Genomic DNA, 115,343 nt, shown 5'->3' on the forward strand with positions numbered 1-115,343 from the left:
TTCTACCCAACTGCCCCAGCTCTTGGACCCCTGTTGGTAGGCCGGTGCGGATCCGACACAGCACCTTGTACATCCAACGTTTCCCGATCTTCTTGTTCGGATGCCCGTACGCGGCGATGATGTCCTGATAGATGTGGTGAGTCACGTCCACCGCGGCGTGGTCTTCGACCGCCAACACAGTGTTCAGCTTGGTGAGTTGTTTCTCGGTCAGCAGTTCCATCCGGGTCAGCATGATCCGCCGGATCCCGTACAACGGATCCCCGGACCTGCCGCGATGCCCACACGTGGCCTGCTGGATCCGCTGCCGGGTCTTGGTCAGTTTGTCCGCTGCCAGATGCACGACATGGAAGGGGTCCATGACCTTCTTCGCCTGTGGCAGCTGCTCACCAGTGGCGGTGTGGTAGCCGGCGAACCCATCCATCGACACGACCCTGACCCGGTCCCGGAAAGTCTGGTCCCGATCTTTCAACCAGCGGCGCAGCACCTCGGCCGACCGGCCCGGGACCATATCCAACAACCGTGCTGGGCCGGTGCCATCCACGTTGGGAGTCAGGTCCACGATCACGGTGACGAAACTAGGATCCCCTTGGCCACGGCGGTGTTTCCACTTGTGTTCATCCACCCCAAGGACCCGTACCCCGGCCAGATGGTTCGGATCGCCGTAGACCAGCTCACGGGCCTGGTCCAGGGCGACCTGGTTGACGGTGTCCCACCCGATGTCCAGCGACTTCGCGATCGCGGCGACACTCATCCGGTCAATGGCCAGACGTTGCAGGATCCAGCGGGTGCATCGTAGGGTCATCTTCTGTTTTGGTGGTGCGCAGTCGAGTTGCTGCTGGAAGATCCGCGTCCTGCACTCAGGGTTCGTGCAGGTGAACCGGGGTAGTTGAACCCGCAGGCGGGTCGGGTGTCCGACCACGGGCAGATCCACGAGTTGGCGGGTGACGTGGTCACGGCCCCGTCCTGGTTGCCCGCAGGACGGGCACGTCGGGTCCTGGTGGACGGGTTGGCAGGTGATCCACGTGTGGTGGTCGTCGATCGCGGCCCCGGTGATCGTCAGTCCGAGTTCCACGGTCCGGATGATGGTGTCGGCGACTAGAGACGTAGAATCGGGCATAGGTCCTCGGTGTGATGAATGGTTGTGTAGGAACTTTCATTCTCACACCGGAGACCCCTACATCTTGTGGTGGGGTGCCCAAGATGGGTTGTTGCTATCGGGCCGGGGTATGCACTCTATTTCCGGAAGAGCCACTAAAGGGTCAGAAGTGGCCACGACGTAACATCTGTACCTGACTGAGTGAGCAACGATCGAGGGGAAAGCGTTGGGAAAACGAGGCATAGGCGAAGCATCGCGGGCCGTTAGGCCCGATACGTTACGGATCGCCTGTGCGTTTACTCCTCATCTTGTGGCGGCCGCTGTAATTGTCCTGAACTGGGAAAGTATTTCCGATGACGTCGCCGTGCACTACGGTCCCGGCGGAGAGCCGGATTCCTTTGAGCAGAAGTCACCCGTCTCGGTGTTCAACTTCTTGTTCGGCGGTCTCGCGGTAAGTGGGCTGTCGGTGCTGTCCTACGTCCTGTGTCTCGTGTGTCTAAGATCCCGAGGATTGATTGAACGGTTCCACAAGCCCATTCGAGTAGCTCTCCTAGTGCTCCTGTACTGCTTGTCTATCGCCTTCTCAATGCTGGCCCTGGCAAGTGCATTTGAGGACTTAGCCTTCCTATCGACGTTCGTGCTCGTCGGAGTAATCGGCGTGAGCGTGGCGATCCCGATTGTTGTTCTTGTAGCCGTCTCCTACACGCAGGACGCCACCTGATTGGGCTGAGGCTTGGCGGTGCTCCGCGAAGATTCAGCCTTGCCGCGGATTTGGCAGCGATATATCAGCAGTAGTTGAGTGTCAGAAACGTAGTTGCTGTCGGCGTGCCACGGAGAATAGTAGTTCAATGCCTAAATACGGAATGCGAGCTATGACTGGCGACACGCTCGACGGAAATAAAAAGATCCTATTATGGGAGTCCTTGGAATTTCGTGCGCTATAGGATTTTCGATTGCCTTTACTATAACTTCCATCGCTTTATTGGTTGGTCAACTAGAGGGAGGCTGGGTATTTGGAGAACCTGTACTTAATGCCGCAGTCTGTTGGTTGATTGCATTGGTTGATGGCTTTTCCGTGGACTGGAGGCTGAACCGGCTAAATCGAATGCCCGTTGATACTTGATTTTGAGAAGCTTAGAAATTGGAGATCGGTGGGCGATTGGTTTATCAGCCGAACAGGCTATTCAACAGCGGCTCCACCAGTGGATAACCCAGGAACGCAACCGCGTCGATGAGGAAATGCGCGGCGATCAGCGGCCATAGTCGGCCAGTTCGCAGGTAGAACCAGGTGAAGATCACTCCCATGACCAGGTTCCCGATGCCGCCGCCGATTCCCTGATACAGGTGATACCCACCGCGCAGCAGCGATGATGCGGCGATGATTGCGAGCGGAGACCAGCCCAACTGCTTGAGTCTGACGACGAGCCAGCCGACCACCACCATCTCCTCGGCGAAGGCATTCGCGGCTGCCCAGCCGAGCAGCGGCAAAGCTGTCCCTAGGGTCACGCCCATCGCGGCGGGATCAATTGGCCGGCCGAATCCCAATAGGACGCCGACGATGTAGAGCCCCAATCCAGGGATACCTATCAGCGCAGCAAGGCCTGCGCCCCATCCCAGGTCAGGCCATTTCAGGCGTCCTGGAACGCCGCGAACCCCGTCTTTGGCTAGGAGAAGCCAGACAAGTCCTCCCCAAGAGAGGAGGGTGAGGATGCGGATGGTGTGGAAAAGGACGTCGAAAAGCGGGTTGTCTGAGTAGGACGCGTTGAGCGCGAGCGGCTGCGCCGCGAGTGCCCCGCTGAGCAGCACCTCGGTGAGCGTAAGGATCGAGCGCACCGCGGAGGCTCCGAATGTGATCGCTAGGACGATGGCGATCTCCCATTGGATCAGGCGTCTGGTGTTCATCGCGTGAGGTCCGTCAGTGGGTCGATGAGGTCGGCGGCCACGCGCAGAAGTGTCGCTTCCATCTCGCGGCCGGGATGCACGGCGCCGAGGTGCACTGATGCTCTGGCGAAGGGAATCGACAGTCCCGCCCAGCCAGTGAGGTTCCACAGCGACAGCCACGGCGTCCAGCGAGTCTGAGCCATGAAGTCCTCCTCAGGCGCCATGGCACTGAAGGTCCCGATCGGTGGCGGATCGAAGGCGAGGGTCGGAGTTAGGGCGATGTCGACGTCCCAGCGGTGTTGGATGTGGGTGCCGAGTTGGAGGCGTCGGGAGTGGTTGTCGGCAACACGAGCCTCCGGGACTGCCTGGCCTTGCTCGCGGATCCAATGGACCATCGGTGAGTAGTCGGCACTGGGAAGTGAACCGATGCCGTGCGTGATGGTGTCGCGGAATAGCTCGAACACATCGTCGTCGGGGTAGGGGTGAGGAATCTCGACGACCTCATGTCCCGCGTCGGACAGCACATCCGCCGCGTGCAACGCGGCGTTCCGCCATTGCTTCCCGACGTCCACCTCCTCATGAAACCCCTCTACACTCACCCCAATCCGGACTCTGCTTGGGCGGGGATCGCTGGGGTCGCGGACAGGGCTGGGCAGGCAGTTCAGCAGTGCGCAGTCGTCGAGAGAGCGGGTGAGGAATCCGGTGGTGGAGAGGGCGCCACCGGAGATGTCATGCGCCGGCTTGAGCCCGACGAGCCCGACCGACGCAGCCGGCACTCGAATCGACCCGCCACCATCAGAGGCCAACGCCGCAGCCACCAGCCCCGAGGCGACCGCAGCGGCGGAACCACCAGAGGAGCCGCCAGGGGTGTGGCCGGGCATCCGGGGATTATCGGGAGCGGTCAGGCCAGTCGGTTCGGTGTAGGCGGTGGCGCCGATCTCCGAGGTGGAGGTGGTGAACGGGATGGTGGCGCCTCGGCGCAACAGCTCAGTGACGGCGATGCTGCTGCGCTCGTGTGTCTTCGTCAGCCGGGCCGAACCCCAGGTGCACGGGACGCCAGCGATGGGGAAGAGGTCCTTCACCGCGACGGGCAGACCAGCGAGTTCAGGCAGCGGGCCCTGCCGAGATTGGTCGACCTTCTCGGCGAGGCGGTGGCCGAGGTCAGGAGTGAGCGTCGCGATGCCGAAGGTTCCGGAGTCGCCACTGCCGGTGCCATTGCCGCTGGCCGCAATCACGTCGCGGACGCGCTCCAGGGTCGCTTCCATCAGGTCTGCGGCGGTGTGTGCGGCACCGGTTGCGCAGTCCCGGCGGTTCACCGACTCGACCAGGTGCCTGGCGGATGAGCGCGGCGAGGAAGTCATGGGGAGATCGTAGCCATTGCGGGGGCGGCGGGGGACTGGGGTTGGTTAGGCTGGAGAACATGACCACCGTGACTTATTTGGGACCTGCCGGCACGTTCACCGAGGCCGCGTTGCTGGACATCGCCGCCCATGGAGGAGTGCTGTCCGGCGGCCCAGAAGCCCTAGAGGCAGTCCCCATGGTGAGCCCCGCAGCCGCGCTTGCAGCAGTGCGCCACGGTGAAGCAGAGTTCGCGTGTGTCGCGGTAGAAAACAGCGTCGACGGACCGGTCACCCCGACCTTTGACGCACTAACTGCCGGTCCGGAATTGCAGATCTACCAGGAGACGGAGATCGACGTGGTCTTCTCCATCCTCGTGCGCGCCGGCACCGAGATCAGCGACGTGAAGACCTTCTCCACCCACGCCGTCGCCCACCCGCAGGTGCGCCAGTGGCTGGATCAGAACCTGCCGGGCGTTGAGGTTTTCTATGCCTCGTCCAATGGTGCCGCCGCAGAGAAGGTGGCTGCCGGTGAGGTCGATGCCTGTGCGGCCCCGGCCCGCGCCGGTGAGCTCAACGGGCTGGTCCCGTTGGCAGAAGAGGTTGCGGATGTGAGGGGGGCGCGGACGCGGTTCATTCTCGTCGGCAAGCCGGGGCCTTTACCCCCGCGGACCGGAACGGACCGCACCAGCGTTTCCTTCACCACGGTCCCGAACAAAGCTGGAAGCCTCATGGAGGCGATGAACGAATTCGCCGTGCGCGGGGTGAATCTCACCCGCATCGAGTCCCGGCCGACTCGCACCGCGATGGGCACCTATCGATTCCACATCGATGTGCTTGGACACCTCTCGGATCCGCCGGTCAGTGAGGCACTCGCCGCGCTGCACCGCCGCGCCGAAGGGGTTCGGTTCCTCGGATCTTGGCCGTCCTACTCATCGTCGCCGCTGGACACCCCGCCGCCGGATGTCACCGAATCCATCGACTGGGTCGCTGGTCTATTGGAGGGGAAACGCTGATGTCTATCGATCGACTGATTCTGATTAGGCATGGGCAGACGCATGCGAACGTCGCAAAGCAGCTCGATACCGCGCTGCCGGGCTCCCCGCTGACGGATGAGGGTATCGCTCAGGCACGCCGCCTGGGGCGGGTGCTGTTGCCGAGCATCGATTCGCTTAACGACGTCGTCACCTCCCACGCCCTCCGCGCCCGCCAGACCGGTGTCGGCGCGGTGGCGGGCCTGCACCACCTCGTCGGGCCTGGGGTGCGGATCCGGCACGAAGACGGACTGCACGAGATCGCCGCCGGCGACCTTGAGGGACGCAATGACATGGACGCGCACCGGATTTATTCCGAGACGTTCTACAACTGGGCCAAGGGTGGCCTGGATGCGCGCATTCCAGGAGGTGAGACTGGTGAGGAGATTCTTGACCGGTACCTCGGTCGGCTGCGCCACCTGATGGCGGAGACCCCCGCGGGCTCGGAAAAGACCACGTTGGCCGTGGTCAGCCATGGTGCGGTGATTCGACTGATCGCCGGATACCTCTCCGGCAATGACGCTGAGTACGTGCTGACCAACCGCCTGGCGAACACTGCCCGCATCGTCCTGGAGAAAGCCGGCCCGACCGGCGCTGAGCCCTTTGGTGACTTCACCGGCGCGGCATCCTGGGACGTCCGCGAGTGGGGCACTACCGACGGGCAGATCCCCGTGATCGGGCTGGGCTAGCTCCTAGCGCCTGACTCCACACTGGTGGGCTCAGGCGTACCCGACGTTATCGAGATCATCCTCATCCATCCCGAAGAAATGCCCCACCTCGTGCAACAGCGTGATGCGCACCTGTTCGACTAACTCGTCATCGGTGCGGCAGATGTCAGCAAGGGCCAGTCGGTACAGGTGAATGACATCTGGAAGGCCGCTGTGATCCGCCAGCCGTTCGGTCAGCGGAACTCCCTCATACAGACCCAGGAGAGTGGGCTCCTCCGGGTTTCGGTCCTCCACCAGAATCACGACGTTGCCTAGTTGGTCCAGGAAGCTGTCGGGGATGAGGTCAATAGCGGCGTCGACAAGGTCGTCGAAACGCTCCGGAGACACCGAGATCACTACTCGTCACCCTCCTCACGACGCGGCGCGCGCTCAGGCTGCTCCGGCGGGGAATTGCCGTCAATGGTGAACTCTCCGTGGACCGAGCCCTCAAGGGTCGAGAACCCGCCGAAGTCGGAATCCTTGGCCAACCAGCAGGTAGTGCTGTGCGAGCCGAGGTCCCAGGACTCAGTGGTCACCGGTAGCCAGAAGGGGATCAAGGTCGACTGGTACAGAGCCTCATCACCCACATCTCCGCCGCCGAGGTACTCGATGGCCTGCTCGACGCAGACTTCACCGAGCATGCCGTTCTGCTGTTCCACCGACGGGGTCTCATCGGGGAACCGCGCCATCAGGTCGACAACACCGACGGACTCGAAAGCATGCGGCTCATCACAGTGAATTGCGGTGAAACCGCCGTTTTCATTGATCGCCACGCAGGTACCCGGCTCGTAAGTGATGGCCTGGTCGGTATCCACTGCCGGTCGGTCCAGCGTGGACGTGGCGACGAGGGACTCCTCGAGCTGGACACCACACAACATTGTGCGGTCGCCGGCCTGCCAGGACCCGGCTGGCGGAAGCATCGGGGCGATGGCGAACTTGCCCTGCGGGTCGAACCGGCCATCGAGGTACTCCAAGACGGTGGGGCGGCAAATGTCATCGCGCAGCACCCGGAGCTCTTCTGAGGTCGGGGCATCAGACCCAGAAGGGAACGCACCGGAGAACTCCGGCACGTCGTACAAATTCACGCGGTCGGTGACCTCGTACATATGCGGCTCGTGGCACTCGACAATCGCGAAGTCCGTCAATGCGTCATCCGGTCCTGTCTCCCAGTTGATGCACTGTCCGACCTGCGCGGATGTAAACGGATCGGCCACAGCCTGGGTTTCGGTTTCGACGATCTCCGTGGAGATCCCACTGCCACCCTCGCCGACGTAGTCGGCTAACCACCCCGAGCTTGACGACGCAAACACCGCCGCCGCACCCGCCAACATCGCAATCAGAACCGCACGGAATCCCCAGCCTCTGCGGAATCCGTTGGATAGGTCCTCCTGGCCCCGCTCAGCGCCAGCTGACGTGCCTGAGGTGCTCAGGTCCACGTCTCCTGGTGTCTCGTAGGGCTCGGTGCGCTTCTCATTCATCGCGTTCTATTGTGCCCCAACCGGCCGGTGTAGTGGGAGTTTCCTCTCCGGGGGAATCGATAGTGACAGCAGGGGCCACAGTGACTGGCGGGGATCAGACTCCGATGAAAACCCTTCCGTGCCCTGGCGATACACTGCCCGCCATGAATTGGGGGAACCTCGCCGTGATGCTCGGCATCCACGTCGCAGGCATGACGACACCTGGTCCGGACATCTTCCTCGTCCTGCGCACCGCCACCCGCAGCCGCAAGCATGCCCTCGCAGCTGTGGCCGGAATCATCACTGGTCTGACCTTCTGGGTTGCCCTGACCGTCCTTGGCGTGGCCGCGGTACTCGCATCGATCCCGGCGTTGCTCGGCGCCATCCAGGTGATCGGCGGCCTGTGGATCGCGTACATGGCGTGGGGAATGCTCCGCAGCGGCATCACCGGGATTCGCGAATTGCGGGCAGGCGCCCAGCCCATGCCCCTAGAGAAAACCCTTGGACCGGTCTCTGCTGCGTACCGGCAGGGGCTGCTGACGAACCTGTCCAACCCCAAAGTCGTGCTGTTTATGGCCGCGGTCCTCAGCCAGTTCATGCCTGTCGGCGCGCCGATCTGGGTTCAGCTGATCTACATCGGCACGATCGTCGGTGTCGCGGTGCTGTACTTCGGGGCCGTCGCGATGCTCGTTTCTACTGACGCCATGACCCGGCGCCTCGTTCGCGCCGGGCCGTGGATCGATCTGGTCTCAGGAGTGATCTTCGCGATCGTCGCCATCTTCCTCTTCATCGAAGGCGGCCTGGCCACCGCGACGGCTCTGTCCTAAGGATTATCTGCACCGCAGGCGGTGAATGGAGGTCGCGCCGGGTAACCTGTGGAGCGTGATTGATCTGAAGCTGCTGCGTGAAAACCCTGACCTTGTCCGCGAGTCCCAGCGGATCCGTGGCGAGGACCCGGAGCTGGTCGACCGCCTGCTGGCTGCCGACACCCGGCGTCGCGAGTCCATCTCCGTCGCGGATAACCTCCGCGCGGAGCAGAAGGGCTTCGGCAAGAAGATCGGACAGGCCTCGAAGGAGGAGCGTCCGGCTCTGCTGGAAGAGGCAAAGGTGCTCTCTGACCGGGTGAAGCTGGCCGAGTCGGAGCAGAAGGCTTCTGTCGCTGAGGTTGATGAACTGCAGATGCAGCTCGGCAACGTCGTGCAGGGCGCCCCGGCCGGTGGCGAGGACGATTACATCGTCCTGGAGCACGTCGGCGAGCCTAAGAAGTTCGACTTCGAGCCGAAGGACCACCTCGAGCTCGGCCAGTCCCTCGGCCTGATCGACATGGACCGCGGCGCCAAGGTGTCCGGATCCCGCTTCTACTTCCTCACCGGCTACGGCGCACTGCTGCAGCTCGGCATGCTGCAGTTGGCCGCCCAGAAGGCCACCGCCGCTGGATTCCAGATGATGATCCCGCCGGTGCTCGTGCGCCCAGAGACGATGGCCGGCACCGGCTTCCTCGGCTCGCACTCCGACGAGATCTACTACCTCCAGGAAGACGACCTCTACCTGGTCGGTACCTCCGAGGTCGCCCTCGCCGGCTACCACTCGGACGAGATCATCGATCTTTCCGACGGCCCGAAGCGCTACTCCGGCTGGTCCTCCTGCTTCCGCCGCGAGGCCGGCTCTTACGGCAAGGACACCCGCGGCATCCTGCGCGTGCACCAGTTCGACAAGATCGAAATGTTCTCCTACTGCAAGCCGGAGGACGCCGACGCCGAGCACCAGAAGCTCCTCGACATGGAGCGCGAAATGCTCGCCGCCGTCGACGTTCCCTACCGAATCATCGACGTTGCCGGTGGAGACCTCGGATCCTCTGCGGCCCGCAAGTTCGACACTGAGGCTTGGGTCCCGACCCAGGAGACCTACCGGGAGCTCACCTCTACCTCGAATTGCACCACCTTCCAGGCGCGTCGACTGAAGACCCGCTACCGGGACGAGAACGGCAAGGCTCAGATCTGCGCCACGCTCAACGGCACGTTGGCCACCACCCGCTGGCTCGTCGCAATCCTGGAGAACCACCAGCAGGCCGACGGCTCTGTCGTCGTCCCTGAGGCACTGCGCCCGTTTGTTGGCCGCGATGTCCTGGAGCCGGTCAAGAAGAAGTAGCACCGCAGCGCGAAAAGCCGCGCTGATCGTTGACGCCCCGCCTTTGAAGTTGAACTCAAACTTCAAGAGTGGGGCGTTGAAATTTTACAAGTTTTAGAGTCTTACTTTAGAGGCTGACCTTGGACTTTCGGAGTATTAATTGAAGTTTCACGCCCGCACCGAAAGTCCCACACAATTATGAGTAAGCGGATGCTCTTGAAGCAGTTGTCACCTGCAAGTGACAATCGACTGTCACGGATCCGTCAGGTCGCTCGGCTCGAGCACATCGCCTGTGCCTGAGCGCAGAAAGAATCCGAAACCCTACGGTTAAGTAAGTACGGCGGGTATGCTGCTGTCGTCCGCCACCTGCTAGAGCCTCAAGGAGTACTGAATGGCTTCCGCTCCCGTCCCCTCCGGTTTCCGTCGTCTGCACGGATTCACGGTCCCCGACTCGTTCACTCCGGCGCCGAACACCGCTGAGTCCCGTGAGGTGGTCTACTCCAGCATCATCAACACGGCCCGCGCGTTCATGCGTTTCCAGAAGCTGGACATCACTGTCGAGGGTGCGGAGAACTACCCGACGGAGACCGGCGCAATGATCGTCGTGAACCACACTGGTTACTTCGACTTCGTCTACTCCGGTGTGCCGGCCTTCCTCAACGGCGGACGCCTGGTGAGGTTCATGGCGAAGCAGGAGATCTTCGACGACAAGGTTGCTGGCCCCCTCATGCGCGGCTGCAAGCACATTCCGGTCGATCGCTTCAATGGAGCAGGCGCTCTGGACGAGGCGATTCGTCGACTGCGTAACGGAGCCCTGGTCGGCATCTTCCCCGAGGCGACCATCTCCCGCTCCTTCGAGCTGAAGGAGTTCAAGTCCGGTGCTGCACGTATCGCGAAGGAAGCCGGCGTCCCGCTGATCCCGGTGACGATCTTCGGTTCCCAGCGTGTGTGGACCAAGGGGCAGCCGAAGCACCTCGGCCGCTGGCCGGTCCCGGTCTGGCTGCGAGTCGGCGAGGCCGTCATGCCTTCCGACGATGCCAACGAGACCAACGACCGACTCCACGCTGTGATGACCGAACAGCTCGACCAGTTGAAGAAGGACTACGAGGATCGCTACGGCCCCTTCGCCGGCGGCGAGCCGTGGCTGCCGAAGTCGATGGGTGGCTCTGCCCCGACGCTTGAGGTTGCGGGCGCTGAGGACGTCGAGGAGCGCGAAGCCAAGCGCATCGCTCGCGAGAAGAAGCTCGCCGAGAATGAGTCCGGCGGATCCGGCAAGCATCGTAAGAAGGGCCCGCTCGCGTCCAACGCCGGCAAGATCGGAATTGCCGCTGGTGTCGCAGGTCTGGCGGCTCTGCTGATCAAGCGCAAGAAGTAGCCCGCGACCTCACCTTTCTTCCCCTCTGTCACGCCCGCCGAAAAACCGGCGGGCGTGAATGTTTTTTCGCCTAAAGTCATGACATCTGGTGCTCTGGGGAGTTAGGTGGATCACATGAGGTTGCCATTCACTGATTCGGTGCGTGCCCCGGAGGGCTACCGGAGGCTGGACCACTTCTCCGTTCCGGAGAGCTACGTGGAGCCGCCAGCCAGCGCGGAATCCAGGGAGCAGCCCTACGGTTTTCTTGTGTGGCTGGGCCGGCAGATTCTGCGGTTTCAGGGCCTGCACATCGTGGTGAAAGGCGCCGAGAATTACCCGACTTGCGGTGGTGCGGTCATCGCGTCAAATCACATCGGGTATCTCGACCCGATCTTCGGCATGGTCCCGGCACTCCTCAGAGGCCGCCGCCTCATCCGCTTCATGGGCAAAGCTGAAGTCTTCGATATCCCAGGTGTCGGACCCCTGATGGCGGCATGCAGGCATATTCCCGTCGACCGATTTGCCGGTGCCGGGGCATTTGACCTCGGTATCGAACGCGTCCGTGAAGGTGACATGTTAAGGCTTTTCCCTGAGGCGACGATCTCTCGATCCTTCGAACTCAAAGATTTCAAGACCGGCGCCGCTCGAATCGCCCATTCCGCCGACGTCCCCATCATCCCCGTGGCCATCTTCGGTACCCAGCGCCTGGCATCGAAAGGATTGTCGCGGAATGTTGGGAGGTCGAAGTTGGGGGTGTGGGTGAACGTCGGGAAGCCTGTTCTTCCCTCCGCCGACCCGGCGGAGACGACTGATCGCCTCCGGGAGGCGATGAACGCCCTGCTTAACGACGCAAAGACCTCCTACTCCACAACCTTCGGCCCCATACCGGACAACTCTCGATCGATGCCGGCTGCGGTGGGTGGCGCGGCGCCGACTCTGGATGTGGCCAATGCGGAAGACGCTGAGGAGAGGGAGCGCAAGCGCATCGCGCGCGAGCAGAAGTTGGCGGAGAAGGAGTCCATGCAGCCCGGCCCCCTGAACAGGCTCATAGGCATCCGCAGGTCACAACGGGTAAAAAGGAAGAGATGACTGCACCTGCCCCCGACCTCACCTCGCTTGCCGCGCTCCAGGCTCCCGGTTTCATCGCCTCGGACATTGACGGCACATTGCTGGACTCGCGCGAGCGCATTCAGCCAAGGGTCCGGGACGCGATCCTGAGGGCGGTTCGTGGTGGAACTTCCTTCGCGCTGGCTACCGGGCGCCCCGCTCGCTGGCTCATGCCGGTTCTCGACCAGCTGCCGATTCGCCCGATCGCGGTCTGCAGCAACGGCGCCGTTGTCTATGACACGGACACAGACGAGATCATCCGCGGCAACTTCCTCGGCGCCGAGATCTTGCAGGAAATCGTTCCGATGGCTCGAGAAGCGCTGAAGAAGGCGAAGTCGGACGGCCTCACGACATCCTCCGAGCTCAGCGTCGCCGCCGAACGCGCCGGTGGTTCCGCCTGGGATCCGCCGGAAGAGCTGTTCGCGGTGTCGAAGTCCTACGTCCATCTGTGGGAGTCGACTGAGCATTCGGTGGAGACAGAGGCAGAGATCCTCGGTAAACCGGCGACGAAGCTACTGATGAGCGGTCCTGGTCTCATGTCGCAGGAGCTGTACGACATCATCGCTCCGGCCATCCCGGAAGAGCTCGCGCATGTCACGTTCTCCATGCCAGACGGCCTATTGGAGATCTCTGCACCTGGCGTGACGAAGCGAAGTGCCCTGGAATCGGTGGTGACGGATCTGGGTCTCACGACGGAAAGTGTTGTGGCCTTCGGCGACATGCCAAATGACATCGAGATGCTGTCTTGGGCAGGACTCGGAGTCGCGATGGGCAACGCCCGTCCCGAGGTCAAAGATGCCGCCGACGTCGTGACCGCGGCCAACGACGACAGCGGCATCGCTGAAGTCTTGGAAACCTGGTTCTAACCTTAAGTCTCGACGAAGTTATCTGACGCCGAGGTCCTTCAACACCTCGTTGACTGTGTCTTCGTCCCGCGCGATCCGAGCGAGATTCGGAGTGACGATGATCGGGCGTTGGATGAGTTTGGGGTGGGTGACCATGGCGTCGAGAAGCTGCTCGTCGGTTGCTCCAGCCAGATCCATTTCCTTGTAGTCCTTTTCACCGGTGCGCACCGCGTCGCGGACGGAGATCCCCGCCGAGTCGATGAGTGATCGAAGCGTCTCTTTGTCCGGGGTGTCGTCAAGGTACTTGATGATGGTGGGGGAGAGGTGGGCGTCGTTAAGTGCAGTCAGTGCATTGCGGGATTTACTGCAGCGGGGGTTGTGGTAGATCGTCACGTCACTCATGCGGACATTATCCCTGATTCGAAACGGGCCCGGGCGCAGATCCGGGGGAGTAGGTTTGGCCAGGAATGTAGCCTGGCCTGAAGGCCGGTGCACACGAGATCCAGGGAGCGACATGACCATCAGCGACACCGGCGCAGCACGCGACATGCACGCCGAGATCTTCATCGACGCCACACCAGCCACCGTGTGGAACACCCTCACGGACTTCAACAACATGGTGAATGCGAGCCCGGAACTGCTCGCCATGAAGCCATTGCTTCCTGGTGGACTGAAGGTGGGGCAGTGGTATGTGGGGATTAACCGTCGGAAGGTAATCATCTGGCCGACGCTTAACAAGATCGTCGACCTCCAGCCGCTGAGTCGCCTGGAATGGGCGACAACCACTAGCGGGGCGAATTGGTCCTTCGAACTGACTCCGGAAGATGACGGAACTCGGCTGGTGCAGCGGCGGACCGTGCCGAAGAAGCTCACCATGGCCAGCAACATCGTCGCCGGTGCTCTTCTCGGTGGTTCTGACAACCACGCGGATGAACTCGATGGTGCGCTGGGTGGGACCCTCGAACACATCAAAACCGTGGCCGAATCGGTCGGGCACTGAACCGTCTGGCTCTTGCCCGTCCGACTCGACCACGGTGATGGCCGCGTCAGCGGAAGGAGTTAGTCGTTGAGATCGACGTTGACCTCACCGGTGCTTTCGTTGAAGGTGATCGTGCCGCCCTGGAACTCGGCGGTGAAGATGTCGCCGTCCTGCGTGACGGTGGAGGTCGGGGCTCCGAGCTCGCCGACGTCGTAACCCTGCTCGGCCCATGCCTCTGCGATCGGGCCCCAGATGGCGTTGGTGCCGGTGGCTTCCGAGCTGGTGATGATGCCGTGCTCGAACTTCACGTATTCCAGGCGGTCCGCGTTGGCGGGAACATTCTTGTCCTCGTCATCGGTGGCTGCTGCCTGGGTGGTGTTGACGTCCGCGCCTTCCTGGACTCCCGTCTCAGCGTCACCGAGGACTGAGCCGAAGTTGGCCAGGACGTTGTTCCACTCCTCAGAGAAGTTGCCGTCCTCATTGGCCTGGATGATGGCGTTGACCAGGACCGGGATGTCCTCGATGGTGAACGGACGGTCCGGGTTGTCCAGTGCTGAGGCGATGCCACTGATGGTGGTGCCCAGGTTCGGGGCGCCGAGGGAGGTCAGTACGTCAGCGAGAATGCTGGAGCTTCCTGACGCCGATCCCGAGGAACCGGCCGAGCCGGATCCGGAATTGTCGGACTCCTCAGCGTCTTCGTCGCCGGTCTGTGTGCCGACTCCGCCGCCGCCGAGGCCGAGGGCTCCGACTCCGCCGCCCTTGATGCGGTCGTATTCGGCCTTGGCGCCTTCACGCATGTCATCCATGTGGGAGTATCCGACATCGCCCGGGCAGGTGGTGTTACCCACGTCGCGGTGAGCGAAGATCGCCGGCAGCGGAACGTTCGCGCCGCTGGGGAACTTGGAACCGGAGAAGCCGGTAGCGGTCAGGGTGGTGTCGCTGAGCGGATCAACGTCATCGACGGACATGCGCCAGCCGATCATCTTGCTCATCGACTCCAGGGTGGCGTCCGACGGAGCCTCACGGCTGTAGTCACCCATCATCGAGATTCCCCAGGTGTCCTTGTTGAATCCACCTGCGTGTGCGCCCTGGATCGCCTTGTCCAGGCCACCGGCACGACCCTCGAAAATAGTGCCGTACTTGTCGACCAGCGCGTTGTATCCGATGTCGCACCAGCCACGGGTCTGTGCGTGGTAGGTGTAAATGCCGCGCATGATGCCGTTGGACTGCTCGGCGGTGTAGTTGTTCGAACCTGCGGTGTGGTGAACGGTGACGGCCTTGATCGAGCCGTCATCGGTCGGGGAGCCACAACGAATGCCCTCGTCGGCGCCCCAGCCGGAGCGGCTGACGACATTCGGCATACCGCTGAGATCCTTGTTCTCTGCGATCGGCGCGATGGTCTCGTCATCGCCGACGTTTCCGTCGATGAAGACAGCCTCGATGTTGGCGGCGTCGATGATGCCGAGGGAACCGGTCTCACCTGAGGAACCTGCACCAAGCGAACCGGTGTCAGCACCTTCAGCGGAGCCCGGGCCTGCCTCATCGGCAGGGTTCTCGGTGGAGCGACCGTTGGCGCCATCCTCGGAAGCCTCCGGCTGAGCCTCAGCCTGCTCCTCGCGCTGGGCGTCACGCTCTTCGATGGTGAGGTACTCGCCCTCGTCGGGGATCTGCGACGGATCGTCGTAGGCAGTGCCCTTGAGGGTGTCGTCCTTGTCCTCATCGGTACCCTGCGGGTCAACCTGAGACTCCGGGACGGTGCCACCGGTGGAACCGGCGCCCTCTGCGGACTCAGAGACCGAACCCTGCAGACCCTCGGAGACATCACCGACCGAACCGGCGCCACCGGGGATGTAGCCGTCGATGGCGTCTTCGATCTCGGTCGCGGTGGACTCAATGAACGCGTTTACCGCGTCAGCAGCCCGGCCAGCGCCATCCTCGAAGATTCCCAGGCCGACAGTGGTGAACTGAATAGCCTTGGTCGGCTCGACGTAGATCGGCTCAGTACCATTGATTCCGTCGGTGGACTCACCAGCGGAGTTCTCCGGGTCAGCGTCGTACCACTCCGACCAGGTGCCATCGGGACGCTCAGCGCGGAAGTACGCGGCAGCTTCGCTGTCCTCGCCATCCCACGTCAGCGCGAACATGCTGAACTCCTCATCGCGGCGCATTTCCTTGACCAGGCCACGGGTGGGGTTCGCCTCATCAGCAAGAGCCTTGGTAGCGATACGTGCGTCATCGACCATCACGTCCAAGCCGTCTGCCACCGACACATTGTCGATCGCGGCCTGGACCGGGTCGGAGTCCCTGTTATCGATCAGGTTGATGGCAGCACCGCCACCAATGGCCACCAGTGGTGCGGCAGCAAGAGCTGCGACCAGCGTGAAGGCCGCTGTGCGCTTGCCGTTGGAGGCTTCGCCTAAGCGTCGTCGGATGGGCATATCCATGTCTCCCGTTATGTCGAGGTCCCGTAATTCCGGTTTCTCCAGTGGTCGCGCGAGGCTTTGGGTAGTCCGTGCGCGGTCCCGGTTCTGGGCACTGAAACTCCGGCGGATTCACCTGAGATCTGTGTGACTCATGTGAAAGCTGAGCATTTAGTGGTGAATGATACCAATGTTACGTCCGTTGTCTAGCGTTGCGCACGGGTTCTCAGGTAGTGGGTGGGCTGCAGTTTTGCTGCTTTTCAGGCCGTGGTCTGAATTACATGGATGGGATTGTGGGGAAGAGGGCGTCGGGAAGCGGAGCTTTTGACACGCACCCCTTAAACTCGATCGCGTGAACAACGACTCAACGAACACCAACGCAGCCGACGCCCTCGCCCAGGCCGAACGACTCGCCACCGAGTCGACCCAGCCGAACGGCACCTACGACCTCATCGTGGTGGGCTCCGGATTCTTCGGACTCACCGTCGCCGAACGCGCAGCGGCCGAACAAGGCAAGCGGGTGCTCGTCGTCGAACGCCGCAACCACCTCGGCGGCAACGCCTACTCCCAGCCCGACGCCGACACCGGCATCGAAGTCCACAAGTACGGCGCACACCTGTTCCACACCTCAAATAAAAAGGTCTGGGACTACGTCAACCGCTTCACCGACTTCACCGACTACCAGCACCGCGTCTTCGCCATGCACAAGGGAACCGCCTACCAGTTCCCCATGGGCCTCGGACTGATCAACCAGTTCTTCGGCCGCTACTACGCACCCGACGAAGCCCGCGCGCTCATCGCCGACCAGGCATCCGAGATCTCCGCCGACGACGCCTCCAACCTCGAAGAAAAGGCCATCTCCCTGATCGGCCGCCCCCTGTACGAGGCATTCATCCGCGACTACACCGCCAAGCAGTGGCAGACCGACCCGAAGAACCTGCCCGCCGGCAACATCACCCGCCTGCCGGTCCGGTACAACTTCAACAACCGGTACTTCAACGACACCTACGAAGGCCTGCCGGTCAACGGATACACCGCATGGCTGACGAACATGGTTGACCACGAAAACATCGACGTGGTGCTGGACACCGATTGGTTCGCAGTCGCTGACGACCTTCGCGCCGCATCGCCGGACGCCCCGGTCATCTACACGGGCCCGCTGGACCGCTACTTCGACTACTCCGAAGGCCGCCTGGGCTGGCGCACGCTGGACTTCGCCACCGAAATCGTGGAGACCGGCGACTTCCAGGGCACCCCAGTGATGAACTACAACGACGCGGAATTCGACTACACCCGCATCCACGAGTTCCGTCACTTCCACCCGGAGCGCAACAAGGATTACCCGACGGACAAGACCGTCATCATGAAGGAGTACAGCCGCTTCGCCGAAGACACCGACGAGCCGTACTACCCGATCAACACCCCGGACGACCGCGAGATGCTCGGCAAGTACCGCGAGCGCGCTGCCGAGGAGGTCCGCGACAACAACGTTCTGTTCGGCGGACGACTGGGCACGTACCAGTACCTGGACATGCACATGGCTATCGCGTCGGCGCTGATGATGTACGAGAACAAGCTCGTTCCGTTCTGGGCCGAGGGCGCGCCGCTGGAGCAGGAGCGCGGTCACTAGCCTTCCGCGTGGGGGCTGACCCTCTCTGCGTAGCCGGGACACCCTGTCGACGTTGCACAACTGAGCGTTAGTTGCAACGCAGACAGGGTGTTTGTGCTGCGTACACAGGGTGCGGTGGGTTTGTGGAAGAGGTTACCAGCCTCGGGAGCCGCCGCCTCCGGAGAAACCGCTAGAGAACGACGTGTTCGCTGAGGTAAAGGATGAGCCCGACCAGCTCGATGAGCCGGAACCTGATGAGGACTTGGCCAGGTCGGATTGGTGCCACGAGTTGATCATGTAGAAGGGGATATAGGAGCCGTATCCGGTGCCGGGACTCCAGTCTGAGTCGTAGAGGCAGGGTGTTTTGCGTTCGGTGGTTTTCCTGACGGACTTGAGATCGCGTTCCACTCCGACCAGGGCAGTGGAGTAATCGTCGATCAGGTCGGCGTAGAAGTCCATGAAGTCTGGGTCGGCTTTGCCGGAGTCAAGGATGGCGACTCGGGAGTCGATTCGTTCGAGGAGATCCTGAAGTGACTCGTCCAGGGTCTTGTTCCATGAGCGGATTTTGTGTCGCGCATCGGTGATGTCCTTCCGCAATAGCCTCAACTGGCGCCGGCGCATGTCGGTGTCACCGTGCTCCATGTCGTAGATGATGTCGATGTTGTCCTCTGCAGTTTCCATCTGTGTGACGGTCAGCTCCGCCTGCTTCAGCTGCTGTGATGAGCGCAAGAATGTCCACACTGATGAGTCCTGGGTGAGGTCGGAGATGGGAGGTGTGGAGAGGGCGTCGTTAAGCGAGAGGAAGCGGGTGCGCACGTCATGCCATTGGGCGCGAAGCGCTTCATTGGCGATGGGAGAGGTCAGCGAATGCGCGCGGATATTGATCGCATCAAGGCGCTGTGCGACGCCCCCGTACTCCTCCTGTACCTTCAGGAAGTTCTCGCGGGCCTCGATGCCGGTCTTCTTTCGATTGCGGAAAACCAGGAAGGCGCCCAGCCCGCCGAGGGCAGCGATTGCGCCGAGGAGGAGCTTTTGCCAAAGGGGCATTGGCGGCCCGGATGGATCCGCGGCGGCTGCGGCACCTTCGTAGAGGTCGATGGCGATACGACCGTCCCGGAGGGGATTCACCATCTGCTCCAGGATGTGGTCCAGGCGGCGCTCGTCATAAATATTGAGAGTGGAGCAGACGTCATTTCCGCAGTAAATGCCGTTGCGGCGGGGCATCATATTGACCGCGACGATCAACTCGCCTTGTGCGAAAGCATTCTCAAGAATCCAGCCTGGGTGATTCTCACGGAGATATATCTCGACAGTGTCATTGAGGTTTCGCAGCAGTGCGTCGATGCTCTCAGCGGTGGGTCCCCTGGTTTCGAACGTTAGGTAGCGAACTGCTTGGACCTCTGGCGGGAAGTCCAGCGCTTGGGTGTCGGCTTAGAGGTTGGCCACGTCCTCGTCAGAGAGGCGCTTGGCCATGTCGATGACGGTGACGTCGATAGCGCCAATTGCGGTGGAGCCAACCTGTTTTTCGACTTGTTCCTCGACGTTGGTGGCCTGGGCAAAAGCAGGCCACCCAATGGCGATAAGCGCGGCCACGAGCATGGCCGATACAAAGGCGATTGCTCCGATGACGAATGCTGCGAACGGTGCAGCATGTGCCGGAGGATGGGGCGGGGACGAATTCTCCGGGCCCATGCACCAAGTTTATCGGCGTTCGTGCAGGTCTAGAGGGTGAATCTGCAGCGCACCGGGGGCAGAGGCTCGGCTACCAAGAGCCGGAGGCGCCTCCACCTGAGAATCCACTGGAGAAGGACGTGTTCGCGGAAGAGGAGCTGGCGGCCTGAGCAGCACTGACGTCGGCCGCATGCCAAGTGCTGATCATGTAATACGGCACGAACGCGTTGTAGCCGGTGCCCGGTCGCCAGTTGGAGTCGTAGATCGTCGGGGCAGTCCGTTCGGTGGTTTCCTCGACGTCCTTCATATGGGACGCGACGCCGTCGAGGGCAGTGGAATAGTCGTCCAGAAGCCGGGCGTAGAAGTTCATGAACTCCGGATCGGCAATGTCAGCCTCGTCGATGCGGGCGATGAGGTCGGTGAGGATTTCATCCAGAACAGAGTCTTTGTCGTTGATCTCGACACGGGCCTCGGAAATGTCCTTCCGCAGGGAGGTCAGTTCTCGGCGGCGGGTGTCGGCGTCGCCGTGCTCCATCTCGTAGAGGGTGTCGATGTTTTTCTCGGCCGTCTCCATCTGCGTGACCGTGGTGTCGGCTTCCTCCAGTGCACCTGCGGCTTTGCGGAACTCCTTGTCTGAGGAGTCGTGAGTGAGTGTGGAGATGGGAGGTGTGGAGAAGGCGTCGTTAAGCGAAAGGAAGCGGGTGCGCACATCGTCCCACTGCTCGCGCAGCGAGTCATTCGCCAACGGCGAGGTAAGCGAATGGGCGCGAACGTTGATGGCGTCCAGGCGAGTGGCGGACTCGCCGTACTCGCGCTGCACGCGATCGAAACGCTCCCGGGCTGCGGCGGCCTTGTCCTTCATGGACTTGCGAGAGAAAAACGCGATGATCGAGGCAGCGCCGGCGAGAATGGCTCCGATGATCGCGATGACCAGGCCCTTTACCCACCCCGGGGTCGGCTCGTCGATCTGGCGGACGTCAGGGTTCGCAGCAGCGGCGGCACCTTCATAGAGACCGATTGCGATGCGGCCGTCTTGGAGGGGGCTGACCATCTGCTCGAGGATGCCGTCCTGGCGGCCCTCCCCGTAGAAGTCAATGGCCGAGCACACATCGTTGCCGCAGTACACGCCATTGCGGTGCGGATCCATGCCGACCGCAACGATCAACTCGCCGGGAGTGAAGGCATTCTCGGTGATCCAGTCCGGATGTTCGGCGCGGAGGTAGTTCTCGACGGTGTCGTTGAGGTTGTCGTCGTTGTCATCAAAGACGATGTACCGGACGGCTTTGACCTGTTCAGGGAAGGAGAGGGAGTAAGTGTCGGCTTGGAGGGCGATTTCGTCGTCGTCCGACAGCTCCTCTGCCATGTCAATGACGGTGACCTCCTCCGGGTCGGTCACCTCCATCACGTCCTGAGCCTGTGGATTCCCGGTCGTCTGAGCACTAGCCTGAGCCGACCACGCGAGCGCGGTGAAGGCGCCGATCACAATCGTGAGAAGCACGATGAGGACCGAGCGGATCGATATGCGGGACGAGGACAGTGTCGCCGGATACATGGGTCAAGGCTACCGGCGGACTGTGTTTGGATGGAAGCATGGCACAGCATGGTGTTCTTATCCGCAGGTCACTCATTGGAGCAGTCGCGGCTATTTCCGTTGCGGGTTTAGCCGGATGTGGCGAGGGATGGGATGTTCCGGAACCTCCGCAGGTGACGTCCTCGGCCACCGCCACACAGCAGGATCCCGGGGCCGCCGGTCCAGTCAGCCCGGTGGAGCAACCTGAGATGGAAGGGGTTCCGATTGAGGATCTTCCGCCGTATGAGGGGTGGGGGTCGATGGATGAGGCCGTCGGGAGCCTGAACGAGTTGGGCATCGCGTGCCAGCAGCTCGACGACGTTGCTGGGGTCGACCCGAACACCCAGATGGCGATGTGCGAACCGGTCGCCGTGCTCTCCTATGACATCTCACTAGAGAGTTTCGAGACCGCCCTCACCACTCTGGAAGACGAAACACCGCAGTATCGCGTGGTGGCTGATGGCGACTGGATCCTCGCCTGCGAAGCAGCGTTCCCCGGTGCGTGCCAACGAGTCTCGGAGTACACCGGAGTCAGCGTGACCCAGATGGGGTGATCCGGCGTATGTCTGACGAAGGAACTAATTCCGTCGTAGATTGCCAGTAGCGCCACACGCACACGATGAAGAGGATTCAATGACTGACAGCAGTGACAACACCCAGGGCCGTCCGTGGCTCGACCAGTACCCCGACTGGACCAGCCCGACCCTGGATTACGGCGACCGCACGCTGGCCAGCGTTTTCGCTGAGGCGGTGCAGAAGTGGCCGGACCGCCCGGCGATGACCTTCTTCGGCACCACCATTACTTACAAGGAGTACGGCGAGAGCGTCGATCAGACCGCCGCCGCGCTGCATGACCTGGGAGTGCGCAAGGGCGACAATGTTGCCATCGTCCTTCCGAACTGCCCGCAGGCGCTCATCAGTTTCTACGCCGTGCTGTCCCTGGGCGCTATCGCGACGCTGCACAACCCGCTGTACACCGCCCGTGAACTGGAAGTTCCGTTCAAGGACCACGGCGCGAAGGTCGGCATCTTCTGGGACAAGGCCGTGGACAACGCCCGCGAACTGCGCACCGTCTCCCCGCTGGAGCACATCATCCCGGTGAACATCACTAAGTCGATGCCGAAGGTCATGCAGTTCGCTTTGAAACTGCCGGTTCCGCAGTTGCGGGCCTCCCGCAAGAAGCTCAGTGGTGCGGCCCCTGGGTTTGTGGAGTGGGGGGATTTGGTGCGGGTTGCGTCGGGAAGCAAGGGAAGAGCCGTCATCGAGACGGCCGATGTGACCCCCAACGACGGAGCCATCGTGCTCTACACATCTGGCACCACCGGAACGCCCAAGGGTGCGCTGCTGACCCACCGAAACTTGGTCGCGAACATCCTGCAGGGCCTGGAATGGGTGCCGGGCCTGGGCGAGCACGAGGAGCCGGAGCGGATGCTCGCCGCGCTGCCGATTTTCCATGCGTACGGCCTGACCATGAACATCACGCTCGGTCCGCTGATCGGCGGCACCGTTCTGCTGATGCCCGCGCCAGAGAAGCCGCTGCTGGCGAAGGCGATGAAGAAGCAGAAGCCGACGTGGATCCCCGGTGTTCCCACGCTGTATCAGACCATCATGGGCCTCGCCGAGGAGCAGAACTTCCCGATCACCGGTGTGCGGGCATCCTTCTCTGGTGCCTCCGGACTGCCGGTGGAGGTGGTGCGCCGTTGGGAGAACCTCACCGGTGGCCTGTTGGTGGAGGGCTATGGCCTGACCGAGACGGCCCCGGTAGTTCTGGGCAACCCCATGAGCGAGGCGCGTCGCCCGGGATACGTGGGCGTGCCGTTCCCGGACACTGAGGTGAAGATCGTCAGCGAGGACGACCCGACGAAGGACCTGCCTCACGGTGAGGCCGGCGAGCTTGTGGTTCGTGGCCCGCAGGTTTTCGGTGGTTACCTGAACCGCCCTGATGCCAACGAGAAGTCCTTCGTCGACGGCTGGTTCCGTACCGGCGACATGGCCGTGATGGAGCCCGATGGTTTCGTCAAAATCGTCTCGCGTATCAAGGAAATGATCGTGACCGGCGGTTTCAACGTGTATCCCAGCGAGGTCGAGGCCGTACTGTCCGAGCACCACTCCATTAAGCAGGTCGCCGTGGTGGGTCTGCCGCGCGATGACGGCTCGGAGACCGTCGCCGCTGCCGTGGTCCTGGAAGAAGGCTCGTCGCTGGATCCGGAGGTGCTCAAGCAGCACGCGCGCGATGGCCTCGCCCGCTACAAGGTGCCCCGCGTCTACAAGGCGTTCACGGAGCTGTCGGCGGACCAGATGGGCAAGGTCAGGCGCGTAGAGGTGCGCGATCTGATGCTGGATTAGGGAGCGATTACACCCCCGCTTCCCGACGTCCCCATCTCTCACCCCACCACCTCACACACGGCGATTCACAGGTGTCTGTGATTGCATGGGCCGCATGGCAGTTAACCGAATCTCTCTGATGAATAAGTCCGTGCGACGTGGGACTCTGTCCCGTGCGGGTCGTCCGGTGGCCGCCGGGGTCGCTGCGGTGGCCTCGATCGGACTGTTGGCCGCCTGCGGTGATGACGCTGCTAACAGTGCTGATGGCAACGTGAACACCGCTGCGGAAACCACCTCTGTGGAGAGCACTGACGACGACGCCGACGCTAATGCGGAGAGCAATGCCGACGCTGACGGTGGCGGCAATGCTGGCACGGATTCTGACGGCGATGCGGCCTACGCGGGCTGGGACACCATGGACGCGGCCATTTCGGGACTGGCCACCCAGGGCATCAACTGCGAGATCCCGGAGATTGACGGCCTCGACGAAGCCCTTCCCTTCGCCGTCTGCGCCCCGGACGGAATGTTGGCCTTCGACCTGACCGTTGCGGACTTCGAAGAGGTCATGGCGCAGGACGCGACACAGGGCGAGGAGATCACGTTGGTCTCCGACGAGAATTGGATCTTCGCCTGCGACTCCACCGAATCCGCTGTGTGCGACGACGTTGCGGAGTACACCGGCGGCGAGATTCAGACCCTAGGAAACTCGGGGTAGTGCCATGAGCGCGATCGATAATCTCCCGACCACTACAGCTGGGGCCCTCGCCTTCTTCGACGAGTGCGCCGCCACCTCCACGGAGGAGATGCTCGGGAATTGGCGTGGCACCGGCATGCACACCGGGCATCCGATGGACGGGCTCCTCGAGGCCACCGGCTGGCACGGCAAACGATTCGACTCTGTTGATGATGTTTTCCCACTCATCTTTAAAGACCGCGGGGGTTTCTTCTCCGTCAACCCCGCGTTCTTGCCGCTGAAGCTCGCGAGTAAAACGAGCCACGATTTCCGACAAGGGCCCATTGTCCAGAAGGCCCGGCCGATGTTGCGGGCCTTATCAACGTCCCGGCCCAAGGCGCGCCTGCGCACCGTTGAGTACCGAGGCGTGGAGACCGCCACCATGATCTACGACGCTCTGCCCATCAACGACCACTTCCGCACCATCGACGCCAACACTCGCATCGGAGCCATGGACTTCCGTGGAAGCGAGGAGCCGTTCTTCTTCCTGCTGCACCGCGAGTGATTCTGGGACCTGAACTTGGATTAGGAAAACACCGGTAGCGGCCGATACCCTGCGCCCTGGCCCGGAAGTCCCGAGTCGGTTTCAATTCCGCAGAGGAGTTCCAGCTAGTGAGTTCGCAGGAGACGTCGAAAGCTTCGGAGTCATCGCCCGGACCGTCGCGCCTGCGCAGGCTTGACCTGTCCCAGACTCTCCACGGAGGTCGACCTTTTCCTCGCCAGACGGAAATGGGCCGGCGGCGTCGGCCGATTGCAATGCTCGCCCTGGCTTTAGGTGCATTTGGCATCGGCACCACTGAATTTGTCTCGATGGGACTGTTGCCGCTGATTGCTGGCGACTTCGGGATCACTGAATCTCAAGCCGGGCACGTCGTTACTGCCTATGCCCTCGGTGTTGTTATCGGCGCTCCACTCATCACAACGCTCACCGGCAGCATCCCCCGCAGGCGCCTAGTCATCCTATTGATGGCGGCGTTCATCATCGGAAATCTCCTGACGGTCTTCGCCAACTCCTACGAGGTCCTCATTCTTGCCCGGTTCATTGCCGGATTCCCGCACGGAGCTTATTTCGCCGTTGCGAACCTTATCGCCGCATCGATGGCTGACCCGGGCAAACGAGGTCAGGCTGTCGCGAGGATTTCGCTCGGGCTGGCGGTCGCAACTGTCATCGGTGTTCCGGCAGCACAATGGCTCGGACAATCACTTGGGTGGAACGTGGCTTATGGGCTGGTGGTGGTCATCGGCCTGTTGTGTATCGCTGGCCTTTGGCACGCGGTTCCACACATGACCCTCATGCCTGCCACCCGGCCCAGCACCGAGATCAGTGCCCTGGCCAACCCTCAGGTCTTGTTGTCATTCGCTGCTGCGTCTGTCGGCTTCGGTGGCATGTTCTGCGTCTACACCTACATTTCCTGGACCATGACCGACCGCGCCGGGCTTTCCGCTGACCACATCTGGTTTGTGCTGATGGTCTACGGAATCGGAATGGTGGTGGGTAATTGGCTTGGTGGGCGTCTGGCAGACATCAACATCGAATGGGCCGTAGTTGGCGCCTTCGCCACCATGGCGCTGCTCTTGGTCGCTTTCTTTTTCGCCAGCACCAACGCGCCGTTGGCCATCGCCTTGTTCGGAATCCTCTCCATTGGCGGAGGCGTCCTCACCGTCAACATGCAGACCCGCTTCATGGACGTTGCCGGCAAAGCCCAGAATCTCGCCGCCTCGATGAATCAGGCAGCATTCAATATCGCTAATGGTGCAGGTGCCGCTGTCGGTGGCGCTGTCATCGCAGCCGGATTCAACTACGCCTACCCGGCATTAGCCGGTGCCGCCCTCGCCCTCGGAGGCCTGGTCATCTTCATCCCAGCAATGATCATGCGTCGCCGGCAGCTGCGCACTGAGACGCGCATCGACGTGGCCTAACTACAGGACACGCTTCCCGACGTTCACCTCCACCACCCACCTCTCCACTCCCATCGCATGCACTTTTATGGCGGGATTGGGCCTAGCGGGTGGGACGGGTCTTAGCCAGGTGGTGTCATCTCGGCAGGTTGGCACCTGCACCTGCCAGCGCGGCGCGAGACACTGATCGCTGCAGCCCGTAACGAACTCCGGTGCCCGCCAATGAGCGCTTCACCCTCAAAGGGGGTGGCACCTGCGGGGTATCCGCTCGAACTAGCGGACATCGGCACCTGTGTTGACGTGATTTTGGGAGAAATCAGCGGTCCACAGATCGGGGTAGGGGTTTTGGGGGTGAATCTCGGGTGTAGTGAGGATCACTGTGAAAACTTGGCGAAAAAGGCCTTCTCACGTTGAGTTCATCGATCAAGAGGTCTACTAATGGGGACTTCACGAAGCGACGTTCCGGAAATCAACTTGACATTTCCCACCGGAACAGACCGTGACCGTGGTGACGCGACACCGATGCGCCGCCCTTCCTGATTCGATTCCCGCACCAGGGGAGCCGCCCCGCAATTCTCACGGAGAGACCGCCTCATGATGTCCACGAACCTGCGCCTTGAGCGCCTCACCCAATCTCCTCGACTCCACCGAAATCCACTTCCGGCACAAACGGAGATGGGTCGGCGCCGTCGTCCGATCGCCATGCTCGCGCTGGCGCTCGGTGCTTTTGGCATCGGCACCACGGAGTTCGTCTCGATGGGCCTGCTGCCGATGATCGCCGCAGATCTGGGGATCACCGAAGCGGAGGCTGGTCATGTCGTGACCGCTTACGCCCTCGGCGTTGTCGTCGGTGCTCCGTTGATCACCACATTGACCGGCCGAGTGCCACGGCGCCGATTAGTGATTGTGCTGATGGCAGCCTTCATTCTCGGCAACCTGCTGACAGTTTTCGCCGGCATGACCGGCAGCTACGCCATCTTGATCTTCTCTCGCCTCGTCGCTGGTCTTCCGCATGGCGCGTACTTCGCGGTAGCGAACCTCATTGCAGCGTCCATGGCAGAGCCGGGCAAGCGTGGCCAGGCCATCGCGAGGATCTCCCTCGGTCTCGCGACTGCAACCGTCATCGGTGTCCCCGCAGCTCAGTGGCTCGGCCAGACTCTCGGCTGGAACGTCGCATACGGACTGGTCGTGATCATCGGCCTCCTGTGCATCGCAGGACTCTGGCACGCAATGCCTCACATGACCCTGATGGCGCCGACGCGCCCCAGCACCGAGTTCGGCGCGCTGATCAACCCGCAGGTCCTGATGTCCTTCTTCGCTGGCGCGGTCGGTTTCGGCGGGATGTTCGCGGTGTACACCTACATCTCCTGGACGATGACCGAGCGGGCAGGATTCTCGATGGATCTCATCTGGTTCGTGCTGATGGTCTACGGAATCGGCATGGTCGTCGGTAACTGGCTCGGTGGTCGCCTCGCAGACGTGAGCCCGGACAAGACCGTCGTGGGGTCCTTCATCGCCATGATCATCCTGCTCATCATGTTCTTCTTCCTCAGCACCAGCGCAACGATGGCAATTGCCCTGTTCGGCCTCCTGTCGATCGCCGGCGGTGTGCTCGCGGTGAACATGCAGGCCCGGTTCATGGACGTTGCTGGCAAGGCACAGAACCTTGCCGCCTCGATGAACCAGGCGGCATTCAACATCGCCAACGGTGCCGGTGCTGCCGTCGGTGGCGCTGTCATCGCCGCCGGATTCAACTACTCCTACCCGGCACTGGCAGGTGCGGCCCTGGCACTGGGAGGCCTGGTCATCTTCATTCCCGCGATGGTTTACCGCCAGCGTGCGATGGATCGGGCCGGCAATGCTCCGAAGGTCGAGCTCATCGACAGTGCAGCGTAGGCGAAGAGTTCAACCTCTCCGCATAAAGACTGGAAGCGGCCGTGCTCCACGGCCGCTTTCGTCGTTCCTCATAGGTCGGAAATTGCTCTCTTCACCCGCCCGAAGAACATTGGACAGTAGCACCAGAGCCATCAAGGATCCGGGAAGAACCCCGGGTCATAGGTCTCCAGTTCTTTCAGCAGCTCAGAGCGGTACGGCTCCGGCTCAATACTCAGCTTCAGCCGGTACACATCGTCCCGAAGGAACCGGGCATAAGTCCCGGCACGGAAAGTGTCGATCCGACCGTCGTTGACCCAGTTCAGCAGCGTGCTTCGAGAGATCCGCAGGTATCGCGCGGCTTCGGTGCTACTCAAATGCTCACCGAGTGGCGCCAGAACAACACCTTCCCCCGCGCCGATAATTTTCATCGCCTCCAGCAGCAAGCCCTGCAGCAGGCGCGGCACTGGTTCCTCGGAACCGTCGAAAGCGCGCAGAACCATGGTCGTCCCCGGGTATATGCCTATCCGAGCGGCTTCATGGATCGCCCTGGGGCTGACGTGAATTCGTTGTGGTGTCTGGTTCATCGAGGTGCCTCCCTCTTGTCGTTGCTGGACAGTGCTTCCGATAGGACGTCGGGAAGCAGGTGGTGTCATCATCGGCCGTTGTCACCTGCAGGTGACACCGCTTCCCGACGTCCCCTTACCCACTTGTGGACACTCTTTTCTTTGTGGATAAGGCAAAATGACCGGTTGAAACGCTCCGCGAGGTCGAATTCCGCGTTGGCACCTGCAGGTGTTAATCGCCGACAGCACCACCTTTTACTCGTCCTTTCGGTGTGATCGGGCCCGCGGACCCTGGCGAAATGGGCCGTTCCCTAATCGCACACGCAGGCGTAGCCTCGGAGGAGTGAACGAGCCCACAGTGAACACCGTCGGAGCCCTTCGTTCCTCTGGCCACATCCAGAAGAGCCTGCGCTCTGAAATCCGCGATAACCTCCTGGCTGCCCTCCGCGAGGGCCGCGACCCGTGGCCAGGCCTGCATGGAATGCAGAACACGGTCATTCCGCAGTTAGAGCGGGCCCTCATTGCAAGCCATGACGTGGTGCTGCTCGGTGAACGAGGGCAAGGCAAGACGCGCCTGCTGCGGACAATGGTTGGGCTTCTGGACGAATGGTCGCCTGTCATTGCAGGTTCCGAATTGGGTGAGCATCCGTATGAGGCGATTACGCCGGAAAGTAGGCGTCGGGCGGCGGAGCTCGGGGATGACCTGCCAGTGGAATGGAAGCACCGCGATGAGCGCTACGCGGAGAAGCTCGCGACGCCCGATACAAGCGTGGCTGACTTGATCGGCGACGTAGATCCGATGAAGGTCGCCGAAGGTCGCAGCCTTGGAGACCCCGAGACCATCCACTACGGTCTGATCCCTCGCGCTCACCGGGGCATCGTCGCGGTCAACGAGCTCCCGGACCTGGCTGAACGAATCCAGGTGGCGATGCTCAATGTGATGGAGGAGCGAGACGTCCAGATCCGCGGCTACCTGCTGCGCCTGCCGTTGGACGTGCTGGTCGTGGCCAGCGCGAACCCCGAGGATTACACAAATCGCGGCCGCATCATCACACCCTTGAAGGACCGCTTCGGTGCGGAGATCCGCACCCACTATCCAGTGGAACTCGAGGACGAGATCGCCGTCATTCGTCAGGAGGCGGACCTGCGGGCGGAGGTCCCTGATTATCTATTGGAGATCCTGGCGAGGTTCACTCGTGAACTGCGTGAATCCCCGTCGGTCGATCAGCGCAGCGGTGTCAGCGCTCGGTTCGCCATCGCCGGTGCTGAGACCATTGCCGCTGCTGCGGTGCATCGGGCGGCGCGAAATGGTGAAGAACTGGCCGTCGCCAGGCCAGTTGATCTGGAAACTGCCGTGGACGTTCTCGGCGGAAAAATCGAGTTCGAATCTGGGGAAGAGGACCGTGCTGATGACATCCTTGATCACCTGCTGCGCACCGCGACCGCTCATACAGTTAGGGAGATCTTCCGCGACCTCGACTGTGAGCCGTTGATCAGTGCGCTCAGTGGTGGGATCTCGGTCAATACCGGCGAGCAGATCACCGCAGAAGGCTTCCTTGCTGGGCTGCCAGTGGTCGACACGCTCGAGGATGGCTCCGACTTCTACGACACGATTGTCCAGTTGGCGCAGCCCTCAGTAGACGAAAGCACTGCAGGCGCGCCATCTGTCGGGCACCGCGCCGCCGCTATCGAACTGGCTTTGGAGTACCTGTACTTGGGACGGCGGATCGACAAGGAAATGCTCGGAGGCGACACCGTTTATGGCTGACAACTCCGGTCCCACTAGGCGAAATAGGCGGCTGACCAGGAATGCGAGGTTCGGCCGCTACACCGGTGGGCCGGATCCATTGGCTCCGCCGGTGGACCTCACTGAAGCCTTGGAGTCGATGGGTGAGGACGTCATGGCCGGCTACCCGGCCGAGCGGGCGTTGCAGGAGTTCCTGCGCCGTGGTGGTCGGGATATGGAGGGGCTCGATGACATCGCTCAGCGCGTCGCCGAGCGCCGCCGCGAACTGACAGAGAACAACAACTTGGATGGCACACTCCAGGAGATCAGGAAACTTCTGGACGACGCCGTCCTCGCCGAACGCGGCCAACTCGCCCGGGATGTGAACCTCGATGACATCGAGCGCACCCTGGCAGAGATGCAATTGCAGAACCTCCCGCCGTCGCCGGCCGCTGCAGTCAATGATTTGAATGATTACACCTGGCAGAGCACCGATGCTCGGGAGAAGTTCGAGCAGATCAAGGACCTCCTCGGCCGGGAATTGCTGGACCAACGCTTTGAGGGAATGAAAAGCGCCCTGGAAAACGCCACCGACGAGGACCGAGCTGCGACAAAGGCGATGCTCGATGACCTCAACAACCTCCTGGAAGAGCACCGTTCCGGAGCAGTCACCCAAGAACGCTTCGACGAGTTCATGGATACCCACGGCGACTACTTCCCAGAGACGCCGAAGAACATCGACGAACTCCTCGACTCCCTTGCTGAGCGCGCTGCCGCCGCTCAGCGCATGCGCAATTCGATGACGCAGGAGCAGCGCGATGAACTCGACGCCCTCGCCCAACAAGCCTTCGGCTCCCCAGACTTGCTGGATTCCCTCCGCGAACTCGACGCGAACCTGCAGATGCTCCGCCCCGATGAAGACTGGCGCGGCGCCGAGCCCATAGACGGCGAGCCTAGTCAGGGCCTCGGGCTGGGGGATGGCACTGGAGTGTTCCAGGACATCGCGAACCTTGATGGCCTGATTGAGCAATTGGCCCAGTCCGGCCCAGGCTCGTCACTTGATGACATCGACCTCGATTCCCTGCGCCGGATGCTCGGCGACGATGCAGTGGTGAACCTGGAGGCACTGAAGAGACTCGAAGCAGAAATACAACAATCAGGCGCTTTCCGACGCTCACCTGACGGCCACCTCCACCTCACTCCCACAGCCATGCGCCAACTGGGGAAGTCCTTGCTCCGCGATGCCGCGGAAAGGCTGTCTGGACGGCAGGGGAGTAGGGATGTGAGGAGAGGTGGTGTGGGTGGGGAGGCGTCGGGAAGCTCACGGGGTTGGCAGTTCGGCGACACCGAACCGTGGGACGTCACCCGCAGCGTGAATAACGCGGTACTGCGCACGGTGGCCGACGGTGGTGACCCCTCAGGTGGAGTGCGGCTGACGATTGATGACGTTGAGATCCAAGAAACCGAAGCCCGCACCCAGGCATGCGTGGCACTTCTGGTCGACACGTCCTTCTCCATGGCGATGGAAGGTCGATGGGTCCCAATGAAGCGGACGGCTCTCGCGTTGCACACGCTTGTCTCCACACGTTTTCGCGGTGATGACCTGCAGCTGATCACCTTTGGCCGGCAAGCGGAGGTCACTGACATTGATCGACTGACCTCGATGGAGTCCGAATGGGAGCAGGGCACAAACCTGAACCATGCTCTGCTGCTGGCCAACCGGCATTTCCGCAAACACCCGAATGCGCAACCGGTACTTCTGATCGTCACCGACGGCGAACCCACGGCCCACCTAGACCGCAGCGGTCACGCCTTCTTTGATTACCCGCCGAGCCCAGTAACCATCGGGCTGGCAGTGCGCGAACTCGATGAAACCACCCGCGCTGGCGCTCGCACCACCTTTTTCCGCCTTGGCGACGACCCCGGCCTAGCTAGATTCATTGACTCGATGGCGCGCCGGGCGGACGGATCAGTTATCGCACCTGATCTAGATGATCTCGGAGCGGCGGTGGTGGGTTCGTACCTCGGTGCACGGCGTCGGCGGCGCGGCCAATAGGTTCCTACTCGCTAGCCTTCGCATCTGTAGTGCCGCAGCTTCAGTGGGAGCAGCGACCTGTGAGCGTGCGCCGAACACCCTCTAGACGTTGCAGATCTACGTTCGCCATGCAACATCTAGAGGGTATTCGAGCTACGTAGCAAGGTTGTCTTTTTGGGGAGATACCCAGCGAGTGCCCGCTTATTCGAGATGGGCCGAGCTATGCGCCGAGCTGTCGAGTATTAGAAGACGGGCCACGGCACCGCCGGCCCGTAGCCGGACGGAGTGGGAAAGGCGCCGGTTCGCAGCAGCGCATTGCACCGGTCGACGAGAGCCTCAAGTTCGAAGACGGTGAGGAGCTCGCCGAGTGTCTCAACGAGTGATTCGCCGTCGGCATCGCCCGTGCTCGAGTCCAAGCGGTCGCGCAGGTCGGTGACGGCCGCGACCTCATCATCGGTCAAGGGCTGTCCGGCCCAGCCCCACAACACCGTCCGCAGCTTCGGCTCGGTGTGGAAGGTCAGCCCGTGGTCCACGCCGAAGCGATGGCCGTCCTCCATGGGAAGGATGTGTCCGGCTTTGCGGTCGGCGTTGTTGGATAGGACGTCGTAAAGCGCCATCTTTCGAAGAGCCTCAGTGTCTTCATGCAGGAGCGAAATCGGGTGATCGTCCTGGTCGACGGCGTCAAGAATGTGCAGGTTGCCGGCCTGAAGCGACTGCTCGACATCCGCATCCGGCACGATCAGCACCGGCTCCTGAGCAGAATCGGAATCTTTCCAGAGTTGGACCATGCCGGGGCCGAGGGGGCCGTCGCGAAGGATGGTCGTTGGGACGATGTTCCAGCCGAGGGCTTCGGACAGGAGGTAAGCGGCGACCTCACGGTGAGCGAGGGTTGCTCCGGGGAAGTCCCACAGCGGCTGCTCACCGCGGATGGGTTTGTAAACCACCCGAGTGTCGTCGATCGAGCCCACGAACGTCGCGTTGGAGGCCTGGATGATGCGGCCCTCCAGATCAATGGGGCCGCTAGGGATCTCGGTCACGCGGTCCCGCCGGGGAATCCGAGGTCTCCTGGGTTGGCGCACTCATGGCCGTCTGGGTCGAGAGGCTCGCCGCAGATGGGGCAGGTCGGCCGTCCGGACTCAACAATGGAACGGGTCCGGTCCACGAATGCCTTCGCCGCGCCGACGGGAATCCGCACCAGCAGAACCTCTTCGGGTTCGACCTCCAGTTGCACGGATTCGTCATTGTCCATCGCCTCCTGGAGAGTCTCGAACTCCTCCGGCGACAACTGCGGGGTGGGCGCAGCCTCCACGACGATCTGTGAGGTGCGCGGATCCCATCCGAGAGTGAGCATCCCTACGCGAAAAGCCTCATCAACCGGCATATCCAACGGATCGGTATCGACGAGAAGTTCCTCAGTCTCATCCGGAACGCTGAAGGGATTTCCCTCCTGGTCCTTGAGGCGTTCCAGAAGCTCCTCGACGCCCTCCGCGAGCGCCGCAGTCTGCTGCTTCTCCAACGACACACTGACGGTCACGCCCCGCTCCCGCGCCTGCAGGTAGAAGGTGCGGTCGCCGGGCATACCGACGGTGCCGACGACGAAACGGTCGGGCCAGTCGAATCCGTGCGTGATGGTGGGCATGCCTCCAGTGTGGCACTGAATCGATGGAACGTGCGAGAAATTCTTGTTAACAGCAGGTTCAGAGCCAGGAATTCGTAGGCTCAGTGCCCAGCTCCTCCACCGACCTGCGGATCGGAAGCTCTAGCAGGGGCGGACTCCTCCGCTGTGGTGGACTTCGGCGCCATCCAATCCAGGTCACCTCCAGTGGTGTTCACTGCGATGACCCGCGGCTTTGCGCCGTGAATGCGATGACCATCCTCGTCGGGGTCGGAGCTGCCGTAATGGATGATCGACACGGATGCCGGGTCGACGTGCACGCGTTGGAAGTTGTCGAAGTCCATGCCGTATGCGTCGGCAATCACGGACTTGATCGGGTCGCCGTGACTGACCGCGACCCACACGGCGCCGGGGCCGTGCTCGGCCTCGATCTGAGCGTCGCGCCCGCGGATTGCTCTGACGATGCGTTGCTGCATCTCCGGCAGGGACTCGCCGCCGGGAAAGCGGGCCCTGGACGGTTCATTGACGACTATTTTCCAGAGGCTTTCTTTCGCTAATTCTCCCAGGTGTTTGCCTTGCCAGAGGCCGTAGTGGCATTCGGTGAGGGAGGCGTCGGAAAGCACGTCTTTTAGCTCTTTTTGTTTCCCGACGATCTCTTCCGCCGTCTCCACACACCTCTCCAGAGGACTACTCACAACGGCTGTGAGAGGGACCGTGGCAAGCCGGTCCGCAGTGGCGGCGACCTGCTGTCGGCCTAGGCCGTCGAGGTGTACATCTGAGGTGTGGCCGGCTAGGATGCCGGCGGTGTTCGCGGTGCTGCGGCCATGACGGACGAGGATGACTGTTGCCATGGGGCCGAGTGTAGGTGCATGCGGTCGGCGCGACCTTGACGGAGCATCATGAGGAATATATATGGGAGAATAGATCTTAATGCATTCAGGGAATTTTGTTAGCCTCGTCACAGGGCCAAGCCCTACTTCGAACCGAGCGATGAGTGATCGCTTGAAAACAACATAAAAGAAATCGGAAGAGTCATGACTCAGCAGAATCCTGCCGTCGACGAGGAAGAGGACAGTTCCGACCCCGTTGTTGGAACCCCTGGGGGACCAGTACAGAACCGGGTGCAGTGGCCGGTCTTCCTATCCTCTGCCGCTTTGATCGTTGCAGTAGCCGTCTGGGCAATGGTCGCTCCGGACAACGCAGAGACCATCATCGGAACTGTAGTTGTGTGGACCGCCAGCACCTTCGGCTGGTACTACATCCTCACTGCAGCGATCGTGGTCGCATTTGTACTGTTCCTAGCATTTTCCTCGGCTGGAAAAATCAAGCTGGGCCCCGATCACGCGCAGCCTAAGTTCGGGTTGTTCAGCTGGGTATCCATGCTCTTCGCCGCAGGTATCGGTATTGACTTGATGTTCTTCGCGGTATCCGAGCCCGTCGCTCAGTACATGGACCCACCCGGAGGGGATGGGCAAAGCGTAGAGGCTGCCCGCCAAGCCATCGTGTGGACCTTTTTCCACTACGGACCAGTGGGTTGGGCGATGTACGCCGTCATCGGAGGTGCTTTTGCCTTCTTCGCGTACCGCAGGAACATGCCACTGAGCATCAGATCAGTTCTTAGCCCGATCTTCGGTAAGCGGGTCGACGGAACGATCGGGCATACAGCCGATGTCTTCACCATTTTGGGAAGCGTTTTTGGCTTGTCGGTGACGCTAGGAATTGGAGTCGTGCAACTCACCTATGGCATGCATGTGCTCTTCGATATTCCCCAGAGCGTCGGGCTGCAGGTAGGACTCGTGGTGCTGGCGGTAGTAGTCGCAACGATCTCGACGGTCTCAGGTGTGGAAAAGGGCATCCGCAGGCTCTCGGAGCTCAACGTTCTGATCGCAGTGGTTCTCGTCGTATGGATCACAGTCGTCGGAGAAACCCGGCGCCTGTTCGAGGGGCTGGTGATGAATGTTGGTGACTTCATGGCTTCCTTCCCCGGAATGCTCATGGACACCTACGCCTGGGAGCAGCCCGATGAATGGATGCAGGCATGGACCCTGTTCTTTTGGACGTGGTGGCTCGCGTGGGCTCCGTTCGTTGGTCTCTTCCTTGCAAGGATCTCCAGGGGGCGAACCCTTCGTCAGTTCATCATCGGTGTCTTGGCTGTTCCGTTCGCTTTCATCGCGATCTTCATTTCGATCTTCGGAAATGCCTCACTTGAACTGGTCCTTGGTGGAGATGAAGACTTCACCAGCACAGCAATAGATCTCCCAGAGCAGGCGTTCTTCGGACTGCTGGCGCAATATCCAGGCGCGCCGCTACTGATGGCTGTCGCCTTGATTAGTGGACTGCTGTTCTATGTGACCTCGGCTGACTCCGGTGCACTGGTCCTCGCAAATCTTTCGTCGAAGATCGAGGACACTAAGCAGGACGCGCCGAAGTGGATCCGTATTTTCTGGTCAGTGGCGACCGGTGTGCTCACCCTAGCGATGCTGTTGGTCGGCGGCGTGACGACGCTCCAGCAGGCGACGCTGATCATGGGCTTCCCGCTGTCGATCCTGATGTACATGGTGATGATCTCGTTCTACCGAGCCCTGCGGACCGAAGCGCAGCACCAAGCCGGTTACACCGCGACGGTCAGGTCTAGGTTCGGCCCGGCTGAAGTCAGTTGGCGCCGCCGCTTGCGCCGGGTCACACATTTCCCGGACAAGAGTGACGCAGTTCGGTACATCGACCAGGTCGCTGCGCCGACCTTGGATACCGTCGCTGAAGAGCTCGCGAAGACATCTGACGGTGTCCGAGTGGATCGAGAAGATACCGCAGGACTTGGAGCGCCGTCGCTAGTGCTGTCCGCAGACGTTGGCGACAGAAATACCTTCAGCTACCAGATATATCCGGTACGCAGGGATAAGCCCGCGTACTCGTATCCCACCCTGTCGGAGGCCGGACAGTACTACCGGCTCGAGGTATTTACCGCCTCCGGGTCCCATGGGTATGACGTGTACGACTACTCGGCTGAGCAGTTAATCGCTGACGTGGTTGGTCACTACGAATCACATCTTGAATTCTTGCGAATCTCCGAGAATGGCTCGGATGCCTCGCTCGGCGTCGAGAAGTCGGTAGTCGTCGACTGGCAAGATGACTTCACAGAGGGCTCCGAAGACGAGAACCGCCAGTAGCCCTAACTTTCACATCAGAGGAGAGAACATGTCTGAGACGCTGTACATCGACGGAAACTGGACATCCGCTATCGGAGGCGGAACCCGGGACATCCACTGCCCGGCCAACGGAGAATTCGTCGCGACCGTCGACGAGGCTGACGAGCGCGACACCATCGCGGCAATCGAAGCCGCACGCCGGGCTTTTGATTCTGGCGTCTGGTCGTCGGTACCCGAGGCTGAACGAGGCGACTTCCTGCTCAAGGTCGCTGTGACCCTCCGAGAGCGAAAGGAAGAGTTCGCTCGCGCTGAAACCCTGGACACAGGCAAGCGCATTGCAGAGTCACGACTCGACATGGACGACATCGCCAATTGCTTCGACTATTTCGGAAAACTCGCTTCGAATGACGCCGGCCGAGTTGTCGACGCCGGGGACCCGAACGTGGCCAGCCGGATCGTCTATGAGCCGGTAGGAGTGTGCACCCTAATCACGCCGTGGAACTACCCGCTGTTGCAAGCTGCCTGGAAGATCGCCCCGGCTCTGGCCGCAGGAAACAGTTTCGTACTTAAGCCCGCGGAGCTTACTCCGCACACAGCGATCCTCATCACCCAGGTGATGGAAGAGCTTGGCCTCCCGGCTGGTGTTGCGAATCTGGTACTTGGTGCAGGGGCCGACTGTGGAACACCGCTGTCCACTCATCCCAGCGTCGACATGGTGTCCTTCACCGGTGGCGTCGTGACCGGGCGACTCATCGCAGCCAACGCCGCCAAGACCGTGAAGAAAGTGGCACTGGAACTTGGCGGTAAGAATCCGAACGTAGTGTTCGCGGACGCCGACTTCGACGCTGCGCTCGACAACGCGCTGAACGCTGCATTCGTGCACTCCGGACAGGTCTGCTCTGCAGGGGCGCGACTGATCGTGGAGGAGTCGATCGCACAAAAATTCGTCGATGAATTGGTCCGCCGTGCATCTCAAATTCGCCTTGGTGGACCGTACGACGAGGACGCAGAGACCGGCCCGCTGATCTCGGCTTCACACCGGGACAAGGTCACTGAGTACGTAAACGCCGGCGTCGCAGAAGGCGCGCGCGTCCGGTGCGGTGGCGCGTGGGGGGAAGGGGAGCTCGAGTCAGGCTTCTACTACCTGCCGACGGTCATCGATAATGTCCGCCGAGGAATGTCCGTGGTCACTGATGAGGCATTCGGACCGGTGGTGACGGTGGAGACCTTCACTACCGAAGACGAGGCCGTTGAGATCGCGAACGACACGATTTACGGACTTGCTGGAGCGGTATGGACGGAGAACGCCGGACGCGGTGAGCGGCTGGCGCGGCGGTTGAGGCACGGCACGATCTGGATCAACGACTTCCACCCCTACCTGCCGCAAGCGGAATGGGGAGGCTTCGGCCAGTCCGGCTTCGGTCGGGAACTGGGTCCTACGGGTCTCGCAGAGTACCGGGAGCCGAAGCACATCTACCGCAATCTCAGCCCCGCGGTGACCGGCTGGTTCGCCGACCACGACGCGTAAACACTGAATCACGGACACACCGACCAAGGAGATGGGTATGGAAACCACGCACAGCTTTGATTACGTCATCGTCGGCGGCGGATCTGCCGGCGCAGCCGTGGCCGCACGGCTCAGTGAAGATCCGGATGTGAGCGTCGGGTTGCTGGAGGCAGGACCTAGCGACACCGACCAGGATGTCATCCTCCAGTTGAACCGATGGATGGAGCTGCTGGAGTCCGGATTCGATTGGGACTATCCGATTGAACCGCAGGATCGCGGAAATTCCTTCATGCGTCACGCCCGAGCCAAGGTGCTCGGCGGATGTTCTTCTCACAATTCCTGCATCGCCTTCTGGGCGCCGAAGGAAGACCTGGATGAGTGGTCACATAAGTACGGTGCCGATGGCTGGGAGTCCTCCAAAACGTTCCCGCTGTTCACGAAGCTCGAGAGCAATGAAGACGACGGCCCACTGCACGGACATGACGGACCTGTTCAGTTGATGAACGTTCCGGCGAAGGACCCCTGTGGAATTTCATTGCTGGACGCATGCGAAGAGGCGGGAATTCCACGTGCCAAGTTCAACTCCGGCGAGACCGTCATCAATGGTGCGAACTTCTTCCAAGTCAATCGGAAGGATGACGGCACGCGATCTTCCTCGTCAGTTTCTTACCTCCACCCAGTGTTGGATCGGAAGAACCTCACGATCCTCACTGGCACTTGGGCAACGAAGCTCGAACTCGATGACGACAAGCGGGTCGTTGCAGTCCACGTCGTGGACAACGCATTCGGCCGGCAGACACGGATCGCAGCGAAGAGGGAGGTGATCGTTTCTGCGGGGGCTATCAATACTCCGCAACTGCTGATGCTCTCGGGTATCGGTCCGAGTGAGCATCTTGAAGAAATTGGCATCGAGGTTCTCGTGGACTCCCCGGGCGTTGGAGAGAACCTCCAGGATCACCCCGAGGGCGTTGTCCAGTGGGAGTCGAAGCGCAAGATGGTCCGAGACTCGACCCAGTGGTGGGAGATCGGAATCTTCGCACCCACCGAGGAAGGCCTAGACCGGCCCGACCTGATGATGCATTACGGTTCGGTGCCGTTCGACATGCACACTTACCGCGCGGGTTACCCCACTTCGGACGAGATGATTTGCCTCACCCCGAATGTGACGCACGCCAGGTCGAAGGGGACGGTCCGTTTGCGCTCGATCGACTTCCGGGACAAGCCGAAGGTCGACCCGCGCTACTTCACGGACCCGGACGGACATGACATGAAGGTGATGGTCGCAGGTATCCGAAAGGCCCGCGACATCATGTCTCAGCCGGCAATGACTGAATGGGCTGGCCGAGAGCTGGCACCGGGAATTGAAGCACAGAGCGACGAGGACCTTGAGTCCTACATCATGAAGACGCACAACACCGTCTACCACCCTGTGGGGACCTCCCGCATGGGGGCTCCCGACGACGCAGGCGCGCCTCTCGATCCGCAGCTGCGGGTCAAAGGTGTGACGGGTCTTCGGGTTGCTGACGCTTCGGCGATGCCGGAAATCGTCACTGTCAATCCGAACATTACCGTCATGATGATCGGTGAGAAGTGCGCGGAAATGATCAAATCCGGGCAGTGAACTACCTTTATCAAGTGATGAGCGCGGGCAACTGGAGCAAACCGGTGTTCGGCGCGATGTGATGTGACCTAATCGACGGGATTGGAATCGCAGAGATTCGAAGGGTTGACTTGGCTTCAACATGGCCGAATACTCTGCAGCACACAGGTCGATCTCCGACGCAAGGCTCCTCATGTCCATCACCGATTACGCCGTGCAGGATTTGCTAGCCGAGGGCACGACACCTAGGACTGTCCTCGTTGACGTGCGCACTCCTGCCGAATTCGAGACCGCTCACATCGACGGCTCTGAGAACCTGCCGCTGGACTTGCTGTTGAAGAATTCATCCGAGGTCGCTGACGCTCTGCCAGGCGACGCGGTTGTCCTGTGCCAGAGCGGAGTGCGCAGTCAGCAGGCGGCGCAGGCTCTCCTCGGGGCAGGCGCGACGCACGTCCACGTTCTTGCCGGCGGCATTAAGGCTTATGCGGACAGTGGAGGAGTCCTCCGCCGTGGCCGTCAGGTCTGGGACATGGAACGCCAGGTCAGGCTCGGTGCTGGGGCATTAGTCGCCACTGGCGTCCTCGGCAGCCAGTTCATCAATCCGAAGCTGAAGTGGCTGTCCTTCGGCATCGGGTCAGGGCTCGTATTTGCCGCGGTGTCGAACACCTGCGGCATGGCGTACGCGCTGGGCAAGATGCCGTGGAACACCGCTCAGGCGGAGCCGACGTTGGAGTCGGCGCTTGAGGGTGTGACCGCTACTCAATAGGCGATCACACCGGCTTGTGATCCCGGAAAGCGGAAAATCTCGCCGACTTTTCCCGCGAGTGCTTGAAGAAGGAGATCGGGAATTCGGGAGGCTCCGTTCAGGTCTGACCCGCCTGCAACTGGCCTATATATAAGGAACGAGCATTCGCTAGGTGCCCGTTCCGAACCGCGGCGGACTCCAAGCGAGACCCGCCCCACCCCCGACGTGTCCTGGATAACGCCAGGACACGCCCATCAGTGCGACACCGGGAAGCGCCGCGCACTAGGATTCTCCAGAGACCTTGACGGCCCTCACCGGCGCCGTCGAATCAAGCATGGAAGGCTACCGATCGTTTTATGGGTACCGACCCCGGAATTACCGGAACTGACAGCGCCGTAGAGAACCGACTCCAGCGCATCCTCCTGCCGAAGGCGGGTGAGCCCCGTGACGTCCGTTCGCTCTATTTGGTGGAGCCGGAGACAAACGAGGGCCGCGTCCGCGCTACCTCCCGCACCACGGCGGTCATCCCGTCTGGCGATGAGGTGAGCTTCGAAACATACTTCAATGCCTTCCCGGCCTCCTACTGGCGTCGATGGACGCAGTTGACTGAGGTCGTGCTGCGCGTGGAGCTCACTGGTGTCGCTCGTCTGGATCTTTACCGCTCGAAGATCGACGGCGCTCGCATCGCGGTGACCGGCGAACTTGTTGGCGATCCGGAGATGCCCGGCGCTCGCTCGGTCAGTGAGATCACTGTCTCGCTGCAGCCTTTCGAAGATGGTGGCTGGATCTGGTTCGACCTCACCTGTGAGTCGGACGTGGAGATCCACTCTGCGGCGTGGCATGCCCCGCATGCCCCGAAAGACCAGCTGCTTCCCGACGGCTCCGTCCAGCCCGCCCCCGACGCCCGCGTCACCATCGGTATCCCGACCTTCAACCGCCCCGCCGACGCGGTCGCGGCACTAGAAGCGCTGGCCTCCGACCCGGAGGTAGATGGGGTCATTGACGCCATTCTCATGCCCGATCAGGGTACGAAGCATCCGGCGGATGAGGTGGGGTTCCCGGACGTCGAGAAGCATTTCGGCGATCGTCTTCGCATGTTCCCGCAGGGCAACCTGGGTGGCTCCGGCGGATACTCCCGCATCATGTACGAGGCGCTGGGTGGACCGGACTCCGATCCGGAGCGAGCCACTGACAGCCCGTACATCCTCTACATGGATGACGACATTGCGATCGAGCCGGATTCGGTGCTGCGTGCACTGGCGGTGTCGCGCTACGCCAAGGGCCCGATGCTCGTCGGCGGGCAAATGCTGAACCTGCAGGAGCGCAGTCACCTCCACTCGATGGGTGAAGTTGTTGGCCGTCATGACTTCATGTGGACCTCCGCGCCGCATGTGCACTACGACCATGATTTCTACAAGCACCCGCTGCGTGACCGTGGTGAGCACGGCGTCAACGCCACCGGTGAGGCGATCGACTCCAAAGACCTGCACCGCCGCATCGACGTGGACTACAACGGCTGGTGGATGTGCATGATCCCGCGTGTCGTTGCCGAGGAAATCGGGCAGCCGCTGCCGCTCTTCATCAAATGGGATGACGCCGAATACGGCCTGCGTGCCGGCGACCACGGATTCCCCACGGCCACCTGGCCTGGCGTTGCCATCTGGCACATGGCCTGGTCCGACAAAGATGACGCTATCGATTGGCAGGCCTATTTCCACCTGCGTAACCGACTGGTCGTCGCCGCCCTGCAGCATGACGGAGACACCTCCGGAATCCTGAAGTCAATGCGCAAGGCCACCGCCAAGCACCTGATGTGCCTGGAATACTCCACCGTCGCCGTGCAGAACGAGGCGATGAAGGACTTCCTGGCTGGGCCAGAAAACCTCTTCGACATCCTTGAGTCCTCCCTCCCGCGCATCAACGCGCTGCGCAAGGAGTACCCTGACGCCGTGGTGCTTCTCACCGCGGGTGAACTTCCGAAGGCCTCCGGCATTCCCGGTGTCCCGATCCGGGACATTGGCGGCCGTTTGGCTCCGATCAAGAAGTCCGTGTGGCTGGCCAAGGGCCTGCTCAATTCCCTGCGTCCGGCTGATGAGCGCCACCATGAGGTCCCGCAGGCGAACTTCGCTCCGATCGAAGCGCGCTGGTTCAGCCTGTCACGCGTCGACGGCGCCACCGTCACCACTGCCGATGGCCGTGGAGTGGTCTACCGTAAGCGTGACCGTGACAAGGCGGCAGAGCTCGGCAAGGAAGCCTGGGCACTGCAGAAGCAGGTGGTTGAGCGTTTCGATGAGATGCGCGAGCGGTACCGTGCAGCCCACGAATCGCTGACCAGCCGGGAGGAATGGGCCAATGTCTTCGAAAACCAGTGATGCGCCGGGCTCTAAGAGTGCGGTGATGGCTGTGGGTGAGGGGAACGTCGGGAAGCAGATTTCGGGCGACCCGTTCGGGGAGTCCGACGCGCTCGTCGCGATCCAGAGCTCCCTTGCCGGCATTCCCGGGATGATTCCCGCAGCGAAGACCATGAGTCTGTTCGGCGAGCACGCGGCCGGATGGCTGGCGATCTCCGCGGTGGGTGCTGTGGCCTCCAGCGGTGAAACCCGGAACCGGTGGATCAAGGTGGGCGTCTCGGCGTTCGCCTCCCACGCGGCGTCAGTTCTGCTCAAGCGTGTGGTGCGCCGCAAGCGCCCGCACGATGAGCGAATCGCGATCGGCGTGAGCACTCCCAGCAAGCTCAGCTTTCCGTCCTCGCACTCCACCTCGACCACCGCAGCATTGGTATCGATGGCGAACATCACCGGCAACCGTGCAACATATGCCGGTATTCCGGCGATAATGCTGTCGCGGCTCGTCTTGGGAGTGCATTACCCGACCGACGTCGCCGCCGGCGCGACCCTGGGATGGGTTACCTCCAAGGCTGTCGACGCCGCTTTCGCACGCGCGGCCACCAGATCCGCGGGCTCCACTTCCGGCAAGACCGCACAGAAGTAGAAGGGACACAATGACCAACCCCGAGAATCGCGATGCGGTTATCGGCTCTGAGCCGCACACCTCCGGTATCGACGAGCCGGCGCATCCCCAGGGACATCCCCCCAAGAACCTCGCGGACGCGATGGTCAAGTCCCTGCGTCCGAAGCAGTGGGTCAAAAACGTTCTGGTGGTCGCCGCCCCGCTCGCCGCGGGCACAGAGGTTCTTGCGAACCGCACCACGCTTATCGACGTTTTCATCGCCTTCGCCGCTTTTTGTATGGCAGCATCCTCGATTTACCTGGTGAATGATGCTCGCGACGTCGACGCGGACCGCCAGCACCCGACCAAGCAGTTCCGCCCGATTGCCTCTGGCATGCTGCCGGTTGGACTGGCGTATGCGATGGCGGTGCTCCTCATCGTCGGTGCGGTAGGAATCTCGCTGTTGGCAAGCGATGGTGTCGCCCTCGCGATCGTCATCGCTGTCTACATTGCGCTGCAGCTGGGTTACTGCTTCGGCTGGAAGCACCTGCCGGTGATCGACATTGCTCTGGTCAGTTCCGGTTTCATGCTGCGGACAATGGCCGGTGGTGTCGCTGCCGGTATCGCACTGTCTCAGTGGTTCCTGCTTGTTGCGGCCTTCGGCTCGCTCTTCATGGCCGCTGGTAAGCGGTACGCGGAACTTCTGCTGGCGCAGAAGACGGGCAAGAAGATCCGCAAGGCACTGGAGGACTACACCCCGACCTACCTGCGTTTCGTATGGACGCTCGCTGCCACCGCAGTGGTTATCTCTTACTCCCTGTGGGCCTTCGAGACCGCCATGGCAGCCACCGGACCCGCTTCGATTTGGTACCAGGTCTCGATGGTGCCCTTCACCGTCGCAATTCTCCTTTACGCCGCTGACGTGGACCGTGGTACCGCCGGCAGTCCGGATGAGATTGCCTTGCGTGACCGCCCGCTGCAGGCGCTGGCGCTGTTGTGGGTCGCAACCATCGTGATGGCTGCCTATATCCAGCCGCTGATTACTGGTTAAGGACTAGCCGTGGGTGCTCCTCTGTGGGAGCCCGCGGTTTTTTATGCCTAGATCAGGGCGCTGGCACTCTAGTTTGAGGCGGAAGTAGGTCCAAATCGTTATCAACTTACACACATGGGGGTGTGGGGTTAGTCATAGGTGACGGAACTACAAATATGTCATTTTCGCCGTTGCTCCAGTTCAACGGCGTAAGCCAAAAACGGGTGAAGCTGAGAGTGTCAATATTGACGCGTCTGCTGTCTAAAAGGGTGACGAATTGGTAACGTAAGCGACCGAAAGTAGTCATTCCCAGGGGTACGTCACGCCCGTTTGGGCGTGTTGCGGAATGCATTCGCGCAGGATCGTGTCGGTGGCGCTCTAGTCTCCGACATCGGCTAACCCACGGGTGGGCAGTCAAGGCACTTAACTAGGAGAAGTATGAACGTCACCGCAATCGCGCGTGACTGGCGCACCAAGGTCCTCGCGGCCATGGTCGCAGTCGCCACCGTTTTCGGCATGGTCATGTACATCGGCAACGGCTCCGCGGAGGCATCGCCTAACCGCGAGCGCCTTCGCCCGGGCTGTGATTTCACCGATTACAACTACTGGGTCCAGAAGTGCTGGGTCTACTCCGCGGCGATGGATGACGAAGTTCCGGTCGAGATCGTTCCCTCGATCCACGGCAATAACAAGTCTCTGACTCTGCTGGATGGTCTGCGTATGCCGCTGGATGGCTCCGACTGGACTGGCCTAGGCGACGCCCCGCAGGTCTTCGAGAACGCCAACATCAACCTGGTCATGCCCGGTGGAGCTCCGGCGTCCTTCTACACCGACTGGGACAGCCCCTCCGCGAGTGCTCAGCAGCCGGACGGTTTCAACTACCAGTACGAAACCTTCATCGCACATGAGCTCCCGCAGTACCTGAATGAGCACTTTGGCATCGACTTCGGCGGCAACTCCATCGCTGGCCTGTCGATGGGTGCCTCGGCAGCCTTCACCTTCGCGAACACCTACCCGGAGAAGTGGGGCCAGGTCCTCGCGTACTCCGGTTACCTGAACCCGTCTAGCCCGGCGATGGCTTCGGCTATCCCGCTGGCGATGCTTGATGCCGGTGGATACAACGCCACCGACATGTGGGGTACCCCGGGAACCGGCCGTTGGGTCGAGAACGATCCGATGCTCAACGTTGGCACCACCGCTGCTAACGGCACTGATGTCTACATCGCCGCCGGTTCCGGTCTGCCGTCCAACATGGTTGACCCGATCATCCTGCAGGACCCGGTTGGCCAGCTCACCGGTGTCACTCTGGAAGCGATCTCCATGGCTTCCACTCAGCAGTACGAGGTTGCGGCGCGTGCTGCCGGCGTCAACCTCACCACGAACTACAGCTTTGATGGCATCCACTCTTGGGGTACCTGGAACCGTGACCTGTGGGAGTCAAAGGATCACATCCTGAACTTCCTCGGCGGTTGGTAACACGCCTGTGGCCTCCACTGCCTGGAAGCATCTCGTTGAGTGACGTTCACGGAATGATTCCACGCTAGGAGCAACGATCCTGATAATCCCGGTGAAGCATTCGCTTCATCGGGATTTTTGGCGTCTGAGGTGCTCACATGTGTGGCGTTTTCGGGCTGATATGCTTCTCTACAGTCAGGTAAAGCCTGAGAGTTTTACTCAGGGTTCCACGGAAAGTTGTAACGTAGAGACCATTCTCGGCGATCTACTTGAGGTATGGCGTGCTCTGCGGAGGGCGTCGCGAATGCTTTCGCGCTGGATTCAATGGTTGGCTCAAGCAGCAGACGGGATCCGAAGAGGCTGACCCATTCGCCTGTGGGTCGGCAGAAACGCTCAATCTCAAGGAGAAGTATGAATAGCACTGCCATCGCGCGTGACTGGCGCACAAAGTTGATTGCAGCACTTGTTGCCGTCGCCACCATCTTTGGTGCGGTTATGTACATGGGTAGCGGATCCGCCGCGGCAGCTGATCCGAACCGCCATCTGCGTGCTGGTTGCCACTATGACAAGGCGGTGCCGTACTGGCTTCAGCACTGCAGTGTGTGGTCCGACGCGATGCAGAAGCACGTCCCAGTTCAGGTCCAGCCGGCGAAGAACTACGGCACCAAGTCCTTGACTCTCCTTGATGGCTTGCGGATGCCGATGGTGGGCTCTGACTGGGCGTACCAGGGTGGGGCGGCGCAGACGTTTGTGGATTCGAACATTAACGTCGTGATGCCGGGCGGCGCTCCGGCCTCGTTCTACACCGACTGGAACCGCCCTTCCAGCAGTTTTGATCAGGGCAGCTTCAACTACAAGTACGAGACCTTCATTGCGCATGAGCTCCCGCAGTACCTCAAGCGGGAGTTCAACATCGACTACGGCGGGAACTCCATCGCAGGCCTGTCGATGGGCGCCTCAGCAGCGTTCTCGCTGCAGTACAAGTACCCAGAGAAGTGGGACCAGATCCTGAGTTTCTCCGGCTACCTGAACCCCTCCAGCCCTGCGCTGTCCACCGCCATTCCGCTGGCGATGATTGACGCCGGTGGCTACAACGCCCTGGATATGTGGGGCGTACCCGGCAGTGGCCGTTGGGTTGAGAATGATCCGTTCGTCAACGTTGGTCGCACTGCAAACAATGGCGCCGACGTATACATCGCCGCAGCCACCGGTTTGCCGTCGGATCTGACGGATCCGATCCTCTTGGAGGATCCGGTCGGCCAGCTCACGGGTGTGACTCTAGAGGCGCTATCCATGGCCTCGTCCCTGAAATACGAGGCTGCCGCTCGTGCCGCTGGCGCTAGGGTCACCACGAACTACAGTTTCGATGGCATCCACGCCTGGGGAACGTGGTCCCGTGACCTGGCAAAGGCAAAGGCTCACATCCTGAACCACCAGAACGCCTGGTAAATCACCCGGCTTTTCGGCCTGGCCTCGGCCGGCCACGGCGCGGAACTCACATCATTGTGGGTTCCGCGCCGTTTTGATGAGGTTCTTCTTCATCAGCGGGAAAACGGCGGCGTGAAATGGTGCCACGAGCCACCAGTAAGCACGACCACGCAGGCCCTTGGGGACAAAGATTGCCTCCTGTCGGTAGACGGTCTCACCGTCTTCCTCATCCACGCGCAACACCAGCCAGGCCAGACCGCTGACTTTCATCTCTGCGCGGAGGATCAGCAGGTGCGGTCGCTCAATGCGCTCTACCCGCCACCAATCCACGCGATCGCCGGGGGAGAGCTTCCTCGGATCTCTGCGACCGCCAAGGCCCGGTCCGCCAATCACTCGGTCCATCACGCCGCGGAGGTTCCACAGGAATGGAGTGGAGAACCACCCCGTGTGTCCACCAATCGATTCGACCACGCGCCACACTTGGTCCACGGACAGGTCAGTGCGTGCCTGCCTGCGGTCGGTATAGACCGTTTGGCCGGACCATTCCGGGTCGGTGGGCAATTCCTCAGAAGGCTCCGCTGACTTCCGCCAGGAATGGTCCCAGGAGGTGGGCACCTCGCCGGTGGCCTCCCGGTAGAGTGCGCGCTCGACCGCGGTGGGATAGTCCGCCAGGCCATCTGGCGGATCGGGCAGGAACTCCCTGATGCGATGGCCGTCAGTGGTGACAGCGTCTTCGGCCATCGACTGCGCCAGTGGCACCGCCAGCGATGACGGGACCGGAGTTACTAGTCCAATCCACGCCCCAGACAGCACGTCCATCGGCAATGACAATGGCACCGCACCAATCACCCGTCGCAGCCCACGAACCTTGCCGTACAGCCGCAGCAGATCAGAAAACCGATAGGTGTGGCCGCAGCCAACATCGAACTGGTCATTGACCCCATCCAGGGACTCCGAGTCCGCTGCCGCGGTGAGGTAGTGCAAGACGTCGCGCACGCTGATCGGCTCAATCCGGTTGTTGATCCATTGCGGCGCGAACATCACCGGCAATCGCTCGGTGAGGTGTCGGATGATTTCGAACGATGCTGAGCCGGAGCCGATGACGGTGGCGGCGCGGAGGACCACGGTGGGGACGGAGCCGTCGAGAAGCGTCCGTGCGACCTTCTCACGCGAGCGCATATGGCGCGAGAGCTCCTCCAGCGCGTGGTCCGGCGGGTGGAGCCCGGAGAGGTAAATAATCCGAGAAACCCCAGCCCGATCCGCAGCCTCGGCAAAGTTGGCGGCGGCGCGGCTTTCTGCGTCCTCGAAATCAGAGCCCCCATCGCCCATGGAATGGACGAGGTAGAAGGCGACGTCTACCCCCTCAAGCGCGCCATCCAACGTCGATGGGTCATCAAGATCAGCCGCGACGGTCTCCACATCCGGATACCAGTCGAAGCGGTCGAGGCGTTCGGGACGCCTAGAGGCAGCTCTCACTTTGTGCCCGGCCCCCAGCAATTCAGGAACCAGGCGTCCTCCGATGTATCCAGATGCCCCCGTGACCAACACGCGTTTCGTTTCTGGTCGGTTGATTCGGGTATTCATTACACCAGGGTAAACTAAAACAACTTTGCTAGAGAATCCATACGATGGGCGCCCAGGAGGTAAATGAGATGACGAATCCCACTAACACGCCAGTTCAGAAGACCCCTATTGCAGTCCCGATTGGGATGGCGGTGATCACGGCCATCGCCATTGCCACGGCGTTCTGGGGTGCCGGCTTCTTCGGCGGCACCGAGACCAGTGACGTTGCAGGGGGTGCCTTGTCTGCAGATGCCACTCCCTTGGCTCCAGCCAGCTCCGCCTTCCGGATCTGGAGCGGTATTTACGTAGGGCTGATCCTGTACACGCTGTGGCAGTTCTTCCCTGCCGCGCGGGCTTCGCAGCGTCAGCGCGCATTGCGTCCGCTGGCTCTGGCATCGATCGTCCTCAACTCGGTGTGGTTGTGGGTGACGCAGTTGGATCTGCTCTTACTGTCCGTCATTGTTATCGCCGTGCTGCTGGCGGTGCTGGCCTGGATCATGATCCTGCTCGACCGGCACAAGGCCAGCGGGCCGGTAGAACTCGTGCTTAACGACGGCGTCTTCGGCCTGTACACCGGCTGGGTACTCGCCGCGACCTTCGCCAATCTGTGGGCTGTTCTCGCTGAGTCCGGGGTCGAGCAGATGACCGAGGTGAACTTCGCCATTGGCGGTGTCATCGTGGTCGCCGCGGTCTCGATAATCGCCTCGATTCTCAACCACGGACGGATCGCTCCGGCACTGGCGGTGGCCTGGGCGTTGGCGTGGATCGCCATCGGTCGCACTGAAGGACAGTTCGAATCTGAGCCGCTGTGGTGGGCTGCGGCTGCTTCTGCCTGCGCAGTGATCCTGGTTCCTGCTGCGTTGACGGTGCGAAACCTCCGCGCGCGAATGGCGACGAGGAAAGGGGAGCGGCAGAAGCCTGAGCCGCAGCCAGCATGATCATTTAGCCCGGCCCGCCGCGACCGGCAGGTGCCAACGACCGAACCCCGGCCCCGAAATCTTACGAAGGATTCAGGGTCGGGGTTTCTCTCTAGTGGATTGCGAGTGATGCGCTGCGCAGAGTGGGTCAGGCGTTGCGGGAGGCGATGTCGGCGCGAGCCTCAGCCTCTGCTGCGGCAAGTGCTGCATGGTCGACCGGGGGAAGGGCGACCTTGGACTTCGCGCGCTCGACCGCGAGGTTGAACTCGGCGTCGATCTCCGGGTTCGGCTTGTAGGTGATGAGGCTGACTACGACGGCGGCGATGAGGGCCACGATGAAGCCCGGGACGAGCTCGTAGAGATCCATATCGAGCAGATCCCAGATGAACACGGTGACGGCACCGGTGATCATGCCGGCGAGGGCACCCTGGCGGGTCAACTTGCGCCAGAACAGGGACAGGAAGACGATCGGGCCGAATGCGGCGCCGAAGCCTGCCCACGCGAAACCAACCAGGCCGAGGATCGTGTCGCTCGGGTTCAGGGACAGCAGCACAGCGACGACGGTGACACCGAAAACGGCGACTCGACCCAAGATGACGAGCGTGCGGTCATCCGGCGGGGTCTTGCGGAACACGCGATAGATGTCTTCTACAATCGCGGAGGAACAGACAATCAGCTGGCTCGACAGGGTACTCATGATGGCGGCGAGCACTGCTGCCAGGACGAATCCTGCGACCAGCGGGTGGAACAGAACCTGGGCCAAGAGCAGGACCACGGTCTCACTGTTGGACGGAGCGCCACCGAATTCGGTGAAGTAGGCGACACCGGCCAAACCTGCGATGACAGTTCCGGCCATCGAAATGCCCTGCCAGGCGATGCCGATGCGGCGGGCAGTGCCTGCCTCGTGCGGGGAGCGCAGTGCCATGTACCGGATGATGATGTGCGGCTGTCCGAAGTAGCCGAGGCCCCAAGCGAGACCTGAGACAATGGCGACGATCAGGGCGCCGGTGGTCATCGATCCATCGCCGAAGAATGAGAACAGCGCGGGGTCAGCGTTATCAATGATCGTTTTGGTCTCATCCCAGCCGCCAACGCGCAAGATGGTGATGATGGGCACGAGGACCAGTGCAGCGAATATCATCATGCCCTGCACGACATCCGTCATGGACGCGCCGAGGAATCCGCCGAACATGGTGTAGACCAGCGTGACCAGCACAACGATGAGCATGCCGGTGACGTAGTCGCCGTCGAATGCACTCTCGTAGAACGTTCCGCCGGCGACCATGCCGGAAGAGACATAGAGGGTGAAAAATACGAGGATGACGACACCGGCGGTCAGCCGCAGGGTGCGGGAGTTATCGCGCAGACGGTTCTGCAGGAAGCTTGGAATGGTGATCGAGTTCTTGGATACCTCTGTGTATGAGCGCAGGCGTGGTGCGATGAAGAACCAGCTGGAGTAGGCACCGACGCACAGGCCGATGGCGATCCAGGCCTCAATGAGGCCGGCTGCGTAGACAGCGCCGGGCAGGCCCATGATGAGCCAGCCGGACATGTCGGAGGCGCCCGCACTGAGGGCTGCGACTGAGGGTGGAAGCCCTCGTCCGGCGAGCATGTAGCCCTCGTGGTCGCTGGTCTTTCGGTAAGCGAGGTAACCGATGAGAATCATCACGGCCAGGTAGATACCCAGCGCCAGGAAAATGTATCCCTGATCTGACATGGTTGCTCCTTTCGTTGGAGTTTTCTCGGTCCCACCTGTCAGGCGCTGTCAGTCGCCTGGCTGGTCGGTGATGGAGCTGCCATTTCGTGTGCTCACTTCAGATGCTGTTGTGCACGTGAAACGAAGCTTAACGAACGTGGTGCAAGTCACATCTTGGGGGTGGTTTTCGAGCGGTCTAATTCTAAGTTTTTCCTACGTTTCCATCTGTGCGTTCTGTAAGAGCATCATGAGACAGTCAAACTACTCCTAGCTGGGCCTGGATATCTAGACCTGCGGATCAGTGTTCACGCGAACGTGACCTCCATGAGTCGCTTCCCGACGTCTCCTTTTCCTCAATGGCAACCGGCACCCAGGGCCGCAGCTGTTCATTAGTCACACTGGTAACATCTGTCACAGAAATGCCGATAATATGCAGTGTTAACAGGCAAACCTGGTTCAGATGTCCCACCTGGTTATCCGCGTGCCTCCGGTGATTTCCGGTGCGGTGCGGGTAAACAGACAGGTGGAGTGCGCAGGACACACGCAGAAGCAGAAGCAGAAGGAACTGAAGCAACGATGAGCGATCACGCAGACCGTCGCGACGGCGACGTCGACAACAGCCTTCGCGATTCTCCGATTCGTCGGGGTCGACGGGGCGTCCGTGGCCTGCCGCGCCGCGTCCTGGCAGCGTCGTTGATTCTTCCGCTGGCCACGGGGCTGCTGGCTACCCCAGCCGCACATGCGCAGGATGCGACACGGACCCAGAGCCCCACGCAGACAACCGAGGCTACTGAGTCTGCCGAGGCCACCGCGACCACTGAGGCGACCGGAGAGGCCGACTCTTCCGAGGGCAAGGGCCCCTCCAGCGCACTGCTGAGCCCGTCGCCCAGGCAGGGCGATGAAAAGTCCGTCCGTGAGACGACTCAGGAACTCAGTGGCCTGCAAGATGGTGTGTCCGTCGAGAAGGTTGAGTGGATCACCGATCGGCACGTGAAGGTGTTTATTAACTCCGCTGCCATGCCGGACGCCCCGGTCGCAGTGGAGCTCTTGCTCCCGCGTGATTGGGATCGGGTTCCGGACCGTACCTACCCCACGATCTGGCACCTTGACGGCATGCGCGCGACCGATGAAGCCTCCGGTTGGTCCCTGGAGACCAATATCGAGGACTTCTACTCTGACAAGAACGTGCTGGTCGTCATGCCCGTCGGCGGCGAATCTTCGTTCTATTCGGACTGGGATGAGGCCGACAACGGCGTCCATTACATGTGGGAGACGTTCCTCATGGACGAGATGATCCCTGTTCTGAAGGAAGGCTGGCGCGCCGGTGACGAGCGCGCAGTTATCGGTCTGTCCATGGGTGGAACCTCCGCGATGAACCTGGCTCAGGCACATCCGGACGACTTCGATTTCGTCGGCAGCCTGTCGGGATACCTCGACACCACCTCGACGGGCATGCCGCAGGCGATCGCCGCTGCAATGCGCGAGGCCGGTGGCTATGACGCAGCCAAGATGTGGGGCCCGCTCGGCTCCGAGCGCTGGGAGCAGAACGACCCCAAGCGCCACATGGACCGCCTCCAGGGCATTTCGGTGTACATCTCCGCAGGTAGCGGAAGTGCCGGAGAGTACGACATCGCCGACGCACAAAACCCGAACCTGCCGGATAACAAGGCCGGCTGGGGCCTGGAGCTCCTCTCTCGAATGACGACTGAGACTTTCTCCCAGCAGGCCTCGCGCTCCGACCTTCCGGTGACGGTGAAGCTGCGCGAATCCGGCACCCACTCCTGGCCGTACTGGCAGTTCGAGATGACTCAGGCCTGGCCGCAGCTCGCAGACGCACTGGAACTTCCTGAAGAGGATCGAGTCCTGAACTGCTCGGTTGGCGGCGCCATCGCGGAAAAGCTCAACGTCATCCAAGGTGTTGGCGGTTGCCTGACCGAGGAAATCGAGATCGACGGCGGCATCATCCAGGACTTCACCAACGGCCGCGCCTACTGGAGCGAAGCATCCGGGGCGAACCTCCTGTGGGGCAACATTGGCGGCCGCTACGAGCAGATCGGCGGACCGACTCATCCGCTCGGTTTCCCCATTACCTCTGAGCGCGCCACCCCAGGCGACACCGGTCGCTTCGTCCACTTCGAGAACGGCTCCATCTACTGGTCCGAGGACACTGACGCCAAGGTCGTGCGTGGCGACGTCTTCAACGTCTGGGGCGATTCCGGCTGGGAGGCCGGACCCCTCGGTTTCCCGACGACCGATCGTTATGACGTCAACGGCGGCATCATGCAGAACTTCCAGAATGGCGTGATTGTGCGCCAGGGCGAAGGAGACGATTCCGCCTCCTTCATCGTCCTGGGCGACATCGCCGCGTTGTACCTCGACTCCGACGGCCCAGACGGGCCGCTGGGCATGCCGCTGGAGCCGGAGGTCACCCTCGATGACGGCGGCGTCATGCAGCGCTTCGCCGGCGGCTCGGTCTACTGGAGCGAAGACACCGGCGCCCACGTCGTGCCTGAGGGCGCAATCATGGACCACTGGGGAGAAGCAGGCTGGGAGAACGGCGAGTTCGGCCTGCCGACCGGCCCGCAGCAGCAGATCCCAGCCGGTGGCCGGGAGCAGGAGTTCCAGGGCGGTTGGATCCGTGAAATCAACGGAACCATTGAGGAGGAAGTGCGATGAGGAAGCATCTGGGACGAGGGGGACGTCGTAAAGCATTCCTTGCTCTTCTTGCTGTTCCCGCCCTTGCGCTGACCGCCTGTGGTGGGTCGACTGTGGAATCTGCGGACGTGACCACCACGTCGTCAAGCACCTCTGAGACCACCTCCAGCTCTGAGGAGACGACCAGTAGCGAGCAGAGCCCGACCGCTGAGCGCCAGTCCAATGACTCCGCGGCCAGCCGCGCATCCTCTCTCCCGGACAACCGCGTCCCGCTGACCGAAGAAGACGAGGACTTCCTCGATGCGATGGATTCCTCGAGCATCGATATCGAAGGCACCGAGGATCAGGTCATGGCGGCAGCGCGCAGTGAGTGCGTCGACGGTGAGGATCCGGAATACTCGGAAATTCTCATAGAAGCCGTTTCCGGTCAGCTCATCGCTCAGGAACGCACTGAACTCTCAGAAAGTGAGGTTGCGCAGTTAATTGCAGATGCGGCGGAATCCGCGTACTGCTAAATCCATGCGCAAAATCCTGATCATCGTCGCGGTCGTGGTCCTCTTGGCCGTGATCGCCATTGGAGTGGGCCAGTGGCGGGCCGATGAACCACTGCCCGGCCTCGGGCAGGAACCGCCGACAGCACCGACCGATGTGACGAACCCACCCGGCTGCGTCGACGTTCAGGTCATCGCCGCGCCGGGAACCTGGGAGTCGGCACCTGACGATGATCCGGTCAATCCCGCGGCGAACCCGAATTCGCTGTTGCTGAGCATCACCCAGCCGCTGCAAGAGATGTACCCGGAAGGCGAAGTTTCCGTGTGGACTCTCCCGTACACCGCGCAGTTCCGGAACATCCACGCTCAGCACGAGATGAGCTACGACGAATCCCAGGCTGAAGGCCGCGCCCGCATTGACGATGAAATCCGCGCAATGAACGATGCGTGCCCGGCAACGGACTTTGTCCTCGTCGGTTTCTCGCAGGGCGCCGTGATTGTCGGCGACTTGGCGTCAGACATCGGACAGGGCCGTGGACCGGTCGCCTCTGAGCGGATCTCCGGTGTGGCACTGATCGCGGATGGGCGCAGGGAACCGGGCGTGGGAATGACCCCGTCTGTCTCTGTGGGAGGCGTCGGCCTAGAGCTGCCGCTTGCTGGTCTAAATGGCGCAGTGCAGTTGATCACCCCGGGCGCCACCATGCGCGGTCCCCGTGAAGGCGGATTCGGCGATCTGAACGACAAGGTCCAGCAGATCTGCGCCCCGACCGATGCAGTCTGTGACGCGCCCGCCCAGATCGGCGACGCACTCGGCCGAGCGCTGGACTACGTCGGCGGCAATGAGATCCACGCCCAGTACGCCACCAACCCGGACGTCTTCCCCGGAACCACAACTACTGAGTGGGTCATTGGTTGGAGCAGCGGGCTGATCGATCAAGCTGTTGCAGAAAATCAGTAGGCGCTTCCTCGCGGCGTGTCAACGGCCCTCATCCGCGGAAACACTGTTCTGAGAGCCACTGCTGTTACTGGTGTGACAGAAGGAAGATTGCTTGACTAATTCGTAATCAAAACATCATCCGGTACGTTTGCCTAAGATGTCTGAACGTGATCCGGGTCCTATAGCTCGGACCCTGCACAGACCGACGGTTGACGCCCCTAGATGACAGACGAGGTATTACATGGATATCCATATGGCGATGAGTCAGTTCATCGCGGAAGACGGCTCCTTTAACTTCCCCGATAACATGTCCATTCCGAACCTGGCGGAGATGGTGTTCCAGCTCGCGACAATCGCCGGCAACACGGAAAATCCACAGCTGGACTACATCGACTACTCGTCGTCACGCGAGGGCGAGGTCCGCACCTTCACTCGCGCTGAAGTTAACCGCCGCATCAAGGCAGTTGCAGCTCGCCTGCAGCAGGTGTCTGAGCCGGGCGACCGCGTTGCCCTGCTGATGGGCAACAGCCCGGAGTACCTCTTCGGCTTCCTGGGTGCGCAGTACGCAAACCTCGTGTCGATGCCGCTGTACGACCCGAATGAGCCGGGCCACGGTGACCACCTCAAGTCCGTCTTGGACCAGTCCAAGCCCTCCCTGGTGCTCACTAACAAGCAGTCCGCCGGCGCCGTCCGAGCCCTGTTCCGCGAGCTGCCCCAGGCAGAGCGTCCTCGCGTACTCACCGTCGATGCACTTCCGGACTCGCTCGCCGACGACTGGGTCTCCGGCGAGGCCGACCCGAAGTACCTGACCGGCCTGAATGATGAAGCCTTCCTTCTGTTCACCTCTGGTTCGTCCCGTACCCCGGAGGGCGTGCGGATCGCCTCCGGCTCGATCCTGGCAAACGTCTTCCAGATCTTCGGTGCCGCTGACCTGCAGGCTCCGCTGCGACTGGTCACCTGGCTGCCGCTGCACCACAACATGGGCATTGTCCTCGGTGCATTCGTGACTGCCCTGGGTCTTCCGTTCTCCCTGATGTCCCCGCGTGACTTCATCCAGCACCCGGACCGCTGGGTGCAGCAGCTTTCCAAGCGCAGCGACGAGGAGAACGTTTACACCGTCGTTCCGAACTTCGCCCTGGAGATGAGCAACCGCTTCGCAGTTCCGGAAGAGGGCTCGGACGTCGACCTGTCCCGCATCGCCGGCATCATCGTCGGTTCGGAGCCGGTGACGGAGAAGGCCACCCGTGAGTTCATCGAGAACTTCACCCCGTTCGGCCTGCCGGAGAACGTTGTCCGTCCGTCCTACGGTCTCACCGAGGCGACCCTGTTGGTGACGACACCTCAGGATGAGGTCCGCCCGAAGGTCACCTGGGTTGACCGTGAGTCCCTCAACGATGGCATCCCGAAGGTCGTCGACAAGGACACCGAAGGTGCAACCACCCTGATGGCCGTCGGTCGCGCAGCCGGCAAGCAGGCCGCGATCATCGTCGATCCCGAAACTCGCACCGAGCTTCCCGACGGACAGATTGGCGAACTCTGGGTCTTCGGCCCGAACCTGCCGCTGGGCTATCTCACCGACAAAGAACAGTCGGATCAGATCTTCAACAACACTCTTGCCGCAACGCGTGGTGATGACACCCGCGCCATCGACGTCCCGGCGGACGCCAAGTGGATGGCCTCCGGTGACCTTGCGGTGTTCATGGACAACGAACTGCACATCACCGGTCGAATCAAGGACCTCATCATCGTCGCGGGACGTAACCACTACCCGCAGGACATCGAGTACACCGTTGAGCAGGCGAGCGAGCAGGTTCGCCCGGCTGTCGTCGCCGCGTTCTCGCTGGAATCCGGTGCCGACGGGGTCGAAGAACTCGTGATCCTCGCGGAGCGCGACTTCAACAAGGAATCCGATGGCGACGCCGATGCGATTTCTGCGATCCGTGCCGCGGTGACGTCCTCGCACGGCATCACGCCTGCAGATGTCCGAATTGTGGAACTGGACTCCATTCCGCGCTCCTCTGCCGGTAAGATTGCCCGCCGTGTCGCCCGAAAGGCGTATCAGGACGGTCGATTCGAATAGATTGCGCATGCCCCGGGTTTCCGAGGGCATGAGGAAAGGTTCACGCACTCATGGGAGATGCTCGAGACGCCAGGGGCCGGACCCCGTCGTTCACTGTCGCTGACATGCGGGAGTGGCTGCAGAACTGGGTCGTCCAGGCAACGGGTCTCACCCCGGCCGAGGTCGCGCCGGAACGCCCGATGGAGGAGTTCGGTCTCAGTTCCCGCGACATCGTGGTGATGTCCGGTGAACTGGAGAACCTCATTGGTTCACGGTTGGACGCCACAGTGGCGTACGAGTACCCGACGATCGAAAAACTCGCGGTTCGCCTCGTCGAAGGTGACCGGGAGAACCCGGACGAGGCGGCGTACGCCGCGTACGTCGACGGCATCGAGGCGGACTGGTCTCGCCGGGTACGCGACGATCATCTGACGGACATGGACATCGCCGTAGTCGGCATGGCTGCTCGGTACCCGGGCGCAGCCGACGCCGATGCGATGTGGGATTTGTTCGTCTCTGGTCGTGACGGAATCGGCGAGCCGCCGGCCGGCCGCTGGGAGGAGTATGACTCCGACCCAGTGGTCTCCGCGCAGCTCAAGGAGCTGAATCTCACTGGCGGATACCTGGAGGACATCGCAGGATTCGACGCAGAATTCTTCGGACTGTCTCCGCTGGAGGCGCAGAACATGGATCCGCAGCAGCGGATCATGCTGGAGCTGACCTGGGAGGCACTGGAGCACGCCCGTATCCCCGCCTCTGAGCTCCGTGGCGAGGCTGTTGGTGTCTACGTCGGTTCCACCAATAACGACTACGCGATGCTGGTGAGCTCTGACCCGCAGGCATTCCACCCCTACGCACTGACCGGTGGTTCCTCCGCGATCATCGCCAACCGCGTCTCGTACGCGTTCGACTTCCGTGGCCCGTCCATCCAGTCGGATACCGCATGCTCCGCATCCCTGGTGGCTATCCACCAGGCTGTGCGTGGACTTCGCGACGGCGACTCTGATCTCGCGATCGCCGGCGGCGTCAACCTGCTGGCTAGCCCGCATGCCTCCATGGCTTTCGGCAAGCTGGGGGTCTTCTCCAAGACCGGCCGCATCCACGCTTTCTCTGATGACGCCTCCGGCATGGTCCGCGCTGACGGCGCTGGCGTTGTTGTGCTCAAGCGTCTGGAAGACGCCGAGCGCGACGGGGACAACGTCCTCGCCGTGGTCAAGGGCTCTGCCGTGAACTCCGATGGCCGCTCCAATGGCCTGACGGCGCCGAACCCGGACGCTCAGGTCGACGTGCTGCGTCGCGCCTACGCCGATGCTGGCATCGACCCGCGTCAGGTCGACTACATCGAGGCCCACGGCACCGGCACCATCCTCGGCGATCCGATCGAGGCCACTGCTCTGGGCACCGTCCTCGGCCGCGGCCGCCCGATCGACCAGCCGACCCTGCTGGGTTCGGCTAAGACAAACTTCGGCCACACTGAGGCTGCCGCTGGCGTCGCTGGCGTGATCAAGGTTGTGCAGGCCATGGCACACGATGTGCTGCCGCCGTCACTGCACTACGCCGGCCCCAACCCGTACATCGACTTCGATGAAGGCCGCCTGGAGGTCGTCGAAGATCCGCGCGAGTGGCCGGAGTACTCCGGCCACAAGATCGCCGGTGTTTCCGGTTTCGGCTTCGGTGGAACCAACGCCCACGTGGTGCTGAGCTCCCCGCCGCCGGTCCCAGCCGAGACCACCGCCGCACGTGAAGACGCGGTTCCGGCCATCGATTCTGAGGCTGCCGCCACCGCAGGTGAGGACGGCGCCCCGATGCCGTCGCTGCTGCCGGTGTCCGGTCTGCTGCCCTCGCGCCGTCGTAGCGCTGCTGCTGATCTCGCGGACTGGCTGGAGGCGAACCCGAAGGCACCGCTGTCGGATGTCGCCCGCACGCTGTCCTCGCGCTCCCGTGGCCGCTCCCGCGCGGTTGTCACCGCCTCAGACGTCGATGCCGCTGTGGCTGGCCTGCGCAAGGTCGCCGAAGGTGGTTCTAGCCCGGCAGTCCAGTCCGCGGATTCCCCGCAGGCTCAGGGCCCGGTGTGGGTGTTCTCCGGATACGGATCGCAGCACCGCAAGATGGGCAAGGACCTGTACGCACTGTCCCCGGTCTTCCGGGAATCCCTGGAGCGTCAGGACCAGGTCGTTAAGCAAGAGCTCGGCTACTCCGTTGTGGAGCTCATGCTCGATGACTCCCGGGACTTCGATTTGGAGACCGCCCAGGTGGGCATCTCCGCCATCCAGATCGCCCAGGCAGATCTGATGACGGCACTGGGCGCGAAGCCCGCCGCCGTCGTAGGCATGTCCATGGGTGAGATCGCCGCTGCGTACGCAGCCGGTGGTCTCAGCGCCCGTGAGGCAATGCAGGTTGCCTGCGCCCGCTCGCACCTGATGGGCGAGGGCGAAGCAATGATCGGCGATGACCCTGAGCGCGCCGGCGGCATGGCAATGGTCGAACTGTCCGTCAAGGAACTGGACGACCTGCTCACCGAGCACCCGGAGTTCTCCGGGGTTGAGCCTGCTGTCTACGCCGCGCCGACCATGACCACCGTCGGTGGTCCGCTGAAGGCCGTTGGCGAGATCGTTGAATTCATCGCCGCTCAGGGAAAGGTTGCCCGCCAGCTACAGGTCAAGGGCGCCGGGCATACCTCGATGCTCGACCCGATTCTCGGCGAGCTGTGGTCCGCGTGCTCTGATATCGAGCCGCGTCCGCTGTCTGTTCCGCTGTTTAGCTCGGTGGACCAAGGCACCACGTACCAGCCCGGCGAGACCCCGCATGACGCGGACTACTTCGTGCGATGCACCCGTGGTTCTGTGTGGTTCGCGGACGCCATCGAGCGCTCCGTTGCCGGTGGATACTCCACCTTCATCGAATTCGCCCCGAACCCGGTCGCGCTCATGCCGATCATGGCTACCGCGTTCGCTGCCGGTCTGCCGGACTGCCAGCTCGCGCACATGGCCAAGCGCAAGGAAGCCGCTGGTGAGTCTCTCGCCGCGGTTCTGTCCAACCTCTACGCGCACGGACACGACGTGGATCTCGGCGCTCTGGTGGGCGATGGTTCCTTCGCTGCTCTTCCAGGTATGCGGTGGCGTCGCCAGCGCTACTGGACCACCGCGCGTCCTGCATCCGGAGGCCGCGCTGCCCTTCCGGGCACCCGCACTGTGCTTCCCGACGGCCGCATCGCCTTCACCACCAGCGCCGACGAAGTCCCGAGCACACACTCGCTGATCGACGCCGCCCTCGCCCAGGTCCTGCCGGACGCAACGGTTCTCGCCGTTGAGGAGCCCGGTGTTCTCCCGGCCAAGGGTGAGCTGACGACCGTTGTGACCCGTCACCCGGGCGGAGCAGTTGTCTCCGTCCACTCCGTCGACGGCGATCTGTCGGCCCCGGTCACGACTCTGGTCGCTGAGGCCGCCGCCACAACCGTGAGCGCTAATGTTCCGGGCCAGCAGGCTCCGGCAACTGAAGCGAAGCGAGCGGCAACGCCGTCGATGCCTGCGATCCCGACGATGGACCAGGCGATTGACTCTGACTCCGCCGGTTGGGATCCCGACTCCGGAGTGACCGTCTCGGACCACCTGCGCACGATCGTCGGCGAAGCCATGGGTTACGACATCGACGATCTCCCGCTGGAACTCCCGCTCATTGACTTGGGGCTGGATTCTTTGATGGGCATGCGCATCAAAAACCGCGTCGAGCATGACTTCGGCATCCCGCCGCTGCAGGTGCAGACGCTTCGCGACGCCGCCGTCAAGGACGTCATCATCACCGTCGAGGAACTCGTCGAGGCCAAGCTCACCGGCGAGGCCGACGCATCTGCCACCGCACCGGAGGAGTCCGGTGTGGATGGTGGGGATGTGGAAGAGGGAGACGTCGGGAAGCAGAGTTCTTCGACCGGCATCGATGTGCCCCCGCGCGATGACACTGAGCGCATCGCTTTTGGTAGTTGGGCTGTCGCGACCGGTAAGTCTGCCGGTGGTGTCTTCAACGAACTGCCGGAGCTAGACGAGGCCACCGCGAAGAAGCTCACCGAGCGCCTCTCTGACCGCGTGGAAGTCGAATTTGAGGTTTCCCAGGTGACCAACTGCACCACCATCGAAGAGCTGGCGAATGTCATCCGCCCGTTCATCGAGGGAGAGGTGGAGAACAACATCCGCGTGCTGCGCGAGCGCCCTGAGGGCTCGACCAGGCCTGCGGTGTTCCTTTTCCACGCTGCCGGTGGTTCGACGGTCGTCTACAAGCCGCTGGTGCGCAGGCTTCCCGCCGACGTCCCGGTCTACGGAGTCGAGCGCGTTGAAGGCGAACTTTCTGATCGCGTGGCGGAGTACCTCCCCGCAATCCAGGAAACTGCCGGGGACCACGGCATTGTCCTTGGTGGTTGGAGCTTCGGCGGCATCCTCGCCTATGAAGCCGCACACCAGCTCAAGGCCGATGGCGTGGATCCTGAACTCATCGTTCTTCTGGATGTGGTTCAGGCAGCCAACCCGGCCCCGAACACTCGCGAGGAGATGCACGCACGCTGGGACCGTTGGGCAGCCTTCGCTGGCAAGACGTACGGCCTGGATTTCGAGGTTCCGCACGAGGTGCTGGACCGAGACGGGGAGAAGGGCATGATGGACCTTCTCTCCCAGGTACTAGACATGATGGACAGCTCCGAGCACGGCCTGTCCGGTGGCGCACTGGAGCACCAGAAGTCGTCGTTCGAGGACAACCAGATCCTCGCGCAGGCGGACTTTGCCAACTGGGCGGACGTCTCCGCACCGGTCGTGCTGTTCCGCGCCGAGCGGATGCATGACGGTGCGATTGAGCTCGAACCGTCCTACGCTGACATTGATGAGGACGGTGGCTGGTCAGCTATCGTTGACGATTTGGAGATCTACCACCTGCGCGGAGACCACCTCGCAGTGGTGGATGAGCCGGAGATCTCGAAGGTTGGAGCGCGACTTACCCAGTTGCTCGACGATCTCGACGCAGATCACTGACGCCGCAGGCCCCAGACCGGGACCTGCGTAGTAATACACACCTCGACGGACAAGGATCGACCGCAGTGAGCACCATATCCACAGCAGCGAAGCTCGCGGATCTGCACGCACGCCTCGAGCAGGCGCAGGACCCGGGCAGCGCATCGGCGAAGGCACGACGTGACGCCGCTGGGATCACCACGCCGCGTCAGCGTGTCGCACGACTGGTCGACGAAGGTTCCTTCGTGGAACTCGGCGCCCTGGCCCGCACCCCGGGCGATCCGGACGCGCCCTACGGCGACGGCGTGGTCACCGGCACCGCTCGTATCAACGGCCGTCCGGTCGCCGTCTACGCGCACGACAAGTCCGTGTACGGCGGTTCCGTCGGTGTGGCCTTCGGTAGGAAGGTCTGCGCCCTGATGGACATGGCGACGCGAGTTGGTTGCCCGGTGATCGGTATTCAGGACTCCGGCGGAGCCCGCATCCAGGACGCAGTGACGTCCCTGGCCATGTACGCCGAAATCGCTCGCCGTCAGCTGCCGTTGTCCGGCCTGGTGCCCCAGATCTCCGTCATGCTGGGCAAGTGTGCCGGTGGCGCCGTGTACGCACCGGTGACCACTGACTTCGTTATCGCTGTGCGCGACCGCGCGGAAATGTTCATTACCGGACCGGAAGTCATCCGCTCCGTCACCGGCGAGGATATCTCCACCGAGGAACTCGGCAGCGCCGAGCAGCAGGCCAAGAACGGCAACGTCTCCTACGTCGCCAATGACGAACAAGACGCCTTTGACTACGTCCATGACCTGCTCGATCGGCTGCCGACCTCTGTCAACGAGCCGCTCGCTCCGTACTGGGCACCCTCGGACGAAGAGACTGACCGCGACCGTTCAGTCGACTCGATCCTCCCGGACGACCCGAATGCTGGTTACGACATCTTCGAGGTGCTCACCCGCATTTTCGACGATGAAGACTTCGTCGAGATCCAGGGCGACTATGCCCCGAACCTGGTGACCGGCTTCGCCCGCGTGGACGGTCGTACCGTTGGTGTGCTGGCTAACCAGCCGCTGCACTTGGCTGGCTGCCTCGACGCGGACTGCTCCGATAAGGGCGCGCGTTTCTCCCAAATCTGCGATGCCTACAACATCCCGATCGTCTACGTCGTGGACACTCCGGGCTACCTGCCGGGCGTCCAGCAGGAGAAGGCCGGCATCATCCACCGTGGCTCGAAACTGGGATACGTCCTGGCCCATGCGACGGTGCCGAAGGTGACCGTCATCGTCCGTAAGGCTTTCGGCGGCGCCTACGCAGTCATGGGTTCGAAGAACCTCGGTGCAGACCTGAACCTGGCCTGGCCGACTGCTCAGATCGCTGTCATGGGCGGCGAGGCCGCAGTGGTGATGCTTCAGGGCAAGCAGCTGGCCGCCATGACGCCGGAACAGCAGGTTCCCGCGAAGAAGATGTTCATCGATTTCTACAACGAGAACATGACCAGCCCGTACGTCGCCGCAGAGCGCGGTTACGTTGACGCGATGATCCAGCCCAGCGAAACCCGCGTCCAGCTCCGCCGTGCCTTGGCGCAGCTGCAGGACAAAGACGAGCCGCAGGTGAAGAAGAAGCACGAGATCTTCCCGATGTAATCCCGTGCTGCGGTGATTCAATGATGCAGGTGCGCCCCATCTAGGGGCGCACCTGCTTTGTTGTTGGTGGACCCGATCTCGGCGTATGTCGTCTGAAACAGGGGTGGTTTTGGGGGCAAAGGGGTACCTCGGGGGTGGCGCGACCGGTTAGCGGTGCTACCTGCAGATTGTCTAGATTCTGGCGATTGTGTGATGGATCACCAAAAAGATGTCCTTGGCTCGAACGGGGAAAGCTAATACCGTTCCGGGCAGTGGTCCAGCCACGTTAACGGTGTTCGGCCCGTCGCCCAGTGCATCGGAGATTGGCGCCGGTAGGTGAACCCCGGGCAGCGGTGGATGGACCACCTCACATTCCAGATCCGATTTGCTGCAGTCGATGTCATCGGATGCTCCGATTGGCAAAACGGCCGGCGACTACCACTCGAACTGAGAGACCAGGTGGAAAATGACAAGCTCTGACACGCTTCCTGACCATGTGAACGCGGCGATCGTTCAGAAGTTCGGCACTGAGGTGACCCTCGGATCCATCGACCTGCCTGAGCCAGGACCGCACCAGGCACTGGTGAAGCTCCACGCCTCTGGTGTCTGTCACACGGACTTGCATGCCCTGGAAGGGGACTGGCCGGTGAAGCCGGAACCGCCGTTTGTCCCAGGGCATGAGGGGGTAGGCGAAGTTGTGGCCCTCGGCCCCGGCGAGCAGTTCGTGGAAATCGGCGACATGGTCGGCAACGTTTGGCTCTGGACTGCCTGCAATGACTGCGAGTACTGCCGCACAGGCCGCGAAACCTACTGCGAGTCTGCGGAGTACGGCGGATACACTGTCGATGGGTCGTTCGGTGAGTACATGCTCGTGGATACCCGCTACTGCGCTCGCATTCCCGAGGGCTCGGACCCAGTCGAGGTCGCCCCGATCCTTTGCGCCGGTGTGACCGTCTACAAGGCGCTGAAGGTCTCAGAGACAAAGCCCGGCCAGTTCATGGTGATCTCGGGTATCGGCGGTCTCGGACACATCGCGGTGCAGTACGCCAAGGCCATGGGCATGCGCGTGATCGCAGTCGACATCGCGGATGAGAAGCTGGATCTGGCCAAGCGCCTGGGTGCAGAGTTCGTCGTCAATGCGAAGATCGACGATCCTGCCGAGGCAGTGCAGGAGTACACCGGCGGCGGCTCCCATGGCGTGCTGGTGACGGCCGTGCACCCGGCAGCGTTCGGTCAGGCGACGGGAATGGCTCGCCGTGGCGGCACCATTGTTTTCAACGGGCTACCTGCCGGAGATTTCCCGGCGAACATTTTCGACATCGTGCTGCGTGGATTGACGATTCGCGGCTCGCTTGTCGGAACTCGCCAGGACCTTGAGGAAGCACTGGACTTCTATGCCCGCGGTCTGATTAAGCCGCAGGTCGCCGAGTGCCGACTCGACGACATCAACGGAGTACTCGAAGACATGCGCCACGGAAAGATCGACGGGCGCATCGCCATCAAGTACTAATCCGGTCGAACTACCGGACACCCTCAAATCGGCGCAGGATCCACGGGCGCAATGCCAGCAGGACAACGCCGAGGGCGACGGAGATGACACCGAGCGAGATGAAGAAGGTGTTCTCCGCGGCCGGTACGTTCGGGTCGTAGTAGCCCGCGAGCGTACCGGCGAGGGAAGTACCCACTGCCAGGGCCATCAGCCAGACAGCCATCATGCGGGATGGGAACGCCACCGGAGCGATCTTCGTCGCCAGGGAGTTTCCCACCGGGGAGAGCATGAGCTCACCCATGGTGAAGAGGAACAGGATGAAGACGATGGCCAGCAGGGGAGTGGAGTTCGCTCCGCCGCCGGAGAACGGCACGAAGAAGAACAGCGACACGCCAATGATGACGTTCGCGACACCGAACTTGACCGGAGTGGACCACTGGCGGTTACCGAGCTTGGTCCACAGTGCTGCGAAGACACCGGAGAAGATGATGATGAACAGCGGGTTGATCGAGTTGATCCACGCCTCCGGCATGGTCCAGCCGAAGATGTTCCGGTCCAGGCGCTGGTCGGAGTAGATCGCCAGCACGGTGAACTGCTGCTGGAAGATGCCGAAGAACAGCACTCCAGAGATAAACAGCGGGATGAAGCCGAGCAGGCGGCTTTTCTCCGGGGCAGAGGTCTTCTCTGAGAAGAACATCTGGCACCACAGGACGATCGCGGCGATGAGGGCGACAATCGTGACGGCGTTCGACAGGTGGTTCAGCGGCAGCAGGCCGGTACCAACCACGGCGATGGCGACACCGGCAACGACGACGCCGGCGCCAGCCCACAGTGCAAACTTGCTGCGGGGCAGGGGATTGGGGATCTCATGGCCGGCGGCGCCGATGGTGGACTTGCGCATGAGGACGTACTGGATCAAGCCGATAGCCATGCCGATCGCGGCAAGCCCGAAGCCCCAGTGGAAGCCCTTGACTGCCAGCAGCCAGCCGGTGATCAGCGGACCGAACAGGGCTCCGATGTTGACGCCCATGTAGAAGATCGAGAAACCGGCGTCCCGACGGGTGTCTTGGCGGCTGTAGAGCTGTCCCAACACCACCTGGGCATTGGTTTTCACACCACCGGAACCGATGGCGATGGCGACTAGACCAATCGCCAATCCCGGGATGCCCGGAATGAAGGCCAGCGCCAGGTGGCCAAACATGACCAGGATCGCGGAGTAGAAAAGAGTTCGTTCCGAGCCGAGCAGGCGGTCCGCGACCAGCGACGCCAGCAGCGCCGCCATGTAAACCAGACCGCCGTAGGCACCGACGATGGATGTCGCGGCAGCGGGATCCATGCCGAGTCCGCCTCGGCTGACCTCCCAGTACATGTAGAAGGCGAGAATGCCCTGCATGCCGTAGAAGCTAAATCGCTCCCACATCTCGATGCCGAACAGGTTAGCCAGGCCCCACGGCTGACCGAAGAAAGTGCGCTCGTTGTGCGCGTCAGCGGGCTCCGGGGAAAGCTCGCTCTGGGGTCCGGCCGGTTGTGGGGCCGGACTATCTAAATTGGACATGTCGGTGATTATGCGCCCATGTCCACGAAAAGCTGGAACTGAATCCGAATCAGCAGGTCAGTTTTGCATCACTAGCCGGTCTGCCGGTTGCTCTCTTTGGACCGTGCACGCATTGCCAGAAGGTAGCCGGAACGCCATCCGAGAAGCACCAAGCCGCTCATGATCGTGGCGACGAGAATGAAGGACCAGTGCGGCACCGCACCATGCCGTACTCCCCAAATCGACAGTCCCACAACAACAGTGGCGACCCACACGATGAGTCCAGACGGGACGATCAGCCGCAGGTTTCGGACCATTGCGATCAGGACAACCCCGGCGCCAACCGATCCGATGAGGAACGGCCAGTACGTGTTCAGCACATTGGTGAGAGTGAACGGGTCAGACTCGGTGTTATGTGCGAGCCGCGCCAGAATCGCGAACACCAATACCGCGAGAGCGTCCCACAGGATCGCGGGCACAGAGGATCTCTGGTCGGCACCTGCGGTGGTGTCGGTGGCGGCGGATGCGGACATTGTTCTTACTCCTTGAGATCGGGCTGGGTCTCAGTGGACCCGGTAGTGCTTCCGCCGTCGGAGAATTCCGGCGTGGAGTGGTCGGTGGGTGGGCCATCGGAGGCGTCGGGAAGCGAAATCTTTTGCTTGTGCTCCACCTGCGGGCGGGGACGCTCGCCACCGTAACTGACAAAGAAGATAATCCAACCGACGACGACAGGGATGATCAGCGACATGATTCGGTAGATGAGGATCGCAGCAAATGCCTCCGATGCGCCGAGTCCGGCCGCCATCAGTGTGCCGGTCAGCAGAGCCTCGACGGGGCCGACGCCGCCGGGGGTTGCCTGCAAGAATCCGGCGACCTTACCGGTGACAAATGCGAGCAGCACTGCCGTGACGGAGATGTCTTCGACTCCGATTGCGCGGATGGCCGCGTACAAACACAGCACGTCCGCCAGCCAATTCACCATCGACCAACTGAAGACTACGAACAGACGCCACGGGCCGACCTTGACCTCAGTTAGCTGGCGGATGGTGATGCGGGTTTTCTCCGCACCATGGTTCGGCGGAAGCTTGCGCATCCGGTTGGTCAGCGACAGGCCCCATAGTGCGATCTTCTCGATGAGCACCGTGTTGCGGGAAAACCACCACAGCAGCAAGGTCAGTGCCAGGACACCGGCACCTGCCCCGATCAGCATCGACGGTGCTGGGGCGGAGCCGATGAAGAACAAGCTCACGACGGCCAAGACGGCGAGTCCCAGGAAACTCAAGGCGCCAGAGAGAAGGATGAACCAGCTGATAATGACCGGCGAGGCGCCCCATTGATACTGGCGGCGGGCCTGCAAAGCCGTGGAGAACGCAGCGCCACCTGGCACGGTCGCTGACCATGCATTAGAGGCAAGTACTAGGGAATTAGTGGCGCGTCGGGTTGCTCGCGGGACTCCTGCTGCTTGGTAGAGAAGTCGCATGACCTGAGCCATCGAGAACAACGCGACGACGACAGAGACAAAAGAGATCAGCAGCCATAATGGGTCAGCATTAATGACCGCGTGCCAGGCGTTCACCAGGATCTCCTGGTTGATAAACGCCAGATAAATGCCGACCCCCAGGATGACCACAGCGAAACCCCACCGGACCCAAGGGGACCCGATGGTGCGTTTCGTCGTGGACATCAACTGCGAGGAATTCATGTATCTCGGTTCTCCGGGGAGCGCCTTTCCAACTCGGCACGGCGTTCCCACTCCAAGCGGAGCTGGAGCTCGCGCACGGTCAGCTGAGGTGAGCCCTGCTCCGGGGCCGACGACCGGGTGCCGCGGCTGGAGCGACGACCACTGCCATCGTGCTCGGTGGAACTACGCCCATGTCGTGCAGGTGCGGAGTAGTCCCGGTCCTCGGCGGCGGCCTCGGACTCGTCGACAAGCTCTCCCTCAATTACGTGATCACCGTACCCGCCGTTGCCATAAAGATCCTGGCTCTGATCGGAGGATTCCGTTGCCTGGTGGCCGTACGGGTACCAGTCGTCGACCCGATCGCCCTGTGGCTTCTCCTCGGGCTGCTCCGCTGCTGCAGCCCGTGCGGCCGCGGCGGTGTGCGACAGGTCAGTGCCCTCTCCGGTGGTGAATCCCAGGTAAGCCGGGGTGTCCATCCGCGAGGCGAAGTGGCGATGGGGCTCATCGGCAACGGCTGGGGTAGCTGCTGAGGATGAAGTCTCCGGATAGTCGTGCGTCTCCGGGACGTCGTCGACAAAGGGCTCGTCGTAGGATGCTTCGGTGCTACGCGCACCTGCTCCGGCTCCGACACCTGCGCCGACTCCCACACCAGCGCCGACGCCGACAAGGGCTGCTTCGGAGGAGGAATCGGTGGTGTCGACTGAACCGGCCGTAGCGGCGCCTGCAGGAGCGATGTTCTCGTTGTGCCCCATCCGTTCAGATAGTCGCTTGATCCACGCAGGGGCCCACCAACAGTCGGTGCCCAGCAATTTCATCACGGCCGGAACCAGCAACATTCTGACGACGGTCGCCTCGAGGATCAGCGCGGTGATCATGCCGAAGGCGATGTACTTCATCATCACGATGTCCGAGAACGCGAACGCAGCCGCCACGACAATCATGATCGCTGCGGCGGCAGTAATAATGCCGCCGGTACTGGCTGTGCCGAATTGAATGGCGTGTTCCGTGGAGGCCCCTTCTTCTCGGTCCTCCACCATTCTTGATACGAGGAATACCTCATAGTCCGTAGACAAGCCATAGATGATCGCCACGATCAGGACCAGCACCGGACTCATCAGCGGGCCTGGAGTAAATCCGAACAGGTTCGCGCCGATTCCGTTCACGAAGATCAGGGTCAGGATGCCCAAGGTCGCGCCCATGCTGAGTGCGGTCATGATGACAGCCTTCGCCGGCAGCACGATCGAACCGAACACCAACGCCATCAAGATGAAGGTGGCGGTGACCATGTAGAGGATCATCCAGGGAAGCTTGTCGAACAGCGCTTCAATGGACTCCACCTCCATCGCAGGTGTGCCGCCAACCCAGCTCTCGGAGTCGCCGCTGGGGTCGATAGCTCGGAGCTCGTTGACTATGCGCTCATTGTCGCTTCGGTCCGCGATGCCCGCAGACAGGACAGTGACCCCATCCTGGGTCGGCCGGGACACGGAGAAAGGACCGGTCAGGCCGTCGACCTGATTGGCCTCCTGGACCACCTGGCTGATGGCGCCGGGATTGCCGTTGCCCTCGATCACGATCTTGATCGGATCGGTGCGCATCTGCGGGAAGGTCTCGTCGAACTGTTCCTGCGCCACGCGAGTCTCGTTCTGCGGGGGCAGGTAGGTCTCGTTGATGCCGCCGAACTTGATTCCAGCCAGCGGCAAGGTCAGGCCTACCAGGCCGATAACGATGACCGCAGTGACGAGCTTTGGTCTCTTCATTGCCCAAGCTGGAATGCGAGCCCACAGCGAGTTCATGGATTGTTCGCGGGATCTGCCGGCCTTGCGCACCGACCATTTATCGATGTTGGAGCCGAGCAGACCGAACAGTGCCGGCAGCACAACCAGTGACATCAACGCAGCCAATCCGACTGCGGAGATAGCGCCGTACGCCACGGATTTCAGGAATGCCTGCGGGAAGATCAAAAGGCCAGATAGAGCCACGGCAACCATCGCCGCAGAGAACACCACTGTCTTGCCCGCCGTAGCCGTGGTGTTGGCCACCGCCTCGGGCACGGGTCTGCCCTCCGCTAATTCCTCTCGGAATCTGGAGACCATGAACAGTCCGTAGTCGATCGCCAGGCCAAGGCCCAGCAGAGTAACCACCGACTGTGCGAAAGCGTTGACCTGCGCGAATTGGGCGATAATTGCCAGGATTCCCATGGAACCCAGGATCGACAGAACACCCACGATTAGCGGCATCGAGGCGGCGATAACGCCACCGAAAACCAACAGGAGAAGGAGCGCGACGGCGGGCAGACCCAGCAGCTCCGCGCGGGAGATGTCATCGGCCATGCCGGAGTCGAGGGCACCTGCGATGGGGGTTGCGCCGGCGATCTCCATGTCGATGCCCTCGGCAGGCAGCGACTCCTCGATCACCTGGTAGTTCTGCAGGACCTCGTTGTCCACGCCGGCCATCTCTAGGGAGATGAACGCGGTTTGGTGGTCGTCACTGACCAGCACGTCATGACCGTCACGGAAGTAACTGGTCATCCCTGCGATGTTGTCGGGGTACTGCGCCAACACGGAGTCCATGTGGGTGTTGACTCGCTCGGTGAGAGCGGGATCGTCCACCGTGGACCCCTCGGGAGCATTGATGAGGAGAATGACGTCTCCGGAGGCGTCGCGCCCGAAGACTTCCTGCTCCACGTTCGCCGCCCGGGTCGAGTCCGACCCTGGGTCGTCCCAGCCTTCCTGATCGAGCCGGTCGCCGAGCTTGGTCCCCTCAAGGAGGAACAGGGCGAGGATGGCTCCGATGAGGACGATCGGGATGAGGACCCGATGGCGGTAGGCGAAGTTACCCCAACGCAGGAACATCGATCAGCGCTCCTTCAGAAGTGCCATCAGTGAGCGGAACGGCTGCAGCCAAGCGCCTTCGTCCGGCAGGGTGTCCAGGTCGATGCGCGGCAGCGGCTCGCGGAAGACTCCGTCGATGTCCTCCAAGTCGATGAACTCGAAGGTTTCGTGATTCACCGCCCAGGCGGCGTGCTCACGGAAACCGATGATGGTGACCGGGATGCCCGCGTCATCGAGAGCTTCGAGTTCGTCTTGGAAGTTCTGGCCGTCGGCGGAAGCGACGACCACTCCCTCCAGCACACCCTCATCGTGTCGGCGACGGATGTGCTCGAGCATGTCCGGGTCGACATCAGAGTCTTCGTCGATCTTCGGCTTAGCGAAGACGGCGAAACCGACATTTCGGAGCGCCTCGACCCAGGGGCGGACGATCTCCGCGCCACCGGGTGCGATGTTGGTGAAGACGGTGGCCTCAGGCTCGACCGTGCGGCCGGCGTCATTGGAGACCTCGATGGATCGCTCAACGAGCCAGCGGCCGATGGCGTCGAAACGCGGTCGGTGCGCAGCGGTCGGTCGGGCACCGAGGATCGAGCCGAGGCCCATATCCAAGTTCGGCGCATCCCAGACCAGAAGCAGGGTGGGGTCCGTCTGCGGGACGCCGGTGTATTCGTGGCGGCTCATTGGGCGTCCTTTTGGGTGTCGTCAGTGGAAACCTCGACGTCGTCACGCTTGCGCCAGACAAATTCGTGGATTCCGTGGTCGAGGTTCAGGCCGCGCTGTTCGAACTTCGTCGTCGGGCGGTCCAGCAGCAGCGGGGATTCCGGCCAGGGCCAGGCGATCGGCTCCAGAGCCGGTTCTACCTCGCGCAGGTCCTCCATCCACTCGGCGTAGCCGGCGTGGTCGGTGGCTGCGTGGAAAACTCCGCCTGGCTTCAGTCGCGAGGCAATCAGACGCATAGTGCCGGACTGCAGAATGCGGCGCTTGTGGTGGCGCGCCTTGGGCCACGGGTCCGGGAAAAACAGTCGGACGCCATCGAGTGACTCCGGGGCGATCATGCGCTGGAGAACCTCCACGCCGTCGCCGCGGACCATGCGGATGTTCTCCACGTTGCCGCGCACCATGGCGCCGAGCAGTTTCGCCAGGCCGGGGCGGTAGAGCTCCACGGCGATGATGTTGTGGTCGGCCTCTTGAGGGGCCATTGCGACGGTGGAGGTGCCGGTTCCGCAGCCGATCTCGACGACGGTCGGCGCCGTGCGTCCAAACCATTCTTCGACATCAATGACCTGGTCATCGAGCGTGCGGCCGTACGTGTCCCAGTTCTCGTCCCAAATGGTCGACTGGTTTGCGGTCAGGGTGCCGCGACGGAAGCTCACGCCGCCGATTCGCGGGTATTCCAGGTCGTCTTCGAATTCGGTCTGCGGGGGACGGCCATAGGGCAGTGCACCCTTGCCGAATTCTTCGTGGCTGGGTCGCTGGCGCTCGTCAGAAACCTCCGGAGCGCTCTTATCGGTGTGCGGGGACAAATCAGGATTATTCATTGTTCGCCCATTGTCCACGATTAGAGGGGTGGCAGGTCAAGCCCAGTGATTTCGGTCGCGGAATTGCCGCTCCCCAGGGCCCGTGTTCTACTGGCGGCATGCGCGCGGCGGGGGAGTTGCGGCACTTATTTTCTTTGGGGGAGAAATGCAGCAAAAAGACATGCTTTACGACGTTCCCAGCACCACATCCACCACACCACTTCCGGACCTAACTCTTTCGTGGTTGACCCGGGCGGACCCTGCAGACGCGGCGACGGCGGAGGTCGCGGTGCTGATGGAGGCGTGTGATTCTTTGCCGGTCATCGCGGTGCGCGGGCCGGTGGGGATCGGAGTGGAGGATTTCACCGAGAAGCTCAATGCGACGGTTGTTGGGCGGCGGGAGTGCTGGTTCGTTGCTGATGCTGGGCCCGTGGGGTCGCTTCCGGCGGTGGCTGTAGTCCGGCTGAGCCATGGTCCAGCGACTGTGGTGGGGCCCTCGGAGATCGTCGTGAATCCCCGTGAGGTCGATCCAGCAGACCTGCACTCGGATATTGCTGGGTTGCTCGGTTCTGATGAGGAGGTCACCGACTACTTGGAGTTGCTGTTGCGCCAGGGGCTTGAGGAAGTCGCTGTCAGTTATCCCTCTGTGCGTGACGAGATAGAGGAGCTGCTGTGGCCACGCGGGTGAGTCTCGCCGGCCCGGCGGTGGGATGGTTCGATCGGGAGCCGTTGCACCGGGCGAACCTGGAGACAGTTGACGACCGCACTGGGCGAGTAGTCGCGGTATGCGTGGACGGGCTCCTGCCGCCGACGACTATGGATGTAGATCTCGTGCAGGCGATCTCTGCGGCGGTCGGCAGATGTGTGGTGGTGCCGGTGGCGACCGCGGAAGAAATTGACGAGGGGTGGCGCCGCGCCGTTCCACCGCACATCCCAGTCATGGTCGGCACTGACCCCGCTCTGCCGGACCTGCTGGAGCAGGTCGCCGCAGGTGCCGCGAACCCGGTCTCACCATCGCCAGCGGATACCCGACGTGCCCTGGTGGCCCGCAGTCTGGCTGAGGAACGCTCCTTCCGGGCCCGACAGGCCGAACACGAGCAGCGTCGTCTGATCGCGTTTCGAGGCGAGGCGGTGGTGGACGCACTCGGGTCGATCGCCCCGAATCCCTCAGGCATGTCCGCGAGTGATCTGGAGCAGGCCTCCACGGCGGCCGCAGAAGATCTCCGAATGCGGCTGGACCTTGACGCCGCCCCACAATGCCCGTCGCCGGAGAAACCTCCCAGAGCGCGAGACCTGACGGACCTGGCCGTCGGGATGCTGACGTTCGGAGCCGCTTTTGGTCTAGGGCGCCTCGTAGAGGGGCCCGTGCGATCATTAGGGGTTCCGGACCCGGTGCCGGTGATCCTGTCCGTACTGTTCGCCGCTGGGTTGACGGCGATTGTCCTGGGTGCCCGTGGCCGGCAGCGTCGAGCGGCGCTTCGGACCCGGTGGGCAGCCGCGCACATTTCCCGATTGCGACGGCTGTGGGAGAGGGCGATCGAGGAGCAGGGAGCTCCCGTCAGTGAGGTCTCCAGTTGGAGGGCGGAGTTTCTCTCTTCTGAAGGCGCAGCGGTGGATACACGAGCGGCAGATAACGGCCACGGAAGGACGTTGTAATGGACATGTCGGATCTAATGTGGGGCTCATTGGGGGATGGGGACGGTGCCCCCGGCGCTTTTGGCGAATCTGAAGCCGTTCCTAGCCTCACCCGTGCAGGGGTAGAGGGAATCTCAGAAGATGCTTCAGCTGTCTTGTGCGGGCTAGACAGCGTTAGCCATCTTGATCCGGCCGCTGTAGCTGAGACACGCGGAATGATCATCCGGGTGGGTGATGCAGTCTTCGACCTTGGAGACCCAGGGGAGATGGCCGGATCGGTCACGCTCGCCGATGACCGGGGTTTGTCCATCTTTGCAGATAGAGACGGCGATGGCGCGGCAGATCACGTCACCACCATGCTCTATGACGGCACCTGGGAAATGTGGTCTGGCGATGCTCCTTTGGCGGATCCAGGCGGCGTCGACGAAACCGCATACCCCGAGTCGGGGGGTGATTCACACACCGAAGTGGCCGCCTGGGAGCGCATCGAAACCGGGCGTTGGGGTTGAGGTTCCGGGTGTACTGTGTGCTGTCTCTCATAGGGCGGGGGCCATATATATAAGGTGTATCGGTACGCTGTAAGCGAGACGGGAACCAAAAAGATCAGGAGAACTGATGTCCGCTATTTCTATCCCCGGGCTGCAGGGGCAGGCCCCCACCGAGAATGAGGAACTGCTGCGGTGGATCGCAGAGATCGCCGAGCTGACGACGCCGGACCGGGTCGTATTCGCGGATGGTTCCGACGAGGAGTGGGATCGCCTCACCACTGACCTGGTGGAAAAGGGAACGATCATCAAGCTCAACGAGGAGAAGCGTCCGAACTCCTTCCTCGCCCGGTCGAACCCGGAGGACGTCGCTCGTGTTGAGTCGCGCACCTTCATCTGCTCCGAGAAGGAGGAGGACGCCGGCCCGACCAACAACTGGGCGGACCCGGCGGAAATGAAGCAGACCCTGGACGGTCTCTTCGAAGGCTCCATGAAGGGCCGCACGATGTTCGTCGTGCCGTTCTGCATGGGCCCCATCGATGACCCGGAGCCGAAGCTGGGCGTTCAGCTCACTGACTCTGAGTACGTGGTCCTCTCCATGCGCGTGATGACCCGTATGGGTCAGGCTGCACTGGACAAGATCGGCAAGGATGGCGACTTCGTCCACGCTCGCCACTCCATCGGTGCTCCGCTGGCTAACGGCGAAGAAGACGTCGCATGGCCGTGCAACGAGGAGAAGTACATCACCCACTTCCCGGAGACCAAGGAGATCATCTCCTTCGGTTCCGGCTATGGCGGAAACGCCATCCTGGCCAAGAAGTGCTACGCCCTGCGTATCGCATCGGTCATGGCGAAGGAAGAGGGCTGGATGGCCGAGCACATGCTCATCCTGAAGCTAACCTCCCCGGAGGGCAAGGTTTACAACATCTGTGCCGCCTTCCCGTCCGCCTGCGGTAAGACCAACCTCGCGATGATCACCCCGACCATCGAAGGCTGGAAGGCCGAGGTCGTCGGTGACGACATCGCGTGGCTCAAGTTCGGTGAAGACGGACGCCTGTACGCCGTCAACCCGGAGAACGGCTTCTTCGGCGTTGCGCCGGGCACCAACCGTTCCTCCAACCCGAACGCCATGCTCACCATGGATGCCGGCAACACCCTGTTCACCAACGTCGCCCTCACCGAGGACAATGACGTGTGGTGGGAGGGACTCGAGGGCAACCCGCAGCACCTCACCGACTGGAAGGGCCGTCCCTGGACCCCGGAGTCCGGCGAGCTCTCCAGCCACCCGAACTCTCGCTACTGCGTCCCGATCGACCAGTGCCCGGTTGCTGCGCCGGAGTTCAACGACCCGCAGGGCGTTCCGGTCGACGCGATCCTCTTCGGTGGACGTCGCCCCGACACCGTCCCGCTGGTCACCCAGGCACGCGACTGGAACCACGCAACCTTCATCGGCGCGACCCTGGCTTCCGGCCAGACCGCTGCGAGCGCTGAGGCCAAGGTCGGTTCCCTGCGCCACGACCCGATGGCAATGCTGCCGTTCATCGGCTACAACGTCGGTGATTACCTGCAGCACTGGGTCGACATGGGCAAGAAGGGCGGCGACAAGATGCCCGAGGTATTCCTGGTCAACTGGTTCCGTCGCGGTGACGACGACGGTCGTTTCCTGTGGCCGGGCTTCGGCGAGAACTCCCGCGTCCTGAAGTGGATCGTGGATCGCCTCGAAGGCCGCGTCGACGCCAATGAGACCGTGGTCGGTGCTACCGCCCGTGCCGAGGACATCGACATGACCGGCCTGGACACCCCGATCGAGGATGTTCGCTTGGCACTGTCGGCTCCGGCCGAGAAGTGGTCCGGCGACCTGGCGGACAACGAGGAGTGGCTCAAGTCCCTCGGCGACCGCATCCCGCAGGAGCTGTGGGACGAGTACGAGGCTTTGAAGGCTCGCGTTAACGAGCGCCTGAGCTAGTACCCCGCTGATTCATTCAGCCGCAGACCCGCTGTAGCGGCGGGTCTTTCATAAGAGCATCCCGCGCGTTGCGCACGGGATGCCCGTTGGCGTGGGTAAGGCATCAAGATGCTTCCCGACGTTCTCGTTTCAGATTCGCCATCTTCGGGTGCACCCGTTCTGGCGGTTAGACTGGTTGCATGCAGTTGACGATGTTTTCCGACTACGCTTTGCGGGTGATTATGCGCCTGTCGGAGGAGGGGGCGAATCGTCGCTGGACCGCCGGGGATATGGCCGACGACCTCGGTGCCTCCCGCGCACATATCGCGAAGGTTGTAACCAGGCTCGTCGACATGGGGCTCCTCGAATCGACCCGCGGACGCGGCGGCGGGATCTCGATGGCCGATGGGGCGGAGAAAGAATCTGTGGGCGCGATTCTCCGCCAACTGGAAACCGGGGAAGTGGTGGACTGTGTCGGCACTAATTGTCCCTTGCTGCCTGGCTGCGGATTGCGGCCGGCGTTGGCTCAGGCACAAGAGGCGTTCTTTGCCACCTTGGATCCATTGACGATCGAGGATGTGGCTCGGCCCCGCCTCGACCAGGACCTCACTGTGTCCGGGGCGCTCCCGCTGACACCGCTCTGAGTTCTCCGTCTGTGCCTGTGTCTCAGTAGAACATCGGGGGTGGCGTCGGGAAGCGGGGTTTAATGCGCATGTAAGATTCGGATTAAGTCATTACGGACATTCCGTGATGGCACCTCCACCTTTGGCCAGCCCAGGCCGTCGCCTCACCCAAGGAGTATTCCCGTGACCAGCAACGCAATGAACAGCCCCTCAATCGACGTGAAGAAGCAGGCGCTCACTGACGAGCAGGCCGACGTCATCCGCGCCACTCTCCCGGCAGTCGGAGCAGCCATCGGTGACATCACCCCGAACTTCTACAATCGGATGTTCGCCGCTCACCCGGAACTGCTCGCCAACACCTTCAACCGCGGTAACCAGAAGATGGGTGCACAGCAGAAGGCATTGGCGGCGTCGGTCGCCACCTTCGCGACCGTCCTCGTTGATCCGGAGGCTCCCGCCCCAGAGCAGCTGCTCTCCCGCATTGGGCATAAGCATCTCTCTGTCGGCGTGGTTGAGGGGCAGTACGCGGTGGTGCACAAGCATCTCTTCGACGCGATCGAGGAAGTGCTGAGCCCGGAGGTCTTCTCCGGCGCGGTCCGTGATGCGTGGGATGCGGTGTACCTGGAGATGCAGCGCGTTCTCGTGGACTTTGAGAAGGGGCTGTACGCCCAGAACAATCTCACCCCGGGCGATGTTTTTCGCACAGTTGAGGTCACCGGCCGTGAGGAGCGCGGCGGTAACATCGCGGTGTTCACGGTCACCGGCAAGGACTCGGAGCTGCCGGAATTCCGTCCGGGTCAGTACATCTCGGTGCGTCGGACGATGGCTGATGGTGCAGGGCAGCTGCGCCAGTATTCATTGATTAACGCTTCCGGACACGGCGAGTTGGCCTTCGCCGCGCGTCGGGTCGATTCGCTGGACGGACAGCCTGCCGGTGAGGTTTCCAACTCGCTATGGGAGGGCCTGCAGGTTGGCGACGATTTGGAGATCTCCCTTCCCGCCGGTGACCTGACGCTCGACATTGATTCAGAGGATCCGGTTGTTCTGATCTCGGCAGGCATCGGTGCGACCCCGATGATTGGAATGCTCGCGCACCTGGCGGAAAACTCCTCGGAGCGGGAGATCCTGGAACTGCACGCGAACCGCTCCACTGACGCTGATGTGTTCGCAGCAGAGCGATCTGAGTACCTCGCGGCGCTGCCGAATAGCTCCAGCGTCATTTGGTACGAGCCCGAGCACATGGACCTCAACGGCGACAACCAAGAGAGAATCGAGTTCCCGGAAAACGCCAGCTTCTACATCTGTGGCAACAACCCGTTCCTCCTCCACGTCCGGGCACAACTGGCTGAGCGCGGCATCGTCAGCGGCCGAGTCCACTACGAACTGTTCTCCCCGAACGACTGGCTCGTGGATCAGTAGTCGCCTGAATCCCGCGGGAGTGACCCGGTATTATCAGTGGACATGACTGAGAAGAACACGCAGGATGACGGCCGTTACGACGCGGGAATCCAGGTCCGTAGAGAGGTCATGGGCGATGACTTCGTCGACGCAGCGCTGTCCCGCAATGCCGGCTCCGATGGTGAAGAACTGCAGAAGCATGTCACCGCCACGGTGTGGGGATCCGTCTGGACCCGCGATGGCCTCTCCAAGCGCGACCGCAGCCTGCTGAACATCGGCATGCTGGTTGCACTTCGTGCCACCGAGGAGCTGCGCGGACACGTCCGCGGTGCGCTGACCAATGGCCTGACGCGTGAAGAAATCACCGAGGCTGTCATCCAGTCGGCTGGATACTGCGGAGCACCGGCCGCACTGTCGGCAATGAAGGTCGTGCAGGAAGTCCTGGTCGCAGAACTCGGTCCGCTGGAGGACTAGCCAGACCAGGCTTGTCGCCTACTGCCTGGGCACCGGCTTGAGCATCGCAATCCGCGGCGCCACATCAAGTCCCAGCTCTGACTCCTGGTGAAGGATGGAGCGGAGGTGGGGTAGGGGAGCGTCGGGAAGCGGTTGGAAACCTAACCTTTTATAGAAGGGCGCGTTCCACGGCACGTTCTCGAACGTGGTGAGCGTGACGCCCGCCAGGCCGCGCTGCGCCGCAATGAGCGTGATGAGGTTGATCAATGAGGTGCCTAGGCGCCGCCCGCGGAAATCAGGATGCGTGGAAACCTGCTCGATGTGCACGTATCCGTCGATCTCGCAGAACCACGCCCACGCGGCCAGAAGGCTGGATGAGACCGCAGGATCGCCGTCGATGACGCGGACGAAGTTGTTATCGATGGCGTCGCGAAGAACATCAGCCGACGGCGGATCGTCATCCGCAATGGTGGGGAGACCGACCTCACGGAATGGTTGTCCGGCGGCGATCTCCACTGCCTGAATTGATTCGATATCCCCCGGCTGCGCAGGCCGGATACGTGACACACTTGCCGATCGCATGGCCCGATCCTGCCACGAGCGAGCCACAATGTCACCGGTTCTGCTCGCTGGCGCCAGTGAACGCGGCGGTCAGGGGCTGCGCGACCGTACCCTGGAAGCATGAATGATAGCCCCGTGACCCGGCACACCATCTTCCAGAACTCACTGATGTCCGCGCTCCTGGACGGGATCTACGACGGTGAGATGACCATCGGCGAACTCCTCGGCAAGGGGAACTTCGGCCTCGGCACCTTCAACGCCCTTGACGGTGAAATGGTGATCATCGACGGGGTCTGTTACAAACTGCGCCACGACGGCACCGCCTCGGAAGCGGACCTTGGCGAGCACACCCCGTACGCGGTGGCCACGAACTTCGTCCCGCGAATCCGCAGGCAGGCACCGCAGAACATCCGTCGTGCAGATCTGTCGGCCTTCATCGATGAGATGACCCCGTCGGAGAACTACATGTACGCGGTGCGGATCACCGGCCACTTCGTTGACGTGACCACCCGTACGGTGGTGAAGCAGCAGAAGCCGTACCCGCCGATGGTCGAGGCCGTTGATTCCGACGAAGAGCACCACTTCACGGATGTTTCCGGGGTGATCGCTGGTTTCCGCACGCCCATCTACGAGAAGGGCATCTCCGTCCCAGGCTGTCACGTGCACTTCATCGATGACGATCGCACCGGCGGCGGCCATGTCCTGGACTTCACGCTGGCCGAAGGCGTCATTGAACTGTGCCCGGGCACGAACTTGGACTTGCGATTGCCGTTGACCTCGGCGTTCTCCGGAGCCAATCTTGATCCGGATGACCTGGATGAGCAGCTCCACGCCACCGAGGTGAAGGACTAACAAACCCGCTTCCCGACGTTTCCCTCGCTCCACGGCTATGAACCGTGAGGAAGGGGACGTCGGGAAGCGGGGTGGGAGCGCGCTTTGCGCGTGAAGGTGTTTAGCCCTTCAGCGATGCCGGCGGAGTGAAACGCTCGCCGTGCTTTGCGGCCAATTCCTCAGCGCGAGCGACGAAGCCCTCGACACCACGGGTCGGAGTGGTGTCGCCGGAGCGCTTGGCCTCCAGAGCCGCACGCTTGGCGTCGGACGGGCGGCCGGAGTAGCGGTCGTAGTTCTTAATGAACTGACGGGTACCACCGGTCCAGGCCGGGTAGCCGATGCCGAAGATGGAGCCGATGTTGGCGTCCGCGTCATGGAGCAGAACTCCCTCGTCAACGCACTTCTGCGTCTCGACGGCCTCGATGAACAGCATGCGGTCGATCAGATCCTGCAGGTCGACCTCGTCGGCCGGGATGGAACCTGCGCCGAACTCGGTGCGCAGACCGTCCCACAGGCCGGTGCGCTTGCCGTCTTCGTAGTTGTAGAAACCACGGCCCTCGAGCTTGCCCGGGCGGTCGTGCTGCTCGAGCATTCCGTTGACGATGTCGGAGACACCACCGTCGTCGACGGACTGACCTGCGGCCTCAGCAGCAGCGCGGGTCTCGTCGGCGATCTTCTTCATCAGCTTCAGGTTGAGCTCATCGGCGAGCTGCAGCTGCGGGGCCGGGTAACCGGCCTGTCGAGCGGCCGCCTCAACGATGGAGGGCTCGTAACCCTCAGCGACCATGCGCATTGCCTCGTTGATGACGGTGCCGATCACGCGGGAGGTGTAGAAACCGCGGGAGTCGGTGACCACGATCGGGATCTTGCGGATCTGGACGGAGAAGTCCAGAGCCTTAGCCAGGGTCTCCGGGTCGGTGTCGTCACCGGAGATGATCTCGATGAGCTGCATCTTGTCCACCGGGGAGAAGAAGTGCAGGCCAATGAAGTCACCGGTGCGCTTGACGTGGGAGCCGAGCTCGGTGATCGGCAGGGTCGAGGTGTTCGAGCCCAGGACACAGGTCTCCGGGACAGCGGCCTCGATCTCAGCGTGGACCTTGTGCTTGAGGTCGGTGTTCTCAAAGACGGCCTCGACGACCAGCTCGACGTCAGAGAGATCGTCGTAGGAGTCGGTCGGGTGGATGCGAGCCAGCAGCGCCTCGGACTTCTCCTCGGTGGTGCGGCCGCGCTCCAGTGCCTTCTTCTCGATGGCCTCGGAGTATCCCTTGCCGCGGTCGGCGTTCTCCTGGGAGACGTCCTTCAGCACGACATCCATACCGGCCTTGGCACAGACGTACGCGATGCCCGCGCCCATCATGCCGGCGCCGACAACGGCCACCTTCTGGAAGGACGCCTTCGGGAACGGGGTTCCGTCAGCCTGCAGCGGGCGGGATCCGCCACCGTTGCAGTGGTTCAGGTCGAAGAAGAACGCCTGCATCATGTTCTTCGACTGGGTGCCGGTGACCAGCTGCGTGAAGTAGCGGGACTCGATGGTCAGCGAGCTATCGAAGTCGACCTGCGAACCCTCGATGGCTGCCTGCATGGCCAGCTTCGGAGCAAGCATCGGGGCGCCCTTGAGCTGCTTGGTCAGATTGGCCGGGAAGGACGGCAGGTTCGCTGCGAACTTCGGTACGGACGGGGTGCCGCCGGGGATCCGGAACCCCTTGACGTCCCACGGCTGCGCTGCGGCAACGTTACCGGAGAGTACGAGCTCACGGGCACGAGCGGCGAGGTCCTCAGGCGCGACGACCTCGTCGACCAGACCGATGTCCATGGCCTTAGTCGGGTTGACCTGCTTGCCCTGAAGGATGAGTTTCATCAGGGCGTCCTGGATACCGATCATGCGCACGACGCGGGAGATGCCACCGGCACCCGGCAGCAGGCCGAGGGAAACCTCCGGCAGGCCGATCTTGGACCCGCGGGCATCAGCGGCGACGCGGTAGTTAGCAGCCAGAGCGACCTCGAGGCCACCGCCGAGCGCAGCGCCATTGATGGCAGCGACGACCGGGACCGGCAGCTTCTCGATGCGGCGCAGGGAGGACTTCATGTCCTGGACCTGCTCGAACATTTCCTCGGCGTCAGCCTCGGTGGTCTTGGACATCGCCTTGATGTCGCCGCCGGCGAAGAAGGTCTTCTTGGCGGAGGTGATGATGACGCCCTTGATGGCGTTCTCATCCTCGGCGAGCTCGGCCTCCAGGCGATCCGCAGTAGCGCGGATGTCTTCCCGGAAGGTCGGGTTCATGGTGTTGACGGGTGCGTTGGGGTCGTCCATCGTGAGCGTGACGACGCCCTCCGCGTCCTTCTCCCACCGGAACATGTTGTCGGTCATTGGTTTTCTCCTTGAAAAGCCGTGGTGTCGACGGTGTGGTTAGTGATTGGTGGGGTTAGACGCGCTCGATGATGGTCGCCACGCCCATGCCGCCGGCGACGCACAGAGTGATCAGCGCGTAGCGGCCGCCGGAGCGGTGCAGTTCATCGATGGCGGTACCGGTGATCATCGCGCCGGTAGCACCCAGCGGGTGCCCCATGGCGATGGCGCCACCGTTGATGTTGAGCTTCTCGTCCGGGATGCCCAGGTTCTGCTGTGCGTGCAGGACGACGGAGGCAAATGCTTCGTTGATCTCCCAGACGTCAATGTCGTCCGGGGCCAGGCCCGCCTTGGCCAGTGCCTCGCGGGCAGCCGGCTCGATGCCGGTGAGCATGATGGTCGGCTCAACACCATTGACTGCGACGGAGACGATGCGGGCACGTGGGGTCAGGTTCATCTCCTGACCGGCCTTTTCGCTGCCGATGAGGGTCAGTGCGGCTCCGTCGACGATGCCGGAGGAGTTACCGGCGTGGTGGAGGTGGTTGATCTCCTCCAGCTGCGGGTACTTCTTCAGTGCGACGGCGTCGAAGCCGCCCATCTCACCCATCATGGCGAAGGCCGGGCGCAGGCTGGACAGGGAATCGGCGGTGACGCCCTTACGGATCGTCTCGTCGTTGTCCAGGATGGTCAGACCGTTCTCGTCCTTCACCGGGACGACCGAGCGGTCGAAGAATCCGGCGTCACGAGCGGCTGCGGCGCGCTCGTGGGAACGGGCTGCGTACTGGTCGAGCTGATCGCGGTTGAACCCATCGAGGGAGGCGATCAGGTCAGCGGAGATGCCCTGCGGCACGAAGTCGGTCTCCAAGGAAACCTCGACGTCCATAGCCATGGCGCCGCCGTCCGACATCATCGGAACGCGGGACATGGACTCGACGCCGCCGGCGAGCACCAGTTCGTCGAAACCGGAGCGAACCTTCTGGGCCGCCAGGTTTACGGCGGACAGGCCGGAGGCGCAGAAACGGTTGATCTGCACGCCGCCGGTGCGGTACGGCAGGCCAGCCGCGAGTGCGGCGGTGCGGGCAAGGTCAGCGCCCTGGTCGCCGACCGGGGTAACGCAGCCGAGGATCAGATCGGAGATCCGGTTCTCGTCCAGGTCGGGGAATCGCTCACGCAGTTCGTCGACGAGCCCGGTGACCAGGCTGACGGGGCGAACGGAGTGGAGGGAGCCGGTGTTCTTGCCTTTTCCCCGGGGGGTGCGAATGGCCTCGTAGATGAAGGCCTCGCCGCCCGCATTGGTGGCGTTGGTCATGTTCTTTCCTCTGCTTCGGCGGAGAGTGTCATGGGTCACTCTAGCCATGTTGACGTGTGCGTGTCTCACGCTCCAGTGCATATTGGATCAGAGACTCTGGCATCAGTTTTTTGCTGGTCACAGGTGATCGGCGTTTTCTTCTGGGCCCGAAAATTTCCGGGGGTACCGTCGGCGCTGCGCAACGACGTTCCCCTGAAAAGACTTGGCTTCCCGGCGTCCAGATCCGCCCCCACTTTCCCTTTCTCTTAACCCAAGTGAGAGATTTCCCAACCCGGCCAGCGGGGGGCCGAATTCGGGGGTGCGTGGTCGCTATGGCGGTGAGCGGCCGGTCGCATGCAACTCTGATGCGTCGGCCCGCTGGCGCGCCGTGGGGGCTCGAATCAGCAGTTAGAGAGAGCCCTGTCGCTCAGTTCGCGGTAAATCTCATCGCTGGGCTGGATGGGGTTCTCTGATAGGCATCCATGGATGATTTGCGTGTCCTGGTTGTCGCCGGTGGCGTCAATAATCTGCACGGGCGGATAATGGCGCAGGGCCTCGTCAATGGCTGGCCACAATTCGTCCGCTGATGCGGTGGAGGTCTGCGGATCCGTTACCTCGACGGTCATGCTGGCAGTGGTCTTCTGCGTGTCTGTCGCTGCGCAGTGATGGGCCTCGATGCTGAAAAGCCGCACTGCCGGAATGCCTTTGACGTGTTCCCACGTGCTCATTCAACCGACGATACGTGCACCTTCATGTTCAATGAGCAGGCGTTGGTCATCGGCGCCTTCCACTTCAATTCTGAGGAAGAGCCTTTTCACCTGGCTAAAGAGTCCTGCTGCGAATTCGGCTGTTGACCTGTCGATGTCCCCAACTAGAAGTGCGAGCCAACTCGACCGGAACATCGCACGTGCAGTCAGGTTGAACGGCTCGAGCGCATGGTGCAAGGCCAGGGCCCTGCCTCCCTGGGGGGGGAGCTGATGGACTCGGCCAACACTCGCTCGGATTCGAGGTTCAGATCGACCACGTCTACCTCGTCCTCGTTCTTTGCCTGAGCCTCGATGTCGCCGAGTAGTGAGTTGATTGCCTGAGGCGATTCACTTCCGGTGATCGCGACCGTGACTGTCGCGTGCCATTGCTGGGTGACCCCGTCGAGACGTTCACTGTTCGAGTCAACTGTCGGCTGCGCTGGAAGTGCTAGGCCGGCGTCCTCCCAGGCTTGTTGTGCTGCCGCAGCGACGGCTTCTTCGGTCGCGTCGGTGGGCCCTGATCCGGAGCAGGCAGTGATGACGGCAAGGGTGATGGCAGAGATGAGCGCTCCGAGGAGTCGACGTGGGTATCTCAATATGCTTCGAGGTCCCAAGGTGATGTCGCGTCCCGTGTGAGTCCGTTGTCTCTGCATGTGCCCATGCCTCCCTGGTGGGCAGGTTTGCGGTTAATAAACTTACCTTGGAAACGAAATGTGTGGTGGTGGGGCGGGACTACGAAGAAACCTGTTGCTTTCTAGCCGAGGAAGCCGCTGCCGAAGAACTTGTCTTCCGCAGGACCAGCACCAAGTTCGACACAGCGACCTCTCGCAGCGCCGGGATCTTCACCATCCACCATGCCCACCACGGGTGATACCTCGGGAAAGCGGCAAGGAGTTTGGCGGCGCCGTCGCGCTGCAGTGCGCGGGCCCAGTCCAGGCCTTCAGCGCAGCCGACCTCAAAGAGGGATTCACCGTAGTAGTTCTTCGGTCGGTGCCCGTGCTTCTTCTCGTACATCCGGCGAGCCCGGTCACCGCCGAGATAGTGGGTGAATCCCATTTCATGGCCACCGAACGGGCCAAACCAGCAGGTGTACGAGTACACGACCAGTCCGCCTGGTTTGGTGACCCGGAGCATTTCCTTGCCCATCCGCCAGGGCTCGGCGACGTGCTCTGCGACATTGGAGGAGTACGTCATATCGAAGACATCGTCGCGGAACGGCAATTCCAAACCAGAGCCACGCACTGAGGAATCTAGTTCGATGCCGGCTGCGGCCATCTCACCGACATCAGGTTCGCAGGTGTAGTACTCCACGTCACGCGCAGCGAAGGCCTTACCGAAGTAACCCGGTCCACCGCCGACGTCGAGGATGCGCTGACCGGACAGCGGACTATCGGAGCTCCCCTCCGTTGGGGCTTGGCCTTCCCCTCCTGTATTGCCGGAGGAAATGTGCTCGAGCAGAGAGACGGTGTCATCGGCGAGATGACCGTAGAAAATGTCCGGATCGGTCTGCTCGTACTGGAAGTCAGAGAGCAGTCCGAATGAGCGGCGGAGGGTCGCGAACTTCTGCAGCGGACGCACCGGCGTCAGGCCACGCATGACCGAGGGGATCAGAAATTGTGCCGAGTGGCGCGGGGCGTCTGGGGAGTTCACGGTCTGAAAGTACCGCACGGTGGACCGGTCCGGAGCCGACTACCACGACGTAAATTGCTGGAAAAGTAACGAGTGTTTGGTCTCGACCGGGGCAGGACGGCCCGACTGCGGGGCCGGTACTACCTCAATGTTGTTATCGGTGAGGAAGGTTCGTACGCTGGGATCCTTAATCGGCTGACGCTGTTTCCCGAAGTGCATTCTTGGCTTTTCGTTGGGTGCGGTCACCGCGTCTGGGACCTTCCCGGGACAGGAAAGGCGGCTCGAACAGTGCTTGAATTTCTCTCGACGAGATGGATGGACGTGCTCTTTCGCTCGTACCAGCACGCCAGTCTCGTCGTGCAGTGTCTGCTTCTTGCAACGGTGATCGCGCTGGTTATCGCGGCTTTGGTGGTGAATCGCCCGTGGGGAGCGGCCGCTGCAAACTCGCTGTCCTCTATCGGATTGACGTTGCCGTCGCTGGCGCTGTTAGGCCTCATGATTCCGCTATTTGGGATCGGCACGACACCGTCCGTGGCGATTGTGACCTTCTATGCCACCTTGCCGATCGTGCGTAATTCGATTGTCGGATTGCAAGGTGTTGATTCCGCGGTCCTGGAGTCAGCACGTGGTCAGGGGATGAGCAGTTTTGCAGTACTTCTGCGGGTACGACTGCCGACAGCATGGCCGATCATTATGACCGGAGTCCGGGTATCTGCGCAGATGTCGATGGGTATCGCCGCCATTGCGGCCTATGCCCTTGGCCCGGGGCTGGGTGGCTACATCTATACCGGGCTAAGTCAGATCGGCGGAGTGAACGCCGTGCATTACGCGCTGGTAGGAACTATCGGCGTGGTCGTTGTTGCACTGATTGTCGACGCCATCCTCGCACTCATCGCCCGTGCGACCACTTCGAAGGGACTCCGAGCATGATCCGAGAGAATACATTGACGGACTCGGCCCAATCTGGTGTCGAAATCCAGCTACGTGGGGTGACCAAACGATTCAGAGGACAGTCCAAGCCAGCCATTGCTGATCTCGATCTCACCATTCCCGCCGGAGAGTTGGTCATCTTCGTTGGCCCTTCCGGATGCGGCAAAACCACCACGCTGAAGATGATCAACCGGTTGATCGAACCCAGTGGTGGTTCGATCCTCATTGACGGTGACGATGTCACCCACACCGATCCGACGAAGTTACGGCGGCAGATCGGGTATGTCATCCAGGGCGGCGGAATGATCCCCCACATGACGGTCGCGGGCAACATTGGTTTGGTTCCCGGATTGCTCAAGTGGGACAAGAGTCGGATCCGGCAGCGAGTCGACGAATTATTGGACATGGTTGGTCTTGCTCCGGAGACCTACCGTGACCGTTATCCGCGAGAGCTGTCTGGCGGAGAGCAACAGCGCGTCGGTGTCGCACGCGGTTTGGCCGCAGATCCGCCGGTGGTCCTGATGGATGAACCTTTCGGAGCAGTTGATCCGATCACCCGCTCGCGGCTCCAAGACGAGTTGATGAGTATCCAGTCGGAATTGGGCAAGACCATCGTCTGCGTTACCCACGACATCGACGAGGCAATAAAACTCGGTGACCGCATCCTGATCCTCGAACCTGGCGGGAAGATCGCCCAATATGACACCCCGCAGAACATCCTTGCGGCCCCGGCCAATGATTTCGTTAAGGACTTCATCGGTTCGGGCTCGACGCTGAAGCAGCTCAGTCTCTGCCGAGCTGACGACCTCCCGTTCACCCATCTGCAGACCGCCACGATCGGCGAGCCCACATTCGACGTGGTCAGGCGGCTCGAGGAAGCCGGTGAGACGTCAGCGGTGATTGTGGACGAACACGACCGTCCTTGTGAGTGGCTAGGGATACGGCAGCTGCAGAATCTCCAGGAGGTGCCAGCGCCTGCGCGTCATGCGTCGAACGTCATCGACCGCAGTGTCACCGTCAACAATGCCGTTGACTCGATGCTCGCATCCAGCCACGGAGGCGTCATGGTCACTGAAGACGGCGTTTTCATCGGCGTCCTGATGTACGACGCAGTGATTGACTATGTCCGCGCTCTGAATGAGGAGGCCGTCGCCTGGCAGGAGGACACTCGGTGATGTTTAGGAAAGCCTCTCGCGAAGATCGAATACTCCTGCTTGGGCTGCCCGTGCTCGTCGCCGTGATCTTCGGGGGATGGCTGGCGTGGCACGCGGTTGCGGACCTGGACGACATTGAGGCCAGGACTCTGGAATTATCGAATGTGGCCGCGCTGACCTGGGAACATCTGCAACTGGTCGTGATGTGTACGGCATTGGTCATATTCACGGCAGTCCCCGTGGGGATTCTGCTGACCCGCGGTGGCGGCACATGGCTTGCTGGGCCGGTGACGTTTATCGCCAACATGGGCCAGGCTGCCCCGGTCATCGGAGTGATCGTGCTGTTGGCGGTCTGGCTTGGTTTCGGCACCTTCGTGGCAGTCCTGTCGCTGTGGGTTTATGCGTTTCTGCCGGTCTTGGCCAATACAGTGGCTGGACTTCGGAACGTGGACCGAACCCTGATTGAAGCGGCACGCGGCCAATCGATGTCTCCGGCGCAGGTGTTGTTCCGAATTGAGCTGCCGATAGCGCTACCGGTGATTATGGTTGGCGCCCGCACGGCGCTTGTCCTCCTCGTAGGAGCCGGAGCGTTCGCCACCTTTATTGACGCAGGCGGACTGGGAACTTTGATCACTACCGGCGTCAGCCTGTACCGATTCCCGATTCTGGTATCCGGCGCCGTACTCATCGCGGCCCTCGCATTGGCTGTCGAATGGTGTGGACGTGTCCTTGAAGTCAGCCTGACTCCGAAGGGGATGAAATGAAATCTCGACCGCGCGAAGTACATCGCAGATCCCCGCAGGGTAGGGCGTCACGGAAACTCGTGGCCGCTGTGATCGCGACGATGTCTTCCCTGTCTTTGGTGGCGTGTGGCTTGGGCACCGGAGGCGGTTTTTCTCCCACCGGGGAACTGGCAGGTGAGGTCGAAAACATCGAGCTTGATGGACTCTCAATCGCTGTCGGATCGAAGATGGATACCGAGCAGATCCTGCTGGGGAAGATGGCGGTGATTCTCTTCCAATCCGCAGGAGCGGACGTGTCGGATCTGACGAACATCCCCGGGTCCGTGTCCGCTCGGCAGGCACAGATCACCGGGAACATGGACTTCATGTTCGAGTACACCGGCACTGCCTGGATTACTTATATGGGGGAGACCGTCCCGATTCCAGATACGACAGAGCAGTATGAGGCAGTCCGCGATGTCGACCTCGCAGAGAACGACCTGGTGTGGCTACCTCCCTCGTCGATGAATAACACCTACGGGATGGCGATGAAACGCGAGAATGCCGAGGAATACGGCATCCAGACGCTGGAGGACGTGAACCTACTTCCGGAGGATCAGCAGACGTTCTGCGTGGACGCGGAATTCAATGCCCGTAATGACGGCTTCGGTCCGATGCTCGATGCATACGGAATCGCCGCGCCGGAAGGCGACCGGTTGTCGATTATCGATCCAGGAGCGATCTACTCTGCGGTCGACGGAGGTACCTGCATGATCGGGGAGATTTACACCACCGACGGACGAATTCCGGCACTTGATCTGCAAATTCTCGAGGACAACCTGGAGTACTTCCCGAAGTACAACATGACCCCGGTGATACATAAGGAGACTCTCGACCAATACCCGCAGATCGCGGATCTGGTCACCCCGATCACCGCTGATCTGACCAATGAAAAAATGCAGCAGCTCAATGCTCAGGTTGATGTGGACGGTCGGGAACCAGCTGATGTTGCGTACGACTATCTCGTCGAACTGGGAGTGATCCGATGAGCAGTTAGCGTGAATCCGCCCCAACTGACACCGCGGCCGATTTCGGTCACTAAAGTGACTCCGCATGAGAGTTCTGCTGCTGTGTTGGCGCGATACTGGCCACCCGGAGGGCGGCGGCAGCGAGACGTACCTGGAACATGTGGCAGAGCATCTGGTGCAATCCGGCCACGAGGTCGTCTACCGCACCGCGGCGTACCCGGGGGAGAAGAAAACCTCCGAACGCTCCGGCGTGACCTTCTCCAGGGCCGGCGGCAATTACAGTGTCTACGTCCGAGGATGGCTCGCAATGCTGGCGGCCCGGTTCGGAATCGGTTCCATTGCACGAGGACTGGGCGGAAAGCCGGATGTGGTCGTCGATACGCAGAATGGAGTGCCGTTCTTCGCGCGGATCTTCTCCGGCGCCCCGACTGTCGTGCTGACCCACCACTGCCACCGTGAACAGTGGCCGGTGGCAGGTCCGGTCACCGGCAAGATCGGCTGGTTCATCGAATCCAGGCTGTCCCCATGGCTGCACCGCGGCTGTCGCTACATCACCGTGTCTGAGCCCAGTGCCGAAGATTTGCGGGACCTGGGCGTCGCCGCCGATGCCATTCGGGTCATTCGCAATGGGGTCGACCCCGCTCCAGCACCGGCTGAGAGTCCTGTTGCGCCGGATACTGACATCGACCCATGTTCCCTCGAGCACGGACTCCGCCTGGTCACACTGTCCCGCCTGGTGCCGCACAAGCAGATCGAGCATGCCATCGACGCGGTCGCCGAACTAGTTACCGACTATCCCAACGCCCAACTCGACATCATCGGCTCCGGATGGTGGACCGATGAGTTAGTGAGGTATGCGGAGGAGAGGAACGTCGGGAAGCATGTTGTTTTCCACGGGCACGTCTCCGAGGAGGAGAAGCACGCGATTCTCGCGGGCGCGTGCTTGCATCTGATGCCGTCACGCAAGGAGGGCTGGGGACTGGCGGTAATTGAAGCGGCGCAGCATCGCGTCCCCACTATTGGTTACAGCTCCTCAGCCGGGCTTCGCGATTCAGTAGTTGATGGTGAGACCGGCGTGCTAGCACAGGACCGGCGCCACCTGGAGGAGCTAACTCGCATGCTCATCGATGATGCGACCACTCGCCGCGCACTTGGAGACGCGGCAGAACTGCGAGCACGGGGCTTCTCCTGGGATGCCACCGGCGCCGCAGTTCAGGAGGAACTGGAGTCGGTCGTCGCGAACCGTTGACGTCCCACCGCCCGCAGCCCCGAGCCTGCAGCCACAACCGGCCCGGTCAGTAGCGCTGCGGCCCATACGGCGAAGGCCAGCCAGGCCGCGGTTCGGTCGGCCGGAGATGGGGCGTTAATCGCGCCGGGCACGTGGTACAACGCGAGCATCTCGTCCGAGTACGTCAGATCAAGGTGGTTCAGGATCTGTGCGGACTCACCCATGGGGCCGGGGGAGTCCTGGACGAGAATCCACTCGACGCCTGCGTCGGCGAGGCGCTCAAGCGCGTCATCGGGTGCCTCCAGGAGAATCGCCTGGACCTGCGAGGCGGAGCCTTCCCCAGCTACTACGGTGTCTCCGACGATCAGGTCATTCGTTGCGATCACGGGAACCGGGAGTTTCTTCACCGCCGGGTCGTACACCGGCCTGTCATTAATGATTCGGTAGGACGCGGCTGGCAATGCAGCCACCGCTCCATCGGACATCGCGACGATTCCGGTGACCCACTGCCATCCGTCGGAGCGGTCTTGTGGCTGCAGCTCGGAGACGTCGGAAGGCAATTCTGGCACCGCTGCCACAGCGATCAGCACCGCGATCGCACCGGCGAGAATCTGCCGGCGCTCCGGTAGCCGGTCGGCGAGGGCCTCCGCGCCGGTCGCGATGAGGATTGCGTAGCCCGGCAGCGCCAATGCGACGAACTTCTGGGTGTCTCGGAATAGTCCAGCGCCGGGCACGGTATCCAAGGACCAACCGACCATCGCGATGCCCCACGACGTCGCCAGCACCGCAGGCACCACCACCGCCACCGCGGCCAAAACGACAAGTCGACGCCGGCTGCGCAGCACCTGCAGGCCAAGTGATGAGGTGATCGACGGATCGTCGATTCGGCCCCACGCCTTGCGGAACCCGAGAGCGAACAAGGCTAGGAGGAGAACCACCGTCAATGCCGCAGCGCCGGCCTCACGGGAGGCTGGCACCACCTGTGCGTTCCAGATGCCGCCGAGGCCGGCCAACGCGCCGATAGTTCCCACGAGGTTCTCTGCACGGGCAGCGAACATCCCCGCTCCGGCAGGATCGGACAGAGTGGGTGCCGACGCAGATGCTGGGACTCCGGGAATCCCGGGGATCGACACGATGAGCCAAGGCAGGGATACCAGGACAGCGGTGAGTACCGCGGTGAATCGGTCCCGCCAAGTGCGGGCGGCGACGACGGCGACCGTTCCGCCGAGCACAGCTCCAGTCGGGGTGAGCGCGGCCAGCGCCATCGACGAGGTGCGCCACCCAGTGCGGCCAAGCACCGCAGTCAGAGCGATCGTGGGCAGCAGCACCGCGGCGAGGACCAGCGACCACTGCCCCTGCAGCAGCCGTTCCACCACGAACGGATTCCACAGAGTGATTGTCACTGCGGCGACCTGACCGGGAAGACCTGCGCCAAGGAGTCGTCGCACCAGTTCGGCGGCCGATACCCCGCCAATCATGAATGCGACGAACAATAACGCCGTCACCAGCGCAGAGGCGGACACGACAGTGCTCATCAGCGCCAAGGCGGTGTCCTGGGGAACCGCGCGGGCGGCGTTGGCGTCTAGGCCCAGTGCGGCGTCAGACAGCGGCAATTGCAGCGGAACCACCATGTCCCGCAACATCAGCTCGCCTCGGCTGAACAGGAGCGGCCACAGGGCAGCCAGCGTCATCAGCAGCGCCCAGACCACCGGTACTGGATGCCCCGCGACACCAACGCGGGAGACACGTCGCCGGCGGGTGTCGCTGCCGGAGCCATATCCGGAGGTGCTATCCACGGTCACGCCAATGGAGCTTAGCTGCGTACCGCCGGGCAGGGAGAAAAATTCTCTCCCCGCCCGGCGGTACGGAAGTGATCGGTCAGTGACCGTTGGTTAGGAGCTCTTGCGCACTCCGATGAAACCAAGGATCAGGAAGACCAGGCCCAGGATGCCCAGGCCGATCGGCGCCCAGATGCCGGCGATGTTCAACAGGCCCTTGGAGTCCTTGGCGTTGGTCATCTGCGTGTTCTGAGTGTCCTCATCCCACTGCGCGGCGTAGTGCAGGGCGGTGCGGTTGCGGTCCTGTTCTTCCGCCTCGCGGATATCGCCGCGGGCGATTTCGTAGGCCTCTTCGTCGTTCTGTGCGTAGAACTGGAAGATGTCCTCGGTGCCGTTGACGATCATGCCGGTGGTCGGCTCAACGCGGACGGTACGGACGTTGGCGTAGTAGCGATCCATCTCGATCTCTTCGTCACCCTCGAGGCCCCACTGCGAAGCGGGGAAGCCCAGGCGCAGGGAACCCAGGTGTGCTTCGTCAGCCTCGGTCAGCTCACGGCCACCAGCGGTCTGGTGCGCGATGAACTGGTCGTAAAGATTGACTGGCTCGACGTCCATCTCGTAGACGTAGACGGTCTCGCCGTCCACGGTCTCCTCGCGGATGTAGTCGATCGGCTGTTCCTTCATGGCGACGACGTCGTAGTACGGGTAAGACTTCTTCTCCGCGCCCATCGGGAAGGTGTACTGAATGCCCGGACGGGTGAACGGGTTCAGGACGTTCGAGTCACTCTCGTTGTAGTCGTAGAACTGGATCGTGGACGTCGGCTCATCGATCGGGAACTGCGTGAAACGATCGAGCGTGATGCGGTCGACAGTCGCGTTGATCAGGTTCGCAGGCTCTTCCTTGTCATTACGCAGGATGGAGGTTCCGACCTCAAAGGTGACTACTTCGGCATCTGCTGGGTCCTGCATGCGGACGTGGCGGACAGAGCGCAGCTCTGCCTCGGTGTTGATGAAGCAGTGAACCGGAAGCGAAGCATCCCCTTCGGCATTGCACCGCTCGTCGTCAGCGGCATTTGGGACCGGCTCATTCTGGGCAACCTGGTTGGAGTCCAGGATCGCGCCTGACCGAAGCTCGGTGGACGTGGTGTTGACAGTGTCGAGCGGGAGCGAACGCAGCTTCGGAACCAACATGGTTGGCAGGAGAACGGCGATGACGATGAGAGCTGCGCCCACCGCAATGGCAATGTAGGACAGTGTTCTTCTGGCCATTTGTTGTGTTGATCCTTCCGGGGGGGGGATGGCCCAGGCTGAGCCAGGATAGGTTTCGGTGAGAAATCTATCAGCGTCCAACGGGGCAGTTCTTAGTTTTCCATTAATCTACAAAGTTTTCTTAGACTACTTAGCGTCGGACCCAGGAAGAGCCTGGAACCCGTCCGGGCGCGCAGGAGGTAACTCATGGCGGAACCGGCCTTCAAGCCAGGCTTTTTGCCCTCGTTGGAGGGGCTGCGAGCGGTTGCGGCGATCGGCATTATCGGAACGCACGTCGCTTTTCAGACAGCGCACGACACCGGCGCGTTGTGGGAACGGGTCCTCGGCCGGTTCGACTTCTTCGTCGCAGTGTTTTTCGCCCTCTCAGGGTTTTTGCTCTGGCGCTCCCATCGCGCTGGCGGCTTTGGAGGGCAGCCCCCTCAGATACTTCCCGACGGCTCCCGCGCCCGCGGCACCTGGGCCACTTACTACCGCAAACGTGCTGCCCGAATCCTGCCTGCCTACTGGGTATTGGTTGTGGTGGTGCTGTTGGTGTTCCCGGTGGCAGCCGGTGCCGGATGGACGGCGTGGCTCACCAACCTGACCCTGACTCAGGTCTACTTCTCGAACTCTTTGCACGGTGGCTTAACTCACCTGTGGTCCTTGTCGGTTGAGGTTGCCTTCTATGTGGCCCTGCCGCTGTTCGTGATCCTGCTACGGCGCACCGATCCGCTGCGGCACCAGGGCCGGCGAATCCTGGTGATCTCTGCTCTGGCGGTGGCCAGTTTTGCATGGGTGTGGCTTCCGCTGCCGTACCCGGATGGAGTGAACTCGCACATCCAGCCAGCGGCATTTTTCTCCTGGTTCGCGGTGGGGCTAATCCTCGCGGAGCTCGAGTCCCTGGCGGGCAATCCCAATCCTGCGGCGAGACGTCGACTCGAGATGATTCAGCAATGGGCCAGGTTCCGCTGGTTGTGGCTGCTGGTTGCCGTTGGCGCACTGGTCGTCGCGGCTCTGCTCGGGCCTCCGGGCCTGGTGGAGATGAGCAACTGGGAGTTCCTTCGTCGGCAGTGGTGCGGGCTCGTTTTCGGTGCCGCCTTGATCGGACCGTGGGCGCTGGCCCCGGAGTCGCAGATCCTCACCACACCGGTGATGCAGGCCCTGGGCCGCTGGTCCTACGGCATTTTCCTGTGGCACATGGCGCTGCTGTCGGTGGCGTTCCCGCTGCTGGGTATCCCCATTTTCGATGGTCACATCATTGCGGTGACCCTCGTGACGCTGGCTTTGACGATTCCGATCGCTGCTGCCTCTTACGCCTTCGTGGAGGAGCCAGCCCGGCGGTGGCTCGGCCGCCATTGGGCGGCACCGACCAAGACCAGGGACGTCACGCAGAGAAGCTGGAGTGACCAGCCAGCATCGAAGTAACCATTGGCAGGCCACGGAGTGTGCGACAGCAGCACTCCGGCCAGAGTCAGCACCGCTGCGGCAAGTGAGCCGAGGACGGTGGGACGTTCCAGAGCACGGGCAGCCTTGCTCCACGGTGCATGCGGTATCGCCCGGCCAAGCGCCGGCAGCCCCATTCCGACCAAGGCGGTGAGCGCTCCAACGAGGAGTCCCTGCCAGCCAGCGACGAGTCCGACGGTTGCGGTAGCGGTGGCTACTGCCGTCCAACGAGGTAAGTCGGGGGCGATGGGGGCGTCGTGAAGCGTGATTGTTTCGTCTGGGTCCTCGACTCGGCGCCACAGCACCAGCGCGATTGCAGCAACAATCGCTGCAAGCACTCCACCGCCGATGATGCCGGTGCGCCAGGTGGACTCGGCCGGGAACGTCACCTCGTACTGGCCTGAGGCACCCGGCGGGACGATCCAGCCCTGCTGCCATCCGTTGACGGTGACTGGTTCCAGCGCCTCGCCTCCGAGCGTCGCGCGCAGACCCGAGTTGACCGAGGTGGCGTCCCAAATGATGCGGGTGGAGTCGGTGGCGTCGACCCCATCCCCAAGAAGAGCAGCGTCCTGCTCCGCAGCGGAGGGCGCGGTGAAGTCTGCGCCGGTCAGCGCCACCCAGCGGGCATCGGACTGCACGATATGGGGGCCTGCTGCAAGCTCGAACTCCTCGCCACAGGCGACGTCCTCACCGCCGAGGGTGGTCCAAGAATCTTCCAAGCCACTGCGGCAGGTGTCGGTGTCGAGGGTGACCATGATGCCGTCGCGGTCCTCCGGGACAGTGATCATGCGCTGCATGGTCCCCTCGGAGATCTCTTGGCCCAGCACCCACCGCTGGACGTCCGAAGACGCATCCGGCACTGCGGGGATACGTGCTGGGGTTACGTCCGTGCCATCGGAGCTCCATGCGGAGATCTCCGACAATGCGAAGCCCAATCGGGCATCGGTCGCGGTGATGCGCACTGTCGAGGTCTCCCCGGCAGGAAGTGCCACAGACGTCGGATCGCCAGGGGAGAGTTGCACCGTCGTGGACCCAGCATCGGTGCGGACACGGACCTCTACCGGGGCTCGAGCGGCCGTGAGAGTGACCGTCGCAAGGTTGGTGGGCTCCTCCAGATCGAACTGGACCCACTCGGCCTGGCCGGTACCGCGCGAGGGCTCCCACCAGGTGTTCGGATTGCCGTCGACCAGGGAATTGACCGACCGGCTCGGTACCGAACCTCCGAAGCTGTATGGATCGGCCGCTGACGAGGACGCCGAGACCGATCCGCGGCCAGCCAATACCGAGGTCTGCGGGATCCCGTCGACCGGGTAATCCGAGACTAGATTCGACACTCCTGGATCGTCATCGGGGCTGAGAATGCCGGACACCGCGCCGGTGACTTCGCCGTAGTTGCGACCGCGCAGAGTCGGGGTGTCTGTGACGGTGCCGGCGCCCTCGGTGGCGAGGATGCGGACGGGGGAGGAGCCGTCGACGTCGTCAAGCCGGGGCAGGACCTCCGGTCCTCCAGAGACCAACGGAATCTCGCTGGTGTCGATGATGCGAGGGGCCAACGCAGCACCGTCTGCGCCACTCTCAGGCGTGACCGACCAGATCACGATGCCCTCGCGAGTGCCCTCTCCGAACTCTGCGGCATGCTCAAAGCCTGGCGATGCAGAGAGGGTCCGCTCCAGCTTGCCCAGGTCAGTCGCTCGGTTAGACGACTTCGCGTCGTACCGCACCAGGATGTGGCCGATGCCCTCTGTGTGCAGAGTCTCCGCCAGCGTGTCGACGGACTCACCCCGCGCCAGTTCCTCCTGCAGCCCATCAAGTGCGCGGATTGCCTCCGGTGGCACCAGCGGAATGGCATCGCGAACGACCCAGGGCACCTCGGTCAGCGCCTGCAAAGGTTCATCGCGAGTGAACCCCCACTCTTGATCCGCGAACGGCATCGATGGCTGCAACATGGTGCGCGAATCCGCAGCGTTCTCATTCAGCCAGTCCGCGGCCTGGTGCCACATGGCCGGCACGGACTCGTACGGGTCCTTCGGTGCGAGACGACCCGACCACGCAGGAGAAGTCGCAGCCACAGCAACAATGAGCAGCAGCATCGCTGCCGCACCGCGCGGATACTTCTCCGGATGCATCCAGGCGGTCCACGTCTTGCGGGTACCTCGCCCGATGGACGGCCAGGGCAGTTTCGAGGCGATATGCGCGACTCCAAGCAACACCGGGATCCGCAGAACCGGGTCGAACTTGTGGAGGTTGCGTAGTGCGGCGAGGGGGCCGTCGAGAAGCTCTCTCATGTGCTCCCCGAAGAGCCCGAACGCCGCCGTCCACGCTGCCATCGAAATCAGGCCAATCGCACCGATCAGCCACCACAGGCGGCGCCGAGGCATATCCGCCAGCGACAGGCCGAGCAGCCCGACCGCGGTGATCAGGATCGTCGCGATGATCAGGACCGGCTCGACTACCAGGGCGTTGCCACCGACGCGTTCCACCGACACAAACGGCGCCCACGAGGTGGTCCCGCGGAGCGTCTCGGGCAGGTTCATCCAACGAGTGGTGACACCGGAGGACTCGATGTAATCGGTGAATGGCGGCGCGTACCGGCCGAGCAAAAACAACGGCACCAGCCACCACAGGCTCACAACGATCAGCGCCGCGATCCAACCGCAAAGCATCGCCCATGCCTTACGACGTCCCGGTCCCCACACCCCAGCCCCGACCAAGAGCAGACCAGCCACGACACAGGCAGCGGCGGTACTAGTCGCGTTGACTGCGCCGGTCAGCAGCACCGCCAGAGCAGACAACATAACAGCACGGACGCACTGCATCGCGGTGGTGTCCCGGATGCGGCCTAGGACCCGCAGCAGAGGAAGGGCGATCCATGGGGCCATGGCGACGGGCCATGCCTCTGAGGAGATCGCTCCCAGGGTCGTGAGGATTCGCGGGCTCAATGCGAACAGCAGAGCTGCGAAGACTCTGCCTGGATGGTTGCCGACGCCAGCGGCTTCAGCGAGCCGATAGAAACCAGTGAACGCCACCGTCAGCAGCAGTGCCCACCACACCGATTGGACCAGCCACATCGGCGCCAGCCAGTCCGGCAACACATCAGCGAGAGCGAAAAATGCACCTTGCGGGAACAGATAACCGTAAGCCTGGTTCTGCAGCTGGCCCAGCGGCAAGATGTCAGACCAGATCTGCAGTGATCGGGACAGGAATCCGGCGGGATCCTCCGTCAGATCATGTTTGGTATCCGCGACGACCCGACCAGGCGACTGAATGAATGCCAGGATCCACAACAAAACCCACCACCGGACAAGCCCCCTGGTGGGGAACCGTCCGGTGGTGGGGGAAATACGTGGTGCGCCGTCCGCACTGGACGCCGGCGCCCCGGCGAGCGCGGAAGACGACATACCGGGATGTTAACGGGTACGGATACGGGCGGACCTACCGCTCGCCGTACTCGGGACCGCCCAGCAGGGCCTGCTCCTCGACGACAGTGGTCGTCTCCGGCAGCTGCGCCTGGAACAGCGCGTTCGTGGCGGTGAACACCAGCGCGCCGCCGAGGAGGGCGCCGACGACGATGCTGGCCAGGGCAGGGCCTGCCGTTCCGCGGGAAGCGGACGCAGTCTCGGTCTCGTATGCCATTTATTCTCCTCGGTTCAGGCTGTGTAGATCGATAAAAGCAACGAACACGACTCTAGACCACTGCTCGCCGACGGGGGAATCAATCCCAAAACTTTCGGGGGCGAATGATACTGGCCGGTTCGAGGCTTCTTATAGATGTGATGTGGGGGGGGGACTCGATGTACAGGCTTAGTGCCGTGCCGGGGGCACGATGAACACCGGCAACCCCGAGTTTCGCAGTACTGCCTCCGCGGTCGACGCGGACAGCAGACTCCGCAGACCAGAGGAGCCGCGGGTGCCGGTCACGAGCATTCCCGCTCCCAGTTCCTCAGCAGCGTCCACGATGGCGCTCCACACGGCCGTTTCGGATTCGACGAGATAGGGCTGCGCGGTGATGCCGACTCCGGCGGCGACCTCAACGCCTTCCCGGCAGATCTGGGCGGCATCCGCGTAAGCGGGGTCCGTCTCGTCCTCATCGGGGATCCAGTCCGCCTGCGGCATTCCGGCTGCACCGGCCGCGCGGGCGGCCTGGCGGTGGATCGGCTCCCACACGGTGAGGATGTACGAGGTGGTGCAACCAAGGAACCGGCCGGCGTGCTCAACGGCGCGCCTGGCCTCCGGGGACCCGTCGTACGCGATCAATACTGACTCGGACATCGTTGGCCTCCACTGAATCTTCGCCCCGTCGGCTCGGGGCTGACTGGTCTCGATACTATGCCGCCGCCGCTACCGGCGAGGCTAAACGTCCACGGCCGGGTGCAGCCTGGACATCGACCAGGTGCGGTCCCGGGCCGCCGTCGCCGCACTGATAGCCACTGCGATGGCCAGGAAGAGCAGGACCATGAGTATCGAGCCGAGTAGTCGGGCGTCGTAGGTTCCGTACATCACCTGTCTGAAGCCGTCGACGGCGTAGGTCATCGGCATAAAGGGATGGATCCATTGCAGCAGCATCGGTTGTGTCTCCGGTGGATACATACCGCCGGAAGACACCATCTGAATCATCATGAAGGACAGAGATGTCACACGACCTGGCCCTGGTCCCAGCGCCGCGTGTAGTGCCTGGTTTATCGCCGCGTACATCAGACCCACAAGGAGTGCGAACGCGACCACCGCCACGACCGAGTCCGGGCGGAACGGAGTCACTGCCATCGTCACACCGACGATGGCGAGCGCCTGCAGGAACGAGATTAGGCTGCCCGGCAGCAGGCTGTCGATCGCCGCGCGCAGCGGTCGGACTCCAGCGCCGATCTGGCGCTGCTGCATCGGCTTGAGTACCAGATAGATCACCAGGCCACCCATGTAGAGAGCCATGGAGAAGAACAGCGGGGCCAGTCCAGCACCGAAGGTGTTGGTGCCTGCGGTGTTCTCCTCATTGACCGCCACCGGCCCGCCCATCACCGAGGCGACCTCCTGGCGCTGCATGGGGTCCCACTGGGGGATTGCGGACATGCCGTCGCGCAGGCCGTCGGCTAGCTGGTTCGCACCATCGGCAAGTTCGACGGAGCCATCGGCTGCTTCACCCAGACCATCGTTGAGCTGGGATGCACCGTCCTGGAGCTGACCGGCACCATCATTGAGCTGGTTGGCTCCGTCAGCGAGTTCGGACGCGCCAGCAGAGAGCTGGTTGGCGCCTTCATTCAACTGGTTGACGCCGCTGACCAGTTCATCAATCTGGCTGTCACCGCTGGCCAGTGCATCCACGGTGCCGCGCAGTGGCGCGGCGGGGTTATTGAGCTGGTAGTCCAAGTCCCCGACGGTGGTCCCGACTCCGCGTAGTTCCGCGAGAAGGTCCGAATTTGGCCCAAGTCCGGTGCTGGCGACCTGGTCAGCCAAACCGTCAATTGCTGCGACGGCTTGCTGGACCGTCGGCTCATTGATCCCGCGGAGCTGATCTGCAATCCCGCGGATGTCATCGGCAGTACTTCCCTGCACACCGGAGGCGGTCTCTGCAGCGCCGACGACGCCACTGACCGCAGTGTTTGCGCCAGCTGCGACTTCACCAGCGGACTCGAGGCTGCCGGACATGGCTTCCGCGCCGTCGCGAAGCTGCTCGAAGGCGCCGGAGGCGTCATTGACTGCCGCAGCCAACTCGTCAGTTCCGGCTGCCAGTTCAGATGCGCCAGAGGAGAGTTCTCCGGCGCCGGCGCTCAATTGGCCGGTGCCGTCGTTGAGTTGATTGATGCCGTCGAGAAGCTGTCCGGAGCCATCTTGGAGCTGGAACAGTCCGTCGCGGAGTTGTTCGGCACCGTCGGCCAGTTCGTCCGCACCATCTGCGGCCATGCCGACGCCGAGACCAGCATTGAGCATGCCCACCAGCAATCGGTCCACTGCCTGTGACCCGATGGTGTCGCTGACCGTATTGAGCATCACGCGCATGGCGTTCTCACCGATGACGGTGGAGAGGTAGCCATTACGGTCGTTGTAGGTAGCCAGCAGCGTGGCCTGCTTCGGATTGTCGCTGGTGGGAGAGGCAACAGCCTCGGAGAAGTTCTCTGGTAACTCCACCGAGAAGTAGTACGTGCCGTCGCGGACACCGTCGATAGCTTCTTGCTCTGACACCTCTTGCCAGTTCAGAGTCCGATCGTCCAACAGACCTGCCGTCACCTGGGACCCGGCGTTGAGCTGTTGGCCTTCCACCACAGTGCCCTGGTCGTTGTTGACCAGTGCCACGGGAAGTTCACCGAGGTTGCCGAACGGGTTCCAGAAGCTCCAGAGGTACAGCGTGGAGTAGAGCAGCGGCATCAAGGTGATTGACACCAGAGTCGCCTTGCCCATGTTTGAGCGGGAGAACCGGCGCAACTCGTTGTTGGCCGTCAACGCGGAAATCACTAGCGGTACTCCTTGACCATCGAGTCGAGCTCGGCATCGTCGATGCCCCAGTCGAACGGTGTGATGTGCGAAATGTCCGCATCAATCCGGACTTGACGCTGGGGTGGAACAAGCCGGTGCGGCAGCGGGTTCACCGCGTTGATGATCACCGGGATGCGGTAGGAGACCTCGACCAGTCGCGACAGCAGCAAGATGCGCTCATCGAGCTCGTGGACCTGCTCCAGATCGTCGACGACAAGCAGCCCGATCTCTTCCGTGCTGGCTGGGTGCAGTGCCAGAGCCACACGCAACATCAGGCGATCGATGCCTGGGAGCTGCGAAACGTAGGCGTCCAGCGGCGGAAGCGAGCGAGTGCCGTAAAAGTCACCGGCGATGTCTTCGAGGTAGCCCTCGTCGACCTTCTTCGTTCGCTTGAGAGGATTGCGAGTCCAGTACAGATGCTCGGTGAGGACGTTTCTGACCGTGAGGTTCCGGTCAATTTCGTCGATCTGGTCAACGCCAGCAATGGCAACGCGGGGACGGATGTCCTTGCGCTCGGTGTAGCCAAGGACCATGAGCTGGCCCTCGGTCGACTTCATCCGGCCAGCGATCGTGAGAGCCAGCGCCGTGCGGCCAGAACCACCGTGTCCGGACAACACGGTGATACCCGCGGCCGGTACGGCTATGTCGATGGGCCCGAAGACGGGCCCTTCAGAGGCAGTCACCCCGAGGCCGCGGGCCAGCACCACGTATTCATCATGGGTGCCGTCCATCAGACCTTCGGTGGAGGCGGGCTCTTTCTTCTTCCTGCCGAATGACGGCTTGGAGAACCTACCGGTCTTCTTTCCGTCAGCAGCAACAGTGCTGCCGTCGTCTTTGAAGGGGTTCTCCTGCGGCTCCGCCTCGTCCGGGAAATCCTCGGTGAGGCGGTAGTGCGCCTCAGAGGGATCCGGCCCGACCGGATCGGCGTCGGGGCGCTCGTGACGGCCCACGGGTGAGGCGCCCGCGTCGTGCGGGTTGGGTCGATCGAAGTTCGTCGTTCGCCCGAACAGTTCCGTGGTCAGGTCGTTCTCGGCGTCCGCTCCGGACGAGGAGTTTCGTGACATGGGTTCCTCCAGAGGCTTCTACTGCCCGGGAATGTTACCCGGCGGAAGCCGGAATAGGGCATGGCGCCTGACGACGTTCCACTCCAGAGCCCGGAGTGGACTTTCCCGGCGCTCACTTTTGTTTCGTGAGCGACCAATGTGATTAATGGTACAAATGTTTCGCCTGAGACGCGAAGGCGCGCGAAAAAACCGGCCACCTGGGCTGAAAACCCCGGAAGCCGGTCGTGGAGCCGATGACGGGAATCGAACCCGCGCTACCTGCTTGGGAAGCAGGAGTTCTACCATTGAACTACATCGGCAGCGTACTGCAGACCATGCAAAATGCACGGTGCGGCAGTGGTTGAAATCGCCGTCTACGACGGCTCTTTATCCACCGTTAATGTACACCTCGATCTGGTGTCAGGTGGGAGAGGGGTTGAGGTGGGCGTCGGAAAGCGAGTTCTGCTCGGCCGCCACCAGCGTCAAAGGTAAGGTAGCCGTGTGCTTCTCTCCGACCGCGACATCCGCAATGCCCTCGAATCAGAGGGCGACGACCGACTCGGCGTCGAACCGCTGGACCCTTCGATGGTGCAGCCGTCGTCGATCGACGTGCGCCTAGACCGATACTTCCGAGTCTTCAATAATTCCAGGTACACGCACATCGACCCGAAGGAAGCGCAGGAGGAGCTGACCAGCCTGCACGAGGTGCCGGACGGTGAGGCTTTCGTGCTGCATCCCGGAGAGTTCGTTCTGGCGTCGACCCTCGAGTACTTCTCCATCCCCAACGGCCTGGCCGGACGGTTGGAGGGCAAGTCCTCGCTCGGGCGTCTGGGCCTGCTGACCCACTCCACTGCAGGATTTATCGACCCGGGATTCACCGGGCACATCACGTTGGAGCTCTCCAACGTGGCGAACCTGCCGATCGTGCTGTGGCCGGACATGAAGGTCGGACAGCTTGCGCTGTTCCAGATGACCTCCAAGGCGGACACTCCGTACGGAACCGGCAAGTTGGGATCCAAGTACCAGGGCCAGCGAGGCCCCACTCCGTCGAAGGCGTACCTGAATTTCAGGTGACCGGTTGGGGAATCGGGAGCGTCGTAAAGCGCCTTCGGTAGCTACTTCCTGAACGCGTGGAACAGGTGAATGAAGTTTTGGCTGCATTGGTCGCGAACTCGCCGGGTGTGATTAACAATCCGGCCATGCGAATGACCGTTATCGGCACCGGTTACCTCGGTGCGACCCACGCTGTGTGCATGGCGGAACTCGGACACGAGGTCCTTGGAGTCGACGTTGATCCGGAGAAGATCCGGAAATTGTCTGACGGAGAGGTCCCGTTCTACGAGCCAGAACTACCGGAACTTCTCCGCAAGCATCTAGACACCGGGCGATTGCGGTTCACCACTGACTATGCCGAAGCGGCGGAGTTTGCCGAGGTGCATTTCGTGGGCGTCGGAACGCCTCAGGTGCGCGGCTCCCACGCCGCAGACGTCAGTTACGTCGACGCGGTAATCGATGACCTGGTGCCGAAGCTGCGCGGTTCGCACGTCGTGATCGGCAAATCCACCGTTCCGGTTGGTACCGCTGAGCGTCTGCAGACCCGAGCCGACGCGCTCGTGTCAGCCGATACCGATGTTGAGGTTGCCTGGAACCCGGAGTTCCTCCGCGAAGGCCGAGCCGTTGATGACACGCTGCGGCCAGACCGCATGGTGCTGGGAGTCTCCTCCGAGCGCGTTGCCGCTGGAAACTCCCGTGCCGAAGACGCCACCCGCGAATGTTTTGCCGCGATCCTGGAAGCAGACGTTCCACTGCTGGTCACTGACCTACCGACCGCAGAGCTGGTGAAGACCTCCGCCAACGCGTTCCTTGCGACCAAGATCAGTTTCATCAACGCCGTCGCCGAGGTGTGTGAGCGCTCTGGCGCGGACGTCACCGTGCTTGCCGACGCCATCGGCATGGATCCCCGCATCGGCCGCCAGTTCCTCAACGCCGGACTGGGCTTCGGCGGAGGTTGCCTGCCTAAGGACATTCGGGCGTTTATGGCTCGAGCCGGCGAACTCGGTGCTGACCGCGCGATGATGTTCCTCCGCGAGGTCGACTCCATCAACATGCGCCGTCGCGAAAAGTTGGTTGACCTGGTGCGAACGAACCTTGGCGGGGAAGTGCTGGGCCGCCGAGTCGCGGTGCTGGGAGCGGCGTTCAAGCCCAAGTCTGATGACGTGCGTGATTCGCCGGCGCTCTCCGTGGCCGGTTCGCTCGCTCTGGCTGGTGCCAGCGTCACTATCTATGACCCGCAGGCAATGGACAACGCTCGGCGCATGTTCCCGACCCTCGATTACCGTGCCTCCGCCCGGGACGCCCTCGACGGCGCTGAACTGACCGTCGTCGCTACCGAATGGCAGGAATTCCGCGATCTGGACCCGGCTGTTGCCGGCGAACTGGTCGCTCAGAAGCTGCTTATCGACGGCCGCAATTGCCTCCCTGTCGATGCTTGGACCGAGGCCGGCTGGCGAGTGGTCGGGCTCGGCCGCGGCTGATGGGGCGCAAACGTCGCCTGCGACCGCGCATCTGATTACGCTGCACTACATGTACGGACCCATTCCCGAGGACATTGAGCAGATCCTCGACCGGATCCGTGATGGCGAGCTTGCCGACGACCTGGAGTCCGACACCCTCGACTTCAAGGAGGATCCCGTCGTCCTTGCGCAGGAACTGCGCGAATCGCTCGGCTACAACAACGGAAACCCAGCCTCGAAGCTTCACGAGCTGCTTGTCGACGCCTCCCTCTGTTTCGCCAACTCCACATCCGGCGAATCCCTCGTTGTCTTGGGTGTGGCAGACAAGATCGGGGGACCGGCGGCGTTCACTGGAACGACAGCGGTGGTGGCAAACGTCGAAAACGTCATCTTTGACCACACCGATCCTGGCCTCCGCGTCGAGGCGACCGCGTGTGATTATCACGGCACCCGTCTGCTGCTGATTAAGGTCCCCGAGAGCCACACGGTCCACACCAACACGGACGGCCACGCCAGTCACCGCGTCGGGTCGGCCTGTCTGCAGCTGAGCCCGGTGGAGGTAGCCGCGCTGAGAACCTTCCGCTCAAAGCACACCAGGTAGGCGCGAAGCCGACGCAACATCGGTTTTCCAGAAACTCAAGAAACTCCAGGAAACTTCCAGAGGCATTCGCTGCAGCCATCTGACCAGTGAAAACGTCGGGATTCGGGCGCGATCGGATTATTTTTCTTCAGTTCAGAGTTTCCGAGAGTTTCTTGAAGTTTCTGAAGAAACTACCCAGAAACTTTTCTCAGGTTGGGCAGGACGTGAACGTATCGAGGAAGCAGTAATTGGTGAACCCTCACTAGGATTGCTAGATCTCGGCCTCAGAGAATAGATCGAGAGCACCTGATTGCCCTCGATGTTCTCGATGGACAGTTCCACGAAGGAGCGGTCGTCGGCGACCGGTGGCATGTGGATGGTTTAGCCGAGCAGCGTCAGCAGGCCTTCGCCCAGCAGCCCGGTGGCAATAGCCCACAACACCACTCCAACCGTCATCCAGATCATCACGGTCACCTTGCGGGCGCCTAGGCCTACGAAGAGGGGGCCAGCCAGCATGCTCGGGACTGCCAGTGTCGAGACCAGGCATGCCCCAGGAACGCCGAGTCGGTCAGTCCATTTGGCGAGTTTCTGCTGCTTCTCGGTCCGCTTGACCGGCTCTTTCCCCTTCATTACGGCGCTTCGGGTCGATCCGGCGAGCATCGTCAGTGCGTAGACAATCGCGAGGTTTCCGATGATCGCCACAGGAACGACGACAAACGGGTGCAGGCCCACGATGATGCCAATGAATGATGCGCCGTACCCCTCAATAAACGGGATCATCCCGGCGATGAGGAGGCCCAGAATCTGAAGAACGGGATTAAGCCCGTCGATGAAGTCGCTAGCGCGGATAAAGAAGTCGGAGATGGCGTTGCCTTCCATGAGTTTGCTCCTACGTGGTGGTGAAATCTGTCATTTGTGACCATTCCTTCTCACGTAGGCCGTGCGTCAGTGGCTCTGCTGACAGTTGTCATCTGATGCGTGTGCGCGCAGTCAGATGCACTGCTCAGTGCCGCCGGTCGATGCGGCGGAGCGCCTCTCGCCGCGAGAGCGCAGACAAACCCCCGTGCTTCCCGACGTATTCCTCCACCCACCCAGCATCCACCACCGAATAATCCCTCAGCGCCCATCCGATGGCTTTGCGAATGAAAAACTCACCGGCCATCGATGGCGGATCAGTGGGCTGGATATTCGCAGATAGGACATCCGACAGCAGCTTGGTATCAGTGCGCTTCTTCAGTCCTAACTGGCTGAGGATTGCGTAGCGGCGAGTCCACATATCGGGGTCGATTGCCCACTCACGCATGCGGGATCCTTCTCCAGCAGGATCGACGGCGGCGATGATCGGCTGGACTTTCACTAGGTCGTCGACAAGGTCCCACCAGGCGCCGGTGATGCACATGTGCTTGATCAGCCCCATCAATTCAGGCGTGATCCACCCTCTGACTGCCGGTGCGGTGAGAAGAGCAATCGCCGCCCGACGGTCCTCTCGGGCACTGGAGTTGTCCCATAATTCTCGGACCGTCGCTGCCACAACGGCGGTGCCTCCGCCTGAGCCAGCTGAGCTGCCTGCGTCATCAGGGGAGAACAGATCGAGGAATTCTTTCGCGGCCATATGCACGATGCGACGGACCTCAGGGACCCGAACGCCGAGCATGGGCTCATCAGTCTTGAGGTATTTCGCCTGGCCAGCAGCGCGCTCGGGATCGGCCTGAAGCGCAAGACGCCCCCGCACCACCTCGACGAATTGGTCGATTGTGGGGTGCGGGGGTGTGGATGGGGACGTCGTCAAGCGAGTGTCACTGCTTGTAGGACGCGAGGAAGTTGCCGAGGCGTTCAATCGCTTCGGAGAGCTCGCTTGCCCACGGGAGCGTGACGATGCGGAAGTGATCCTGCGTGGGGAAGTTAAAGCCACTGCCGCCGACCATCAAGATCTTCTCATCACGGAGAATGTCGAGCATGAGCTTCTCGTCAGAGTGGATCTCATGGACCTCCGGGTCCAGCCGCGGGAATGCGTACAGCGCGCCCATCGGCTTAACGCAAGAGACACCGGGGATCTCGTTGAGCTTCGTCCACGCCACGTCACGCTGCTCCAGCAGGCGGCCCGGCGGGAGAATCAAGTCATTGATCGACTGGTAACCGCCCAGCGCCACCTGGATGCCGTGCTGCGCCGGCACGTTCGGGCACAGGCGGGTCGATGCCAGCAGGTTGATGCCTTCGATGAAACCCTCGGCATGACGCTTCGGGCCCGTGGCGACCATCCAGCCTGCGCGGTAACCGGCGACGCGGTACGTCTTCGACAGGCCGTTGAAGGTCAGACAGAGCAGATCCGGAGCGAGGGAAGCCAGCGGGATGTGCTGCGCATCGTCGTAGAGAATGCGGTCGTAGATCTCGTCCGCCAGCAGCAGCAGTGAGTGCTCGCGGGCAATCTCGACGATGCCCTCCAGCAGCTGCCGGGAGTAGACCGCGCCGGTGGGGTTGTTCGGGTTGATGACAACGATGGCCTTGGTGCGGTCAGTGACCTTCGAGCGGATGTCCTCCAGGTCCGGCTCCCAGTCGTTCTCTTCGGAACAGACATAGTGCACCGGGTTTCCGCCAGCCAGGGTTGTGGCAGCGGTCCACAGCGGGTAGTCCGGAGCAGGGATCAGGACCTCGTCGCCTTCGTTGAGCAGGGACTGAGTGGTCATCGAGATCAGCTCAGAGACACCGTTGCCCAGCCATACGTCATCGACGTCAAAGCGAGGGAAGTTGTCTTCCATCTCGTACCGTGTCACCACGGCACGGCGGGCCGAAAGGATTCCGCGGGACTCGGAGTAGCCCTGGGCATGCGGGAGCGCACGGACCATGTCCTGGACGATCGTGTCCGGGGCATCGAAGCCGAACTTCGCCGGGTTGCCCGTGTTGAGCATGAGGATGCGGTGTCCGTCCGCTTCCATCTTCTCGGCGAGTTTCGCCACGGGTCCTCGGATGTCATAGAGGACATTGCGCATCTTGTCCGACTGGTCCAGCGGGCGTAGCGGCTGGCGGCGCGGGCTGCGAGCCCCCGCCTTGGCTGCACCGGCGGCGGCCCGGGCCTGCTCCGCACGTGCGGAACGCATCAGCTCAGCGCTGGCCTGCAGGGCACGCGCCTTCACCTCCTGAGGATCGGCGGAGCCGGCGGCCGTGGTCGCGTCGGCTGCTGCGGCATCTGCCTGGATGGAAGTCTCGCTGATGGTGTCCGGATTCTCCGGCTGGCTCGGGGTAGGGGTGTCGGTACTCACGTCGTACAGTCTGCCAGTTGCGGGGTTTGTTTGGGAGTTCCTTCCCCGAACCGGTGGTGGCGGGGACGTGGTGAAAAATTCTCCAGGAATTCGGGAGTGCATTTACACAGTTCAGGGCAGTTTTGACCGCGATTCGGGGTGGGGCTGAAAAACTTTTCCGGAAAAGTTGAGTCGACCGGGAACAATCTTGGACTCGGGGTAGTTATAGAGCATGTAAAGGTTGAGCAAGATGCACTCAAGTAAACTTGACGAAGTGAAAGTCTCGATGCAGGCTTGAGTGCTAGAGGCTCAGCCCGAAAATGAAAAACTTTTTCGGCCACCGTGGAAGTGGTGGCCCTACCGTAGGAGGTACACATAATGGGACGTGCAGTCGGTATCGACCTGGGCACCACCAACTCCGTTGTTTCCGTTCTGGAAGGCGGCGAGGCCGAGGTTATTGCGAACTCTGAGGGTTCGCGCACGACTCCGTCGGTCGTTGCGTTCGCTAAGAACGGCGAGGTTCTGGTCGGTCAGTCCGCCAAGAACCAGGCCGTCACGAACGTCGACCGCACCATCCGCTCCGTCAAGCGCCACATGGGCACCGACTGGAGCGTTGACATCGACGACAAGAAGTACACCGCACAGGAAATCTCCGCTCGTACGCTGATGAAGCTGAAGCGCGATGCTGAGTCCTACCTGGGCGATGACGTCACCGACGCGGTCATCACCGTTCCGGCTTACTTCAACGACGCTGAGCGTCAGGCCACCAAGGAAGCCGGCCAGATCGCCGGCCTCAACGTCCTGCGCATCGTCAACGAGCCGACCGCAGCTGCACTGGCATACGGCCTGGAGAAGAACGACAAGGATCAGACCATCCTGGTGTTCGACCTCGGTGGCGGTACCTTCGACGTCTCCCTGTTGGAGATCGGCGACGGTGTTGTCGAGGTCCTCGCAACCGCAGGTGACAACCGCCTCGGTGGCGACGACTGGGACCAGCGCATCGTCGACTGGCTGGTCGAGAAGTTCCAGTCCGCACAGGGCATCGACCTGACCAAGGACAAGATGGCGCTGCAGCGTCTGCGTGAGGCAGCTGAGAAGGCAAAGATCGAACTGTCTTCCTCCCAGCAGGCCTCCATCAACCTGCCGTACATCACCGTGGATGCGGACAAGAACCCGCTGTTCCTCGACGAGACCCTGACCCGCACTGAGTTCCAGCGCATCACCCAGGATCTCCTGGACCGCACTCGCGAGCCGTTCAAGCAGGTCATCGCTGACGCTGAAATCTCCGTGTCCGGTGTCGACCACGTTGTGCTCGTCGGTGGCTCCACCCGTATGCCGGCTGTCTCCGAGCTCGTCAAGGAGCTCACCGGTGGTCGTGAGGCCAACAAGGGTGTGAACCCGGATGAGGTCGTCGCCGTTGGCGCCGCACTGCAGGCCGGTGTGCTCCGCGGTGAGGTCAAGGACGTGCTGCTTCTCGACGTCACCCCGCTGTCCCTCGGCATCGAGACCAAGGGCGGCGTGATGACCAAGCTCATCGAGCGCAACACCACCATTCCGACCAAGCGGTCGGAGACCTTCACCACCGCCGAGGACAACCAGCCCTCCGTGCAGATCCAGGTCTTCCAGGGTGAGCGCGAGATGGCTACGGCCAACAAGCTGCTCGGTTCCTTCGAACTTGGCGGAATCGCTCCGGCTCCGCGTGGCGTGCCGCAGATCGAGGTCACCTTCGACATCGACGCCAACGGCATCGTCCACGTCACCGCTAAGGACAAGGGCACCGGCAAGGAAAGCACCATCACCATCCAGGACGGCTCCGGTCTGTCCCAGGATGAGATCGACCAGATGGTCAAGGACGCCGAGGCTCACGCTGATGAGGACCGCAAGCGCCGTGAGGAGCAGGAGACCCGCAACTCTGCTGAGTCCATGGCGTACCAGACCCGTAAGTTCGTCGAGGACAACACGGATAAGGTCTCCGAGGACGTCAAGACCCGTGTCGAAGAGGCAGCCACCGCTGTTGACGAGGCGCTGAAGGGTGACGACATCGAGGCAATCAAGACCGCCGTCGAGAAGCTGTCGACCGAGTCCCAGGAGATGGGTAAGGCCATCTACGAGGCTGAGGCTGCCCAGGGCGCTACCCAGGCTGACGCAGGCGACGCTGCCGGCGCACCTGAGGATGACGTCGTGGACGCAGAGGTCGTCGACGAGGATGAGAAGGACGCCAAGTAATGCCGGATCGCAACACCAACGGATACGACGACGGAACCACCGAGCAGGATCTCGAGATGGACGTAGTTGACGCTGTCGGTGATGCCTCCGATGAGCCCGCTGAGCCGCTCGTTGACGCTGAGTTCGTCGACGACGCGGATGCGGACATCATCGAGGGTGGATTCGACGAGATTGTCGACGAAGAGCCCCTCGATCCGACCGCTACTCTCCAGATCGAGCTCGATGAGCGCACCGCTGATCTGCAGCGCGTGACCGCTGAGTTCGCGAACTACCGCCGTCGTGCGGACCGCGACAAGACCGCAGCACGGGAGTCCGCTAAGGCCTCCTTCGCCACGGATCTGCTCGCAATCGCAGACGATCTGGATCGTGCGGAACAGCATGGTGACCTGATTGATGGACCGTTCAAGGCAATCGCGGACAAGTTCCGCGCCACCTTGGTCTCGCAGAAGGTCGTGGAGTTCGGTGCTGAAGGCGATCCCTTCAACCCGGAACTGCACGAGGCTGTACAGGACACCTCTACCGGCTCTGAGCAGGTCGTCGGTGCGGTTCTCCGCAAGGGTTACCGCGTCGGTGACAAGGTCATCCGCTCGGCGATGGTCGCCATCGCCGACCCCGCGTGAGGGCTAAGCCGCTCCGCGTTTCGCGCTTAGCGCACACAACGGCCCCCACCACCTGCGGCCCTCGCGGTCGTAGGTGGAGTCCGGCCGATAGACAACACATCACAAACACAGCGCACCTCCTGGTGCGCGGACGATTGGAAGGAGGAGATGTCCGATGACCCAGCGTGAATGGGCAGACAAGGACTATTACGCGGATCTGGGCGTCTCGTCGTCCGCGACCCAGGATGAAATCAAGAAGGCGTACCGCAAGCTCGCCCGGGATAATCACCCGGACGCGCATCAGGGAGACACGGCTAAGGAGGACCGCTTCAAGCGTGTCTCTGAGGCGTACTCCGTGATCGGTGAGGCCGACAAGCGCGCCGAGTACGACGAGCTGCGTGCAGCACTTCGCTCCGGCGGAATGGGCTTCCCCCGCGGTGGTGGAGCCACCGGCCAAGGTGCCGGCGGGTTCGACTTCAATCTCTCCGACCTGTTCGGTGATGGGGGACAGACCTCCGGCGGCTTCGGCGGAGGTGGCGGTGGCGCCGGTGGATTCGGCGACTTCCTCGGCGGATTCATGAACCGTGGCGGCGCCTCTGGGGCCTCCAACCGGCCCCGTCGTGGCGCTGACGTGGAAACGGAGATCACCCTCGACTTCCGCGAGGCAGCCAAGGGCGTCACCATCCCGCTGCAGTTGACCAACCCGTCTCCGTGCACCACGTGTAATGGTTCCGGTGCCCGTTCGGGCGCTCCGGTGACCTGTACGAGGTGTGTGGGTACCGGTTTCGTCGATGAGCAGCGTGGCGCTTTCGCCATGTCGCGTCCGTGCCCGGACTGCGATGGTCAGGGCACCAGGATCGAGGATCCGTGCCCGGATTGTGACGGCACTGGTGTCACCACTCGCCGTCGCACCATCACGGTCCGCGTCCCGGCTGGCGTTGTGGATGGTCAGAAGGTTCGCCTGGCAGGTCAGGGTGAGGCAGGTCTGCGGGGTAAACCCGCAGGTGACCTGTTCGTCACTGTGCATGTCCGGCCCGATGAGATCTTCACCCGCTCCGGCGACAACCTGGAGGTCACCGTCCCGGTGAGCTTCGGCGAACTGGCGCTCGGTGGCACGCTCACCGTTCCGACCATCGACGGCAAGGTCCGCGTGAAGGTTCCGGCTGGAACCTCCGACGGCCGGACCCTGCGGGTCCGTGGCCGCGGTATCCCGAAGCGCTCCGGCACTCCGGGTGATCTGCTGGTCACCGTCGCAGTGAAGGTACCCACCTCGCTTGACGACGCTGCCGCCTCCGCCTTGCGCACCTACGTCGAGGCAGAGCGCTCCTCGGGTTTCAATCCGAGGGACGGCTGGCCCGGCAATAAATAACCAGGTCAGGCCCAGGCCTGACCTGCCATTCGACTATTGAACCA

At 62.2% G+C, this 115,343-nt stretch carries 92 protein-coding genes, 1 tRNA gene and 1 pseudogene; 55 read left to right on the forward strand and 39 right to left on the reverse strand.

Going from position 1 to position 115,343, the window contains the following annotated elements; translation table 11 throughout:
• On the reverse strand, nt 1–1,117 hold a 1,117-nt coding region (locus tag YWU_RS0105480; protein ID WP_034647242.1), incomplete at its 3' end, for an ISL3 family transposase.
• Nucleotides 1,118–1,406: 289 nt separating this feature from the next.
• Between YWU_RS0105480 and YWU_RS0105490 the strand changes: the two genes are divergently transcribed.
• Nucleotides 1,407–1,817 (forward strand): DUF1648 domain-containing protein, encoded by a 411-nt coding sequence (locus YWU_RS0105490; RefSeq protein WP_027019675.1) that lies wholly within the window; start codon nt 1,407–1,409, stop codon nt 1,815–1,817.
• A 446-nt stretch (nt 1,818–2,263) separates the two neighbouring features.
• Here YWU_RS0105490 and YWU_RS0105495 read toward each other — a convergent pair whose 3' ends face one another.
• Nucleotides 2,264–2,998, reverse strand: a complete 735-nt coding sequence (locus tag YWU_RS0105495; protein ID WP_027019676.1) for a CPBP family intramembrane glutamic endopeptidase — start codon at nt 2,996–2,998, stop codon at nt 2,264–2,266.
• Nucleotides 2,995–4,338, reverse strand: a complete 1,344-nt coding sequence (locus YWU_RS15380) for an amidase family protein (protein WP_051260080.1) — start codon at nt 4,336–4,338, stop codon at nt 2,995–2,997. Before YWU_RS15380 ends, YWU_RS0105495 begins: the two co-directional genes overlap by 4 nt.
• A gap of 59 nt (nt 4,339–4,397) precedes the next feature.
• Here YWU_RS15380 and pheA point away from each other — a divergent pair, with 59 nt between their 5' ends.
• Together pheA and YWU_RS15385 are read left to right on the forward strand one after the other, a co-directional pair.
• Nucleotides 4,398–5,330 (forward strand): prephenate dehydratase, encoded by a 933-nt coding sequence (pheA, locus tag YWU_RS0105505; protein WP_027019677.1) that lies wholly within the window; start codon nt 4,398–4,400, stop codon nt 5,328–5,330.
• Nucleotides 5,330–6,037, forward strand: coding sequence for a histidine phosphatase family protein (locus YWU_RS15385; protein ID WP_051260081.1), 708 nt, complete (start codon nt 5,330–5,332; stop codon nt 6,035–6,037). Before pheA ends, YWU_RS15385 begins: the two co-directional genes overlap by 1 nt.
• A 30-nt stretch (nt 6,038–6,067) precedes the next feature.
• Here YWU_RS15385 and YWU_RS0105515 read toward each other — a convergent pair whose 3' ends face one another.
• Complete coding sequence (locus YWU_RS0105515; protein WP_027019678.1) at nt 6,068–6,412, reverse strand: metallopeptidase family protein; 345 nt, start codon at nt 6,410–6,412, stop codon at nt 6,068–6,070.
• The gene (locus YWU_RS15390) at nt 6,412–7,533 is read right to left on the reverse strand and encodes a septum formation family protein (protein ID WP_051260082.1); all 1,122 of its coding nucleotides are present in this window, start codon (nt 7,531–7,533) and stop codon (nt 6,412–6,414) included. Before YWU_RS15390 ends, YWU_RS0105515 begins: the two co-directional genes overlap by 1 nt.
• A 143-nt stretch (nt 7,534–7,676) precedes the next feature.
• On the opposite strand from YWU_RS15390, the gene YWU_RS0105525 reads away from it, so the two are divergent.
• The 5 genes from YWU_RS0105525 (at nt 7,677) to YWU_RS0105545 (ending at nt 12,966) form a co-directional block, all read left to right on the forward strand.
• Entirely contained in the window at nt 7,677–8,339 is a 663-nt protein-coding gene (locus YWU_RS0105525; protein WP_027019679.1) for a LysE family translocator, read from the forward strand.
• Nucleotides 8,340–8,394: 55 nt separating this feature from the next.
• Nucleotides 8,395–9,660 (forward strand): serine--tRNA ligase, encoded by a 1,266-nt coding sequence (serS, locus tag YWU_RS0105530; RefSeq protein WP_027019680.1) that lies wholly within the window; start codon nt 8,395–8,397, stop codon nt 9,658–9,660.
• A gap of 370 nt (nt 9,661–10,030) precedes the next feature.
• Complete coding sequence (locus tag YWU_RS15395; RefSeq protein WP_084141837.1) at nt 10,031–11,014, forward strand: lysophospholipid acyltransferase family protein; 984 nt, start codon at nt 10,031–10,033, stop codon at nt 11,012–11,014.
• A 114-nt stretch (nt 11,015–11,128) separates the two neighbouring features.
• Nucleotides 11,129–12,082, forward strand: coding sequence for a lysophospholipid acyltransferase family protein (locus YWU_RS15400; RefSeq protein ID WP_051260083.1), 954 nt, complete (start codon nt 11,129–11,131; stop codon nt 12,080–12,082).
• Nucleotides 12,079–12,966, forward strand: a complete 888-nt coding sequence (locus tag YWU_RS0105545; protein ID WP_034647219.1) for a Cof-type HAD-IIB family hydrolase — start codon at nt 12,079–12,081, stop codon at nt 12,964–12,966. The genes YWU_RS15400 and YWU_RS0105545 overlap by 4 nt, the downstream gene beginning before the upstream one ends.
• An 18-nt stretch (nt 12,967–12,984) precedes the next feature.
• Here the strand turns inward: YWU_RS0105545 and arsC are convergent, their stop codons facing one another.
• Nucleotides 12,985–13,347, reverse strand: coding sequence for an arsenate reductase (glutaredoxin) (gene arsC, locus YWU_RS0105550; RefSeq protein WP_027019682.1), 363 nt, complete (start codon nt 13,345–13,347; stop codon nt 12,985–12,987).
• Between the two features lie 112 nt (nt 13,348–13,459).
• On the opposite strand from arsC, the gene YWU_RS0105555 reads away from it, so the two are divergent.
• On the forward strand, nt 13,460–13,945 hold the full coding sequence (locus YWU_RS0105555) for an SRPBCC family protein (protein WP_027019683.1): 486 nt from the start codon (nt 13,460–13,462) through the stop codon (nt 13,943–13,945).
• Nucleotides 13,946–14,004: 59 nt separating this feature from the next.
• Here the strand turns inward: YWU_RS0105555 and YWU_RS17460 are convergent, their stop codons facing one another.
• A complete protein-coding gene (locus YWU_RS17460) occupies nt 14,005–16,362 on the reverse strand; it encodes an N-acetylmuramoyl-L-alanine amidase (RefSeq protein WP_156892728.1) in 2,358 nt (785 codons plus the stop codon).
• 433 nt (nt 16,363–16,795) lie between these two features.
• On the opposite strand from YWU_RS17460, the gene glf reads away from it, so the two are divergent.
• Nucleotides 16,796–17,974, forward strand: coding sequence for a UDP-galactopyranose mutase (gene glf / locus YWU_RS0105565; protein ID WP_027019684.1), 1,179 nt, complete (start codon nt 16,796–16,798; stop codon nt 17,972–17,974).
• A gap of 132 nt (nt 17,975–18,106) precedes the next feature.
• Here the strand turns inward: glf and YWU_RS15410 are convergent, their stop codons facing one another.
• The 3 genes from YWU_RS15410 to YWU_RS15415 all read right to left on the reverse strand — a co-directional run bounded on the left by YWU_RS15410 (nt 18,107) and on the right by YWU_RS15415 (nt 21,176).
• Entirely contained in the window at nt 18,107–19,369 is a 1,263-nt protein-coding gene (locus tag YWU_RS15410; protein WP_084141845.1) for a DUF5129 domain-containing protein, read from the reverse strand.
• Nucleotides 19,370–19,384: 15 nt separating this feature from the next.
• Complete coding sequence (locus YWU_RS17465) at nt 19,385–19,645, reverse strand: hypothetical protein (protein WP_051260086.1); 261 nt, start codon at nt 19,643–19,645, stop codon at nt 19,385–19,387.
• Nucleotides 19,646–19,715: 70 nt separating this feature from the next.
• Nucleotides 19,716–21,176: a DUF5129 domain-containing protein gene (locus tag YWU_RS15415; protein ID WP_051260087.1), complete on the reverse strand. Its 1,461-nt coding sequence runs from the start codon at nt 21,174–21,176 to the stop codon at nt 19,716–19,718.
• A 38-nt stretch (nt 21,177–21,214) separates the two neighbouring features.
• Between YWU_RS15415 and YWU_RS0105580 the strand changes: the two genes are divergently transcribed.
• The 6 genes from YWU_RS0105580 to YWU_RS15425 all read left to right on the forward strand — a co-directional run bounded on the left by YWU_RS0105580 (nt 21,215) and on the right by YWU_RS15425 (nt 28,047).
• Complete coding sequence (locus YWU_RS0105580) at nt 21,215–21,748, forward strand: hypothetical protein (protein ID WP_156892729.1); 534 nt, start codon at nt 21,215–21,217, stop codon at nt 21,746–21,748.
• A 79-nt stretch (nt 21,749–21,827) separates the two neighbouring features.
• Nucleotides 21,828–23,540: a long-chain-fatty-acid--CoA ligase gene (locus YWU_RS0105585; protein ID WP_027019686.1), complete on the forward strand. Its 1,713-nt coding sequence runs from the start codon at nt 21,828–21,830 to the stop codon at nt 23,538–23,540.
• A 94-nt stretch (nt 23,541–23,634) separates the two neighbouring features.
• Entirely contained in the window at nt 23,635–24,234 is a 600-nt protein-coding gene (locus tag YWU_RS15420; RefSeq protein ID WP_156892730.1) for a hypothetical protein, read from the forward strand.
• A 4-nt stretch (nt 24,235–24,238) separates the two neighbouring features.
• Entirely contained in the window at nt 24,239–24,757 is a 519-nt protein-coding gene (locus tag YWU_RS0105595; RefSeq protein WP_027019687.1) for a DUF4334 domain-containing protein, read from the forward strand.
• Between the two features lie 107 nt (nt 24,758–24,864).
• Nucleotides 24,865–26,172: an MFS transporter gene (locus YWU_RS0105600; RefSeq protein WP_027019688.1), complete on the forward strand. Its 1,308-nt coding sequence runs from the start codon at nt 24,865–24,867 to the stop codon at nt 26,170–26,172.
• Nucleotides 26,173–26,745: 573 nt separating this feature from the next.
• The gene (locus YWU_RS15425) at nt 26,746–28,047 is read left to right on the forward strand and encodes an MFS transporter (RefSeq protein WP_240484067.1); all 1,302 of its coding nucleotides are present in this window, start codon (nt 26,746–26,748) and stop codon (nt 28,045–28,047) included.
• Between the two features lie 131 nt (nt 28,048–28,178).
• On the opposite strand, the gene YWU_RS0105610 is transcribed toward YWU_RS15425, so the two are convergent.
• Entirely contained in the window at nt 28,179–28,526 is a 348-nt protein-coding gene (locus tag YWU_RS0105610) for a helix-turn-helix domain-containing protein (RefSeq protein WP_027019689.1), read from the reverse strand.
• A gap of 406 nt (nt 28,527–28,932) precedes the next feature.
• Between YWU_RS0105610 and YWU_RS0105615 the strand changes: the two genes are divergently transcribed.
• Both YWU_RS0105615 and YWU_RS0105620 read left to right on the forward strand, forming a co-directional pair.
• A complete protein-coding gene (locus YWU_RS0105615; protein ID WP_027019690.1) occupies nt 28,933–30,357 on the forward strand; it encodes a sigma 54-interacting transcriptional regulator in 1,425 nt (474 codons plus the stop codon).
• Entirely contained in the window at nt 30,350–32,371 is a 2,022-nt protein-coding gene (locus YWU_RS0105620; protein WP_051260089.1) for a vWA domain-containing protein, read from the forward strand. Before YWU_RS0105615 ends, YWU_RS0105620 begins: the two co-directional genes overlap by 8 nt.
• 221 nt (nt 32,372–32,592) lie before the next feature.
• On the opposite strand, the gene YWU_RS0105625 is transcribed toward YWU_RS0105620, so the two are convergent.
• From YWU_RS0105625 to YWU_RS0105635, 3 genes are all read right to left on the reverse strand, one after another.
• Nucleotides 32,593–33,387 carry an SCO1664 family protein gene (locus YWU_RS0105625; RefSeq protein WP_027019692.1) on the reverse strand — a complete coding sequence of 265 codons (795 nt, stop codon included), beginning with the start codon at nt 33,385–33,387 and terminating at the stop codon, nt 32,593–32,595.
• On the reverse strand, nt 33,384–33,989 hold the full coding sequence (locus tag YWU_RS0105630; RefSeq protein WP_027019693.1) for a DUF3090 domain-containing protein: 606 nt from the start codon (nt 33,987–33,989) through the stop codon (nt 33,384–33,386). The genes YWU_RS0105625 and YWU_RS0105630 overlap by 4 nt, the downstream gene beginning before the upstream one ends.
• Before the next feature lie 80 nt (nt 33,990–34,069).
• Nucleotides 34,070–34,816, reverse strand: a complete 747-nt coding sequence (locus tag YWU_RS0105635) for an MSMEG_4193 family putative phosphomutase (RefSeq protein ID WP_027019694.1) — start codon at nt 34,814–34,816, stop codon at nt 34,070–34,072.
• 183 nt (nt 34,817–34,999) lie between these two features.
• Here YWU_RS0105635 and betT point away from each other — a divergent pair, with 183 nt between their 5' ends.
• From betT to YWU_RS0105680, 9 genes are all read left to right on the forward strand, one after another.
• The gene (betT, locus tag YWU_RS0105640) at nt 35,000–37,132 is read left to right on the forward strand and encodes a choline BCCT transporter BetT (RefSeq protein ID WP_027019695.1); all 2,133 of its coding nucleotides are present in this window, start codon (nt 35,000–35,002) and stop codon (nt 37,130–37,132) included.
• Nucleotides 37,133–37,160: 28 nt separating this feature from the next.
• Nucleotides 37,161–38,639 carry an aldehyde dehydrogenase family protein gene (locus YWU_RS0105645; protein ID WP_027019696.1) on the forward strand — a complete coding sequence of 493 codons (1,479 nt, stop codon included), beginning with the start codon at nt 37,161–37,163 and terminating at the stop codon, nt 38,637–38,639.
• Between the two features lie 37 nt (nt 38,640–38,676).
• Nucleotides 38,677–40,239, forward strand: coding sequence for a GMC family oxidoreductase (locus YWU_RS0105650; RefSeq protein ID WP_027019697.1), 1,563 nt, complete (start codon nt 38,677–38,679; stop codon nt 40,237–40,239).
• Between the two features lie 172 nt (nt 40,240–40,411).
• Entirely contained in the window at nt 40,412–40,984 is a 573-nt protein-coding gene (locus tag YWU_RS0105655) for a rhodanese-like domain-containing protein (protein WP_034647265.1), read from the forward strand.
• 335 nt (nt 40,985–41,319) lie between these two features.
• Nucleotides 41,320–43,335, forward strand: coding sequence for a glycosyltransferase (locus tag YWU_RS0105660; RefSeq protein WP_034647227.1), 2,016 nt, complete (start codon nt 41,320–41,322; stop codon nt 43,333–43,335).
• A gap of 25 nt (nt 43,336–43,360) precedes the next feature.
• Nucleotides 43,361–43,954: a phosphatase PAP2 family protein gene (locus YWU_RS15430; RefSeq protein WP_051260106.1), complete on the forward strand. Its 594-nt coding sequence runs from the start codon at nt 43,361–43,363 to the stop codon at nt 43,952–43,954.
• A 10-nt stretch (nt 43,955–43,964) separates the two neighbouring features.
• A complete protein-coding gene (locus YWU_RS0105670; protein ID WP_027019700.1) occupies nt 43,965–44,963 on the forward strand; it encodes a decaprenyl-phosphate phosphoribosyltransferase in 999 nt (332 codons plus the stop codon).
• 417 nt (nt 44,964–45,380) lie between these two features.
• Nucleotides 45,381–46,418, forward strand: coding sequence for an alpha/beta hydrolase (locus tag YWU_RS0105675; RefSeq protein ID WP_027019701.1), 1,038 nt, complete (start codon nt 45,381–45,383; stop codon nt 46,416–46,418).
• 390 nt (nt 46,419–46,808) lie between these two features.
• Entirely contained in the window at nt 46,809–47,846 is a 1,038-nt protein-coding gene (locus tag YWU_RS0105680) for an alpha/beta hydrolase (protein ID WP_027019702.1), read from the forward strand.
• A 51-nt stretch (nt 47,847–47,897) separates the two neighbouring features.
• Here the strand turns inward: YWU_RS0105680 and YWU_RS0105685 are convergent, their stop codons facing one another.
• Entirely contained in the window at nt 47,898–49,409 is a 1,512-nt protein-coding gene (locus YWU_RS0105685) for an SDR family oxidoreductase (RefSeq protein ID WP_027019703.1), read from the reverse strand.
• 68 nt (nt 49,410–49,477) lie between these two features.
• Here YWU_RS0105685 and YWU_RS15435 point away from each other — a divergent pair, with 68 nt between their 5' ends.
• Nucleotides 49,478–50,326, forward strand: coding sequence for a tryptophan-rich sensory protein (locus YWU_RS15435; RefSeq protein WP_205618302.1), 849 nt, complete (start codon nt 49,478–49,480; stop codon nt 50,324–50,326).
• Between the two features lie 127 nt (nt 50,327–50,453).
• On the opposite strand, the gene putP is transcribed toward YWU_RS15435, so the two are convergent.
• Entirely contained in the window at nt 50,454–52,022 is a 1,569-nt protein-coding gene (putP, locus tag YWU_RS15440; protein WP_084141853.1) for a sodium/proline symporter PutP, read from the reverse strand.
• A 555-nt stretch (nt 52,023–52,577) separates the two neighbouring features.
• On the opposite strand from putP, the gene YWU_RS0105700 reads away from it, so the two are divergent.
• The 7 genes from YWU_RS0105700 (at nt 52,578) to adhP (ending at nt 66,260) form a co-directional block, all read left to right on the forward strand.
• Nucleotides 52,578–54,677, forward strand: a complete 2,100-nt coding sequence (locus tag YWU_RS0105700) for an alpha/beta hydrolase-fold protein (protein WP_084141854.1) — start codon at nt 52,578–52,580, stop codon at nt 54,675–54,677.
• Nucleotides 54,674–55,171, forward strand: coding sequence for a DUF732 domain-containing protein (locus YWU_RS0105705; RefSeq protein WP_027019705.1), 498 nt, complete (start codon nt 54,674–54,676; stop codon nt 55,169–55,171). The genes YWU_RS0105700 and YWU_RS0105705 overlap by 4 nt, the downstream gene beginning before the upstream one ends.
• 4 nt (nt 55,172–55,175) lie before the next feature.
• Nucleotides 55,176–56,105: a cutinase family protein gene (locus tag YWU_RS0105710; protein WP_027019706.1), complete on the forward strand. Its 930-nt coding sequence runs from the start codon at nt 55,176–55,178 to the stop codon at nt 56,103–56,105.
• Between the two features lie 220 nt (nt 56,106–56,325).
• Nucleotides 56,326–58,164 carry a FadD32-like long-chain-fatty-acid--AMP ligase gene (locus YWU_RS0105715; protein ID WP_027019707.1) on the forward strand — a complete coding sequence of 613 codons (1,839 nt, stop codon included), beginning with the start codon at nt 56,326–56,328 and terminating at the stop codon, nt 58,162–58,164.
• Between the two features lie 50 nt (nt 58,165–58,214).
• On the forward strand, nt 58,215–63,155 hold the full coding sequence (pks13, locus tag YWU_RS0105720) for a polyketide synthase Pks13 (protein ID WP_027019708.1): 4,941 nt from the start codon (nt 58,215–58,217) through the stop codon (nt 63,153–63,155).
• Between the two features lie 65 nt (nt 63,156–63,220).
• Nucleotides 63,221–64,771, forward strand: coding sequence for an acyl-CoA carboxylase subunit beta (locus YWU_RS0105725; RefSeq protein WP_027019709.1), 1,551 nt, complete (start codon nt 63,221–63,223; stop codon nt 64,769–64,771).
• 445 nt (nt 64,772–65,216) lie between these two features.
• Nucleotides 65,217–66,260: an alcohol dehydrogenase AdhP gene (gene adhP, locus YWU_RS0105730; RefSeq protein WP_034647232.1), complete on the forward strand. Its 1,044-nt coding sequence runs from the start codon at nt 65,217–65,219 to the stop codon at nt 66,258–66,260.
• 10 nt (nt 66,261–66,270) lie between these two features.
• Here the strand turns inward: adhP and YWU_RS0105735 are convergent, their stop codons facing one another.
• The 6 genes and pseudogenes from YWU_RS0105735 to trmB all read right to left on the reverse strand — a co-directional run bounded on the left by YWU_RS0105735 (nt 66,271) and on the right by trmB (nt 73,820).
• Nucleotides 66,271–67,794 (reverse strand): peptide MFS transporter, encoded by a 1,524-nt coding sequence (locus tag YWU_RS0105735; protein ID WP_084141856.1) that lies wholly within the window; start codon nt 67,792–67,794, stop codon nt 66,271–66,273.
• A 71-nt stretch (nt 67,795–67,865) separates the two neighbouring features.
• Nucleotides 67,866–68,306 carry a DUF3054 domain-containing protein gene (locus YWU_RS0105740; RefSeq protein ID WP_084141858.1) on the reverse strand — a complete coding sequence of 147 codons (441 nt, stop codon included), beginning with the start codon at nt 68,304–68,306 and terminating at the stop codon, nt 67,866–67,868.
• 5 nt (nt 68,307–68,311) lie between these two features.
• On the reverse strand, nt 68,312–69,475 hold the full coding sequence (locus YWU_RS15445) for a lysylphosphatidylglycerol synthase transmembrane domain-containing protein (RefSeq protein WP_051260090.1): 1,164 nt from the start codon (nt 69,473–69,475) through the stop codon (nt 68,312–68,314).
• A 563-nt stretch (nt 69,476–70,038) separates the two neighbouring features.
• A pseudogene (locus YWU_RS15450) lies at nt 70,039–72,306 on the reverse strand (MMPL family transporter); the annotation flags it as partial.
• A 3-nt stretch (nt 72,307–72,309) separates the two neighbouring features.
• Nucleotides 72,310–72,963, reverse strand: coding sequence for an NYN domain-containing protein (locus tag YWU_RS0105755; protein WP_027019713.1), 654 nt, complete (start codon nt 72,961–72,963; stop codon nt 72,310–72,312).
• Complete coding sequence (gene trmB, locus YWU_RS15455; RefSeq protein ID WP_084141859.1) at nt 72,960–73,820, reverse strand: tRNA (guanosine(46)-N7)-methyltransferase TrmB; 861 nt, start codon at nt 73,818–73,820, stop codon at nt 72,960–72,962. Before trmB ends, YWU_RS0105755 begins: the two co-directional genes overlap by 4 nt.
• Nucleotides 73,821–73,965: 145 nt before the next feature.
• Between trmB and YWU_RS0105765 the strand changes: the two genes are divergently transcribed.
• From YWU_RS0105765 to YWU_RS0105795, 7 genes are all read left to right on the forward strand, one after another.
• Entirely contained in the window at nt 73,966–74,487 is a 522-nt protein-coding gene (locus YWU_RS0105765; protein ID WP_156892731.1) for a hypothetical protein, read from the forward strand.
• A complete protein-coding gene (locus YWU_RS0105770) occupies nt 74,472–75,455 on the forward strand; it encodes a hypothetical protein (RefSeq protein WP_027019715.1) in 984 nt (327 codons plus the stop codon). The genes YWU_RS0105765 and YWU_RS0105770 overlap by 16 nt, the downstream gene beginning before the upstream one ends.
• Nucleotides 75,455–75,943 (forward strand): DUF6802 family protein, encoded by a 489-nt coding sequence (locus YWU_RS15460; protein WP_051260092.1) that lies wholly within the window; start codon nt 75,455–75,457, stop codon nt 75,941–75,943. Before YWU_RS0105770 ends, YWU_RS15460 begins: the two co-directional genes overlap by 1 nt.
• 106 nt (nt 75,944–76,049) lie before the next feature.
• The gene (locus YWU_RS0105780) at nt 76,050–77,885 is read left to right on the forward strand and encodes a phosphoenolpyruvate carboxykinase (GTP) (protein WP_027019716.1); all 1,836 of its coding nucleotides are present in this window, start codon (nt 76,050–76,052) and stop codon (nt 77,883–77,885) included.
• A gap of 179 nt (nt 77,886–78,064) precedes the next feature.
• The gene (locus YWU_RS15465; RefSeq protein ID WP_051260093.1) at nt 78,065–78,508 is read left to right on the forward strand and encodes an RrF2 family transcriptional regulator; all 444 of its coding nucleotides are present in this window, start codon (nt 78,065–78,067) and stop codon (nt 78,506–78,508) included.
• Between the two features lie 162 nt (nt 78,509–78,670).
• Nucleotides 78,671–79,906, forward strand: a complete 1,236-nt coding sequence (locus YWU_RS0105790) for a globin domain-containing protein (protein ID WP_338025278.1) — start codon at nt 78,671–78,673, stop codon at nt 79,904–79,906.
• 42 nt (nt 79,907–79,948) lie between these two features.
• The gene (locus tag YWU_RS0105795) at nt 79,949–80,359 is read left to right on the forward strand and encodes a carboxymuconolactone decarboxylase family protein (protein WP_027019718.1); all 411 of its coding nucleotides are present in this window, start codon (nt 79,949–79,951) and stop codon (nt 80,357–80,359) included.
• 18 nt (nt 80,360–80,377) lie between these two features.
• Here the strand turns inward: YWU_RS0105795 and YWU_RS0105800 are convergent, their stop codons facing one another.
• On the reverse strand, nt 80,378–80,920 hold the full coding sequence (locus YWU_RS0105800) for a GNAT family N-acetyltransferase (protein WP_034647233.1): 543 nt from the start codon (nt 80,918–80,920) through the stop codon (nt 80,378–80,380).
• 99 nt (nt 80,921–81,019) lie between these two features.
• Here YWU_RS0105800 and budA point away from each other — a divergent pair, with 99 nt between their 5' ends.
• Nucleotides 81,020–81,751: an acetolactate decarboxylase gene (gene budA / locus YWU_RS0105805; protein WP_027019720.1), complete on the forward strand. Its 732-nt coding sequence runs from the start codon at nt 81,020–81,022 to the stop codon at nt 81,749–81,751.
• 100 nt (nt 81,752–81,851) lie between these two features.
• Here the strand turns inward: budA and YWU_RS0105810 are convergent, their stop codons facing one another.
• The 5 genes from YWU_RS0105810 to YWU_RS15470 form a co-directional block, all read right to left on the reverse strand.
• The gene (locus YWU_RS0105810; protein ID WP_027019721.1) at nt 81,852–84,098 is read right to left on the reverse strand and encodes a 3-hydroxyacyl-CoA dehydrogenase NAD-binding domain-containing protein; all 2,247 of its coding nucleotides are present in this window, start codon (nt 84,096–84,098) and stop codon (nt 81,852–81,854) included.
• Between the two features lie 55 nt (nt 84,099–84,153).
• Nucleotides 84,154–85,386 carry an acetyl-CoA C-acetyltransferase gene (locus YWU_RS0105815; RefSeq protein WP_027019722.1) on the reverse strand — a complete coding sequence of 411 codons (1,233 nt, stop codon included), beginning with the start codon at nt 85,384–85,386 and terminating at the stop codon, nt 84,154–84,156.
• 380 nt (nt 85,387–85,766) lie between these two features.
• Nucleotides 85,767–86,093, reverse strand: a complete 327-nt coding sequence (locus YWU_RS0105820) for a hypothetical protein (protein ID WP_027019723.1) — start codon at nt 86,091–86,093, stop codon at nt 85,767–85,769.
• 185 nt (nt 86,094–86,278) lie between these two features.
• Nucleotides 86,279–86,707, reverse strand: a complete 429-nt coding sequence (locus YWU_RS0105830; RefSeq protein WP_027019724.1) for a hypothetical protein — start codon at nt 86,705–86,707, stop codon at nt 86,279–86,281.
• Nucleotides 86,708–86,843: 136 nt separating this feature from the next.
• Nucleotides 86,844–87,707 carry a class I SAM-dependent methyltransferase gene (locus YWU_RS15470; protein ID WP_051260109.1) on the reverse strand — a complete coding sequence of 288 codons (864 nt, stop codon included), beginning with the start codon at nt 87,705–87,707 and terminating at the stop codon, nt 86,844–86,846.
• A gap of 348 nt (nt 87,708–88,055) precedes the next feature.
• On the opposite strand from YWU_RS15470, the gene YWU_RS0105840 reads away from it, so the two are divergent.
• The 5 genes from YWU_RS0105840 to YWU_RS0105860 all read left to right on the forward strand — a co-directional run bounded on the left by YWU_RS0105840 (nt 88,056) and on the right by YWU_RS0105860 (nt 92,823).
• Nucleotides 88,056–88,670, forward strand: a complete 615-nt coding sequence (locus tag YWU_RS0105840; RefSeq protein WP_476695844.1) for an ABC transporter permease — start codon at nt 88,056–88,058, stop codon at nt 88,668–88,670.
• On the forward strand, nt 88,667–89,845 hold the full coding sequence (locus YWU_RS0105845) for an ABC transporter ATP-binding protein (protein ID WP_034647234.1): 1,179 nt from the start codon (nt 88,667–88,669) through the stop codon (nt 89,843–89,845). Before YWU_RS0105840 ends, YWU_RS0105845 begins: the two co-directional genes overlap by 4 nt.
• Nucleotides 89,845–90,588 carry an ABC transporter permease gene (locus tag YWU_RS0105850; protein WP_027019727.1) on the forward strand — a complete coding sequence of 248 codons (744 nt, stop codon included), beginning with the start codon at nt 89,845–89,847 and terminating at the stop codon, nt 90,586–90,588. The genes YWU_RS0105845 and YWU_RS0105850 overlap by 1 nt, the downstream gene beginning before the upstream one ends.
• A 59-nt stretch (nt 90,589–90,647) precedes the next feature.
• Entirely contained in the window at nt 90,648–91,595 is a 948-nt protein-coding gene (locus YWU_RS0105855; protein ID WP_027019728.1) for a glycine betaine ABC transporter substrate-binding protein, read from the forward strand.
• 64 nt (nt 91,596–91,659) lie between these two features.
• On the forward strand, nt 91,660–92,823 hold the full coding sequence (locus YWU_RS0105860; RefSeq protein ID WP_027019729.1) for a glycosyltransferase family 4 protein: 1,164 nt from the start codon (nt 91,660–91,662) through the stop codon (nt 92,821–92,823).
• On the opposite strand, the gene YWU_RS15475 is transcribed toward YWU_RS0105860, so the two are convergent.
• Nucleotides 92,787–94,604 (reverse strand): MmpA family trehalose lipid delivery protein, encoded by a 1,818-nt coding sequence (locus YWU_RS15475; protein WP_051260094.1) that lies wholly within the window; start codon nt 94,602–94,604, stop codon nt 92,787–92,789. The genes YWU_RS0105860 and YWU_RS15475 overlap by 37 nt on opposite strands.
• A gap of 90 nt (nt 94,605–94,694) precedes the next feature.
• On the reverse strand, nt 94,695–95,849 hold the full coding sequence (gene pgfA / locus YWU_RS0105870) for a cell envelope lipid trafficking protein PgfA (protein WP_027019730.1): 1,155 nt from the start codon (nt 95,847–95,849) through the stop codon (nt 94,695–94,697).
• 186 nt (nt 95,850–96,035) lie between these two features.
• On the opposite strand from pgfA, the gene YWU_RS15480 reads away from it, so the two are divergent.
• Nucleotides 96,036–97,253 carry an acyltransferase family protein gene (locus YWU_RS15480; RefSeq protein WP_084141862.1) on the forward strand — a complete coding sequence of 406 codons (1,218 nt, stop codon included), beginning with the start codon at nt 96,036–96,038 and terminating at the stop codon, nt 97,251–97,253.
• On the opposite strand, the gene YWU_RS0105880 is transcribed toward YWU_RS15480, so the two are convergent.
• From YWU_RS0105880 to YWU_RS0105905, 6 genes are all read right to left on the reverse strand, one after another.
• Nucleotides 97,139–100,669 carry an alpha-(1->3)-arabinofuranosyltransferase gene (locus tag YWU_RS0105880; RefSeq protein WP_084141864.1) on the reverse strand — a complete coding sequence of 1,177 codons (3,531 nt, stop codon included), beginning with the start codon at nt 100,667–100,669 and terminating at the stop codon, nt 97,139–97,141. The two genes, YWU_RS15480 and YWU_RS0105880, sit on opposite strands and share 115 nt — an antisense overlap.
• Before the next feature lie 34 nt (nt 100,670–100,703).
• Complete coding sequence (locus tag YWU_RS0105885) at nt 100,704–100,904, reverse strand: DUF2613 domain-containing protein (RefSeq protein ID WP_027019732.1); 201 nt, start codon at nt 100,902–100,904, stop codon at nt 100,704–100,706.
• 168 nt (nt 100,905–101,072) lie between these two features.
• Nucleotides 101,073–101,540, reverse strand: a complete 468-nt coding sequence (locus YWU_RS0105890; RefSeq protein ID WP_034647236.1) for a universal stress protein — start codon at nt 101,538–101,540, stop codon at nt 101,073–101,075.
• An 81-nt stretch (nt 101,541–101,621) separates the two neighbouring features.
• The gene (locus tag YWU_RS0105895; protein ID WP_027019734.1) at nt 101,622–103,712 is read right to left on the reverse strand and encodes a YhgE/Pip domain-containing protein; all 2,091 of its coding nucleotides are present in this window, start codon (nt 103,710–103,712) and stop codon (nt 101,622–101,624) included.
• Entirely contained in the window at nt 103,712–104,797 is a 1,086-nt protein-coding gene (locus tag YWU_RS17470; RefSeq protein WP_051260096.1) for a P-loop NTPase family protein, read from the reverse strand. Before YWU_RS17470 ends, YWU_RS0105895 begins: the two co-directional genes overlap by 1 nt.
• A 225-nt stretch (nt 104,798–105,022) precedes the next feature.
• Nucleotides 105,023–105,096, reverse strand: a tRNA-Gly gene (locus tag YWU_RS0105905).
• 181 nt (nt 105,097–105,277) lie between these two features.
• On the opposite strand from YWU_RS0105905, the gene dcd reads away from it, so the two are divergent.
• From dcd to YWU_RS0105920, 3 genes are all read left to right on the forward strand, one after another.
• The gene (dcd, locus tag YWU_RS0105910) at nt 105,278–105,850 is read left to right on the forward strand and encodes a dCTP deaminase (RefSeq protein WP_027019735.1); all 573 of its coding nucleotides are present in this window, start codon (nt 105,278–105,280) and stop codon (nt 105,848–105,850) included.
• 125 nt (nt 105,851–105,975) lie between these two features.
• Complete coding sequence (locus tag YWU_RS0105915) at nt 105,976–107,310, forward strand: UDP-glucose dehydrogenase family protein (protein ID WP_027019736.1); 1,335 nt, start codon at nt 105,976–105,978, stop codon at nt 107,308–107,310.
• 49 nt (nt 107,311–107,359) lie between these two features.
• On the forward strand, nt 107,360–107,890 hold the full coding sequence (locus YWU_RS0105920; protein ID WP_169718884.1) for an AlbA family DNA-binding domain-containing protein: 531 nt from the start codon (nt 107,360–107,362) through the stop codon (nt 107,888–107,890).
• A 360-nt stretch (nt 107,891–108,250) separates the two neighbouring features.
• On the opposite strand, the gene YWU_RS0105930 is transcribed toward YWU_RS0105920, so the two are convergent.
• The 3 genes from YWU_RS0105930 to YWU_RS0105940 form a co-directional block, all read right to left on the reverse strand.
• On the reverse strand, nt 108,251–108,748 hold the full coding sequence (locus YWU_RS0105930; protein ID WP_027019738.1) for a hypothetical protein: 498 nt from the start codon (nt 108,746–108,748) through the stop codon (nt 108,251–108,253).
• Between the two features lie 124 nt (nt 108,749–108,872).
• Nucleotides 108,873–109,601 carry a DNA alkylation repair protein gene (locus YWU_RS0105935; RefSeq protein WP_051260097.1) on the reverse strand — a complete coding sequence of 243 codons (729 nt, stop codon included), beginning with the start codon at nt 109,599–109,601 and terminating at the stop codon, nt 108,873–108,875.
• Nucleotides 109,602–109,665: 64 nt separating this feature from the next.
• Nucleotides 109,666–110,964, reverse strand: coding sequence for a pyridoxal phosphate-dependent aminotransferase (locus YWU_RS0105940; RefSeq protein WP_034647289.1), 1,299 nt, complete (start codon nt 110,962–110,964; stop codon nt 109,666–109,668).
• 519 nt (nt 110,965–111,483) lie between these two features.
• On the opposite strand from YWU_RS0105940, the gene dnaK reads away from it, so the two are divergent.
• The 3 genes from dnaK (at nt 111,484) to dnaJ (ending at nt 115,299) form a co-directional block, all read left to right on the forward strand.
• Nucleotides 111,484–113,331, forward strand: coding sequence for a molecular chaperone DnaK (dnaK, locus tag YWU_RS0105945; RefSeq protein ID WP_027019741.1), 1,848 nt, complete (start codon nt 111,484–111,486; stop codon nt 113,329–113,331).
• Nucleotides 113,331–113,951: a nucleotide exchange factor GrpE gene (grpE, locus tag YWU_RS0105950; RefSeq protein ID WP_027019742.1), complete on the forward strand. Its 621-nt coding sequence runs from the start codon at nt 113,331–113,333 to the stop codon at nt 113,949–113,951. Before dnaK ends, grpE begins: the two co-directional genes overlap by 1 nt.
• Before the next feature lie 154 nt (nt 113,952–114,105).
• Nucleotides 114,106–115,299 (forward strand): molecular chaperone DnaJ, encoded by a 1,194-nt coding sequence (gene dnaJ / locus YWU_RS0105955; RefSeq protein WP_027019743.1) that lies wholly within the window; start codon nt 114,106–114,108, stop codon nt 115,297–115,299.
• Nucleotides 115,300–115,343: the final 44 nt, after the last annotated feature.

It is taken from the genome of Corynebacterium sputi DSM 45148 (genome assembly GCF_000427865.1).
GTDB classification, from domain to species: domain Bacteria; phylum Actinomycetota; class Actinomycetes; order Mycobacteriales; family Mycobacteriaceae; genus Corynebacterium; species Corynebacterium sputi.

Excerpts from the sequence above, each read along its gene's own strand:
- YWU_RS0105755 (WP_027019713.1), bottom strand. The coding sequence starts at position 72,963 with ATGAGCCGCCACGAATACACCGGCGTCCCGCAGACGGACCCCACCCTG.
- YWU_RS0105860 (WP_027019729.1), top strand. The coding sequence starts at position 91,660 with ATGAGAGTTCTGCTGCTGTGTTGGCGCGATACTGGCCACCCGGAGGGC.
- pgfA (WP_027019730.1), bottom strand. The coding sequence starts at position 95,849 with ATGGCCAGAAGAACACTGTCCTACATTGCCATTGCGGTGGGCGCAGCT.
- dnaJ (WP_027019743.1), top strand. The coding sequence starts at position 114,106 with ATGACCCAGCGTGAATGGGCAGACAAGGACTATTACGCGGATCTGGGC.
- YWU_RS0105780 (WP_027019716.1), top strand. The coding sequence starts at position 76,050 with ATGTCCGCTATTTCTATCCCCGGGCTGCAGGGGCAGGCCCCCACCGAG.
- YWU_RS0105710 (WP_027019706.1), top strand. The coding sequence starts at position 55,176 with ATGCGCAAAATCCTGATCATCGTCGCGGTCGTGGTCCTCTTGGCCGTG.
- YWU_RS0105880 (WP_084141864.1), bottom strand. The coding sequence starts at position 100,669 with ATGTCGTCTTCCGCGCTCGCCGGGGCGCCGGCGTCCAGTGCGGACGGC.
- YWU_RS0105850 (WP_027019727.1), top strand. The coding sequence starts at position 89,845 with ATGTTTAGGAAAGCCTCTCGCGAAGATCGAATACTCCTGCTTGGGCTG.
- YWU_RS0105580 (WP_156892729.1), top strand. The coding sequence starts at position 21,215 with ATGGCACAGCATGGTGTTCTTATCCGCAGGTCACTCATTGGAGCAGTC.
- YWU_RS0105495 (WP_027019676.1), bottom strand. The coding sequence starts at position 2,998 with ATGAACACCAGACGCCTGATCCAATGGGAGATCGCCATCGTCCTAGCG.
- YWU_RS0105670 (WP_027019700.1), top strand. The coding sequence starts at position 43,965 with ATGACCAACCCCGAGAATCGCGATGCGGTTATCGGCTCTGAGCCGCAC.
- dnaK (WP_027019741.1), top strand. The coding sequence starts at position 111,484 with ATGGGACGTGCAGTCGGTATCGACCTGGGCACCACCAACTCCGTTGTT.
- YWU_RS0105630 (WP_027019693.1), bottom strand. The coding sequence starts at position 33,989 with ATGCCCACCATCACGCACGGATTCGACTGGCCCGACCGTTTCGTCGTC.
- YWU_RS0105915 (WP_027019736.1), top strand. The coding sequence starts at position 105,976 with ATGCGAATGACCGTTATCGGCACCGGTTACCTCGGTGCGACCCACGCT.
- YWU_RS15390 (WP_051260082.1), bottom strand. The coding sequence starts at position 7,533 with ATGAATGAGAAGCGCACCGAGCCCTACGAGACACCAGGAGACGTGGAC.
- YWU_RS0105820 (WP_027019723.1), bottom strand. The coding sequence starts at position 86,093 with ATGAGCACGTGGGAACACGTCAAAGGCATTCCGGCAGTGCGGCTTTTC.
- YWU_RS15465 (WP_051260093.1), top strand. The coding sequence starts at position 78,065 with ATGCAGTTGACGATGTTTTCCGACTACGCTTTGCGGGTGATTATGCGC.
- YWU_RS15420 (WP_156892730.1), top strand. The coding sequence starts at position 23,635 with ATGGCAGTTAACCGAATCTCTCTGATGAATAAGTCCGTGCGACGTGGG.
- YWU_RS17465 (WP_051260086.1), bottom strand. The coding sequence starts at position 19,645 with ATGGGCCCGGAGAATTCGTCCCCGCCCCATCCTCCGGCACATGCTGCA.
- YWU_RS0105585 (WP_027019686.1), top strand. The coding sequence starts at position 21,828 with ATGACTGACAGCAGTGACAACACCCAGGGCCGTCCGTGGCTCGACCAG.
- budA (WP_027019720.1), top strand. The coding sequence starts at position 81,020 with ATGAATGATAGCCCCGTGACCCGGCACACCATCTTCCAGAACTCACTG.
- YWU_RS15470 (WP_051260109.1), bottom strand. The coding sequence starts at position 87,707 with ATGCGTGGCCTGACGCCGGTGCGTCCGCTGCAGAAGTTCGCGACCCTC.
- YWU_RS0105810 (WP_027019721.1), bottom strand. The coding sequence starts at position 84,098 with ATGACCGACAACATGTTCCGGTGGGAGAAGGACGCGGAGGGCGTCGTC.
- YWU_RS15425 (WP_240484067.1), top strand. The coding sequence starts at position 26,746 with ATGATGTCCACGAACCTGCGCCTTGAGCGCCTCACCCAATCTCCTCGA.
- YWU_RS0105815 (WP_027019722.1), bottom strand. The coding sequence starts at position 85,386 with ATGACCAACGCCACCAATGCGGGCGGCGAGGCCTTCATCTACGAGGCC.
- YWU_RS0105920 (WP_169718884.1), top strand. The coding sequence starts at position 107,360 with ATGTACGGACCCATTCCCGAGGACATTGAGCAGATCCTCGACCGGATC.
- YWU_RS0105650 (WP_027019697.1), top strand. The coding sequence starts at position 38,677 with ATGGAAACCACGCACAGCTTTGATTACGTCATCGTCGGCGGCGGATCT.
- YWU_RS15430 (WP_051260106.1), top strand. The coding sequence starts at position 43,361 with ATGGCTGTGGGTGAGGGGAACGTCGGGAAGCAGATTTCGGGCGACCCG.
- YWU_RS0105735 (WP_084141856.1), bottom strand. The coding sequence starts at position 67,794 with ATGTCCAATTTAGATAGTCCGGCCCCACAACCGGCCGGACCCCAGAGC.
- YWU_RS0105800 (WP_034647233.1), bottom strand. The coding sequence starts at position 80,920 with ATGCGATCGGCAAGTGTGTCACGTATCCGGCCTGCGCAGCCGGGGGAT.
- YWU_RS0105740 (WP_084141858.1), bottom strand. The coding sequence starts at position 68,306 with ATGTCCGCATCCGCCGCCACCGACACCACCGCAGGTGCCGACCAGAGA.
- YWU_RS0105620 (WP_051260089.1), top strand. The coding sequence starts at position 30,350 with ATGGCTGACAACTCCGGTCCCACTAGGCGAAATAGGCGGCTGACCAGG.
- YWU_RS0105890 (WP_034647236.1), bottom strand. The coding sequence starts at position 101,540 with ATGTCCGAGTCAGTATTGATCGCGTACGACGGGTCCCCGGAGGCCAGG.
- putP (WP_084141853.1), bottom strand. The coding sequence starts at position 52,022 with ATGTCAGATCAGGGATACATTTTCCTGGCGCTGGGTATCTACCTGGCC.
- YWU_RS15445 (WP_051260090.1), bottom strand. The coding sequence starts at position 69,475 with ATGAATTCCTCGCAGTTGATGTCCACGACGAAACGCACCATCGGGTCC.
- YWU_RS15385 (WP_051260081.1), top strand. The coding sequence starts at position 5,330 with ATGTCTATCGATCGACTGATTCTGATTAGGCATGGGCAGACGCATGCG.
- YWU_RS0105940 (WP_034647289.1), bottom strand. The coding sequence starts at position 110,964 with ATGCGTTCCGCACGTGCGGAGCAGGCCCGGGCCGCCGCCGGTGCAGCC.
- YWU_RS15415 (WP_051260087.1), bottom strand. The coding sequence starts at position 21,176 with ATGTATCCGGCGACACTGTCCTCGTCCCGCATATCGATCCGCTCGGTC.
- YWU_RS0105645 (WP_027019696.1), top strand. The coding sequence starts at position 37,161 with ATGTCTGAGACGCTGTACATCGACGGAAACTGGACATCCGCTATCGGA.
- YWU_RS15460 (WP_051260092.1), top strand. The coding sequence starts at position 75,455 with ATGGACATGTCGGATCTAATGTGGGGCTCATTGGGGGATGGGGACGGT.
- YWU_RS15400 (WP_051260083.1), top strand. The coding sequence starts at position 11,129 with ATGAGGTTGCCATTCACTGATTCGGTGCGTGCCCCGGAGGGCTACCGG.
- YWU_RS0105845 (WP_034647234.1), top strand. The coding sequence starts at position 88,667 with ATGATCCGAGAGAATACATTGACGGACTCGGCCCAATCTGGTGTCGAA.
- YWU_RS0105705 (WP_027019705.1), top strand. The coding sequence starts at position 54,674 with ATGAGGAAGCATCTGGGACGAGGGGGACGTCGTAAAGCATTCCTTGCT.
- YWU_RS17460 (WP_156892728.1), bottom strand. The coding sequence starts at position 16,362 with ATGCCCATCCGACGACGCTTAGGCGAAGCCTCCAACGGCAAGCGCACA.
- YWU_RS0105595 (WP_027019687.1), top strand. The coding sequence starts at position 24,239 with ATGAGCGCGATCGATAATCTCCCGACCACTACAGCTGGGGCCCTCGCC.
- betT (WP_027019695.1), top strand. The coding sequence starts at position 35,000 with ATGACTCAGCAGAATCCTGCCGTCGACGAGGAAGAGGACAGTTCCGAC.
- YWU_RS0105545 (WP_034647219.1), top strand. The coding sequence starts at position 12,079 with ATGACTGCACCTGCCCCCGACCTCACCTCGCTTGCCGCGCTCCAGGCT.
- pheA (WP_027019677.1), top strand. The coding sequence starts at position 4,398 with ATGACCACCGTGACTTATTTGGGACCTGCCGGCACGTTCACCGAGGCC.
- pks13 (WP_027019708.1), top strand. The coding sequence starts at position 58,215 with ATGGGAGATGCTCGAGACGCCAGGGGCCGGACCCCGTCGTTCACTGTC.
- YWU_RS0105675 (WP_027019701.1), top strand. The coding sequence starts at position 45,381 with ATGAACGTCACCGCAATCGCGCGTGACTGGCGCACCAAGGTCCTCGCG.
- YWU_RS15380 (WP_051260080.1), bottom strand. The coding sequence starts at position 4,338 with ATGACTTCCTCGCCGCGCTCATCCGCCAGGCACCTGGTCGAGTCGGTG.
- YWU_RS0105840 (WP_476695844.1), top strand. The coding sequence starts at position 88,056 with ATGGACGTGCTCTTTCGCTCGTACCAGCACGCCAGTCTCGTCGTGCAG.
- YWU_RS0105795 (WP_027019718.1), top strand. The coding sequence starts at position 79,949 with ATGACTGAGAAGAACACGCAGGATGACGGCCGTTACGACGCGGGAATC.
- YWU_RS0105685 (WP_027019703.1), bottom strand. The coding sequence starts at position 49,409 with ATGAATACCCGAATCAACCGACCAGAAACGAAACGCGTGTTGGTCACG.
- YWU_RS0105680 (WP_027019702.1), top strand. The coding sequence starts at position 46,809 with ATGAATAGCACTGCCATCGCGCGTGACTGGCGCACAAAGTTGATTGCA.
- YWU_RS15435 (WP_205618302.1), top strand. The coding sequence starts at position 49,478 with ATGACGAATCCCACTAACACGCCAGTTCAGAAGACCCCTATTGCAGTC.
- YWU_RS0105930 (WP_027019738.1), bottom strand. The coding sequence starts at position 108,748 with ATGGAAGGCAACGCCATCTCCGACTTCTTTATCCGCGCTAGCGACTTC.
- trmB (WP_084141859.1), bottom strand. The coding sequence starts at position 73,820 with ATGAATAATCCTGATTTGTCCCCGCACACCGATAAGAGCGCTCCGGAG.
- YWU_RS0105660 (WP_034647227.1), top strand. The coding sequence starts at position 41,320 with ATGGGTACCGACCCCGGAATTACCGGAACTGACAGCGCCGTAGAGAAC.
- YWU_RS0105555 (WP_027019683.1), top strand. The coding sequence starts at position 13,460 with ATGACCATCAGCGACACCGGCGCAGCACGCGACATGCACGCCGAGATC.
- YWU_RS17470 (WP_051260096.1), bottom strand. The coding sequence starts at position 104,797 with ATGTCACGAAACTCCTCGTCCGGAGCGGACGCCGAGAACGACCTGACC.
- YWU_RS0105715 (WP_027019707.1), top strand. The coding sequence starts at position 56,326 with ATGGATATCCATATGGCGATGAGTCAGTTCATCGCGGAAGACGGCTCC.
- grpE (WP_027019742.1), top strand. The coding sequence starts at position 113,331 with ATGCCGGATCGCAACACCAACGGATACGACGACGGAACCACCGAGCAG.
- YWU_RS15395 (WP_084141837.1), top strand. The coding sequence starts at position 10,031 with ATGGCTTCCGCTCCCGTCCCCTCCGGTTTCCGTCGTCTGCACGGATTC.
- YWU_RS0105635 (WP_027019694.1), bottom strand. The coding sequence starts at position 34,816 with ATGGCAACAGTCATCCTCGTCCGTCATGGCCGCAGCACCGCGAACACC.
- YWU_RS15480 (WP_084141862.1), top strand. The coding sequence starts at position 96,036 with ATGGCGGAACCGGCCTTCAAGCCAGGCTTTTTGCCCTCGTTGGAGGGG.
- YWU_RS0105765 (WP_156892731.1), top strand. The coding sequence starts at position 73,966 with ATGCAGCAAAAAGACATGCTTTACGACGTTCCCAGCACCACATCCACC.
- YWU_RS0105700 (WP_084141854.1), top strand. The coding sequence starts at position 52,578 with ATGAGCGATCACGCAGACCGTCGCGACGGCGACGTCGACAACAGCCTT.
- YWU_RS0105885 (WP_027019732.1), bottom strand. The coding sequence starts at position 100,904 with ATGGCATACGAGACCGAGACTGCGTCCGCTTCCCGCGGAACGGCAGGC.
- adhP (WP_034647232.1), top strand. The coding sequence starts at position 65,217 with ATGACAAGCTCTGACACGCTTCCTGACCATGTGAACGCGGCGATCGTT.
- YWU_RS0105525 (WP_027019679.1), top strand. The coding sequence starts at position 7,677 with ATGAATTGGGGGAACCTCGCCGTGATGCTCGGCATCCACGTCGCAGGC.
- arsC (WP_027019682.1), bottom strand. The coding sequence starts at position 13,347 with ATGAGTGACGTGACGATCTACCACAACCCCCGCTGCAGTAAATCCCGC.
- YWU_RS0105655 (WP_034647265.1), top strand. The coding sequence starts at position 40,412 with ATGTCCATCACCGATTACGCCGTGCAGGATTTGCTAGCCGAGGGCACG.
- YWU_RS0105610 (WP_027019689.1), bottom strand. The coding sequence starts at position 28,526 with ATGGTTCTGCGCGCTTTCGACGGTTCCGAGGAACCAGTGCCGCGCCTG.